The sequence below is a fragment of the Chimaeribacter arupi genome (assembly GCF_002858805.1).
Classification (GTDB): Bacteria; Pseudomonadota; Gammaproteobacteria; order Enterobacterales; family Enterobacteriaceae; genus Chimaeribacter; species Chimaeribacter arupi.
On sequence record NZ_PJZI01000006.1, the window covers coordinates 1 to 112,837 of the forward strand.

General features: G+C 57.1%; 104 protein-coding genes (1 of these 104 cut by a window edge). 48 read left to right on the forward strand and 56 right to left on the reverse strand.

What is annotated here, in order from left to right; genetic code table 11:
• Positions 1-155 precede the first annotated feature (155 nt).
• The 3 genes from CYR52_RS05115 to CYR52_RS05125 all read right to left on the reverse strand — a co-directional run bounded on the left by CYR52_RS05115 (position 156) and on the right by CYR52_RS05125 (position 4,216).
• Positions 156-1,628 (reverse strand): pyridoxal phosphate-dependent decarboxylase family protein, encoded by a 1,473-nt coding sequence (locus CYR52_RS05115; RefSeq protein WP_072929542.1) that lies wholly within the window; start codon positions 1,626-1,628, stop codon positions 156-158.
• 14 nt (positions 1,629-1,642) lie between these two features.
• Positions 1,643-3,025, reverse strand: coding sequence for a diaminobutyrate--2-oxoglutarate transaminase (locus CYR52_RS05120; RefSeq protein ID WP_072929540.1), 1,383 nt, complete (start codon positions 3,023-3,025; stop codon positions 1,643-1,645).
• A gap of 462 nt (positions 3,026-3,487) precedes the next feature.
• Positions 3,488-4,216, reverse strand: a complete 729-nt coding sequence (locus tag CYR52_RS05125) for an HPP family protein (protein WP_101828099.1) — start codon at positions 4,214-4,216, stop codon at positions 3,488-3,490.
• Positions 4,217-4,486: 270 nt separating this feature from the next.
• Between CYR52_RS05125 and CYR52_RS05130 the strand changes: the two genes are divergently transcribed.
• Entirely contained in the window at positions 4,487-6,556 is a 2,070-nt protein-coding gene (locus tag CYR52_RS05130; RefSeq protein ID WP_072929535.1) for an FUSC family protein, read from the forward strand.
• Between the two features lie 6 nt (positions 6,557-6,562).
• Here the strand turns inward: CYR52_RS05130 and CYR52_RS05135 are convergent, their stop codons facing one another.
• Complete coding sequence (locus tag CYR52_RS05135) at positions 6,563-7,036, reverse strand: hypothetical protein (RefSeq protein WP_072929533.1); 474 nt, start codon at positions 7,034-7,036, stop codon at positions 6,563-6,565.
• Between the two features lie 1,263 nt (positions 7,037-8,299).
• Here CYR52_RS05135 and CYR52_RS05140 point away from each other — a divergent pair.
• The 4 genes from CYR52_RS05140 to CYR52_RS05155 all read left to right on the forward strand — a co-directional run bounded on the left by CYR52_RS05140 (position 8,300) and on the right by CYR52_RS05155 (position 14,560).
• Entirely contained in the window at positions 8,300-8,701 is a 402-nt protein-coding gene (locus tag CYR52_RS05140; RefSeq protein ID WP_101828100.1) for an SRPBCC family protein, read from the forward strand.
• Between the two features lie 13 nt (positions 8,702-8,714).
• Entirely contained in the window at positions 8,715-10,280 is a 1,566-nt protein-coding gene (locus CYR52_RS05145; protein WP_079205260.1) for a UbiD family decarboxylase, read from the forward strand.
• A 312-nt stretch (positions 10,281-10,592) separates the two neighbouring features.
• Positions 10,593-12,146 carry a methyl-accepting chemotaxis protein gene (locus tag CYR52_RS05150; protein WP_101828101.1) on the forward strand — a complete coding sequence of 518 codons (1,554 nt, stop codon included), beginning with the start codon at positions 10,593-10,595 and terminating at the stop codon, positions 12,144-12,146.
• A gap of 581 nt (positions 12,147-12,727) precedes the next feature.
• Positions 12,728-14,560, forward strand: a complete 1,833-nt coding sequence (locus CYR52_RS05155) for an ABC transporter ATP-binding protein (protein ID WP_072929524.1) — start codon at positions 12,728-12,730, stop codon at positions 14,558-14,560.
• A gap of 98 nt (positions 14,561-14,658) precedes the next feature.
• Here CYR52_RS05155 and CYR52_RS05160 read toward each other — a convergent pair whose 3' ends face one another.
• Positions 14,659-15,561: a LysR family transcriptional regulator gene (locus CYR52_RS05160; protein WP_072929522.1), complete on the reverse strand. Its 903-nt coding sequence runs from the start codon at positions 15,559-15,561 to the stop codon at positions 14,659-14,661.
• A 189-nt stretch (positions 15,562-15,750) separates the two neighbouring features.
• Between CYR52_RS05160 and CYR52_RS05165 the strand changes: the two genes are divergently transcribed.
• The 4 genes from CYR52_RS05165 to CYR52_RS05180 all read left to right on the forward strand — a co-directional run bounded on the left by CYR52_RS05165 (position 15,751) and on the right by CYR52_RS05180 (position 18,363).
• Positions 15,751-17,130 carry an MFS transporter gene (locus tag CYR52_RS05165; protein ID WP_101828102.1) on the forward strand — a complete coding sequence of 460 codons (1,380 nt, stop codon included), beginning with the start codon at positions 15,751-15,753 and terminating at the stop codon, positions 17,128-17,130.
• A complete protein-coding gene (locus CYR52_RS05170) occupies positions 17,130-17,513 on the forward strand; it encodes a DUF4440 domain-containing protein (protein ID WP_101828103.1) in 384 nt (127 codons plus the stop codon). Before CYR52_RS05165 ends, CYR52_RS05170 begins: the two co-directional genes overlap by 1 nt.
• A 230-nt stretch (positions 17,514-17,743) precedes the next feature.
• A complete protein-coding gene (locus tag CYR52_RS05175; protein ID WP_072929516.1) occupies positions 17,744-18,001 on the forward strand; it encodes an AbrB/MazE/SpoVT family DNA-binding domain-containing protein in 258 nt (85 codons plus the stop codon).
• Positions 18,001-18,363 (forward strand): type II toxin-antitoxin system PemK/MazF family toxin, encoded by a 363-nt coding sequence (locus CYR52_RS05180; protein ID WP_072929514.1) that lies wholly within the window; start codon positions 18,001-18,003, stop codon positions 18,361-18,363. Before CYR52_RS05175 ends, CYR52_RS05180 begins: the two co-directional genes overlap by 1 nt.
• Before the next feature lie 98 nt (positions 18,364-18,461).
• Here the strand turns inward: CYR52_RS05180 and bla are convergent, their stop codons facing one another.
• Entirely contained in the window at positions 18,462-19,349 is an 888-nt protein-coding gene (gene bla / locus CYR52_RS05185; protein ID WP_072929512.1) for a class A beta-lactamase, read from the reverse strand.
• A 203-nt stretch (positions 19,350-19,552) separates the two neighbouring features.
• Between bla and CYR52_RS05190 the strand changes: the two genes are divergently transcribed.
• Positions 19,553-20,788 (forward strand): RtcB family protein, encoded by a 1,236-nt coding sequence (locus tag CYR52_RS05190; RefSeq protein ID WP_072929510.1) that lies wholly within the window; start codon positions 19,553-19,555, stop codon positions 20,786-20,788.
• A 91-nt stretch (positions 20,789-20,879) separates the two neighbouring features.
• Here the strand turns inward: CYR52_RS05190 and CYR52_RS05195 are convergent, their stop codons facing one another.
• From CYR52_RS05195 to CYR52_RS22340, 10 genes are all read right to left on the reverse strand, one after another.
• On the reverse strand, positions 20,880-22,967 hold the full coding sequence (locus CYR52_RS05195) for a metallophosphoesterase family protein (RefSeq protein ID WP_101828173.1): 2,088 nt from the start codon (positions 22,965-22,967) through the stop codon (positions 20,880-20,882).
• A 58-nt stretch (positions 22,968-23,025) separates the two neighbouring features.
• Complete coding sequence (locus CYR52_RS05200; protein WP_241522389.1) at positions 23,026-24,594, reverse strand: HPr family phosphocarrier protein; 1,569 nt, start codon at positions 24,592-24,594, stop codon at positions 23,026-23,028.
• A gap of 17 nt (positions 24,595-24,611) precedes the next feature.
• A complete protein-coding gene (locus CYR52_RS05205) occupies positions 24,612-27,194 on the reverse strand; it encodes a glycoside hydrolase family 38 N-terminal domain-containing protein (RefSeq protein WP_101828104.1) in 2,583 nt (860 codons plus the stop codon).
• Between the two features lie 105 nt (positions 27,195-27,299).
• Positions 27,300-28,418 carry a PTS fructose transporter subunit IIC gene (locus CYR52_RS05210; protein WP_072929506.1) on the reverse strand — a complete coding sequence of 373 codons (1,119 nt, stop codon included), beginning with the start codon at positions 28,416-28,418 and terminating at the stop codon, positions 27,300-27,302.
• Positions 28,411-28,725 (reverse strand): PTS fructose transporter subunit IIB, encoded by a 315-nt coding sequence (locus CYR52_RS05215; protein WP_072929504.1) that lies wholly within the window; start codon positions 28,723-28,725, stop codon positions 28,411-28,413. The genes CYR52_RS05210 and CYR52_RS05215 overlap by 8 nt, the downstream gene beginning before the upstream one ends.
• Before the next feature lie 654 nt (positions 28,726-29,379).
• Entirely contained in the window at positions 29,380-30,879 is a 1,500-nt protein-coding gene (locus CYR52_RS05220; RefSeq protein ID WP_101828105.1) for a sensor domain-containing diguanylate cyclase, read from the reverse strand.
• Between the two features lie 678 nt (positions 30,880-31,557).
• Positions 31,558-31,821 carry a hypothetical protein gene (locus CYR52_RS05225; RefSeq protein ID WP_101828106.1) on the reverse strand — a complete coding sequence of 88 codons (264 nt, stop codon included), beginning with the start codon at positions 31,819-31,821 and terminating at the stop codon, positions 31,558-31,560.
• Entirely contained in the window at positions 31,815-32,450 is a 636-nt protein-coding gene (locus tag CYR52_RS05230) for an AAA family ATPase (protein WP_072929496.1), read from the reverse strand. Before CYR52_RS05230 ends, CYR52_RS05225 begins: the two co-directional genes overlap by 7 nt.
• A 116-nt stretch (positions 32,451-32,566) precedes the next feature.
• The gene (locus CYR52_RS05235) at positions 32,567-33,496 is read right to left on the reverse strand and encodes an alpha/beta hydrolase (RefSeq protein WP_101828107.1); all 930 of its coding nucleotides are present in this window, start codon (positions 33,494-33,496) and stop codon (positions 32,567-32,569) included.
• 291 nt (positions 33,497-33,787) lie between these two features.
• Entirely contained in the window at positions 33,788-34,051 is a 264-nt protein-coding gene (locus tag CYR52_RS22340; protein ID WP_139300301.1) for a hypothetical protein, read from the reverse strand.
• 739 nt (positions 34,052-34,790) lie between these two features.
• Here CYR52_RS22340 and CYR52_RS05240 point away from each other — a divergent pair.
• Entirely contained in the window at positions 34,791-35,795 is a 1,005-nt protein-coding gene (locus tag CYR52_RS05240; RefSeq protein WP_079205259.1) for a replication initiation protein, read from the forward strand.
• A gap of 439 nt (positions 35,796-36,234) precedes the next feature.
• On the opposite strand, the gene CYR52_RS05245 is transcribed toward CYR52_RS05240, so the two are convergent.
• From CYR52_RS05245 to CYR52_RS05260, 4 genes are all read right to left on the reverse strand, one after another.
• Positions 36,235-36,801: an RBBP9/YdeN family alpha/beta hydrolase gene (locus tag CYR52_RS05245; protein ID WP_072929490.1), complete on the reverse strand. Its 567-nt coding sequence runs from the start codon at positions 36,799-36,801 to the stop codon at positions 36,235-36,237.
• 98 nt (positions 36,802-36,899) lie between these two features.
• Positions 36,900-38,192, reverse strand: coding sequence for an NAD(P)/FAD-dependent oxidoreductase (locus CYR52_RS05250; RefSeq protein ID WP_101828108.1), 1,293 nt, complete (start codon positions 38,190-38,192; stop codon positions 36,900-36,902).
• Positions 38,193-38,222: 30 nt separating this feature from the next.
• A complete protein-coding gene (locus CYR52_RS05255) occupies positions 38,223-38,645 on the reverse strand; it encodes a Rid family hydrolase (protein WP_072929646.1) in 423 nt (140 codons plus the stop codon).
• Positions 38,646-38,714: 69 nt separating this feature from the next.
• Entirely contained in the window at positions 38,715-39,854 is a 1,140-nt protein-coding gene (locus CYR52_RS05260; RefSeq protein ID WP_101828109.1) for an ornithine cyclodeaminase family protein, read from the reverse strand.
• A gap of 170 nt (positions 39,855-40,024) precedes the next feature.
• On the opposite strand from CYR52_RS05260, the gene CYR52_RS05265 reads away from it, so the two are divergent.
• The 4 genes from CYR52_RS05265 to CYR52_RS05280 all read left to right on the forward strand — a co-directional run bounded on the left by CYR52_RS05265 (position 40,025) and on the right by CYR52_RS05280 (position 44,046).
• On the forward strand, positions 40,025-40,858 hold the full coding sequence (locus CYR52_RS05265; RefSeq protein WP_101828110.1) for a helix-turn-helix domain-containing protein: 834 nt from the start codon (positions 40,025-40,027) through the stop codon (positions 40,856-40,858).
• A gap of 147 nt (positions 40,859-41,005) precedes the next feature.
• Positions 41,006-42,451 carry an APC family permease gene (locus CYR52_RS05270; protein ID WP_101828111.1) on the forward strand — a complete coding sequence of 482 codons (1,446 nt, stop codon included), beginning with the start codon at positions 41,006-41,008 and terminating at the stop codon, positions 42,449-42,451.
• A 164-nt stretch (positions 42,452-42,615) separates the two neighbouring features.
• Positions 42,616-43,299 (forward strand): TIGR02466 family protein, encoded by a 684-nt coding sequence (locus CYR52_RS05275; protein WP_072929481.1) that lies wholly within the window; start codon positions 42,616-42,618, stop codon positions 43,297-43,299.
• A 144-nt stretch (positions 43,300-43,443) separates the two neighbouring features.
• Entirely contained in the window at positions 43,444-44,046 is a 603-nt protein-coding gene (locus tag CYR52_RS05280; protein ID WP_101828175.1) for a LysE family translocator, read from the forward strand.
• A 7-nt stretch (positions 44,047-44,053) separates the two neighbouring features.
• Here the strand turns inward: CYR52_RS05280 and CYR52_RS05285 are convergent, their stop codons facing one another.
• From CYR52_RS05285 to CYR52_RS05295, 3 genes are all read right to left on the reverse strand, one after another.
• Positions 44,054-45,358 (reverse strand): SLC13 family permease, encoded by a 1,305-nt coding sequence (locus CYR52_RS05285; RefSeq protein ID WP_101828112.1) that lies wholly within the window; start codon positions 45,356-45,358, stop codon positions 44,054-44,056.
• 38 nt (positions 45,359-45,396) lie between these two features.
• Complete coding sequence (locus CYR52_RS05290; protein WP_101828113.1) at positions 45,397-46,029, reverse strand: glutamate racemase; 633 nt, start codon at positions 46,027-46,029, stop codon at positions 45,397-45,399.
• A gap of 88 nt (positions 46,030-46,117) precedes the next feature.
• A complete protein-coding gene (locus CYR52_RS05295) occupies positions 46,118-46,549 on the reverse strand; it encodes a multidrug/biocide efflux PACE transporter (protein ID WP_072929475.1) in 432 nt (143 codons plus the stop codon).
• A gap of 90 nt (positions 46,550-46,639) precedes the next feature.
• On the opposite strand from CYR52_RS05295, the gene CYR52_RS05300 reads away from it, so the two are divergent.
• On the forward strand, positions 46,640-47,527 hold the full coding sequence (locus CYR52_RS05300; RefSeq protein WP_072929473.1) for a LysR family transcriptional regulator: 888 nt from the start codon (positions 46,640-46,642) through the stop codon (positions 47,525-47,527).
• Positions 47,528-47,775: 248 nt separating this feature from the next.
• On the opposite strand, the gene CYR52_RS05305 is transcribed toward CYR52_RS05300, so the two are convergent.
• On the reverse strand, positions 47,776-48,165 hold the full coding sequence (locus tag CYR52_RS05305) for a RidA family protein (RefSeq protein WP_101828114.1): 390 nt from the start codon (positions 48,163-48,165) through the stop codon (positions 47,776-47,778).
• Positions 48,166-48,305: 140 nt separating this feature from the next.
• Here CYR52_RS05305 and CYR52_RS05310 point away from each other — a divergent pair, with 140 nt between their 5' ends.
• A complete protein-coding gene (locus CYR52_RS05310; protein ID WP_072929469.1) occupies positions 48,306-48,908 on the forward strand; it encodes a TetR/AcrR family transcriptional regulator in 603 nt (200 codons plus the stop codon).
• Positions 48,909-49,012: 104 nt separating this feature from the next.
• Here the strand turns inward: CYR52_RS05310 and CYR52_RS05315 are convergent, their stop codons facing one another.
• Together CYR52_RS05315 and CYR52_RS05320 are read right to left on the reverse strand one after the other, a co-directional pair.
• Complete coding sequence (locus tag CYR52_RS05315; RefSeq protein ID WP_072929467.1) at positions 49,013-49,537, reverse strand: 5' nucleotidase, NT5C type; 525 nt, start codon at positions 49,535-49,537, stop codon at positions 49,013-49,015.
• An 81-nt stretch (positions 49,538-49,618) separates the two neighbouring features.
• On the reverse strand, positions 49,619-49,945 hold the full coding sequence (locus CYR52_RS05320; RefSeq protein WP_101828115.1) for a winged helix-turn-helix transcriptional regulator: 327 nt from the start codon (positions 49,943-49,945) through the stop codon (positions 49,619-49,621).
• A 93-nt stretch (positions 49,946-50,038) separates the two neighbouring features.
• Here CYR52_RS05320 and CYR52_RS05325 point away from each other — a divergent pair, with 93 nt between their 5' ends.
• Entirely contained in the window at positions 50,039-50,788 is a 750-nt protein-coding gene (locus CYR52_RS05325; protein ID WP_101828116.1) for an SDR family NAD(P)-dependent oxidoreductase, read from the forward strand.
• Positions 50,789-51,008: 220 nt separating this feature from the next.
• Here the strand turns inward: CYR52_RS05325 and CYR52_RS05330 are convergent, their stop codons facing one another.
• Both CYR52_RS05330 and CYR52_RS05340 read right to left on the reverse strand, forming a co-directional pair.
• The gene (locus CYR52_RS05330) at positions 51,009-51,929 is read right to left on the reverse strand and encodes a nuclear transport factor 2 family protein (protein ID WP_165699066.1); all 921 of its coding nucleotides are present in this window, start codon (positions 51,927-51,929) and stop codon (positions 51,009-51,011) included.
• Between the two features lie 695 nt (positions 51,930-52,624).
• Positions 52,625-53,098, reverse strand: a complete 474-nt coding sequence (locus CYR52_RS05340; protein WP_101828118.1) for a hypothetical protein — start codon at positions 53,096-53,098, stop codon at positions 52,625-52,627.
• A 575-nt stretch (positions 53,099-53,673) separates the two neighbouring features.
• Between CYR52_RS05340 and CYR52_RS05345 the strand changes: the two genes are divergently transcribed.
• Both CYR52_RS05345 and CYR52_RS05350 read left to right on the forward strand, forming a co-directional pair.
• Positions 53,674-54,525 carry a LysR family transcriptional regulator gene (locus CYR52_RS05345; protein WP_101828119.1) on the forward strand — a complete coding sequence of 284 codons (852 nt, stop codon included), beginning with the start codon at positions 53,674-53,676 and terminating at the stop codon, positions 54,523-54,525.
• 154 nt (positions 54,526-54,679) lie between these two features.
• Positions 54,680-55,420: an SDR family oxidoreductase gene (locus CYR52_RS05350; protein WP_101828120.1), complete on the forward strand. Its 741-nt coding sequence runs from the start codon at positions 54,680-54,682 to the stop codon at positions 55,418-55,420.
• Between the two features lie 163 nt (positions 55,421-55,583).
• On the opposite strand, the gene CYR52_RS05355 is transcribed toward CYR52_RS05350, so the two are convergent.
• Positions 55,584-56,468 carry an alpha/beta fold hydrolase gene (locus CYR52_RS05355; protein WP_072929431.1) on the reverse strand — a complete coding sequence of 295 codons (885 nt, stop codon included), beginning with the start codon at positions 56,466-56,468 and terminating at the stop codon, positions 55,584-55,586.
• A gap of 236 nt (positions 56,469-56,704) precedes the next feature.
• On the opposite strand from CYR52_RS05355, the gene CYR52_RS05360 reads away from it, so the two are divergent.
• Positions 56,705-57,463, forward strand: coding sequence for a carbon-nitrogen hydrolase family protein (locus CYR52_RS05360; RefSeq protein ID WP_101828121.1), 759 nt, complete (start codon positions 56,705-56,707; stop codon positions 57,461-57,463).
• A gap of 169 nt (positions 57,464-57,632) precedes the next feature.
• Here CYR52_RS05360 and CYR52_RS05365 read toward each other — a convergent pair whose 3' ends face one another.
• From CYR52_RS05365 to CYR52_RS05375, 3 genes are all read right to left on the reverse strand, one after another.
• A complete protein-coding gene (locus CYR52_RS05365; protein WP_072929427.1) occupies positions 57,633-57,947 on the reverse strand; it encodes an ArsR/SmtB family transcription factor in 315 nt (104 codons plus the stop codon).
• 14 nt (positions 57,948-57,961) lie between these two features.
• Positions 57,962-59,080 (reverse strand): alkene reductase, encoded by a 1,119-nt coding sequence (locus tag CYR52_RS05370; protein ID WP_072929425.1) that lies wholly within the window; start codon positions 59,078-59,080, stop codon positions 57,962-57,964.
• Positions 59,081-59,212: 132 nt separating this feature from the next.
• Complete coding sequence (locus tag CYR52_RS05375) at positions 59,213-60,049, reverse strand: MBL fold metallo-hydrolase (protein ID WP_101828122.1); 837 nt, start codon at positions 60,047-60,049, stop codon at positions 59,213-59,215.
• A gap of 156 nt (positions 60,050-60,205) precedes the next feature.
• On the opposite strand from CYR52_RS05375, the gene CYR52_RS05380 reads away from it, so the two are divergent.
• Together CYR52_RS05380 and CYR52_RS05385 are read left to right on the forward strand one after the other, a co-directional pair.
• Positions 60,206-61,096 (forward strand): LysR substrate-binding domain-containing protein, encoded by an 891-nt coding sequence (locus CYR52_RS05380; RefSeq protein WP_101828123.1) that lies wholly within the window; start codon positions 60,206-60,208, stop codon positions 61,094-61,096.
• A gap of 256 nt (positions 61,097-61,352) precedes the next feature.
• Positions 61,353-61,835, forward strand: coding sequence for a glutathione peroxidase (locus tag CYR52_RS05385; protein WP_101828124.1), 483 nt, complete (start codon positions 61,353-61,355; stop codon positions 61,833-61,835).
• 271 nt (positions 61,836-62,106) lie between these two features.
• Here CYR52_RS05385 and CYR52_RS05390 read toward each other — a convergent pair whose 3' ends face one another.
• The 3 genes from CYR52_RS05390 to CYR52_RS05400 form a co-directional block, all read right to left on the reverse strand.
• Positions 62,107-62,676, reverse strand: coding sequence for a DUF4142 domain-containing protein (locus CYR52_RS05390; RefSeq protein WP_072929417.1), 570 nt, complete (start codon positions 62,674-62,676; stop codon positions 62,107-62,109).
• Positions 62,677-62,938: 262 nt separating this feature from the next.
• A complete protein-coding gene (locus CYR52_RS05395) occupies positions 62,939-63,841 on the reverse strand; it encodes a GNAT family N-acetyltransferase (protein WP_101828125.1) in 903 nt (300 codons plus the stop codon).
• A gap of 129 nt (positions 63,842-63,970) precedes the next feature.
• Positions 63,971-64,801, reverse strand: coding sequence for an SDR family oxidoreductase (locus CYR52_RS05400; protein ID WP_101828176.1), 831 nt, complete (start codon positions 64,799-64,801; stop codon positions 63,971-63,973).
• 100 nt (positions 64,802-64,901) lie between these two features.
• Between CYR52_RS05400 and CYR52_RS05405 the strand changes: the two genes are divergently transcribed.
• Positions 64,902-65,804, forward strand: a complete 903-nt coding sequence (locus tag CYR52_RS05405; protein WP_072929414.1) for a LysR family transcriptional regulator — start codon at positions 64,902-64,904, stop codon at positions 65,802-65,804.
• Positions 65,805-65,897: 93 nt separating this feature from the next.
• Here the strand turns inward: CYR52_RS05405 and CYR52_RS05410 are convergent, their stop codons facing one another.
• From CYR52_RS05410 to CYR52_RS05420, 3 genes are all read right to left on the reverse strand, one after another.
• Positions 65,898-66,794, reverse strand: a complete 897-nt coding sequence (locus CYR52_RS05410) for a dihydrodipicolinate synthase family protein (RefSeq protein ID WP_101828126.1) — start codon at positions 66,792-66,794, stop codon at positions 65,898-65,900.
• A gap of 44 nt (positions 66,795-66,838) precedes the next feature.
• Positions 66,839-67,708 carry a 23S rRNA pseudouridine(2604) synthase RluF gene (gene rluF / locus CYR52_RS05415; RefSeq protein WP_101828127.1) on the reverse strand — a complete coding sequence of 290 codons (870 nt, stop codon included), beginning with the start codon at positions 67,706-67,708 and terminating at the stop codon, positions 66,839-66,841.
• 108 nt (positions 67,709-67,816) lie between these two features.
• Entirely contained in the window at positions 67,817-68,392 is a 576-nt protein-coding gene (locus CYR52_RS05420) for a CGNR zinc finger domain-containing protein (protein WP_101828128.1), read from the reverse strand.
• A 175-nt stretch (positions 68,393-68,567) separates the two neighbouring features.
• On the opposite strand from CYR52_RS05420, the gene CYR52_RS05425 reads away from it, so the two are divergent.
• Both CYR52_RS05425 and CYR52_RS05430 read left to right on the forward strand, forming a co-directional pair.
• The gene (locus CYR52_RS05425) at positions 68,568-69,455 is read left to right on the forward strand and encodes an alpha/beta fold hydrolase (protein ID WP_101828129.1); all 888 of its coding nucleotides are present in this window, start codon (positions 68,568-68,570) and stop codon (positions 69,453-69,455) included.
• A gap of 102 nt (positions 69,456-69,557) precedes the next feature.
• Complete coding sequence (locus CYR52_RS05430; RefSeq protein ID WP_241506106.1) at positions 69,558-70,550, forward strand: aldo/keto reductase; 993 nt, start codon at positions 69,558-69,560, stop codon at positions 70,548-70,550.
• Between the two features lie 79 nt (positions 70,551-70,629).
• On the opposite strand, the gene CYR52_RS05435 is transcribed toward CYR52_RS05430, so the two are convergent.
• Entirely contained in the window at positions 70,630-71,955 is a 1,326-nt protein-coding gene (locus CYR52_RS05435; protein WP_101828130.1) for an MFS transporter, read from the reverse strand.
• A 360-nt stretch (positions 71,956-72,315) separates the two neighbouring features.
• Positions 72,316-73,203: a LysR family transcriptional regulator gene (locus CYR52_RS05440; RefSeq protein WP_101828131.1), complete on the reverse strand. Its 888-nt coding sequence runs from the start codon at positions 73,201-73,203 to the stop codon at positions 72,316-72,318.
• A gap of 106 nt (positions 73,204-73,309) precedes the next feature.
• Here CYR52_RS05440 and CYR52_RS05445 point away from each other — a divergent pair, with 106 nt between their 5' ends.
• Positions 73,310-74,179 carry an SDR family oxidoreductase gene (locus CYR52_RS05445; RefSeq protein WP_101828132.1) on the forward strand — a complete coding sequence of 290 codons (870 nt, stop codon included), beginning with the start codon at positions 73,310-73,312 and terminating at the stop codon, positions 74,177-74,179.
• A gap of 101 nt (positions 74,180-74,280) precedes the next feature.
• Here the strand turns inward: CYR52_RS05445 and CYR52_RS05450 are convergent, their stop codons facing one another.
• Positions 74,281-74,700 (reverse strand): MarR family winged helix-turn-helix transcriptional regulator, encoded by a 420-nt coding sequence (locus CYR52_RS05450; protein WP_101828133.1) that lies wholly within the window; start codon positions 74,698-74,700, stop codon positions 74,281-74,283.
• A 246-nt stretch (positions 74,701-74,946) separates the two neighbouring features.
• On the opposite strand from CYR52_RS05450, the gene CYR52_RS05455 reads away from it, so the two are divergent.
• Together CYR52_RS05455 and CYR52_RS05460 are read left to right on the forward strand one after the other, a co-directional pair.
• Complete coding sequence (locus CYR52_RS05455) at positions 74,947-76,374, forward strand: non-oxidative hydroxyarylic acid decarboxylases subunit C (protein ID WP_101828134.1); 1,428 nt, start codon at positions 74,947-74,949, stop codon at positions 76,372-76,374.
• A gap of 10 nt (positions 76,375-76,384) precedes the next feature.
• The gene (locus CYR52_RS05460) at positions 76,385-76,618 is read left to right on the forward strand and encodes a non-oxidative hydroxyarylic acid decarboxylases subunit D (RefSeq protein ID WP_072929392.1); all 234 of its coding nucleotides are present in this window, start codon (positions 76,385-76,387) and stop codon (positions 76,616-76,618) included.
• A 36-nt stretch (positions 76,619-76,654) separates the two neighbouring features.
• Here CYR52_RS05460 and CYR52_RS05465 read toward each other — a convergent pair whose 3' ends face one another.
• Positions 76,655-77,602 carry an alpha/beta fold hydrolase gene (locus CYR52_RS05465; RefSeq protein WP_072929390.1) on the reverse strand — a complete coding sequence of 316 codons (948 nt, stop codon included), beginning with the start codon at positions 77,600-77,602 and terminating at the stop codon, positions 76,655-76,657.
• A 51-nt stretch (positions 77,603-77,653) separates the two neighbouring features.
• Entirely contained in the window at positions 77,654-78,262 is a 609-nt protein-coding gene (locus tag CYR52_RS05470) for a TetR/AcrR family transcriptional regulator (protein WP_420912791.1), read from the reverse strand.
• Between the two features lie 266 nt (positions 78,263-78,528).
• Here CYR52_RS05470 and CYR52_RS05475 point away from each other — a divergent pair, with 266 nt between their 5' ends.
• On the forward strand, positions 78,529-79,167 hold the full coding sequence (locus CYR52_RS05475) for a LysE family translocator (protein WP_072929386.1): 639 nt from the start codon (positions 78,529-78,531) through the stop codon (positions 79,165-79,167).
• Here CYR52_RS05475 and CYR52_RS05480 read toward each other — a convergent pair.
• The 3 genes from CYR52_RS05480 to CYR52_RS05490 form a co-directional block, all read right to left on the reverse strand.
• Positions 79,160-79,951, reverse strand: coding sequence for a helix-turn-helix transcriptional regulator (locus CYR52_RS05480; RefSeq protein WP_101828136.1), 792 nt, complete (start codon positions 79,949-79,951; stop codon positions 79,160-79,162). The two genes, CYR52_RS05475 and CYR52_RS05480, sit on opposite strands and share 8 nt — an antisense overlap.
• A 135-nt stretch (positions 79,952-80,086) precedes the next feature.
• Positions 80,087-80,563: a GNAT family N-acetyltransferase gene (locus tag CYR52_RS05485; RefSeq protein ID WP_072929381.1), complete on the reverse strand. Its 477-nt coding sequence runs from the start codon at positions 80,561-80,563 to the stop codon at positions 80,087-80,089.
• 227 nt (positions 80,564-80,790) lie between these two features.
• A complete protein-coding gene (locus CYR52_RS05490) occupies positions 80,791-81,522 on the reverse strand; it encodes an SDR family NAD(P)-dependent oxidoreductase (RefSeq protein WP_101828137.1) in 732 nt (243 codons plus the stop codon).
• Between the two features lie 99 nt (positions 81,523-81,621).
• Here CYR52_RS05490 and CYR52_RS05495 point away from each other — a divergent pair, with 99 nt between their 5' ends.
• Positions 81,622-82,002 carry a winged helix-turn-helix transcriptional regulator gene (locus tag CYR52_RS05495; RefSeq protein WP_101828138.1) on the forward strand — a complete coding sequence of 127 codons (381 nt, stop codon included), beginning with the start codon at positions 81,622-81,624 and terminating at the stop codon, positions 82,000-82,002.
• A gap of 60 nt (positions 82,003-82,062) precedes the next feature.
• Here the strand turns inward: CYR52_RS05495 and CYR52_RS05500 are convergent, their stop codons facing one another.
• Positions 82,063-82,941 carry a LysR family transcriptional regulator gene (locus CYR52_RS05500; RefSeq protein ID WP_101828139.1) on the reverse strand — a complete coding sequence of 293 codons (879 nt, stop codon included), beginning with the start codon at positions 82,939-82,941 and terminating at the stop codon, positions 82,063-82,065.
• Positions 82,942-83,177: 236 nt separating this feature from the next.
• On the opposite strand from CYR52_RS05500, the gene CYR52_RS05505 reads away from it, so the two are divergent.
• The 9 genes from CYR52_RS05505 (at position 83,178) to CYR52_RS05545 (ending at position 92,554) form a co-directional block, all read left to right on the forward strand.
• Entirely contained in the window at positions 83,178-83,582 is a 405-nt protein-coding gene (locus CYR52_RS05505; RefSeq protein WP_079205254.1) for a dehydroquinate synthase/iron-containing alcohol dehydrogenase family protein, read from the forward strand.
• Entirely contained in the window at positions 83,576-84,409 is an 834-nt protein-coding gene (locus CYR52_RS05510) for a sedoheptulose 7-phosphate cyclase (protein WP_101828140.1), read from the forward strand. The genes CYR52_RS05505 and CYR52_RS05510 overlap by 7 nt, the downstream gene beginning before the upstream one ends.
• Positions 84,406-85,428 (forward strand): ROK family protein, encoded by a 1,023-nt coding sequence (locus tag CYR52_RS05515; protein ID WP_072929374.1) that lies wholly within the window; start codon positions 84,406-84,408, stop codon positions 85,426-85,428. Before CYR52_RS05510 ends, CYR52_RS05515 begins: the two co-directional genes overlap by 4 nt.
• Positions 85,425-86,558 (forward strand): alcohol dehydrogenase catalytic domain-containing protein, encoded by a 1,134-nt coding sequence (locus CYR52_RS05520; RefSeq protein WP_072929371.1) that lies wholly within the window; start codon positions 85,425-85,427, stop codon positions 86,556-86,558. Before CYR52_RS05515 ends, CYR52_RS05520 begins: the two co-directional genes overlap by 4 nt.
• A 6-nt stretch (positions 86,559-86,564) precedes the next feature.
• Complete coding sequence (locus tag CYR52_RS05525) at positions 86,565-87,308, forward strand: SDR family NAD(P)-dependent oxidoreductase (RefSeq protein WP_079205252.1); 744 nt, start codon at positions 86,565-86,567, stop codon at positions 87,306-87,308.
• Positions 87,305-88,150 (forward strand): sugar phosphate isomerase/epimerase family protein, encoded by an 846-nt coding sequence (locus tag CYR52_RS05530; RefSeq protein WP_072929369.1) that lies wholly within the window; start codon positions 87,305-87,307, stop codon positions 88,148-88,150. The genes CYR52_RS05525 and CYR52_RS05530 overlap by 4 nt, the downstream gene beginning before the upstream one ends.
• 80 nt (positions 88,151-88,230) lie before the next feature.
• Positions 88,231-89,409, forward strand: a complete 1,179-nt coding sequence (locus CYR52_RS05535; protein WP_072929367.1) for an MFS transporter — start codon at positions 88,231-88,233, stop codon at positions 89,407-89,409.
• Positions 89,410-89,510: 101 nt separating this feature from the next.
• Positions 89,511-90,578 carry an MDR/zinc-dependent alcohol dehydrogenase-like family protein gene (locus CYR52_RS05540; RefSeq protein ID WP_072929365.1) on the forward strand — a complete coding sequence of 356 codons (1,068 nt, stop codon included), beginning with the start codon at positions 89,511-89,513 and terminating at the stop codon, positions 90,576-90,578.
• Positions 90,579-91,003: 425 nt separating this feature from the next.
• Positions 91,004-92,554, forward strand: a complete 1,551-nt coding sequence (locus CYR52_RS05545; RefSeq protein ID WP_338152947.1) for a sensor domain-containing diguanylate cyclase — start codon at positions 91,004-91,006, stop codon at positions 92,552-92,554.
• Between the two features lie 87 nt (positions 92,555-92,641).
• On the opposite strand, the gene CYR52_RS05550 is transcribed toward CYR52_RS05545, so the two are convergent.
• From CYR52_RS05550 to CYR52_RS05560, 3 genes are all read right to left on the reverse strand, one after another.
• On the reverse strand, positions 92,642-93,079 hold the full coding sequence (locus CYR52_RS05550; protein WP_072929363.1) for a hypothetical protein: 438 nt from the start codon (positions 93,077-93,079) through the stop codon (positions 92,642-92,644).
• A gap of 160 nt (positions 93,080-93,239) precedes the next feature.
• A complete protein-coding gene (locus CYR52_RS05555; RefSeq protein WP_139300300.1) occupies positions 93,240-93,683 on the reverse strand; it encodes a hypothetical protein in 444 nt (147 codons plus the stop codon).
• Positions 93,680-93,862: a hypothetical protein gene (locus CYR52_RS05560; protein WP_072929359.1), complete on the reverse strand. Its 183-nt coding sequence runs from the start codon at positions 93,860-93,862 to the stop codon at positions 93,680-93,682. Before CYR52_RS05560 ends, CYR52_RS05555 begins: the two co-directional genes overlap by 4 nt.
• A gap of 445 nt (positions 93,863-94,307) precedes the next feature.
• On the opposite strand from CYR52_RS05560, the gene CYR52_RS05565 reads away from it, so the two are divergent.
• Together CYR52_RS05565 and CYR52_RS05570 are read left to right on the forward strand one after the other, a co-directional pair.
• A complete protein-coding gene (locus CYR52_RS05565) occupies positions 94,308-95,615 on the forward strand; it encodes a glycoside hydrolase family 172 protein (protein WP_072929358.1) in 1,308 nt (435 codons plus the stop codon).
• 65 nt (positions 95,616-95,680) lie between these two features.
• Positions 95,681-97,045, forward strand: coding sequence for an MFS transporter (locus CYR52_RS05570; protein WP_072929356.1), 1,365 nt, complete (start codon positions 95,681-95,683; stop codon positions 97,043-97,045).
• An 11-nt stretch (positions 97,046-97,056) separates the two neighbouring features.
• Here the strand turns inward: CYR52_RS05570 and CYR52_RS05575 are convergent, their stop codons facing one another.
• A complete protein-coding gene (locus CYR52_RS05575) occupies positions 97,057-98,049 on the reverse strand; it encodes a LacI family DNA-binding transcriptional regulator (RefSeq protein ID WP_101828141.1) in 993 nt (330 codons plus the stop codon).
• Between the two features lie 116 nt (positions 98,050-98,165).
• On the reverse strand, positions 98,166-99,746 hold the full coding sequence (locus CYR52_RS05580; protein ID WP_101828142.1) for an FGGY-family carbohydrate kinase: 1,581 nt from the start codon (positions 99,744-99,746) through the stop codon (positions 98,166-98,168).
• 273 nt (positions 99,747-100,019) lie between these two features.
• Here CYR52_RS05580 and CYR52_RS05585 point away from each other — a divergent pair, with 273 nt between their 5' ends.
• The 3 genes from CYR52_RS05585 (at position 100,020) to CYR52_RS05595 (ending at position 103,062) form a co-directional block, all read left to right on the forward strand.
• On the forward strand, positions 100,020-101,798 hold the full coding sequence (locus CYR52_RS05585; RefSeq protein WP_101828143.1) for an L-fucose isomerase: 1,779 nt from the start codon (positions 100,020-100,022) through the stop codon (positions 101,796-101,798).
• A gap of 140 nt (positions 101,799-101,938) precedes the next feature.
• Positions 101,939-102,379, forward strand: coding sequence for a hypothetical protein (locus CYR52_RS05590; RefSeq protein ID WP_101828144.1), 441 nt, complete (start codon positions 101,939-101,941; stop codon positions 102,377-102,379).
• 2 nt (positions 102,380-102,381) lie between these two features.
• Positions 102,382-103,062 carry a hypothetical protein gene (locus tag CYR52_RS05595; protein ID WP_101828145.1) on the forward strand — a complete coding sequence of 227 codons (681 nt, stop codon included), beginning with the start codon at positions 102,382-102,384 and terminating at the stop codon, positions 103,060-103,062.
• A gap of 102 nt (positions 103,063-103,164) precedes the next feature.
• Here CYR52_RS05595 and CYR52_RS05600 read toward each other — a convergent pair whose 3' ends face one another.
• Positions 103,165-103,644: an Hcp family type VI secretion system effector gene (locus CYR52_RS05600; protein WP_101828146.1), complete on the reverse strand. Its 480-nt coding sequence runs from the start codon at positions 103,642-103,644 to the stop codon at positions 103,165-103,167.
• Between the two features lie 200 nt (positions 103,645-103,844).
• On the reverse strand, positions 103,845-104,558 hold the full coding sequence (locus tag CYR52_RS05610) for a hypothetical protein (RefSeq protein ID WP_101828148.1): 714 nt from the start codon (positions 104,556-104,558) through the stop codon (positions 103,845-103,847).
• A 240-nt stretch (positions 104,559-104,798) separates the two neighbouring features.
• On the opposite strand from CYR52_RS05610, the gene CYR52_RS05615 reads away from it, so the two are divergent.
• A complete protein-coding gene (locus CYR52_RS05615) occupies positions 104,799-105,602 on the forward strand; it encodes an SDR family NAD(P)-dependent oxidoreductase (RefSeq protein ID WP_101828149.1) in 804 nt (267 codons plus the stop codon).
• A 65-nt stretch (positions 105,603-105,667) separates the two neighbouring features.
• Here the strand turns inward: CYR52_RS05615 and glgX are convergent, their stop codons facing one another.
• Positions 105,668-107,740 (reverse strand): glycogen debranching protein GlgX, encoded by a 2,073-nt coding sequence (gene glgX / locus CYR52_RS05620; protein WP_072929336.1) that lies wholly within the window; start codon positions 107,738-107,740, stop codon positions 105,668-105,670.
• Positions 107,741-108,084: 344 nt separating this feature from the next.
• Between glgX and CYR52_RS05625 the strand changes: the two genes are divergently transcribed.
• Positions 108,085-109,971, forward strand: coding sequence for a glycoside hydrolase family 15 protein (locus tag CYR52_RS05625; protein ID WP_241522390.1), 1,887 nt, complete (start codon positions 108,085-108,087; stop codon positions 109,969-109,971).
• Positions 109,972-110,029: 58 nt separating this feature from the next.
• On the opposite strand, the gene CYR52_RS05630 is transcribed toward CYR52_RS05625, so the two are convergent.
• Complete coding sequence (locus tag CYR52_RS05630) at positions 110,030-110,899, reverse strand: AraC family transcriptional regulator (RefSeq protein WP_101828150.1); 870 nt, start codon at positions 110,897-110,899, stop codon at positions 110,030-110,032.
• Between the two features lie 911 nt (positions 110,900-111,810).
• Here CYR52_RS05630 and CYR52_RS05635 point away from each other — a divergent pair.
• Positions 111,811-112,837 carry the 5' portion of a sugar porter family MFS transporter gene (locus CYR52_RS05635; protein WP_175578989.1) on the forward strand. It continues 401 nt past the right edge of the window, so only the first 1,027 of its 1,428 coding nucleotides appear in the window; it begins with the start codon at positions 111,811-111,813; the stop codon falls past the right edge of the window.

Below are 112,837 nucleotides of genomic sequence, written 5' to 3' on the forward strand. Positions count from 1 at the left end.
CCGGCGGGATGCTGCTGCTGGTGTTATCGGCGGTGATCGTCGGCCGCGGCGGGCGGATTTGGTGGACGGCGTCGCGGGGCTAAGGCGCCGGGCGATGGCACCCAATAAAAAAGCCGATGCCCTGGGGCATCGGCTTTTTTCTGCCAACCGGAAAATCAGGCGGTCGGCAATTGTTGCGCGGTGGTTTCCACCAGTGCCAGCAGCGTTTTGATGTCGTCCAGCGTGACCGTTGGGTTGAGCAACGTCATTTTCAGGCAGGTGACGCCGTCAAATTCCGTGACGCCCACGTTGGCACGCCCGGAGTCCAGCAGGGCATCACCGATGCGCTGGTTGAGCAGCGCGATGGCGGCATTGTCCGCACCGGCAAGCGACGCCGGACGGTAGCGGAACAGCACGCTGGCCAATTGCGGCTGCATCACCAGCTCCAGGGCCGGTTGCTCAGCCACATAGGCCGCAACCTGCTGCGCCAGCGTCACACCGTGATCGATGATCTCAGCGTATTGCTTCTGGCCCAGCGCTTCCAGGCCCATCCACAGTTTCAGGGCATCGAAACGGCGGGTGGTCTGCAACGACTTGGAGACCAGGTTCGGCACGCCCTGCGCTTCATCGAACTCAGAGTTCAGGTAGGCCGCCTGATAGCGCATCAGCTCATAGTGGCGTGCTTCCTTCAGCAGGAAGGCGCCGCAACTGATGGTCTGGAAGAACTGCTTGTGGAAGTCCAGGGTGATGGAGTCCACCAGCTCAATGCCGTCCAGGTAGTCGCGGTACTTCTCAGAGAGCAGCAGCGCGCCGCCCCAGGCCGCATCGACGTGCAGCCAGATGTCGTGCTCGGCCGCCACCGCCGCGATGTCACGCAGCGGGTCAATCGCACCGGCATCGGTGGTGCCGGCGGTCGCGACGATCGCCAGGATCTGCTCGCCGTTGGCCTGCGCCTGCGCCACTTTCTCTTTCAGATCATTGAGATCCATACGCGCAAAGCGGTCAGTTTTCACCAGCGTGACGGACTGGTAACCCAGGCCCAGCAGCGCCATGTTTTTCTGCACCGAGAAGTGGGCGTTTTCAGAACAGAAGACTTTGATCTTTCTGAGGTTGCCTACCAGCCCATCCTGCTGGATGGAGTGGCCCTGGCGGGCGAAGAAGGCGTCACGCGCCAGCATCAGGCCCATCAGGTTGCTCTGGGTGCCGCCGCTGGTGAACACCCCGGCATCGCCGGGCTGGTAACCGACCTGGGTACGCAGCCACTCGATCAGCTTCATCTCAATGATGGTGGCTGACGGGCTCTGGTCCCAGGAGTCCATGCTCTGGTTGGTGGCGTTGATCAGCACTTCAGCCGCCTGGCTGACAACCAGGCTCGGGCAGTGCAGGTGCGCCACGCACTGCGGGTGGTGTACCGACAGGCTGTCTTTCAGGAAATACTCAATCGCGCGTTCAATCGCGGCCTGGTTGCCCAGGCCCTGCGGGTTGAAATCCAGCGTGATGCGCTCACGCAGTTCCGCCACGCTTTTCCCCTGATACATCTCAGGCTGTTGCAGCCACTGCACGACGGCCGCGCTGCTCTGGGCGATGGCCTGCTGGTACGCCTCAGTGCTTTGCGCAGAGGCGGCCAGAATCGGGTTTTGCCGGGTCATTCTTTCTCTTCCACTCAAACCGGTTTAACACCGGCAGCCAACAGGGCGTGTTCAAATTTATCCAGGAAAATCTCCAACTCGTCGTTGGTGATAAGCAGGGAAGGCAGCAGACGCAGTACGCTGCCGTGACGCCCGCCACGCTCCAGGATCAGCCCCGCTTCGAAGCATTTTTTCTGCAACAGGGCAGACAGCTCGCCGTCAGCCGGGTAGCAACCCATGTGATCCTGCGCTTCGCCCGGCTTCACAATTTCGATGCCGATCATCAGGCCCAGGCCGCGTACGTGGCCAATCACCGGGTAACGTTTTTGCAGGTCAGCCAGTTTGCCTTTCAGCCACTCACCCTGGGCGGCGACTTTGTCAGCCACCTGGTTGTCTTTCAGGTACTTCAGGGTGGTCAGGCCGGTGGCCATCGCCAGCTGGTTGCCGCGGAAGGTGCCGGTGTGGTGGCCCGGTGCCCAGGCGTCGAACTGTTTCTTGATGCCCAGCACGGCCAGCGGCAGGCCGCCGCCGACCGCTTTGGACATCACGATGATGTCCGGCTCAATGCCTGCGTGCTCGAAGGCAAACAGTTTGCCGGTACGCGCAAAGCCGGCCTGCACTTCGTCGATGATCAGCAGGATGCCGTGCTCCTGGGTCACTTTACGGATGCGTTGCAGCCACTCGACCGGGGCCGGGTTCACGCCGCCTTCGCCCTGCACGGCTTCCAGGATCACGGCTGCCGGTTTGCGCACGCCGCTCTCGACATCGTTGATCAGGTTTTCGAAGTAGTAGGTCAGCGCTTTCACACCGGCTTCACCGCCGATACCCAGCGGGCAGCGGTACTGGTGCGGGTAAGGCATGAACTGGACTTCCGGCATCATGCCGTTGACGGCTTCTTTCGGAGACAGGTTACCGGTCACCGCCAGGGCGCCGTGGGTCATGCCGTGGTAGCCGCCGGAGAAGCTGATCACGCCGCTGCGGCCGGTGTGTTTCTTGGCCAGTTTCAGGGCGGCTTCTACCGCGTCCGCGCCGGACGGGCCGCAGAATTGCAGGCAGTACTCGCTGCCCGCGCCCGGCAATAAGGAGAGCAGGTATTCGGAGAACTGATCTTTCAGCGGAGTAGTCAGATCCAGTGTATGTAACGGCAAGCCGCTGGTAATGACATTTTGGATGCTTTGCAGTACATCAGGGTGATTATGGCCGAGCGCCAGCGTGCCTGCGCCTGCGAGGCAATCAAGATATTGATTGTTTTCAACATCGGTGATCCAGACGCCCTGGGCTTTTGCGATCGCCAACGGCAATTTACGTGGATAACTCCTGACATTCGATTCGAATTCAGCCTGACGCGCCAAATAAGTTTCATTGTTACTGTTTAATGAATTAGCACCTAAAGTATCAATACGGACTTTATCCGTCATCATATCACTCCTACAACCAGGGTTATTGTTAACGCCCAGGTTGAATAATTGAATTAAAAAAGTCGTTACCGTGGGTAAAGCGCGGCCAATATAGGGTTTTTTACCCCGGTACTCAATACTTAATTTTGTTTAGATTTGTTTACATTTTTTAGCCTAATAATCAACAGGTTGGTGGATTAATCATCACCCCAGTTGTTATCATTATGTTACATGTTTTTTTATAGCCAATAAAACGCCGCATTTTATTGTCTGCGGGGCATGAAAGGGCGCGGCAACCTGCCGGACGCATTGCCGGTAAAAACGCAATAAAATCCAATTTATTATTGCCCTTGAACAACGGCTTAATTAAACACCCCGGTTTCCGGCAAGGAAAAGCACAGGTCTGTTGCCCCTGTTAGCGGCTGGCTGCCGGTACGTGGGAGGCGTGCAGGGGCCGCCTGTTTTTTGCGGCCCCCGGTGGGTTTAGCGGCTTGCGGCCTGCTGCCGGTGTACGGCAATCTGCTCCGCGTCGTGCAACAGCGCCTGCAAATCCTCTTCATCAATATCCAGAAATTGCCCCGCAAGCAGCGCTTCATGCAGATCCTCCCGGGTTATCGGCACCGCAAAAGAGATCGGGGCGGGTTTGCTTTCAGCAGCAGATAAAGGATGGGGATAACGCCGCCCGGCCAGATTGTTGAACACAATCGCCAGCACCGCGAGGCACAGCGAGTTAACCAGAATAGGGCTGAAAACGTAGTAAAAGCCCTCCTGGTGGATCCCTGCCCCGCCCACAATGGCCGTCAGCGCCACTGCCCCACCGGGCGGATGCAGGCAACGCAGCGCATACATCAGGGCAATCGCCAGCCCCACCGCCACCCCACAGGCGATGGCCGGCTGGGGAATGCACATGCCGACGGTAACCCCAATCAGCGCGGAAAAGACGTTGCCGCCGATAATCGACCAGGGTTGTGCCAGCGGGCTGTTGGGCACGCCAAACAGCAACACCGCCGAGGCCCCCATCGGTGCCACAAACCAGGGATTGACGTCGCCCAGTAACCAGCGGCTGAACAGGCTGGTCAGCACCAGGCCAATGGCCGCCCCCAGGCTCGCCAGGATAATCTGTTTTTTGGCAACCACTAACGGCTGGGGCCAGAGGCGGCGCAGCCCCCCTTTTACGCGGGCCGGCCACGTGTGTTGACGATGTTCATCCATTTTGCAGGTCACTCATTATTAGTCAGTTCTTTTTATGTGGCCGCGATTCTCCCTATTCAGTGCCCCGCTATCAACTTTTTATCCCGCCTGCCCAACATGCCACCCTACACCACCGGAACCGCACAAAAAAACGCGATTTAACGTCCTGTTAAATAAATAAAAACATCAGCAGACCCAACTGGTAACAGCTTGTAGTATAAATTGCCGCGCGCAACCGGAAGGCTTCTGGCAGGATACGCGCCACTCAGCGTGCATTGGTACGATCCTTCCATGAAGTGGCTTTCTAAAAACGCAGTTCTGTTCTCTGTAAAAACCTGTCTTGCCGCCTTTCTGGCCCTGTTTATTTCCCTTGAACTTAACCTTGAAAAACCGGCCTGGGCCTTGACCACGGTCTATGTTGCCTCACAGCTCTATTCCGCCTCGACCCTTTCCAAATCGGTGTTCCGCCTGTTGGGTACCCTCCTGGGTGGGCTGTTTATTTTCCTGATTTACCCCATCACGGTGCAAAGCCCGGTGCTGTTCAGCCTGTGCGTCTCGCTGTGGGTGGCGGCCTGCCTCTATCTTTCGCTGCATGACCGCACGCCGAAAAGTTATGTGTTTATGCTGGCGGGTTACAGCGCCGCCATTATGGGCTTTCCCAGTGTGGCGTCGGCCGGCTCCATCACGGACACGGTGATTTCCCGCATTGAAGAGATCACGGTGGCGATTGTCTGTAGCTCACTGGTGCACCGGCTGGTCTTCCCGGTGTCGATGCGCAGCCTGCTGGAACAGAGCGTCAGCGTCTGGTACCAGAACGGGCGCAAACTGTGCAGCGAGCTGATCACCGTGTTGCCGAAAGACAAATCCCTGGCGCGGGAGGACATCCTGATCCAGATGGCGAACTTCCCGCTGAATGTCGAAACGCTGATCACCCATTGCGTGTATGAAGGCGATGCGGCGCGCAAGCTGATCCGCCTCGTCAGCGTGCAGTACCAACACCTCTCTTACCTGATCCCGACGCTGACCGCCATTGAGGTGCGGCTGAACCTGCTGGGCGAACAGCAGATCCGCTTTCCCGAGCCGGTGGCGCAGACATTCCGGCAGTTTCTGCACTGGCTGAACGGGGGTGACATCCTGCATGAGATTGATGCCGTCAAAGAGGCGCTGCACACCTGTCAGGCCGGGCTGCAACAGGCCTGGCAGCGCCGGGCGCTGGGCACGGAAGAGAGCATTTTGCTGATTGGCCTGCTGGAGCGGCTGGCGGATTTTGTGCGCATTGCCGGGGCGTACCAGAGCGTCAGCGTGCTGGTCAGCGATCTCTCCGGGGATACGCGGCTGGCGAAAAAGGCCCGCGCGCACCGCCACATTGATAAAGGCATGTTGCTGCTCTCGGCATTGACGGCTTTTCTCGCCACGTTCGGCTCCTGCCTGTTCTGGATTGGCAGCGGCTGGGCGGACGGGGCCACCGCCCCGATGATGGCGGCGATCCTCAGCTCCTTCTTTGCCGGGGCCGACACACCGCTGACGCCGATGAAACTGTTTATCAAAGGGGTGCTGTTCGCACTGGTTGTCAGCGTGCTGTATATCGCGTTGCTGATCCCGCAGGCCGTGACCTTCGAGGCGCTGCTGATTTGCCTGACGCCGGGGCTGATGGCGCTGGGGCTGGTGATCGCCCGGCCTGCCACCAACATGATTGGGCTGAGCGTCGCCACGCAGTTGCCGGGGTTTATCGGCATGAGCCACCACTTTGCGCCCAATCTGCCGGGGGTAATCAACACCGCGATGTCTGCGATGGTGGGGATCCTGTTCGCGGCCACCATTACAGCGGTTATCCGTAACAAGCGCCCGGCCTGGACGGCCAAACGCGCACTGCGCAAAGGGCTGCGTGACCTGCTGCGGTTCATCAAAGAGATTGAGCGCAACGCCTCGTCGCTGCTGGCGCGCCAGCAGTTTATCGCCCGTACGCTGGACAGGGTGAACATTATCCTGCCGCGCAAACGGCTCGACCCGGAGGCGGATCTGGAATCCGGCGGGAACCTGATTGCAGAAGCGTGGATGGGGGCCTACTGCTTTGATTTCTATGCACGTGACCGTGAGGTGCTGGTGCAGTACCACATCGACAGCGGGCAGATGTTTCACGAGCTGGGGTTATACCTCAAGCGGCGTATGAAATCGCTGCACACCGCCCCGCACCCGGCGTTGCTGGAGGAGCTCGATTTACTGCTGTTCCGGCTGGAGATGCTGGCAAGCCGGGATGAGCGGGCGTTTAAGCCGCTGTTCTACTTGTTTAACATCCGGTTATTGCTGTTTCCACAATTGCGTTGGCCGGGCCATGAGCACGACGCCGGTGACCCGGTGTGAAGGTGCTCAGGAAAAGTCATAAATCAGCCTGAAGAAATTCTCTTCATTAAAGGGCGTGACGTGATGCGGTTTCTGATGGTCAATGATCGCCCAGTTTTCAAAGTTCGCCCGGCTGTCCTGCATCCGCAGTTCAAACAGTTTTCTGTCACTGCGGTCATTGCCCACGGAAACCAGGATACAGCCTTTCGCCCCGCCAAAATAATAGAGGCCCTGCGGCACAATAAAGAGGGTCTTTTTGCCGTTGGTCAGGCGCAGTTCCTGAACCTGGTAGCGGGCGTAAGGCGCATTCCCGGCAGTCAGAAACGTTTCTGTCCTGTCACAGCGGACGCTGCTGTCCTGGAACCATAACTCGATGTTTTCGAACAGGAAGGCAATTTCCCGTTGAAACATGGAGATATCCTCTTTCACGGCCTCAATCGCGGTTCTCTCTTCTTCCACGTTTTCACGCATCTTTTTGAAAAAGTCATCTTTGGCTGTCATTGGGTGCTCCTTTATTTATCACAATGCCGCAGCAGGTATTTTTTGAGCGTATCACCCGGCTGCACAGGGTGCATTTTTCCTGCCATCATTTTATCTCACCGACTTATTTCCCCGCGCTTCGCTTTCTCACTTTTCCTTATTGAACAAAGAGAGCACATTCTTATTTCCCGTGGTGCCCGGCCGGGGCATACGGCGGATAAACCGCCCGGTGTCATTTTTCATAAAAAAAATCAGTGATGGCCCTGCACCGCATGGCTGCCGCGGCTGCATGGCGGGCGGAACCCGGCGCGGAAAGGGGTTGCCGGGCCCTGCCGGCGGGGGGTGTGAAAAAAGGTTCACCGTTGCGTGGTGGTTTTCTGTTATTTAACAGGGGGTACGGAAAACAGCCTGAAACCGTTATTTCCGCCTCTCTCATAAATCATCATTTTTTAAAAAAATGGGTTGACATTATAGCAGCGAATACTACATTTAAGGTGACGATGAGATGACAAATGATCAAGGCATCAGGCGAAGGGTGCCGCTGTTTATATCTTGTTGTTGCCATGCAGTTATCTGTATGAAGAGATGTGCGATAAAGGCCACGAAGTGAATGTTGTATGGGAAGGTTACGCCCGGCGTTTATTCCTGGGGTGTATTTACGTAACCACGCTTTCAGGCCACGTAATAGCAGTTGCTCATCGCACGCAGGGGGAACTACCGCGATAATCAGGTTCTTTATTGCCGTGGGTTCTTTAGCGGCGCGGTTATATTACGCAACGGCAGTTATCAGGCCGTGAAATAAAGAATGCCTATCGCAGGGCGGTGTACTGAGCCGGCTGCGCATCCGGGCTGGCGGTATAGCGGAGTATTTCCTACGCGTCAGTGTCATCAACGCGTTATACAGGAGGACATAGTTATCGGGTGTCATATATTCCTGTTATTACAGTGCACCTCATCAGATGTGCAAACCGAAGTATCATGTTGTTAAGTCAGTAAATGTTAATGTGTCAATCTGCAGTACCCTAAAGGCTCCCGCTACACAGTGGGAGCCTTTTTTGTTTTTCCTGCCTGCTTTGCTTTCCCTCCAATCCGGTTTTGCTTATCCCTTCAATATTGTGTGCCTTTTGGTTAAAAACTGCATCAGGATATGTGGTGACGGCTGCCGGGCCGGGTGAGGTTATGCCGCACTGCTATAGTGTGAAGGCAATATAGTGTGAAGGCTATAACGCCTGCCGCCGATGCCGGGGCAGCCTCACTGCATCCCTATTTTCAGGAGGAGAAGTCATGAAGACGTTGCATCATGCCATCAAGATCGCGGCCCCCTGCGCCGCGGTGTATCGCGCACTGACCACCCCGGAGGAGATGGCCGTCTGGCATAAAGGCCAGGTGGAAGGCGATATTGCCTCCGGCCGGATCCTGACCCTCACCCCAAAGCCCGGCCTGCGTTTTGGCTGGCGCACTGACCAGCTTGAGCCGGACCGGCTGATCGCCCAGACCTGTGTGGAAGGCCCCGGCAACTCCCGCGACAAAACGCTGACCCTGACCCTCTCGGAACCGGCCCCAGGCGTGACGCAGGTGACCCTGGCGGACGGTGAATGGCAGGAGGATGACCCCCACCTGCCGTTCTGCAACAGCTATTGGGGGGCGGTGCTCTACCGCCTGAAAATCCACGCAGAGAAAAAATAGGGAGTACCGCGCCATGCCTCAGAAACGCCCAGCACATTACCATGTGGTCAATCCCGGCGATGCCCACCCCCAGGGGTGGGACGTGCCGCCGGTCAACGATTTACGCTCCGCCATCGCCTTGCTGAAAACCCTGCCGGGCCACTACCTGGAAACAGACCGCGAGACGGACCCCATCGGCGAACTGGCCGGGGTCTACCGCCATATTGGCGCCGGCGGCACCGTGATGCGCCCTACCCGCACCGGCCCGGCGATGCTGTTTAATAACATCAAAGGCTTCCCGGATGCGCGGGTGCTGGTGGGGATGCTGGCCAGCCGTGAACGGGTCAGCGCTTTGCTGGGTGCACCGGTACGTGAGCTGGGTATCCAGATGGCGGAAGCGCGCAGGAACGTCACGCCGCCGGTGATGGTAAAGCAACAGGATGCGCCCTGTCAGGAAGTGGTGCACCGCGCTGATGAAGCGGGCTTTGACCTGCGCAACCTGTTGCCTGCGCCGACCAATACCGCCGAGGATGCCGGCCCCTATTTCTGCATGGGGCTGGTGCTCGGCAGTGACCCGGATGATCAGGACAACGCGGATGTCACCATCCACCGCCTGTGCGTGCAGGGTAAGGATGAGCTGTCGATTTTCTTTGCGCCGGGGCGGCATATCGATGTGTTCCGCCAGAAAGCAGAGGCAGCGGGCAAGCCGTTGCCGGTCTCCATCAATATGGGGCTGGACCCGGCCATCTATATCGGGGCGGAGTTCGAGGCACCCACCACCCCATTCGGGTTTAATGAACTGTGCGTGGCCGGTGGCCTGCGCGGCCAGCCGGTCGAGCTGGTGGAGTGTTTGACTGTGCGCCAGCGGGCGATTGCCAGGGCGGAAATCGTGATTGAAGGGGAAATCCTGCCGGGTGTCCGCGTGGAGGAAGATCAAAACACCCATACCGGTAAAGCGATGCCGGAATTCCCCGGTTATACCGGTGAGGCGAACCCCTCGTTGCCGGTGATCAAGGTCAAGGCCGTCACCACCCGCAAAAACCCGATTCTGCAAACGTTGGTCGGGCCGGGTGAAGAACACGTCAGCCTGGCCGGTATCCCGACCGAAGCCAGTATCCACATTGAGTGCCAGGATGCGCTGCCGGGGCTGGTGAAAAATGTCTATGCCCACAGTGCAGGCGGCGGCAAGTTCCTGGCCATTCTGCAGGTGCAGAAACGTCATGACGGCGACGACGGCATGACCCGCCAGGCAGCACTGATTGCGCTGGCCGTGTATCGTGAGCTGAAAAACGTCATTCTGGTGGATGAGGATGTCGACTTATTCGATACCGATGATGTGCTCTGGGCGATGCAGACCCGCTTCTCAGGTGACATGGACGCGATCTTTGTGCCGGGTGTCGCCGGGCATGTGCTCGACCCGTCACAAACACCGCAGTATGACCCGCGCGTCACCGCCAAAGGCACCACCACCAAAACAATTTTCGACTGTACGGTGCCGTTCCACCTGAAAGAACACTTTGTCCGCGCGCAGTTCCAGGAGGTTGACCCGAGCCTCTGGGCACCTTCCCTGTTTGGGAAAACCAAACCGTCAGACGCGTAATTCCCTCTGGCCCCTGTTTACTGCGGGGGCCTTGCCGTACGGCCCTACCCTGTTCTCAACTCCTTGAAATCGCAGGGTTATCCTCATCCCCTCCCCTGCTCCGCGATAAGCCTTGGGTGATCTTACTCACAGATTTATATCAAGTTTTTCCTGCCGGTGCCGATTTAGTGAGCCTCGGCGAGCGTAAAAAAAGCCCTGGTGCCTGTGCGCCGGGGCGCTGCCGGTAAGCCAGCGTACTTGGGCGTTATCCGGGCATACCCGGTATTAAGGGATGGCCGCGCTGCCGCATTCTATTTCAAAGGGGAAGAAGTGATGGTTTCTGTGAAAAATATGAGAGTGGGCCTCCGTCTGGGGGCGGCATTCGGGTTAGTCATCCTGCTTTTGATCATCGTCAGCACCACCGCCATCGTCAAAATCGGCAACATCAACTCCGCCGTGGATGGCATCGTCAATGACCGCTACATCAAAGTCCGGCTGGCGTTTGATGTCCGGGACGGCGTGAACGATCAGATCAAATTCCTGCGCGGCATCGTTATTGATACCGCGCGGCCGCAGTTCAATGAGAAACGGTTTAAGCAGCTCGCGGCCGCCACCACCCAGACCAACGAGGCGATTGAGAAAATCGCCCGCCTGCAGACCACCGCCGTCGGCCAGAAAAAAATCAGTGGGGTGAAAGCCGCGGCAGAGTCGTTTGAAACCCAGAAACAGGCCCTGATCGCCCTGGTGCGCGCCGGTGATGAGCTTGCCGCCGCCGAATATGTGCTGCTGAAAATCACCCCGGCGCAGAACGCGTTTCTCGACAGCGCAGTGAAGTTCGCCGATTCCCAGTCCGGCCAGTTGCAATCTGAGGGTGCGCAAGCGCTCAAAGACGGCTCCACCGCCATCAATGTCACGCTGATTTTCTCCGCGCTGGCGATCCTGGCTGCGGTGCTGCTGGGCTATCTACTGACCCGTTCAATCGTCAGCCCGCTGCGTGACGCCGTCAGCGTTGCCGAAAATGTGGCGGCGGGCGATCTGCGCACGGTGATCCGCGTCACCTCGACGGATGAAACCGGCCAGCTGATGCAGGCGCTGAAAAACATGAACGAAAACCTGCTGAAAATCGTCAATGAAGTGCGCAGCGGCACTGACCTTATCGCCAACGCCTCCGGTGAGATTTCCGCCGGGAATATGGACCTGTCAGTCCGCACCGAACAGCAGGCCAGCTCACTGGAAGAGACCGCCTCCGCCATGGAGCAGATGACCTCCACCGTGCGGCAGAATGCTGACAACGCGCGCCAGGCCAACCAACTGGCGGCGCAGGCCTCCAGGGTGGCGACCGAAAGCGGCGACGCGGTGAAGCAGGTGGTCAGCACCATGAATATGATCAACACCTCGTCGAAGAAAATCGTCGACATCATCAGCGTGATTGACGGCATCGCCTTCCAGACCAACATCCTGGCGCTGAATGCCGCGGTGGAAGCCGCGCGTGCCGGTGAACAGGGGCGCGGGTTTGCCGTGGTGGCGTCTGAAGTGCGTAACCTGGCACAACGTTCCGCCTCCGCTGCCAAAGAGATTGCCCAGCTGATTGAAGACTCGGTATCGAAAGTGGATGAGGGCGAGAAGCAGGTCGCCAAAGCCGGTTCGACGATGGAAGAAGTGCTGGCCAGCGTGAAAAGCGTGACTGACATCATGGGTGAAATCACCCTGGCCAGCGCGGAACAACGCAGCGGTATTGAAGAGATCAACACCGCCATCACCCAGATGGACCAGGTCACCCAGCAGAACGCCGCGCTGGTGAACGAGTCCGCCGCCGCTGCCCAGTCGATGCAGGAGCAGGCGCACCAGTTGGCGCGTGCCATCCGCGTGTTTAAGGTTGAGGCGTAAACCCCGGCCGCAGCGTCAGCGTTCACCCAAGCCAGTCAGTTGACCGGCTTTTTTATGCATAAAAACACCCCGGATTATTTTTAATCTTCCTGGGTGGGGTAAGCCGTTGTTTAGCGGCGGCTCTTGTCACAGCCCGCCTTTTTTTGAACCAAAAAGGTACTGTAACAGTGTTTTTTTTACATTTTTTTAGTACTAAAAGAGTGTCATTACGGCACATTGGTTATACGCTTATCAGCAGGCCTTTTCCCGCCGGGCCAGGCAAAAAGCGTCTCCTTTCCCGCCTGCCCTGCCCGCCTTCACATGTACATAATTTGACCTACCCACTATCTTAGTAGATGTCACTAAGCATTCCTGCACCATCCATAAACAACAATAGTCACAACACGTTATTACCGTGCGGCGGCGCGTGACCGGACGATCCCCGGCCTGCGCCCTATAGCCTTAACTTTGATGTCGTTTGACGAACACAGCGCCTGGTTTTCCGAACAGGAAAGAAGAGTGGCCCCGGTCACTACGTTATGGGACAGCCTGCCGATTGCCACAGGCTGCATCTGTGAATCACCTAACACGCGAGAGTCGCTATGTTCTATCGACGTTTAGAAAGGTTGATTGATATTTTCCAGGCTGCACCCAGTGAGGCGCCCCCGAATAACGTCTCGTCCTATTACCTCTACTACCTGCGCCAGGTCTGGCCGAGCTTTACCGCATTGATGATTGTCGGCCTGATTGGCGCGCTGATTGAGGTGATCCTGTTCAATTACCTCAGCCGCATTATCAACATCGTCAGCAATACTGCGGCGGTGGACTTGTTTGATGAGTACGGCGGCGAGCTGCTGTGGATGGCGGTGGTGGCGCTGGTGTTGCGGCCGCTGTGCGTAGGGCTGCATGACATGCTGATCCACCAGACCATCAGCCCCGGCATGGGCAGCCTGATTTGCTGGCAGAACCACAACTATGTGATCAAACAGAGCGTGGACTTCTTCCAGAGTGATTTTTCCGGCCGCATCGCCCAGCGCATTATGCAGACCGGCAACGCCCTGCGGGACTCCGCCGTGCAGGCGGTAGACGCCGTCTGGCATGTGATTATCTTTATCGTCAGTTCGATGATTCTCTTCGCCTCTGCTGACTGGCGGCTGATGCTGCCGCTTACCACCTGGCTGCTCTGTTACACCCTGACCCTCTGCTATTTCATCCCGCGGCTGAAACAGCGCGGCGTGAAATCCTCCGCCGCCTATTCGCGGCTGGTGGGCCGCATTGTCGACAGTTACACCAACATCACCACCGTCAAACTCTTTGCGCACACCTCGCTGGAACAGCAATACATCCGCAAAGCTATCAGTGAGCAGACCCAGAAAGCGCAACAGGCCGGGCGGCTTATCACCGGCATTGACCTGCTGATCACCGTGCTGAACGGGCTGCTGATCGTGGCGACCACTGGGCTTGCGCTCTGGCTCTGGACGCAGTCTTTAATCAGCGTCGGGGCGATTGCGCTGGCGATCGGGCTGATGCTGCGGATTGTCAGTATGTCCGGCTGGCTGATGTGGGTGGTGAACGGCGTGTTCGGCGGCATCGGCGTGGTGCAGGACGGCGTGAAAATGGTGTCGCAACCGATCAATGTGGTTGACCGCCCGCAGGCACCGCCACTGGCGATCCCACGCGGGGAGATCCGCTTTAACAACGTCAGCTTCCGCTATGACAATTACAATGCGGTGATCCAGAACTTCAACCTGACCATCCGCCCCGGTGAAAAGATTGGCCTGATTGGCCCATCCGGGGCCGGGAAATCCACGCTGGTGAACCTGCTGCTGCGCTTCTATGACGTCGCGGACGGCGCGGTGCTGATCGATGACCAGAACATCGCCGATGTCAGCCAGGAGAGCCTGCGCGCGCAGATCGGCATGATTTCTCAGGATACGTCCCTGCTGAACCGCTCACTGCGCGAGAACCTGATGTACGGTAACCCGTCGGCCACCGAGGAGGCGATCATGCAGGTGTTACGGCAGGTGCATGCCGATGAGTTCATCGAACGGCTGTGTGATGCCGAAGGGCGCACCGGGCTGGCGGCGCACGTCGGCGAACGCGGCACCAAACTTTCCGGCGGCCAGCGCCAGCGCATCGCCATCGCGCGCGTGCTGCTGAAAGACGCGCCAATCCTGATCATGGATGAGGCCACCTCCGCGCTCGATTCCGAAGTCGAGGCCGCGGTGCAGGAGAACCTGGAGCCGATGATGCAGGGGAAAACGGTGATCGCCATTGCGCACCGTCTCTCGACCATCGCCCGCATGGACCGGCTGATTGTGCTGAACCAGGGGCAGATTGTGGAGATGGGCACCCATCAGGAGTTGCTGGCGCAAAACGGCCTCTATACCCGGCTCTGGCAACACCAGATCGCCGGGTTTGTCGGCGGGCCATAACCCCATTTTCGGGGTATCATCATGACACTCTTTTGATATAAAAAAAGTACTCTTACAGCACCTTATTAGTACCAATAAGGTGCTTTTTTTTACACCTTTCAGCTCTCTCTTTCTGCCTGCGTCCGGGCTTTGAAAAAGTCGATAAACGCCCGCACTTTTTCCGGTATGTGGCGGGTATTCGGGTAGAGGGCGGAAATCGCTTGCGACGGGAAGCGATGATCGGGCAACAGAACGGTGAGCCGTTGCTCCCTGACCAGCGGCTGTACCAGCCAGTCCGGCAGCAGTGCGACCCCACTCCCCGCCAATACAAAGGTCAGCAGGGCCGCAGCGCTGTCCGCCAGCCAGGCTGCGCCGCCTGCGACGTCAAAGGCCACGGTGTGGCCTTCCGGCGTTTTCACCGGCCAGTTCAGCGGCGACGCCAGGCGTGAATGGGCTATCCAGTGCGCCTGCGCCAGGCCGGCCAGATCCTGCACCGGATGGCGCGCCAGATACGCCTTTGCGGCCACCGGCAAAATGCGGAAACGGCCAATCCGCGCCGCATGGTGGCTGGAGTCCCGCAGGCTGCCAAGACGGATTGCCACATCCACGCGCGCGGCGACAAGATCGGTATGCTGGGAGGAGGAGCTGTGGCGGATGCGTAATTCAGGGTGATGGCGGGCAAAGGCCGCCAGCGCCGGGACTACCGCGTGCGCACCGTACTCCGGCGTGCTGGCAACATGCAAGGTACCCTGATACCCCTGATGCTCTCCGCGCACCTCTTCCAGCGCCGCCTCAGCCGCGCGCAGCAACTGTTGGCTGTGGGCATAAAACCGCTCCCCGGCATCCGTCAGCGCCAGCTGCCGGGTCGTGCGGACCAGTAACGCCACGCCCAGTTCTTTCTCCAGCTGTTTCAGGTTAACGCTGACCACCGCCCTGGTCTGGCCCAATGACTGGGCGGCACCGGTAAAGCTGCCCGCTTCCACCACCGCGACAAACATCGCCAGACGTTGCAAATTCAACATAGAAGGCCATCCCTGCTCAAAAGAGCCGGCAGTATACGCAGTTGCCGGGCAGGGATCCTACCCCTGCCTTCTGCACGGCAGATGCCGGTGCGTGGATTGTCAAAATTCCATTAACACTCTGGTCGCCTGCTGCGGCGTTATCCTGCCCTCGCTCAGCCGCTACACTGGCCCCCTATTACAGGAGGCCCTATGCCCTACCGCATCCGCGTTGCCGTACTCTATCTGCTGGGATTTTTTGTCGATTTAATCAATATGTTCAGTACCGGTGTCGCTTTTCCGGCTATCGGGCGAGCGCTGCATGCTTCCCTGGCTGAGCTTGCCTGGGTCAGCAATGGCTATATCCTTGGCCTGACCGTGGTGCTCCCGCTCAGCGCCTGGCTGATGCAACGGGTAGATGCCCGGCGCATCATGCTGTTATCGCTGGCCCTGTTCCTGCTGGCGACCCTGGCCGCCGGTACTGCTGCCCGCATTGAGACGCTGATTGGCTGGCGGATTGTGCAGGGGCTGGGCGGCGGGCTGCTGATCCCGGTCGGGCAGACGCTGGCATACCGCCTCTATCCCCGCCATGAACGGGCCAGGCTGTCGGCTGCCATTATGCTGGTGGGGTTGCTGGCCCCGGCGCTCTCACCGGCGTTAGGCGGCCTGATTGCTGACCAGTTCAGCTGGCGCGGCATCTTTTTCGCCAGTTTGCCGCCGGCACTGTTGGCCCTGATCCTGGCCGCCTGCTGGTTACGCCCCACCCCACCCCCGGCGGAACGCACCCCGCTGGACTGGCATGGCCTGCTTACCTTCAGCGCGGCCGTGGCGCTGTTGTTGCTCGGCCTGACCGGGCTGGCTGAACACAGCATGCGCTGGCAACCCTGGGTGCTGGTCGCCGCCGGTGCGCTGCTGCTGGTGAACGGGATTCATCACAGCCGCCGCCACCCTCACCCGTTGCTGGCCCCGGTGCTGCTGCATGACCCGCTGTTGCGGATGGCTATGCTGATGTATCAGGCGATTCCGGGGTTGTTTATGGGGGTGAACCTGCTGGCAATGCTGTTTTTGCAGGCGCAGTTGTTAATGACTGCCGCTCAGGCCGGCGCCATGATGGTGCCGTGGGCGCTGGCCTCTTTTGTCGCGATCCTCACTACCGGCAAACTGTTTAATACATTGGGCCCACGCCCCTTGCTGGTTGCAGGTTGTCTGGCGCAGGGCGCAGGTATGCTGCTGCTGGCCCAGATCGCCGGCACCGGGCAAGAGACGTGGCTGTTGGCCGCGTTTACGCTGATGGGACTTGGCGGCAGTTTGTGCAGCAGCACGGCCCAGAGCAGCGCCTTTCTGACCATACCTGACAGCCGGCTGGCGGCAGCCAGCGCACTCTGGAACATTAACCGCCAGCTCAGTTTCTGTCTGGGCGTCACGCTGGTCAGTATGCTGTTCGGTGTGTTGCAACAGCATATGGATCTCTTGCGCGCCAGCCACGGCTGTTTTTATCTGGTCGCGGCCAGCACGCTGTTACCGCTGGCGGGCGTATTACGTCTGGATAACCGCGGCATTGTGCGGCGGATTGCCTTGTCTAAGGAGAGCTAATGAACCCCTATTTTCAACACGTGATTGATCTGCACATCGCCATTGAGCAGTGGCTTGGCAAAGGGACGGGCGAACTGCCCGCGCTGCTGAACTATTTTACGGACGATTTTTCGATGGTGACCCTGGGCGGCAGCACACTGGATAAACCGGCACTGGCCACGTTTTTCACCGCCCACGGCAACGCGCGGCCGGGGCTGGCGATTGATATCGAAGAGATGGCGCTGATTGCGCAATGGCCGGAGGGTGCCGTGGTCAGTTATCAGGAGCGCCAGCGCCTGCCCGGCCAGCCTGCGCATTTGCGCCGATCTACCGTGGTCTTCAGCCACACAGAGGCCGGGTTACAATGGCGGCATCTGCATGAAACGCCGGTAAGTGGGGCCTGACAGGCTGCGTTTCACCCACACTAAAATCACACCTATTTAGTACCAAAAAGGCACCTTGGCGGTGCCTTTTTAATTCCTCTTCAGTACCATATTAGTGTATAGGGCTGAACACAGCGAGCACCTGACAACGGCCATTTGGATCATTGAAATGGCTCTCTGAGCGCATTCTGCCAGGGATAGACAATGTATAAACAACAGGATATTATTTAACCATATCTACTGGGGAGGTAATGATGGGTACGGTCAGAAAATGGGGTAACAGCGATGGTGTCATACTTAACGCCTTCCTGATGCGCGAAGCCGGTATCAGCCGTGGTGATGTGGTTGAACAAAAAGCGGTTGAAGGCGGCATTATGATATTCAAAGCCGCAAAGAAAAAACTCACTCTGGAAGAACGGCTGGCAATGTGTGACCTGGAAGCCCCTGCATTTTCTGAAGAAGAAGCCTGGGGAACAACGCTTGAATTTGTAGGCAAGGAGAAGCTTTAATGGCAGCAGCCGGCAGGATCCCCGACCGCGGTGATATCTATTCTATTGATGTTTCACCAACACGGGGAAAAGAGTTACAGGGAGGCAGCAATGACCGGCGCTATGTACTGGTACTTAGCCATCAGTCCGTGAATCAGTTGGGGACAACATTATGCGCGCTCATTACCCAGGGCAGTGTTCCCGCCCGTGAAAAAGGGTTTACTGTGACACTGATGGGAAGTGGTTCAGCGACACAGGGTGTCGTCACCCTTTGCCATGTCCACACGTTTGATTTTCAGGTACGGGGTGCCCGTTTTATTGAAGAAGTTGATGACGTGGTGGTTGAGGAATGTCTTGATGTATTGGACGTCATGACGCACTGACCAGTCCGTCCTTTCTCATTGCCCACACTAAAATCACACCTATTTAGTACCAAAAAGGCACCTTAACGGTGCCTTTTTTGCTCTAATTCAGCACCACATTAATGCGAAGTGGTGAACGAGGCGAGCACGAGACGGGTCGCGGTTGCCAGCACGTCGCGGCGGGCTTCGGCATCCGCTTTTGGCTGCGTAAAGTAGATGGCCAGCACCAGCGGTTTGCCGTGCGGCGGCCAGATAACCGCCAGATCGTTGGTGGTGCCGTAGTCGCCCGATCCGGTTTTATCCCCGACGTCCCAGCCTGCCGGCACCCCGGCGCGGATACTCTTCGCACCGGTCTGGCTGTTCTTCAGCCAGCCAATCAGTTGCTGTTGCTGGGCCTGGGGCAAGGCCTCGCCCAGTGCCAGGTGTTGCAGGTTACGCGCCATCGCCCGCGGTGTGGAGGTGTCGCGTTCATCACCGGGAATGGCGGTATTCAATTCCGGCTCCCAGCGGTCAAGGCGGGTTTTGTCATCCCCCAGGCTGCGCGCCAGTTTGGTAATGCTCTGCGGCCCGCCGATCTCGGTTAACAACAGGTTGGCGGCGGTGTTATCACTCCATTCAATCGCCGCTGCGCAGAGTTCTGCGACCGTCATCCCCTCTGCCAGATGTTTGCCGGTGACCGGCGCGTAACTCTGCAAGGCGGCGCGATCGTAACGGATGCGTTTTTCCAGCAACGCCGGTTGCGTGACGCTGCGTTGCAGTACCGCACCCGCCGCCAGCACTTTAAAGGTGCTCGCCATGGCGAAGCGCTCTTCACCGCGGTAGGTGATTTCCCGCTGGCTGCCGGTGTCGATCAGCGCGACCCCAAGCCGCCCATTGGCGTTGCGCTCCAGTTCCGCCAGTTGGGCCGTCAGCGTATCGGTGGCCGCAGCGGCCTGAAAAACAGCGCCGGAGAGCGCCAGCCCGGCAGCGAACAGCAGAGTACGGCGGCAACGTGACAACAGATTCATCTATTAAATTCCTTATTAATAAGTATAAAAACAGCATCAAAAAGGTGTTTTTTTGGTACCACTAAAGCACCTTTCCGATACCGTAACGCGCCTTTATACAGGTTATCTTTCTGGTGCGCCTCTCCCGTTTAGCATTTCAGGATTATCCTTATGAGAGGGTGGTATCACATCATCCCCCCGATTTTTTTTAACGAGTTATCGCTATGAGTAAGAAACCGTCCGATCAGATCCAACTGCTGACCTCACCCGGCGGCGCGCCGGTAAAAATGTGGACGCAGGGTGTGCCCGTCGAGCCGGAAGCCAGGGCGCAATTACAGAACACCGCCAAAATGCCGTTTATCTTTAAACACCTGGCCGTGATGCCGGATGTGCACCTGGGCAAAGGCTCCACCATCGGCAGCGTGATCCCCACCCGCGGGGCAATTATCCCGGCGGCGGTCGGTGTGGACATCGGCTGTGGGATGATTGCTGTGCGCACCTCGCTGACGGCAACGGATTTGCCGGACAACCTCGCCGGGCTGCGCAGCGCCATTGAGCAGGCCGTGCCGCACGGGCGCACCACGGCGCGTTCCAAACGCGATAAAGGCGCGTGGGATCGTACGCCGCAAGAGGTGGACAACCACTGGTCAACGCTCGCCCCGCGCTTTAAACGCCTGACCGACAAATACCCGCAGTTGCTGAAAACCAATAACCACCAGCACCTCGGCACGCTGGGCACCGGCAACCACTTTATTGAGATCTGCCTGGATGAGCAGCAACGGGTATGGGTGATGCTGCACAGCGGCTCGCGCGGGGTTGGGAATGCCATCGGCACGCTGTTTATTGCACTGGCGCAGAAAGATATGCAGCGCCATATCGCCAATTTGCCGGATCGCGATCTCGCCTATTTTGAAGAGGGCAGCCGCCATTTTGAGGACTATATGGCGGCGGTCGGCTGGGCGCAGGATTTCGCCCGCCACAACCGCGAGGTGATGATGTCGCGGGTGCTGGCGGCGCTCTCCCGGGTGGTGCCGAAACCCTTTATGACCCAGCAGGAGGCCGTGAACTGCCACCACAATTATGTGCAGCGGGAGAGACATTTTGGCGAAGAGGTGCTGGTCACGCGTAAGGGCGCGGTGTCAGCCCAGAAGGGCGAGATGGGCATTATTCCCGGTTCAATGGGGGCGAAAAGTTTTATCGTCCGGGGGCTGGGTAATGCAGAAAGTTTCTGTTCATGCAGCCACGGCGCCGGGCGGACCATGAGCCGCACCGCCGCCAAAAAGCGTTTCAGCGTGGCTGACCAGATCCGTGCGACAGCCCATGTCGAATGCCGCAAAGACAGCGAAGTGATCGATGAAATTCCGATGGCGTATAAAGATATTGATGCGGTGATGGCGGCGCAATCCTCGCTGGTGGAGATTGTGCATACCCTCCGGCAGGTGGTGTGTGTGAAAGGATAAACAACACCAAAAAGGCACCTTAAGAGTGCCTTTTTGGTACTAATGAGGCGCCTTTTTTACACCAAAAAAACAGCCAGCCTGCACAGGCACATTATAGTGGTGTGATTTCCCCGCTTTGCAGATTAACCCGGAAATTTCGGCTGGGTTGGCCGTGCAGGTACTTATCCAGCACCCGGAAAAGGGTGCCGAACCGCAGGCGAAACACCTCGTCGAATCGGCTTTTGTCGTTAATTTTTTGCGTGGCCGGCGGCAGGGTGGCGGCAAGGCTGCCGGTTAACAGGTGGTACTGCCTCAACCGCGCCGCAGAGATATCCCGTAGCGCCAGTTCATCCGCATTACGCAGGCGATAAAAATCCACGGCCAGGTCAAATCCGTTCCAGCGAGCAAAGTCCTCCAGCGTCAATCCCGCCTGCTGGGCCAGCGCCTGGGCTTTTTGCCGGGCGTTTTCCCAGGCCTCCGGGTTTTCCTGTGAATAGCGCCGGGTGATCTCCCCCTTGCGCGGCGTGCTGCCGGATGCGCACTGCGCAGGCGCGACGCCCGGCGGCCCGCCCAGGATATCGCGGTAGGTTATCTGCCCCGCTGACTGGCTCAGGATAAGCATCTCTTTGCCGTTCAGGCTGAACAGCATTTGGCGGATGTCACACGGCCACTCTTCGGGCAGAAAACGCAGGCGTGTCAGCTCGGTGATATGCCAGTCAGTGAAGGCGTAATAGTCCGGCGCAGTGAGAATGGCTTTATTCCAGAGATGCGGCGAATGGCTGGCGTTCAGGTAATCCCACTCTTGTTGATAGTGTTCAAAAAGCTCGTTGAAACGCGGCACACTCCCGAGGATCACCGTCTGAACCTCCATCTCTGTGCGGTTTTTAATACTGAGGATCTTATAGGCCGGGACATAAGCCGCCAGCGACGGTGCCTGAATATTGACCAACACACTGCCGTCCGGGTAGCGACGGACGCCGGTATCATTGAAGTGCATATGCCCGCCGACATGAACGCCAATGCCGGTTTTCGCCAGCGCATAGCTGGTTTCCTGACGGGGCGCCCGCGTAAGTTGCAAGGTGCCTTCACCAAACAGCGCTTCCATATCCTGCATTGCGCCGTTATCAAACTCCACCATCGGGAAATGGCTGAACGTCACCAGCGTTTTATGTTCTGCTTTTGCGCGCTGCGCAACAGAGGCCATCCAGGCCACAGTCTGCTGTTTATGCGTCAGCATTTTGTTGTAGCCTGCCTCACCGGAGCCGGCAAAATTACCCGCCGCCCCAGGTTTTCCGGCATCCGCTTTTTCGTCCGGCACATACACATTCGCATCAACAGCCAGTAACCAGAGGCCGGGAACAGGCTCGACCAGATAGCTGCTGTCCGCCACCATAAAGCACGGGCCATAGCCCGGCTGCTTATAACGCCCACCGGTACCCTGGGTACAAATTTCATACTGCCGGCGACCAAAATCACTGGCCTGCAATGCAGCCTGATAACGGTAAGGTTGCTGGTGGTAATCAGAGTAGGGGGTTTCCCAGTAACGGTCGGCAGGCGAAGGGGTAAGGCCAAACGGCCCCATCGCCTTCATCACATACTCATACCCCCGGCTGGCCATTTCCTCGCTGCACAGGGTAGGTAACCCGGCCCCGGTGTTGATGAGGGCGGTACGGCCCGCATACCCGCTGCACTCTTTTGCGCCCCGGCTGAAAATACGTTGCGTTTGCCCGCCCTGGCCGAGGAAATCCTCTTCGCCGCCTGGGCTGTCAAACGGGCGGTTGGGATCATGGTTGCCCGGCGTGGCAAAGAAACGCATCCCATAACGTTGCCCATACTCCTGCAACAGCGAGACCAGCCCGCGAAGGTGCAGCGACTGCCCGTCATCGCTGAAATCCCCCGGCAGCGCGACCAGCGTAATCCCTTTGCGGCCGGCGTCATCCAGGGCGGCCCGCAGCGCGAAGTAATTTTCATTAAACAAACGCGTGGAGGTCAACTGCGCATACATAGTCCGGATCACCGCCGGGCGGCCACTTTTGCTGTTTTTCAGGCCGGCAAAGGCCCCGTCGGCAAATTGCCCGTACACATCATGAAAGTGGATATCCGGCATAAAGGCGATGCGATAGGGAGAGGTGTCGGCGGCAGCCACACTGCCGGTCACGACAGCGAGCAGCGCCAGATAACGCTGAATGATTTTCTTCATTTTATGTTGCTCCATGCAACAACCTGTTCTGTTGCGAAAAGGGCGTTTGCCCGGTCAATTACGCCTGCGCTGCCCCGTCCCCATAGCCCAACTCCGTTTCCAGAAAGGCCACCAGCGCCTCTGGCGTGGGCACATTCATCAGTTGTTCACGAAAATCGCTGTGCATCAGCTTGCGTGCCAGCGTGGAAAAGATGCGCATATGCTCAGTCTGTGCCTGCGCCTTCAACGCCAGCATGATAACCAGCCGGACATCCACCCCGTCGCCCCAGGGCAGCGGGGTTTTCAGGCGCAATACCGCGAGCGTGTTGTGGAGGATGGCGGGGGACTGGCAGTGCGGGATCGCCACGGAAAAGCCCAGCGCGGTGGAGAACACCGCCTCACGCTGCCAGATGGCGCGCTCCGCCTCCACGCCGGACGCGGCACGCTGGTCACTTTCCAGCCTGTCGGTCAGCTGCTTTATCACCTCATATTTATCGGGAAGGGTGTCATCAAGCTGTACCAGCGCAGGTGTGATCAGCGGCCGCGGCGCGGCCGTTTCCTCACGCCACTGAGGCCGCGGTTTATCACGCTCCAGCGTGAACCATCGCCCGGCCACTGCATCCGGGTCAGCAACCAGCACCCCATTGCGCGCGTCCAGCAGCACGCGGGTTGCCTGCTGCATCTGCGGGTGCGCCCCAGGCGGCACGCAAAGCAACGGTATGGAAAACGCCCGCGCAAGAATGGCGGTATGGGAAGTTTCCGCGCCCGTTTCCATCACAATGCCGTGCAGGTGGGGGCCGCGCAGGGCCAGCAATTGCCCCGGCGTCATCCTGCCCCGGCAGAGCACAATCGCCGCCTGTGTCAGCGCCGGTACTGCCAGTTGCGGATCGCGCGAAAGGCACGCGGCCAACCGGAACCCCAAATCTTGCATATCCAGCTCGCGCTGGCGCAAATAGTCGCTGTCGCTCTGCCGGAACGGCAAACGCAGCGCATCGAGGGCGCAGGCGAGGGCGGCCAGCGCATTGGCCGCGCCCTGTTGGCTGAACAGCGCCTCTTCCACCGCCTCATCCCCCAGCAACTGGCTATGCGCGTCCAGGATCTGTGCGGCCTCGCCCTGGGCAGCGGCGGCGTCGCGTTCAAGTTGCGCACGGGCGCGGTGCCACGCCGCCAGCAGGTGCTGATGCTGCGTAGCGTGGTCGGTGGCAGGCTCACGTTGCGCCAGCCGGTGAAGATCGGCAGGTGTGAAACTCACCGGCGCCCCCAGCGCTATCCCCGGGCTGACGCCGTTCCCGCGCAGCACCGGGGAGGCCGTGCGTGCGAGGAAAACCGGCAGTGCACAGTCTGTGCCCGGCGCGTGCGCGGCCGGTGGGGTATCGCACCCGGCCAGCTCATGCAGGATAAAATGGCTCAACGCCTGATGGGCCGCCTGCGCGTCCGGCCCGTCAATCTGTAACCGGCACGCATTTCCCAGGGCGACATCCGCCCCCACCAGCGCCAGCGCACTTTTGGCATTGGCCTGGCGCGCGTTATTGCCGTTCACCAGCGTCACAGACGAGGTAAACCGTGCGGCGCAGCGCGCCAGTGCACCGGCAGGGCGGGCATGGAGGCCATGCGGTAACGGGTAATGGAATGAAAGGGTCAGCATCATATTCTCCTCCTGTGGCATCAGTCGATTAACCAGGAAACCGGCGTACCGGCGGTCACCACGTCATCCGTTACCGCGCTGGGCGTCTCGGCCAGGGTGACCCGGCGGCACGCCCCCTCAGCCACCGGTTGCCCGCAGTGAAGCGGCGTGAGGCCGGGGTTCCAGCCACGCAGCAGCAGCGCATTGCTGTGCTGCGCTTTTTTGAGGGTGCTGAAATGCAGCGCGCAGTCCCATGACAGCAGGCTGTAACGCGCCGGAAAGTGCAGCCCATGTGGGTTGGTGCGAAAGCGTGACCAGCCGCTCTCAAGATAGCCGGCGGCCGGGGTACGCCACTGCTCAACCGCCCGCCAGAAGGCCGCATCTTGCCCCTGCGCCATCGGCAGTACCGCGAAATGGGCGCGATACAGGCCGGGAAGCTGCGAATCGGGCGTCGGCAGGGCCATGCCGGACGCACGGCCCGGCCGCCACAACAGGTCAGGTTTTCCCAGCCAGCCGACACTGCGGAACAGGGTGATCGCCAGCGTCTGTGGCTGTTGGGCCGGGATTTCATACTCCCGCAACCCCTCGGTAACGACGCACACACCGCGCGTCTCGTTATGCAGCATCACCAGGCTTTGCATCGGCCAGAGTGACGCCGGGGCCTCGGCCCAGTTTTCCGCCTGCCAGCGCTGCAACGCGGCAGGCTGGTTTTCCCGTTCAATCAGCCCAAACGGCTGATCGGCGAAGTGAACGGCCTGACTGACCCCGACCGGGATTTCCACCTGCAACCGGTGGTCGCGCAGCGTATTGTTGACCTCAATCTCCACATCCAGCCACGGCCGGTCATGCGGGAGCGACAGGATCAGGGTGACCTCCAGCGCGGCATTACACTGCCTGGCCTCGCGGGCGGCGGCGTCCAGCGGGGCAGGGATGCGCCAGGTGAGCGTCAGGGTATCGTTCAAAGGCCCGCGCACCCCGTGCAGGCCGGTCAGGCAGCCGTCGCTGCTGATTTTCCAGTCTTCCGGCGGGGGCGAATAGTTGTAGTTATCCCCGGCGTCGCCGCCGTCCACCAGCCGCAATACACCGGGATAGCGCTGCCCGCTGCGTTTATCCTCCAGCGTAAGCTGCCCGTGCTCGACCACCAGCCGTAACCAGCGGTTCTCCAGCCCCTCCACCGCGGCCGGGGTGGTGTCAAACCCGGCTGCCCGGCCCTCCTGCAACATCAGGGTCTGGTAACCGCAGGGCGGCAAGGCCTTCACCTCCAGCAGGATGTCGCATTTGCGATACCAGGTGGCCGTGGTGCTGTTTGACAGCTCCTGCACGATGAGCGACATATCCTGCGGGGCTTCATGCAGCAGTTGCCAGCGGCAGGGCGCCCCGGCCTGATCCACAATGCAGAAATCCTGTTCGGGCGTGTAGAGGGTCAGGCGGACATGCGCATCGCGTTCGTGGGGCAGCGGGTTGAACACGATGATTTTCTTGCCCTCGCCGTTCAGCGTGATGCCTGCCGCCAGCATGGCCATGTTCAGTTCATAAAGCTGCCGGGCGCTTTCCAGCCCATCGCACAGGCGCGCGTTGACCATGCTGTTTACGCGGTCTGCATTGCAACCGCCGATGCTGTCATGCGCCTGCGATTTCATCGCCCCACGCCAGATCTGTTCCAGCACCGGTTGCGGGTAGGGCAGCCCCAGCCGGGCATTCATCGCCAAAAGCGGCTCCAGCGTCTGGCTGACAAACTGCTCCAGCCGGGCGTTCCGCTGTTTTATGTCCATGCGGGTGGAATAAATCCCGCGATGGACACGCATATATTTTGCGCTGAGCAACTCGCCGCGCCATACCGGCAGCGCGCAGCCGGTGGCCTGCAACGCGCTGAAAAAGGCAGTAAAACTGCTGCGCTTAAAACGGTAAGCCTGCTGGCGCAGGTTCAGCGTATCCAGCATCGCAGGCACTGCATATTCGAAGGGGGACTGGTCGTTGCCGTTAGGCAGCAACAGGTGATCGGTCAGGGAAAAACGCGCCTGTTTGTCGAGGATTTCAGGCAGGCGTTGCGCCGCCTGCGTTGCCTCCCCCGGCAACCCTTTGGCACAGCCGTAGCCCCAGGGCAGCACCGCGGTGGTCACGCGGCTGCCGTTCTGGGCGCACCAGGTAAATTCGCTGGCAGGGACATCATGCTCGCACCAGCCGCGCCAGATCACCGCGCAGCCGATGCCGAACTCGCGCAGAAACAGCGGAAGCTGGGCGCTCTGCCCAAAAGAGTCCGGGACATAGCCGACCGGCATGTAACCGCCCCACGCCTCGCAGTCCGCTTTTCCCAACAGCAGGTTGCGGGTGATCGACTCCGCCCCCACCACCAAAAAATCGGTCTGGGTATACCAGGGGCCAATCAGGATCCGCCCCTGGCGGATCAGCGTTTGCAGGCGTTCACGGTGTTCCGGGGCGACCTGCACATCATCCTCCAGCATCACCGTTTGCCCATCCAGCACAAAAGGCCCGAGGTCAGGATCCTGTTCCAGGCGACAGAGCAGATCCTGCATAAAATAATAGAGCAGCGTTTTTGACTCATTCTCAGTGAAATACCACTCGCGATCCCAATGCGTATGCTGAATGACATGCACGGTTTTCATGATTATCCCTTTTCCTGTGTCAGGGGTTATTCAGGGTGGGCGGCATCCCAGAAAATGGGCTTTCTGCTGACGCCTCTCGTCTGAAATAAATAAACCGGGTCGTGATTACCGGCCCACTTTGAATTTCGGTGCCGCGGGCGCTTTTTTCGCCTCCGGCATGGCTTCTCCCCGGAAGATCAGCAAAGAGCCGGCGGTAATCATCGCCGCCCCCGTCGCAATGGCGAGCACATACACCAGCCAGTTTTCCACCGCCAGCCAGCCATAAAAGCCGGAAATCGGCGCACGGTTCACCGCACCCAGCCCTACCGCCATCGCGGCACCCACGGCGGAGCCGATGACGTTGATCACAATGATTTTGGGGTTGGCCAGCGCAAACGGGATCGCCCCTTCTGACACCCCGATAAGCCCCATCAGCGTGGCGGCTTTCCCCGCTTCCCGCAGGGAGGCCGGAAAACGGTTGGCCCACAGCAACGTCGCCAGGCCCAGCCCGATCGGCGGCACAATGATGGCGACCTGGGCCGCCGTATTCGGGGCATAAATCCCTGACGCCAACAGCGCCATCGCTGTGGTGACGGCCGCTTTGTTGACCGGGCCGCCCAGATCGAACCCGACCATGCCGCCGACCACCGCCGCCAGGATCACCGTGTTGGTGCCTGACATCGCCAGCAGCCACTGTTCCATGCCGTGGTTCAGCGCGGCCAGCGGCGTGCCGATGACAAACGCCATCACGCTGCAGGTCAGCAGCGTGCCGCCCACCGGCAGGATAAAAATAGGCCCGGCCGAGGCCAGTGCCTTCGGCAGGGTGACCATCGTCGCCAGCGCCCGCACGATATACCCGGCGACAAACCCCGCCGCCAGCGCGCCGAGAAAGCCGGTGCCCAGGCTGTTTGCCAGCAGGCCGCCGACCATGCCCGGTGCCAGCCCAGGCTTGTTGGCCAGCGCAAAGCTGATATAACCGGCGACCACAGGCAACATCAGCGACAGCGCCATGCCCCCGAAGCCATCAAATTTATGCAGCAGCTGCACCACCAGGCTCGCGGCCTGTTCATGCCCGGCATCCCAGATGTTATCGATGCCGTACAGCGAGGCTCCGATGCGTGAAATGCCCATAATGACCGCCCCGGCAATCACAAAAGGCAGCATCCATGACACCCCGGTCATGATGGCGGTTTTGATCTCCTGGCCCGCCGCCGGTGCGGTGCTTCCCCCGTTTCCCTTAGCCATGCGTCACCTCCTGCTCCAGCGCCTCAAATATCGCATCGCCAAACTTAATCGGGTCGGCGACGCAGCACTCCAGTTTGATCAGGCCGTTAAACCGCTCTTTATTGAGGATGGCGACATCCGCCGCCAGGATAACGGCATCGGCGCGTGCCAGGTCGGCGTCCGTGATGGCGTTCTCCACCCCCATGCTGCCCTGGGTTTCGACTTTTATTTCATGGCCGCGCTGCTTGCCGGTTATTTCAAGGGCTTCCGCCGCCATATAGGTATGGGCCACCCCGGTCGGGCAGGCTGCAACACAAATAATGAACATAACAACTCCTTACAGGGGTCAGTTTCAGGCAATAAAAAAAGCACAATGGCGAAAGGCGCATTGTGCTTTGCAGGAAGAGAGCGAAGGGGAAGGCGGCATCGTCGGCCTCGCCACTGGCGTGGCGGCACAGGATTAACTGATGCAGAGAGCGGGTGCGGAACAGGAAAGCCAGCTCGTGGCGTTTATGGCTGCGCAGCCGGACAGGTGACGCGGCAGGACGCCGGTTTTTTGCAACGTGGGCCGCTACAGAGGCACCGGGGCGGCATAATTTCCCGGCGCTGCACCATAACTGTGCCCAGCCCGCGGCAATCTCTTCCCCAGCGTCCTGAGACACTGAAGGTTCTTCTTCTGCCAGGTCAGCGAGAGACGTAAAACAGCACATCGCGTTCAGCCACGTCTTGCTCTTGCTGTCCACTGACAGCCACCATGCAGTGATGATGGAAAAAACCCGGATGAGATAAGCAGGCATGGTTTCCCCTCAAAAAACTCAGGCTGAGTATAGGACAGGGGTAAAATAACGAATGTGACTTTCCACACGTTTATTAACCGGAATCAACGTTCCATTTAGCGATGTAAAAAAGGCACCTTAACGGTGCCTTTTTGGTACTATTTATACACTCTTTTTACACCAGAAATAGGGATTACCCGTAAAACTTACCCGTTATCTGTCAGGCAGGCGGCATTGATGATGCAGTCCCGCCCGGCGCGTTTGGCGGCATAAAGCGCGGCATCGGCGGCCTGTTTCAGGGTGGTGGCGTCATCCCCGGCGGTGGATGTGCTGATCCCGGCGCTGAGCGTGATGATTTTATCGGGCAGCAGGGAGGTATGGTGCGGCAACGCCGCGTTGTGTATCGCATACCGGATGCGTTTTGCCACCTTTTCCGCCTCATTGGCCGGGGTGCCCGGCAGGATGACCGCAAACTCCTCCCCGCCGTAACGCGCCACCACATCAGTGCTGCGGCGCGGCAGGTATTTCAACACATCAGCCACCCGCCGCAGGCACTCATCCCCCGCGACGTGGCCGAAGGTGTCGTTGTAGCTTTTGAAAAAATCGATGTCGCACATAATCAGTGACACCGGTGCGCCGGTGAGGGACGCGCGCGCCAGGCACTGTTCCAGGTAAATATCAAACTGGCGGCGGTTGCCCAGCCCGGTCAGGCTGTCAATCAACGCCAGATCCTGAAGCGTCAGGTTGACGCGGGTCAGCTCATCCTGTGTCTGCATCAGCTCCCGCCGGTGCCTCACGGTTTTACGGAACTGTTTCAGCACCAGCATCCCGAACAGGGAAATGGTCATCAACAGCAGCACATTGAGGCAGATAATCGCCAGGTTGTTTTTAATCCACTGGGTTTTCAGCAGATCGCGGTCAATGCCGACCGCCACCACCAGCGGGTAGCTCTGAAGCTGGGCATAGCCGAAAATACGCGTGACGCCGTCAATCGGCGAGTGCCAGGTACCGGCGCCCTGGGGCGAGGCTTTCAGCAGGCTGCGGTAGAGCGGGGTGTCCGCCATACTCTTGTTGATGATGCGGTCTGAAAACGGACGCACGTACATCACCGTGGCATCCAGATGGGTCAAACCGAGAATGTCTTTGGGCGACATCTCATAGTAGCCGTAAAACTGGCGGAAAAAATCGACCCGCACCGTGCCCAGCACCACCCCGCGGAACCGGCCCTGATCGTCATTCAGCCGCAAAGAGACCGGGATAATCAGGTCACCGGTCGAGCGGCTGTGGATCACATGGCCGACATGCACCCGCGCATCGTTATGCGTCCGGTGCCAGATAAAATATTCACGGTCGGCATTGTTGGCCTGCGGGTACATCCGGCGGCCGGAAGTCGCCAGCCAGTTCCCTTGCGCATCATAAACAAAAAGCCCATGCAGTTGCGGCAACCGGCTTTTTTGCACCCCCAACAACCCCTGCGGGCCGAGGTAGCTCGCCGGGTTCGCGAAGATATCATCAACGTGGCGGACAATGTCTTCCAGCGTGATCTGCACTTGCAGGAAGGTATCCTCGGCCTGGCGGGACAAGGAGATCGACTGGTTTCTGGCCTGCTTTTCGGTGTCCTGCAACGTGTGTTGCCAGGATTGCCACATTGACCAGCCCACCACGAAGACCACGGCAACCGCAATAATAAGCAGGAAAACCGCCATGACGCGATCAGGCGATTTAAAGCGGGATAAAGCCAAGCACTCCTCCGGTCAGGTTAACGGTGTTGCGGCATCAGTTTACGTGATTCCCCCCGGTGCAAAGGGCAGATAAACCGCCCTGCAGAGCGTTAATCTCCCGCGCCCCGGCGGGGGACACTTCAGGTTTACTGATGCATAAGATGATTTGCGTTTAATCACTTTATCAGAGATAGCACCGCAGACTGGTAGGTTGAGCAGAGCTTCTCCCGAAGTTATCCACCGTTTCTGTGGATAACCTTGAGTTTGCGCCCAGCCCATCAGCCAGGAAAAGGATAATTTCAGGGGGTTAAAACGGGATAAAAACGGCACCTTTGCAGCACAATAATAGTACCAAAAAGGTATTTTTTTAACACTATCCCGACACCTTTTTGACACGTCCTGTCGTTAGCCTGGCCGCAGCGCTTCGTTAAACGAACGAAAACTGTTTTTACCGCGGTGTTTTCGCTTCAGCCGGGGTAATGTGGGAAAGAGAGACCGCGTAAAAAAGAACAGAAAGGTGAGAGGGAAGAAACAGGCTGTTTGTACCGGCGGAATAAAAAGCAGCATGTCACATAACTTTTTTGCAGGCGCATTTATAGCGCTGCCAATCAATAAGGCACCTTAACGGTGCCTTTTTAGTACCATAAAGGTGTCAAAACAGGATCACTGTAACTCGTTCTGCCCATGTTCGGCATAAAAGGCCAGCGCATAGCGGATCATATTCAGTTTGGAGCGCTGTGTTTTTTCACATAACGCTTCAAGCTGCGCGAACTCATATTCATTGAACGGAACGCGGATAGCTTTGTAATCACGCTTGGCGTCTTTATCGTGCGTGGGTTCGGCTGCCACACTATGGTCAGCCTGGGCTGCAAAGGCTTCTATTTTTTTATCGACCGGGATAGCCGGCGCTTCTCGGCGTTTTACCATGAGATCAACTCCTGTACCAGACACTGAATTTCCGCTTTCGCTTTGCCGTTATCCATTTCCACCACGCCTTTACCCTCAGACATACAATCGCGGTAAATTTTGCGGTCACGGATCACGGTATTCAGCAGGTTAAGGATTGGGAAATCAGCCAGGTAGTCTTTGGCTTCCTGCGTTTCATTGATCACCGGATTGGTCGGGGCCATCGTCAATACGGCACAAGGGCGCAGCGCCTCGTTGATGTCCAGCGCCTGGGTGATGATGTCATTAAGCTTCGGCAGGGTGTCCAGATCCGGCTGTGACGGGCGGAACGGCACCAGCAGCACATTGGCGGCCGTCATGCCGGTACGCAACTCGCGGCTGTCACGCCCGGCGGAATCGACCACCACATACTCATAGCGCTTGGCCAGGTCGAGCAGCGTTTCGCGGATATTGTCAAATTTCTGGATGCTGTGAACCACCGGCAGATCCTCCTGCCCGTTCCGGTCTGTGACCCAATTTGACGCGGTACCCTGGCGGTCTGCATCCACCAGAATGACATCTTTGCCCTGACGCGCCAGCTCTGCACAGATATTGGCCGCCGTGGTTGACTTGCCGCATCCGCCTTTCTGGCTGCCGATGAGTATAATCATGATACCTTCCTGGAGTTAATTAAGTGCTGAATTGGTACCAATTGAATATCAAAACGGAACACAATTCAACCCTGTTTTCAGTGGGTAAGCAAAGCCGGCCATGCCCGCCCGCCGCCTCAGGGAGCCGGGTGATCCAGCGCCTGGCAGAACCAGCTCACCACCCGGCCAATCACCGCCGGCTGGAACCAGTGCAGGTCTGCATGTTCCGCGCCGTCAATGATCACATACTCAGCCTGATTGCCGCGCGCTTTCAGCGCCTCGTACAGCTGTTGGCTTTGCACCGGCGAAACCAGCGTGTCTGCGCTCCCGTGCATAATAAGGAAAGGTGGCTTTGGCCCCTCAAGGTGACCCATCGGGCTGGCCGCCAGCGCCCTGGCCGGATCAGCCGTGATTGGCGCGCCCCCATGTTCTTTAAATGCCACGCCGTTGATTAACAGTGCCTGGGTGATGGCCGGCGAACGCTGGATGGCCTGCGCTTCGGGAGAAAACCCTTCAGTAATATTAAGCAGGTTGGAAATGCCGTACAGCGTGGCGGCGGCCTGGACATCTGACGCGTGCTGTAAGTAACGTCCTTTATCAAAGGTGCGCTGCCCGTTGGTCATGGCCATCATTTGTGCCATATAGCCCCCGGCGGAATCTCCCACCACGCCGATGCGGGCGCTATCAATGCCGTACTCTTCAGCATGTTCCCGCAGAAACCGCACGGCTGCTTTGCCGTCTTCTATTAAGGAAGGGTAGGGGTTCGGTATCACCCGGTATTCCACGGCCGCCACCACAAACCCGGCTTTCGCCAGTGCATACCGCATACCGATATATTTTTCATGGTGGGCGGACATAAAGCCCCCACCCGGAAAATAGAGGATGGCCGGTTTTTTCTGCTCACTGCGTGGGATAAGCAGTGACATTCTCAGCTGCCGGATTTCTGCCACGCTTTTGACCTGTGAGTAGATAATATGGCTGATGGCATCAATCTGTGTTTCCCGGCTCTCAACCCGGATCACCTCTGCGCCGTCTGTATAGCCGGGCAGTTCGTTGAATGCGGACATGATTCTTGCTTTCCTTCTTTTATATGTCGTGAAAGATAGGTATAGCGAAGATTTCCCGGTCGCAGCGCAGAATCAGAACGTCATCCAGGGAAACGTGATAAAAATTGCGGTGCTTTTTTGGTACTAAAAAGGAGTGTTTTAAGTGTCTTAAACATACTGTTAAGGCATCAAAACAGCACCAGAATTGCGGCGTTGAGGCAGTATAAACGTGATAAGATTTGCGGTGCGGAACGTGTGTCTTAACAGGTTGAGAATCCGGCATTTTATAAAATGCTGGGGAGATGAGGCAGATCAAGGAAGTGTGATATTGAGTGGGCTGCACTTGAAAATTGCCATAGAGATAAAGTGCAGGAATGGGTGGCGTTCCGGTGCTGCCAGACCGGCCGTAATTCCGGCAAACCGCACTTTTTTCTGCCCTTGTGGCGATGTTTCCTTACCCCTTTTCATCCGGCCCGGCATCGTGTTGTCGCCGTTTTTCTCAGTCAGTATCAAAAAGGCATCAAAATCACGCCTTTTGCGGGTGTTTTTAGTACTAAAAGAGTATCCATTTGGCACTGCTTTTTATCTTAAGGTGATAAGATTTGCGGTGGGATTTCTCACTCATTTCACGCCAGACTGCGATCGGGCTTCCAAACGTGATATGTTTTCGGGAGCGTTTACCTTTTGAGTTAAAATAGTTAATTATCAGTGGTTTATATTAATACCCCAGCCAGGTGAAACGTGATAACTTTTGCGGTTCATCAGGGCGCTTTCAGGCAAAGGAAAATCCATACGTGATACGTTTTGCGGTTCATGAGAAAGGGAAACCTATTTCGCTGGGTGATGAGTCGCGATCCTGCAACGGCGATCCGGTTGTGCAGGAGGATCCCGTGGGCTGATCGCCAAACGTGATAAGATTTGCGGTCTTAGTTTCCATATTATTTATTACAAAACAATAAAATAGCGTATTACTTCTTGTTGAATAGCCCTGTTTTGCAATTATGCTGAAGTTGATTGATTTCACATTATTCAGATCTTAAAAAACAAAGCGAAGCTGCGTTAGTTTGTTTTTTTCTTTGTTTCTATGTTTCTATGTTTCTTGTTTCTAGGGGTGTTTTTCCCTATCTGCTTCAACGGGTTACAAAGGCATACGTGATAAGATTTGCGGCTTAACGTGATAGGATTTGCGGTCTGACGTGATAAGATTTGCGGTCTGACGTGATAAGATTTGCGGCTAAACGTGATCTCAGGATCTGTTGATAACTCGGTTTTTAAGGTGATATATTTTGCTAAAATATCACCTGTCGGAAAGCACATGGCTAAGCTGGACGTTAAAAAACTGTATGTTACGCAGGATAACAAGTTACTTGAAGGTGCCTACAGCGCCACGCTCGATGAGATGCGTCTGCTCTACTTAGCCCTGGTCCAGATTGACAGCAAAAAAGTACAGCCGGATGGTCTCTACACTCTCTATCCTGCTGATTTTGAAAAGATGTTTGGTGTCCACCCTTCGCATACGCATCAGCAGCTCAAGAAGGCGGCTGATTCACTGGGCAGCAAACCGATCATCACCTACGAGTGGGATGAGAAGAAAAAGCGCCTGGACAAGGTCAAACGCTTTTGGTTTTCTTCGATTCGTTACGATGCCTCAGACAATACCGCGGACGTCACCATCCGTTTCTCCCCGGACGTTGTTCCCTATCTTTATGATCTGAAGAAAGAATTTACTCAGGTCGATTTTGAGCATGTGTCCCGCCTGGATACGCCTTTCGCTTTCCGGCTCTACAGCTGGCTGGTGAAGTTCCGCAACCTGGCGCGCAATTCCCGGCAGAATGGGATCATCGAAACCGATCCTTTCGAGATCGACTGGATGAAAGAGCGCACCGGGCTGGTGGGTAAGTACGAGGAATACCGCTTCTTCAAGCGTGACGTGCTGGTTCCCGCCATCGAACGGATCAATGCCAATACCGATATTTCCGTGAGCTGGCAGCCGGTCAAAGTGGGACGATCCGTCACTGCGATCAAATTTTTCTACGTGATCGAATCAGGCCAGCGCGCGGCAAAACCTCTGCGTCCGCGTTTGCCCCGCCGGCCCCACGCGGTGGCCGGATCGGATCTGGAAGGAAAATGGGCACGCCGGTGCATCAGCCTGATGAAAGAGTACCGCCAGAAACTGGAAGCGTTTGATGCTTCTGAGAAAATTACCCTGGCTGACCTGCGGAAATGGCTGGACTGGTACACGATCATCGGTGATGCGGCCAACATCAAATTGTTACAGGCAGAGATTAAAAAGCGCAGTACCCGCAAAAAAGCCGCCTAAAACGCGCTGGAACGCACGCAGAGCGGCGAGACGATCATTTTCGATCCATCCTTGGATCGTCTCACGGAACGCCGTAAAACACGTTCTGCGGCGTTTTAGCCACTAATAACATGCTGATAACATCCGGCTTTCCCCGATCTGTTTTCCATGCTGGATCCTGCTGATAAGCCAGACAGGATCGCACCAGAGGATCTTCCGGGCTTGTTTTTGCAGGCCGCTAGAAACCGGATCGCTGATGAATACCGGGAAACCGTTGGGCAGATGGCGTTCTGCACGGGCAATCACCGCATCGGTTTGCGCGGCCAGCTTTATCCGCCAGAGAGGATAAAACAACACTTATCCCCTAAAGGGGATAATCAGGGTTTTTAGATGAAATTAACGCAATCATGTCGATAACTGTTTGAAATAAACAGTATCTTTTCAGGTGTCAGGGCTGACGTTAACCGGCCGTCAACCGGCGTAATAATCCGGCCACCAGCGGCAATTCACTAAAGCCGTCCCGGTCAAGAAAATGCCCGCTTTCCGGCAAGCCATAGAACGGGGCATTGAGCTGCTGGCTGAGGCGCAACGTCAGCGCCGGCGGCACAATCTCATCGTTCAATGAGGCCACCACTATCCGCTGGGGAATATGCCGGATGAGCTGTGCGGCGTCGAGAGGCGCGCGGGTAAACGCCTCCAGTTCCGGCAGGGCAGGCACCGCGTCACTGAACCCGGACACCATAATCACACCCCCGGCAGGGCGTCCGGGCGGTTGTTGGTCCAGGTAGCGCAGGATGGTGATGCAACCGAGGCTGTGCCCCACGAACCAGGTGTCGCCATCCGGCTCCCCCACTGCGGCCTGCAAGGCAGAAAGCCATGCGGTTTCATCCGGTGCCATCGGGTCAGGCATTGCCGGGATGTGAACCGTCATCCCCAGTAATTCAGCCTCTTTTTTGAGCCAGCCAAACCAGTGATGATCGGGGCCTGCCATAAAACCGTGCACAATAAACAGCCGTTTTGACGCCATGCTTTCCGCTCCTTGTGAAATATTCTCCCTGAAACGTAACGTAATTCGCAGGCCGTTTCATCTGAATACTGAGCATCAGCACCAGGCCCGAAGCGCTTTTAAAAGCGGTCAAACCGGTACAGCGACGGATCGATAAGTGGCGGATGGCCGGACACCAAATCCGCCGCCAGTTGCCCGGCAGCAGGGGATGTGCCGAAGCCGTGCCCCGAGAAGCCGGTCGCGAGCGTCAGGCCGGGCAGGGCGGCCACCGGCCCGATCACCGGGTTCGAATCCGGCGTGACATCGATTACCCCGGCCCAGGTTTCTTCAATTTTCGCCTGCTCAAACGCCGGCCAGGCCGCCCGGAGGTTGGTCATCGCTTCCGTGTTCAATACCGGGTTGGCCTGCGGATCCAGGGTACGGACACGTTCAAACGGTGAGGTTTTTTTCGTGCCCCAACGGCGCGGCAGGGCCAGATCTTTCAGGAACGCTTTCCCCAGTGAGATACGCAGAAAATCCCGCTGGGTACGGAGCTGCGGCAGGTAACGCGGCCCCAGCAGCAGATGATCCAGCGTCAGGGAGGCATCAAGCGCGCCCCGCTGGGTAATGATAAAGCCGCCATCCTTGTGTTTGCGGAACGAAAAATCCGGCGCACCCACGGCGATCTCAGTCGGCCCCGTCATGGGCGCGGTACGCAGCACGGAGCAGATCAACGGCAGCGTCGGCAGGGAAATGCCGAGGTTGCCGAGAAAACGCCGCGACCACAGCCCGCCCGCCAGCAACACCTGCTCACAGCGGAGCTCCCCCTGTTCCGTGACCACGCCGCTGACTTTCCCGCCTGAGGTGACGAGGCTGCGTACAGCGCAGTTCTCCACAATCACCGCCCCTTTGGCGATGGCCGCCGCCGCAATCGCGCTGGCCGCCAGCGACGGCTCCGCGCGCCCGTCACTGGCGGTGTAGATCCCACCGGCCCATTGCCCGCGCCCACCAGGCACATGGGCGGCGATCTCCGCCCGGCTCAGCAGGCGTGAGCCGAGCGAAAGAGGGCTGACCGATTCCAGCCAGTGCTCATGCATCGCCATCTGCGCCCCGGTGCGGGCCACAAACATGATCCCGGCCTGCCGGTAACCCACATCGCGGCCCACGCGTGCCGGCAGGGCGGCCCAGAGCCGGTCAGCGGCCAGCGCCAGGGGAATGTCCCCGGCGTGGCGGCTGGTTTTACGCACCCAGCCAAGGTTGCGTGATGACTGCTCCCCCGCCAGGCGGCCTTTTTCCAGCACCACCACCGGAATGTTGCGTTCAGCCAGCGTCAGCGCGGCGGTCAGGCCAACGATGCCGCCGCCAATCACGACAACATGGGTGGCAGAGGGAAAGCCGGTGGCGGTGCGAACCGGCGTGATTGCGGGTGCCATAACATACCTCACTCAGGAACGGGTTAAGGGCTACAGGGTGACGGTGACCGCCTCGACGGCGGCGCGTGAGGCACCGCGGTAAGCCGTGACTTCAATCTCCACTTTGTAGACCGTTGACCCCAGCGGCGGGCAGGTCACGGTGGAGGCAGGGTTAATGCCGTGGAACTTGTCGCCGATGATCGCCATCACCACCGGGACGTCGGCCGGGTCCTGGATAAAGACCCGCGAAGCGATGACATCGGCCAGCGTGGCATCCACCGCCGCCAGTGCCGCCTCGATATTGGCAAACACCTGGTGGGTCTGGTCGGTGACGGCCTCCGGAATAATCTGGGTGCGGGGGTTGCGCCCGGCGGTGTTGGAAACATAAATCCAGTTATCGACGGCCACCAGGCGTGAATAGCTGGCCTTTTGCTCGAAAACAGAGCCGGTCGTGACTTTAACAATCTTGGTCATGGTGTTTTCCATCAGGTAAAAAGGGCAGCGCCGCGCACTGCCGGAGGTGATATCAGCAGGGTTGCCCTTTCAGCTCAGCGCCGGGGATTCCCACAAATTAAGGGTGACGCCGATGCCCTGTTTCCGGGCGTTGCGGTAGACCACCGTGCCCCAGGCCACATCCTCCACCGGCATACCGCCCACCGACATCAGGATGATTTCGTCATCGTTCAGGCGGCCCGGCGCATCACCGGCGACGATTTTGCCGATATCCTCCAGCTGGTCGCGGGTGATTTTCCCTTCGGCCAGCATGTCCATAAACCGCACGCCGATGACCGGAATGGTGTGGTGTGCCGGCTTCGGCACTTCGTCATACCAGGCCTGGTACAAGCCGGTGTTGTCCAGCACCTTGCGCACGTCGGGCTGCTCCATGCCTTCATCGATGTTGCACAGGGCCGGCATGGCAAGAAAGGCACCCGGTTTCACCCACTCGCGTTTTACCAGCGGGTAGGTGGCCGGATCACCGACTTCACCTGAGCTGCAATAGGTGACGATGTCCGCCCCGCGCACTACCTCTTCCAGCGTATCCACCACCCGTACCTGGGTGATCTGCGGGTAGGTCTGGCTGACCCAGGAGAGGAAATCATCCAGGCTTTTGCGGCTGCGCCCTTTCACCTGGAGGGTATGGATCTGCGGGCAGACCGCCATAAACGCCGCGACGGCGGTTTTCCCCATCACACCCGGCCCCAGCAGGCCGATGACGCCGGCATCGCGGCGCGCCAGGTGGCGTGCGCCCACCCCCGGTACCGCGCCGGTGCGGTAGGCGGAAAGCAGGTTGGCGGACATAAACGCCAGCGGTGCGCCGGTGTCAGCGTCACTGAGGGTGAACATCAGGATGGAGCGCGGCAGCCCTTTCTGCCGGTTCGCAATATTCGAGCCGTACCATTTCACCCCGGCAGTACAGAAATTGCCGCCGAGGTAGGCGGGCATCGCCATCAGCCTGCGGTCGGCAGTGGGTTTCGGCATGGCGGGAAACGGCGAGTGCTCAGGAAACGTCACCATGGCCCCGTGTGAGTCGTTATTCGGCCCGGCCATGCGGTAATCCCCGTGGTAGAGCAGGCCGAACATCTCTTCCATGGTATCCACGCAGGCTGCCATATCCGTGACCCCGGCGCGGATCATGTCCGGTTCAGAAAGGTAGATAAAATCAATGTGCGTCGAATCTGTCATCCCGTTACCCCTGTTTCAGTGGAATGCGCCCGGTCAGCGCGGTGAACGGGGTTATGAATAACGCGGGCGGCGGGCGGCTGTATTGAAGATTTGCGACAACGCAGGGCGCGGCGGCTGGCATCCGGCTTGCATGGCATATGGCTATCTTCCCGCTACCCGAGAACCAGACGATGCCAGATGCCCTGCCACTCCGCCGCGATACCGCTATCCACCCTGAGCAGCCCTGGTTTGTGCTCAGTGCTGCCGGACACTATGCCGTGATGGGGTCTGAGAACCCGGCGATCTCCCATTTCTACCGGTTTGACCGGGCCTCAGCGGCCGGCATGACGCTGGCTGTCCCGGACGGCTGTGTGGACATCCTGTTTGACTGTGACGACACCCGGCCGATGGCCAGGGTGTGCGGCACCACGCTTGAGGCGCGCAGCGCCGAGCTGAAAGCGGGGCATCACTATTTTGGCGTGCGCTTTGCGCCCGGCGTGATGCCCGATTTCCTGGACATGATGGCGGAAGAGCTGACCGACCGGGAATTTGGCTTCCTGGAGGTGACCCCCGGCGCGCGCCCGGTTTTTGAACGCATTGTGGAAAACCCGCTGTTTTCACAGCAGGTTGCGCTGTTTAACCACTATTTCACCCGGCGGCTGACCCGCCGCGCCTCCGCCGTGACCGCGCAGAGCCTGCGCGCCATCCGCGGGCAGCGGGGCAACATCCGGGTTGAGCAACTGGCGGCGCTGACCGGGTACACCTGCCGTACCCTCCAGCGCCAGTTCCGGCAGGACACCGGCCTGTCACCCAAAGCGTTCAGCCGCATTATCCGCTGCCAGTCCGCACTGAGTTGCCTCCACCAGCCGGCGGCACCGGCCTGCTCCGATCTGGCGCTGGATCTGGGCTTCAGTGACCAGTCGCACTTCCTGCGGGAGTTCAAAAAGCTCGTCAGCACCACGCCGCTGGACTACCAGCGCCGCATCCTGCTTGAGGCATACCGGGAGCGCCTCTGCTACCACTGATGCCCTGAAAGGGTGCGGCGGCTGCACCCCGGCGCTGTCCGATTTTTTCTATCCCGGCCGTCAACGCTGATGAATGATTCCGGTGAGTCACCTGCCTCAGGAACCCAATGCCTGAGTAACTTCTCACTGACAGGAAAGGCACCGGCGATGAGCAATTCACTTGATGTAGCGAAAACAGCGGAGCCGGGCATCACCGGCGACGCGCAGGCCAGCGGCGGTTTACGCAAAAACACGCTCGGCCTCTTCTCTCTGGTCTTCTTTGTGGTGGCCGCCGCCTCGCCCCTGACCGGGGTGGTCGGCGGCCTGCCGGTGGCAATATTTACCGGCAACGGCGCGGGCATCCCGGTGGTGTATATCGCGGCCTGCCTGATCCTGATGCTGTTCTCGGTGGGCTACATCGCCATGAGCCGCCATGTAAAAAGCGCCGGGGCGTTTTACACCTACATCGCCACCGGCCTGGGCGAGCACTGGGGCGGCCCGGCATCGGTGCTGGCGCTGCTGGCGTACTGCGCCATCCAGACGGCGGTGGTGGCGATGCTGGGCTTCTTCAGCGCGCTGTTTCTGGCCGAACACCTGGGCGTGCAGGTGCCCTGGTGGGCGCTGAGTATGCTGTGTGTGGTGATCGCCTGGGTGCTGGGGATCAAGCGGGTGGAGGTCGGCGGGAAGCTGTTGGGCGTGCTGATGCTGGCGGAAGTGGCGATTGTGCTGCTGACTGACGTCATGCTGCTGGTCAACAAGAGCGGGCCGCTGACGCTCGCCTCCTTTGAGCCGTCGGTGTTCCTGCAGGGCAACATCGGGATCGCCTTTATCTTTGCCATTGCCGCCTTTATCGGGTTTGAGTCCACGGCGATCTATGCCGAAGAGTGCCGCGAACCGCAGAAAACGGTGCCGCGCGCCACGGTCTGTGCGCTGTTACTGATCACGGCGTTTTTCTGCTTTACCAGTTGGGCACTGGTACAGGCGTACGGTTTTGACGAACTGGTGGCGATCGCCCGCCGCGACCCCGGCAATTTCGTGTTCGACATTACCCGCCGGTATGTCGGCCAGTGGGCGGTGGACACCATGTCGGTGCTGCTGATCACCAGCCTGTTCGCTGCGGCGCTGGCTTTCCATAACAATATTTCCCGCTATATCTTCAGCATCAGCCGCGACGGCCTGATCTGGAAAGAGCTGTGCCGCACCCACCCGGCCAACGGCACACCGCATAACGCCAGTCACCTGCACAGCGTGCTGCTGCTGTTGCTGCTGGCAGGCATGGGCAGCGCCAACCTGGACCCGATGGTGCACATTTTCGCCTTTGGCTCGGCGATCGCCACCCTGTGCATCATGGTGCTTCAGGTCGGCGTCTCGGCGGCGGTGATGGTGTTCTTCCGGCGTACCCACGCGCCGGGCGGCGGTGCATGGCGCACCTTCTGGGCGCCGCTGCTCGCGCTGCTCGGGATGTCCGCCACTCTCATGATGATGGTCACCAACCTGCCACTGCTCAGCGGCAGTGACGCCCCGCAAATAGAGCTGATCCCCTGGGGAATTGCCGCCTGCGCCGTCGCCGGGTATGTGCTCTCCCGCCGCCGCCGGGTCAGTGCCCGGCCCTGATTTTCTCCCTCCTGCCTACCGGGCGCTGCCTCTGCATGGGGCACGCCCGGTGCGTGTTGATAAATCAAAGATTTGCGAAAAAGAGTCTGGTATTCTCCCTAAGATTATTCCTAATATGCCGCGCCTGCGGCCGCTGTCATCTTCCTTAGCCTGGAGCTGTACCCATGTCCTCTGTGCCCGAGTCCGCTGTCCCTAACCTGCTGAACCCGCAGGATATCCGCATCCAACGCCTGTTCGTGACGCCGCTGGCGCTGGTCGAGCACCCGGCGGCGGAGGCGCTTAATGAGGCACTGAAAGCGGAGATTGCCCAGCGGCAGGCTGAGGACAACCTTGGCGTGCGGCACAGCAATGTCGGGGGCTGGCAATCGGCTGCTGATTTCACCGAGTGGCCGGGCATGGGCGCCAGGGCGTTGACGGCGTTTGCCCGCGCGCTGGCGTATGAGCTGACGGCGGTGCAGCACCCGGAACAGGGGCTGGTGCTGCCGGAGTTTGACTGGAAGATCAACGCCTGGGCCAACGTAAACCGGGCCGGTAACGCCAATGCGCTGCACGCCCATCCCGGCGCGTTCTGGTCTGGCGTTTACTGGGTGGATGACGGCCACAGCGGAGAGGAAGAGACAGCGACCGGCGGCGAACTGGAGTTCCACGACCCGCGCGGCGTGCTGCCCTCCATGTATAACCCGGAGCTGCGGATGCGCATCGCCGATTGCCTGAGCGCCGGGTTAACCACCGCCATCACCCCAAAAAGCGGCACGCTGGTGATGTTCCCCTCTTGGCTGCAACATGCCGTGACGCGGGTGACCGCTACCCGCCCGCGCATCTCCATCGCGTTTAATTTCAGTGTGTAGAGGGGCGCAGGCCGGGCTTTTTACCCGGTATTGCGTTGACGGATTGCCGCCCGGCATTAACACTCCCTGCAACCGCCTTGTTGACGTGGCGTGAAAATCGGTTTCGCCTGAAAGGGGCTGAACAACAGGGAGAAAAGAGTGCTGATGGACATCAATTTACCGGGCTTTATCCCCGCTCTCCTGCCGGTGGTGCTTTCACCGGGCGCCAGTTTCACCCTCGCCATGAACAGCGCGCTCTCCGGCGGCCGCCGGGGGCTGGCCTCTACCCTGACCGGCACGGCGCTCGGGATCTACACCCATGCGCTGCTTATCGGGCTGGGCATTACCTCGCTGCTGGTCGCCTCGCCCTGGTTGTTTGGCCTTCTGAAAGTCGCCGGCACGCTCTACCTGCTCTGGCTGGGCGGGCAACTGATCTGGAGTTGTATTAACGCGGAAACGCTCACCTTTGGGCGCAGCGGCCCGGTGGTCTCGGTGAAAGCGGCTTATCTGGCCAATGTGCTGAACCCCAAAGCCATCCTGTTCTACCTGACGGTGGTGTCGCAGTTCGCCGGGAAACAGGGCGAGTTCAGCCACTACCTGATCCTCGCGTCCGTGCATATCGTGATCATGGTGCTCTGGCTGACGCTGGCCAGCCGGGTGCTGCTGCGCTCTGCCGTAAACAGGGACACCCGCCTCCTGAAAAAAATCATTGATGTCGGCGGCGGGCTGGCACTGGTGCTGTTTGCGCTGTTCAGCGCCTTTTCCTGACGCGGCGCTAGAGTTTCCCTAATACGCGGAACCAGGCGTAATCCAGCGGCAGCAACACCAGAAAAGTGACCACCGCCAGCGCGAGGCACAGCAGCATACCGGCGCGCACCGGCACCTTGCCCAGCGCCATTGCCACCACGATCGGCGAGGCCTGATAGGGCAGCAGCGGCGTGGAGTAGCCCAATACCTGGATCATGATCACCGACAGCAGCGGGAAGCCGGTGGCATCCGCGAACTGTTGCGCCAGTGTGGTGTAAAGCGCCGGCACGCCGTTGGCGGTCATGATGAAGTTCAGGGCAGAGGTGATGCCGGTCAGCGCCACAAAACTGGTGAACGGGCGCGCCGGGTCCAGCGGCAGGGCGTGCAGCAGCGCCTGCCCGACGGCAGTGCCGATGCCGGTATGTGTCACGGTCACCGCCAGCCCCAGGATCCCCGCCACATAAATGCAGGTTCGCAGGTTCACGCCGGAGGCGAACTCCTCGCCGGTTATAAACCCCACCCGCGGCAGCAGCGTCACACAGGCGGCAGCCAGCCCCGTCCAGGCCGGGCCGATGCCGTGCCAGCCCTCGGTGACCCACATCCCCAGCACCGCCGCCAGCAGCCAGGCCAGCCGCTTCTCTGCCCCACTCATCGGCGCAGGCGCGGCGGTATGGCGCGGGGGATGCGGCTGCCCCGGAAAGAGGCGGTGAATAAGCAGGATCAGCACCAGCCCCTTCAGGATGCCGAGCACCGGCGTGTGCAGCAGCAGGTAAGAGAGGTAACCAAAATGCAGGCCGAATGCCCCCTCTGCCGCGCCGCTCATCACCAGATTAGGGACGTTGGCGGGCAGAATGGTGGCGGAAAGCTGGAAGGTGCCGAACCCCACCGCCAGCGCCAGCCCATACCAGGCGCGGGTGCCCTCCTGAATACCGGCGCGTGCACCCATCGCGGCCACCACCGGCATCAGCAGCGCGATGCGCCCCATATTGGACGGCATCACAAAGGCCAGCGCATAGCTCAGCAACACCACCGTCGCCACCATCCGCAGCCAGGAACCCGTCAGCCCCGCTGACAGTGCGCCCGCCACCCGGTCGGCCAGCCCGGTTTTACGGATCGCCACGCCCAGCACAAAGCCGCTGAACACCAGCCAGAACGCCGAAGAGGCAAAGCCGCCGAAAATGACCTCCGGCGGCGCGATGTGTGCCGCCATCGCCACAGTAAAAAACAGCAGCGCGGTGAGGAATTCCGGCAGCAGCGAGGTCGCCCACAGCAGCAGGGTGACGCCCACCACCGCCGAGGGGAGAAACAGAGGGTGTGATAACCAGAGTGACATTTCCGTCCCTTGTCTTTTTTCCGTGGGGTAAGCGGGGGTCAGCAGCCGAAACAGTGTTGCAGGGCCAGGTGGGGGCTGGTCAGGGGGCGGCGCGGCGGCGGGAAATTGCGCACTGCCGGGGTCATTGACACTTGCGCCAACGCCACATGCTCCGCGCCTTGCCGGTAAGCCTGTTGCGCCGCCTCCGCAATCTGGGACAGATAGCGCGCGTGGTGGCCCGCTTTGAACGCTTCCCAGGCACCGGCGATCAAGTTCACCTCCGGCTGCTGTTCCGGCGCGAGGCCGGGCGGGCAGAACAGGGCGGTGGTGGACGCCAGCGTTGAAGGGGCGGCGCACAGCACCACGGATTTTCCCGGCAGGGCGTGCAGGGCATCTGCCAGCAGTTTATCGGTTCTGAGCACCGGGCAGGGGCCGGCGGGGATATCCTCCACCACCGGCCCCAGGGTGGAGCAGGTTATCAGGATGGCATCGAAAAAGGGTGTCAGGTTTTGCAGGAAGCCGGCCAGCCTGGCCCGTTGTTCTGCCGTCAGGCCGCCGCTTTTTTCCGCCTCCTCCAGCCAGTGCGGCACCACAATATGGCTGAGGCGGGTAGCGGGAATGGCAAGCGAATTCGCCGCCTCATCAAACACAGCGATATTGCCGGCAGCGGTATGTAAACAGGCGACGGTCATGGGCTCTCCCTAAAATACGGCATGTTTTATCGGTTAACGACACTATCTATTAGCAGAAAACATCACCGCCCGCCGGTTTGTTTTACCGTTATGTCCGGCAGGTCTCTTTGGCGATCCACTTGCCGCGCAGGGCGTCCCACACCCAGTTCCACGCCAGGGTATAGGGCAGGAAGAACAGGAAAAAGGCGACTTCAATCAGGAAAGCCTGCCATAACGAAATCGACAGCATATACGCCGCAATCGGCAGGCCGATCAGGATAAACCCGCCCTCGAACCCCATCGCGTGGCAGGCGCGCAGCAGTAACCGGCGTTTGTTGGCCGGTGGGAAGAAACGGTCAAACAGCGTGTTGTAAATCATATTCCACAGCATCGCGACCGTGGAGAGCGCAATCGCCAGCGCCCCCATATCAAACAGGGGTTTATCCATCACCCAGGCGGCCAGCGGCGACACCGTAAGAATCGCCGTCACCTCAAATCCCACCGCGTGTAAAATCCGCTCTTTCAGTGAACGTGACTGCATAGCCTCTCCTTACACTCATCAGGGGGGCTATATTCATCGTTTTTTATGCAAGAATAAAATGAGTTCCCATCGAAAAAAGCGATAGATGATATGCGGTATTCACCGGAAGCGTTAAGCGCATTTGTACAAGCTGCTGAAAGCGGCTCATTTTCCGCAGCGGCGCGGGCGTTGGGGAAAAGCCAGTCCACCATCAGCACCGCGATTGCCAATCTGGAGATCGATCTTGGCGTGCTGCTGTTTGACCGCTCAGGCCGGAAACCGCAGCTCACCGAGTCGGGGCAGCGCGTGCTGGCGCAGGCGCAGGAGATCCTTCAGGCGGCGCAGCGGCTGGATGAGCTGGCGCTGCGGCTCGGCGGCCAGGTGGAGCCGAGGCTGAGCATGGCGATCTCGGATTTCTGGCAGGCCGATCACCATGAGCTGCTGCTGCGCCGTTTTTCCGAACGTTACCCGGACATCGAGTTTGAATGCATGATTGCCGAAGATGAAGATGTGCTGGCGCTGCTGCAACAGGGCAGGGCACACCTCGGGGTGATCCGCAGCCAGGCGCAGCTTCCCGGTGATATCGCGACGGCCAGGTTGCAGATAAAGCCGGAAATCGCTGTCTGGCTGCATCAGTCGCACCCGCTGGCACACCAGCCGCAGGTGGAGATGGAACAGCTGAAAACGGTACGCCAGTTGCGCCTGAACACCTGGCTGCATAACTGCCGCCAGGAGACCACCGGGCGCGTCTGGTCTGCGCCCTCCTACCTGTTATTGCTGGAGATGGCTGAACAGGGGTTTGGCTGGGCGGTTTTACCGCGCTGGCTGGTGGAGCAGTTTGGCCATAACGTCTTAAAGGCATTGCCGATGCCCGGCTGGCCGCAACAGATCACGGTGGATGCCGTCTGGAGCCGCGTGACCCCGCCCGGCCCGGCAGGCCAGTGGATGCGTGATCAGCTCTGCGCGCAGCGCGCAGAAGAGGCCGGGCAGGGCAACTGAGGCGGGTGCTTCAATCACTCAGGCGATTGCCATGCCGTCACGCGGATGCCGCCGCCGTGGCAGCGAGGCAGTTAAGGGCGGTGGCCTGTGCCTTACTGCCTGTTATCTCAAGGGGGAAAAGGTTTTTTGCGGAGGTGGTATGCGAACGGCCGGGTTGTGCCGGGCGCGGATGTTGCTGACCTGGCTGCACATAAACATACAGATATCGGTTCTCCTGATATCTGTATGCGATGTTTTTATTCATAATGTTAAGGGATCCGGGCGATGACCTTTATCTCAAAATCAAAGCCCGCCAGCCAGTTAATACCCACGGCTGTCCAGTTCGGATACGGCGGCGTGGGGAAAACGGTTTGTTTCACCTGCATAACGGTGGGGAATTGATTCTCCGGATCGGTATGAAAGGTTGTCACATCGATAAGATCGTCAAACGTACACCCTGCAGCGGCAAGCGTGGCCTTGAGATTATCAAAGGCACGCTCTACCTGCGTTGCAAAGACGGGCTCAGGTGTACCGTCCTCCCGGCTACCCACCTGTCCGGAAACAAACAGTAAATCGCCTGAGCGGATCGCGGCAGAATAACCATGCTTCTCATAGAGAGCATGGCGATTTGCAGGGAAAACGGGTTGCGGCTGGTTCATAACGTCTCCTTTTTGCGGTTGTGCGACAGCGGATGCGCGGCATAAACAAATGAATTAATATACGCGGCGTATGTAAACTTAATCACACATACGCGGCGTATGTCAAACTACTTACGCTGCGTCTGCTGCAAGGAGACCGCATGGCTGCCAAACGCCGCGCCGAAACGATGGAAGAAACCCGCACCAAGTTGATTGCGGCCGCACGAAAAGCCTTTGCCGAAAAAGGGTTTGCAGCCGCATCAATGGATGATTTGACCGCCAGTGTCGGGCTGACCCGTGGGGCCCTGTACCATAATTTTGGGGATAAAAAAGGGTTGCTTGCTGCGGTGGTTACGCAGATAGATTCTGAAATGGCGCAAAGCGCTAAACGTGCAGCGGCACATTCCGGTGATGACCAGCAAAAGCTGCTGGCTGAAGGGATAGCCTATATCAAGATGGCCCTGGATGAAGAAGTCCGGCGCATCGTGCTGCTTGATGGCCCGGCTTTTCTGGGGGACCCGACAAAATGGCCGAGCCAGAATAACTGCCTCGACGCCACTCGCGAAAGCATTTCAGATCTGATTGAACGCGGCTTAATCAAACCGGTAGATGTCGATGCCACCGCCTGGCTGTTAAATGGTGCTGCACTGAATGCCGCCCAGTGGGTGGCCGCCAGCGCAGATCCGCAGCAGGCATTACCTAAAGCGATTCAGGTTTTTACCCTGTTGGTGAATGGCCTGCTGGAGGGTGCCACACGGCCATAACATCCCATGCGCACCCTGAATGGTCGTTAATAAGCATACCGAGGGTTGATGAAATTAAGCCGGACATGTCATGGGCTTACGTGTCATTGGCCCTGTTTCTCCCGTTATGAGCAAAACAGATGCTCAACCTCCAGCCAGCTGCCTACCCGCCGAAAACCGCTGACCTGCCGGTTATGAGGGGCAGAAAATAAGATCCCTTCCCCTCTGAAATGCTCAAAATGGCGCGCATTATCATCAATCAGATAATCTGCGTTCAGGATGCTTTTATTACCACAGAAGACGATATTCATCGGGCTGATAAAGGAGAAATGTTTGGCCAGCCACTGGAATTTGGCATTAAACGACAGCGGAAATTCCATCGCCGCGGTGGTGATAAACACCTCATAGGTTTCGGTCAGTTTTTTGATGACCTCCTGGCTGTGCGGTATGACATCCAGATCGGCAAAAAAGCCCGCTTCGCCGATCATCTCTTCAACCTGCTCTCTGAGTTCCGGATGGAGTTGCTGGATGGTTAACCCCTCCAGGTCAGCCAGGCTGATTTGCAGAGCAAACCGGCTATTAAAGCTCGGGATTATCTTGCTGTTAAAGTCAGCAATCACCTCATCCATATCAATCGCAATTCTCTTCATTGGATATCCTCTGTTTTCAGACCCGCAACGAGAAAAATAGGGTGGCAGACATCACGCATTGGATGCTTATCAGGCATTCCTTTACTGCTGTTCTCCCGCCTGGACGCGGAAGCGGTTAGCGTTTCCCCATTCGCAAAGAGGTTGTAACGCCTGCGCCAGTGTACGTCCAAACTCAGTAATGCTGTATTCAACCCTGGGCGGCACCTCCTGGAAATCGTGTCTTATCAGAATGCCATCTTCAGTGAGCGCTTTAAGTTGCTGAATCAACACTTTTTCACTGATGCCTGCCGTCAGGCGCTTGAGTTCGCCAAAGCGGCGCGGACTAAACTGTAAATGGAACAACAGCAGAGGTTTCCATTTCCCGCCAATATAATGCAACGCCACATCAAGGCCGCAGACCGGCTCCATAACTTTTCCTTCATACTTACCTTTTGGTAGGTACTATTATATATGAAAGTATAGCGTTACTCTCTTCTTCTACTTCGCAACCGGGATAAAAACATGGGCAAGCTGGAAGGAAAAGTCGTGGTCATCACTGGCGCTAACAGCGGTATTGGACTGGCATCGGCAAAGCGTTTTGCCGCGGAGGGCGCGCAACTCTTTATGACGGGGCGCCGTGCAGGCGAACTTGAAAAAGCGGTTTTTGAAGTAGGTCATAATGCGGTCGGGATACCCAGTGATATCTCGAAAATGCAGGATGTGGAGGCGTTGTTTCAGGAAGTCCAGCGGCAGGCCGGGCATATTGACGTACTCTTCGCCAACGCCGGCGGCGGAGAGTTCGCCCCTTTGGCAGATATTACCGAAGCGCATTACTACCGAATCTTTGACACTAATGTTAAAGGCACGCTTTTTACCGTACAGAAAGCGCTACCTCTACTGAAAGAGGGGGCTTCTGTCATACTGACCGGTTCCACCAGCGCCACGACCGGTGTGCCGGCATTTAGCGTCTACAGCGCCAGCAAAGCTGCCGTGCGTAATTTTGCCCGGGCGTGGATCCTGGAACTGGCGCCGAGAAAGATTCGGGTCAATATCCTGGTGCCGGGCGCAACCTCAACACCGGGCTGGCATGGCCTTTCGCCTGACGAGACATTAAACAGTGAAATGCTCCGCGCGGTTGAATCCACAACGCCTCTGGGCCGGCTGGCTGAACCCGCGGAGGTGGCTGCCGCGGCACTGTTCCTGGCATCGGATGACAGCAGTTTCGTTAATGGAAGCGAAGTGTTTGTTGACGGCGGCTCAGCGCAAATCTAGCGATTACCTGCACTCCCTCGGCTTTTCAGAGGCCCGGTTTCGCCGGGCTTCTGTCTCTGAAGAAGAGCCGGCCCTCTCTGATAACCCGCTTCTGACACCGCTTCCTGGCGTAATGTCCTCTCCCTGCTCAACGCGGACAGGGCCACGCGCCCGGCAGCCTGGTGCCGGAAGCGGACGTGGTTGAATTCACTGTCCGGATACGGGCCTCAAGACATTAATATTATCCGTTCACCTCAGTGGTTCTGACGTTCTTCTCACCCCAGTAGGCTTTTGTCTCCACAATCTCTCCCGCCTCATTGAATTTCATTACGTCGATAACGTCGATAATGACGTTTTGCCCTCCCAGTTCTGTATGAATGGAGAACGCCATCGCAGCAGATTTCCCCTGCGTTGCCCGTACAGGTGCATTGAGCTCTACCCTGGAAGCCATCCCGTTTTTTACAAAAGACGCCAGGTTTTCTAACCCTGTAATCGGTGCTGTGCCTACCGGATCCTCACCACTGAAATCCTGCGCAAACAAACCCAGAAAGGCATCGACATCTTTATTATTGATATGATCGAGATAGGAATGCAGCACACCTCGCATATGAGCTTCCGTAGGTGGTCGTAATGTATTGACATCAGGCATATATTTCGGAAGAAACGTCTCTTTTTCACCCTTAATAATTTGTATGTCATCCACACCCCAGTGAGCGTTTAGCGCCACAATTTTACCGTCTGCATTAAAGCGCATTACGTCTACCACCTGGATAAGCACTTCGTGGTCGCCAAAATCCATGTTAATTGTGAAAGCCATGGCCGCTGACCCACCGGGAGATGTGCGAATCGGAGCAGATAATTCCGCTTTTCGCATTGCAGACAGCCCCTCCCTGACGAAGGTTTCAATATGACGTTTCCCGGAGACAGGATTTGCGCCCACCGGATCAATAATCACTGCGTCTTCCGCGTACATATCCAGGATTTTCTGAGGGTTCTTCTGGTTTAAGGCGTCAATATATTGAGTCAGAACCTCGTGCATATAGGCTTCAGTTGGAGAACAGGGGACCGACTCGCCTTTCATATATGCCTGAAGCACAACCTGCAAATCGGGTTGTGAATGCCCGCTATCTTTATTCATCACGCTATCCTCGCTAATTTTCATAGAGCCACCTTCCCGCTTTCGGTAGAACATGTCGGCACCATCAGCAATGAAAGATCACTATGTGGCCTCGTACTGTGCCACTGTCTCCTCAATACCGTTTATATCGTCATTACGAACAGTTGCTCACATTATGCACGGTTAACATGCCCCACCTATTTACCGGCGGTAGCCGTAAATGAGCCGTTTCAGAATATACCTTTATCAAAAAGAGGAATAAATCGGCAAAAATAAGAAGATACTTCCCATATTTGGAAGGTTAAAGGGGGTTAAGCGCTGCCAGGCTGAAGCGGAAATGTCCGCTCCTCGCTCATAACGACCATAGGTTTATGCGGCGGTCTGTTTTGTGTCAGAAGCGGACGTTGGCTGAATTGAAAAAAATCGTGATGTGTTTTCATTAACGCAGATCGCCAAGGCCTTGGGTGCATCGGTGGCCGCAGAGGCGATGGACGCAGTGCAAACGATCGGTGCGGATGCCGTCCTTGGCTATAAGCAGCCGGTTCCAAAGACGCTGGACAGGCAGTACGCACGGCAGCCTGACAGTCGCGGATTGCGGCAGGCTCGTTAAGTCGGGCGGCGTCATTCTCGACATCACCCGTCGCCATCAACGCTGTTCCGCATATCCTTTCCCCCGGCCGAAAATTTGTGATGGCAAAGCAGCACATCGCGACGTTACATCCCTTGCAGACTGCGTGCGTTTAAATACGATGTGGGCGCGTGGCGAAGAAGACCACCGCGGCGCCGAGAGCGACGATGAGCGTATCTTCAATCAGGCCGCTCTTGGTCTGCCCCATCGCTGCCATGGCCTTTTTGCGTGCCGCAAGCGTTGCATAGGCAAGTGGCACAGCGGCAGAGACAGCGATCGCTGCCCCGGTTTTTTCTTCTCCGCGGGGTGCCAATGCGGCGCCCGCAATCCCTGCACTGGCCACGCGTGCTGACAAGCCCAAAAATACGGTGCGGTCCGGCGCTGACTTCATCTTGTCGCCAAAGAGTTCACCTACGCCCATCGCTAACGCGCCGTATTTGAATAGCGGACGGTCCAGCAGCAGGAGACTGCCCGAGGTGTCGCGCCCGGCAGCGCGTGCTGTAGCCAGGGCCGCCATCGGCGTCATGGAACGGCAGCTGGCGACAAAGCCAATCAGGGCGGAATAAACAAAATCGGTTATTTTCATTAGTTATCTCCCGGATAAACAGAGGTTTTTCCTTTTAGCGCTGAGTCGCATCCTGCAATGCCACAAGGATTTTTGCAGCCGGTGCGCGCCAGGCCATTCACTGTGCGTGGCCTCGTCGGCAAATGACTATTGCAATAGTCAGTATAGATGAACGGTTTGAGACGGCTGAAATGCCGGAAGTGGGAGGCGGAGGAACGCGGAGCGCACGTCATTGCCGGGCCAAACCTCAGTGATAATCATCTGGCCGTCAGGACGAGCGGCTACAGGCTTACTCCCTTCATCGGCATGACTGTTCACCAGGAAGAGCTGATGCCGGACGGCCGCCCTCCGCTCATAACGGGCATCGGCTTATGTGGCGGCCCGTTTTGTGCCGGAAGCGGACGTTCATTAAGCCTGAGTGTGCCGTTCATCGCGTTTACTGCGGGCTGGTTTTTATCGTGATTATGTGTGAAAGACTCTTTGAAAAGGGATGATTTCACGGTAACAGAATGATGCGCCGCGTTGTTTGTAAGGCACAGCGCATCGGGTGTAAGGTGAAAAACAGGTAGCTTAACTACGCTGATTTTTGAGGCACTATGTTTGACTGGGAAGACTTACGCTATTTTTCAACTTTTGCGCAGACAGGTTCACTGGCGTCAGCGGCAAGGAAACTGGGTGTTGATCATGCCACGGTTGCCCGGCGAATAGCGTCGCTTGAAGCCTCTGTTAACCTCAGGTTGGTAGACCGGAGGCCGCGCTCCTATACCCTGACGGAAGATGGTCGCCAGGTGGCCCGCTACGGTGATCAGATGAGTGACTCTGCATACTCATTAGAGCGGTTTTCCGGGGCAGAGCAGGGTGTAGTGGAAGGTGATGTGGTTATCGCTGCACCTCACGTGTTCATGGGCAACCTTATTGCTCCGCACATTGGCAGCTTTTACAAACAGTATCCGCGTATTCGTTTAAGCCTGACGGGAACCAAAGAACGCCTTTCTCTTGCCCGTCGTGAAGCGGACATAACCCTCGGTCTGGTTCGTCCCGTCGAGTCAGCAGTCATAACCAGACGACTCGGCCAGGTGAGTTTTACGCTTTACGGCAGTGCCGGGTATCTTGCATCAGGGCAGGAATTAAGTGTTATCGCTTACGATGATTCAGTAGCAGACACCCCACAGCAGGCGTGGCTGAAAAAGCATTGTGCAGGACGCCCCGTTGTATTTTTCAGCAATGATTTGCGTATACAGGCTATAACGGCAGCCGGTCATGCGGGTATAGCTCTGTTGCCCGATTATCTGGCAAAAGAATATCATCTTGTGCCTGTTCAACCAGACGGTCCCGTTCTTACTCAAGACATTTGGATGAGTGTACATAAGGATGTGCGCCATGCCCGCCACATCACCCCCGTAATGGGTTTTTTAAACAGTTGCATTGAACCTGCTTATGGCTTGTGAATTTTTGCATAACTGAAGTGTAGTAATGCGGAATATTACACAATCTGGTCTCTGACTATAATCGCCCCGCCTGAATAACGAATGGTCAGAACGTTTCCGGTTACGCCTGGCCCGTTATCGTTTTTGTTCCCTGTCCCCCTAAAGGAAACCTTTTATGATCAGTAATATCAGTGGAAAAGTCGTTGTCATCACAGGCGCCAGCAGCGGTATTGGCGAAGCCACAGCCCGCCGGTTAAGCGCAGCCGGGGCCTGTGTCGTGCTGGGCGCACGTCGGCTGGACAAGCTTAATGCCCTGGCTGAAGAAATCACTGCGGCAGGAGGAAAGGTTGAAGTAGCGAAGACGGATGTGGCAAATCTTCAGGATGTTGAGGCATTGGTAAATAAAGCGGTTGAGGTATTTGGCCGGGTCGATGTGCTCATTAATAATGCCGGTATCATGCCAAACTCCCGTCTTGATGAGCTGCAAGTTGATGACTGGAACCGGGCGATTGATATCAACCTGAAAGGCACGCTTTATGGTATTGCTGCGGCACTTCCTTTTATGAAAGCGCAAAACAGCGGACATATTATCAACGTTTCCTCGCTCTCAGGACATCGCGTCCGTCCGACCACAGCCGTTTATTCCGCAACTAAATTTGCTGTCAGAGCCATATCTGAAGGCCTGCGCATGGAAATGACACCTTATAATATCCGCAGCACGATTATTTCTCCGGGGCCGGTCGATACCGACTTACCGTCCAGCGTGACGAATGCGGCGGTAGCAGAGCAGGTCAGGAAGATACATGAAATAGCAATTCCTGTAGAAACGCTTGCCGACACTATCGTATTTGCGATTAGCAAGCCGGAAACGGTCGACATCAATGAAATTGTTGTTCGGCCGACAGCCATGGAATAGCCCCGCAGGCACGCCGCAGTTCAAAATGCCCGGTTTGTTTTCCGGACCGGGCAGATATGAGTCAGAGCAACCAGCCCGACCATTGTCCGCTGTTCGCTCACAGCGGACATTTTGGCATTCGTCAGGCTGCTCTGTGCCAAAAACGGACATTGCCGTTTCACTATCAGTATATATCTGTGCGCTGCTGGCAGCATGGCAACAGAAAACGCTGTAATTCAGCCGTGACTTCTTTTGGATTTTCCTCGGCCATATGGTGACCGCTGGCTATCGCCTTGCCCCGGACATCACGTGCCCAGGTTTTCCAGATACCTAATACATCGCCATATATATCTTCCAGATCATCATATTTTGACCATAAACAAAGCGTTGGGCACATAATCAGGTTTCCTTTCTGACGATCCTGAAGCTCATGTTCTTTATCAATGCTAAGACCGGCACGATAGTCCTCGAGCATCCCATGGACAGTTTCCGGATCATGAATAGCTTTTCTGAACTCAAGGTACTCTTCATTTCCCATTGTTTCAGGCTGCCCGCCATACCATTTGTCAGGATCAGCGAGTATTGCCCGCTCCGGTTTTTCTGGCTGAGCAAAGAAGAACCAGTGATACCACTGCCGGGCAAACTTCTCATTACACCGGTTGAGGGCTTCAAGTATTGGAATGCAATCAAGTACGGCAAGCCGTGTGATTCGCTCTGGATAGTCAAGAGCGGCTCTGTAAGCTGTGTAACTTCCTCTGTCATGCCCAACAAGCGCAAATTGCTCAAAACCAAGCTGACTCATCAACTCAATACAATCTTTTGCTTTAGCTCTTTTAGAAGAACCCGCATGATCGCGCTGATCAGCCGGCTTTGACGATTGGCCGAACCCCCGCAAATCAGGGCATACGACGGTAAATGATTTGGCTAGCTCGGGAGCCACTTTTGACCAGGTTACATGGGTACGGGGGTGTCCATGCAATAACAGAACAGGTGGCCCATTCCCCCCATAGCGCACATTGAGCTCTGCTTCTGAAAGGCTGACCCGTGTATGTGTAAATCCTTCAAACATATGCTGCCTCCCACGCCACTAGTGTGGGGATAATTATAGGCTGCTGTGTAGTTGGGCACGTTGCTACATAAGGGGTTGGGCAGAATTCACCTTTCATTCGATCTGCCTGTTGGTCTGCTCTGTGCCGGAAGTGGGTGTTCGGATAAGCTCGTTATCGATACAACTGTTAAAAATGATGACGAATAGTGTTTATTTTTATAGGGTAACGGAGGATTCTAAAACCGGCGAGGAGTGGCATGGAAGGTATTCAGAGAAGATTACGCATCGCAGCAGGACAGTTTGCGCCGGTGCGCGGCGGTATCGATGAGAATATGCATTATCACGACATGCTGATTAAGTCCGCAGCATCCGCAGGCGTTAACCTGATCATCTTCCCTGAACTCTCTCTGACAGGTTATGAACCTGACATGGCTGAAGAGCTGGCTCTGGCTGATGAAGCCTGTCTTAGCCCACTTCAGGTATTGTCTGACAGATACGATATGACGATTATCGCAGGTGCACCGCTGCGTGTTAAAGAGGGAAAACCGGCCATTGGTGCCTGTGTGATTTCTTCCGGGCGGCCTGTTTTCTATTACCGAAAAATGCATCTTCACCCTGGGGAGTCCGACTATTTTTCAGTGGGTCATACGGAGTGCATTTTTAAGGAACAGGCATTTAATGTAGGCGTAGCGATATGCGCAGATGCAGGACAACCGGTGCATGCAGAACGCACGGTACAGCAGGGTGCTGACGTGTATCTGAACTCCGTGTTGAGCGCCGGTGGGTATGACAAAGATGCCGGGCAGCTTCAACATTACGCCAGACTTTACGCAATGCCCACGCTGATGGCCAATTACTGTGGCCCGTCAGGTGGCTGGAAACCGGCAGGTAAAAGCGCCGCGTGGGATGCCAGGGGTGAACTTATCGCGCAGGCTCCGGAGGATTGTGCTGCCCTGGTTATCATGAACATTCAGGGCGGAGAGTGTTCGGGCGACGTCATCCGTCTCAATACATAAAAGTAAGCCAGGGAAGTCCACTGTGCCTTTTAGCATTCACTTAAGAAGTGAAAAGAGACATGTCCGCTTTTCGCTCAACGCGGACGTTTATTTTCAGCGCGCACGAGTGATACGCACAAGAACGTCCTGCCAGTGGGCGGGTGGCTTACAGGGTGGCTATAAAACAGGATCACAATTCCTGCAGAGACTGGAGGATCGTCTCGTTCATTTCGCGCACTGCCTGGTCGCGCCGGCGATAGTAGGTCCATTTGCCTACTTTGCTGGCTTCAAGCAACCCGGCATCATGCAGCGCTTTGAGACACAGCGAGGTGGCGGGCTGTGACAGCCCCGCCTTGTCCTGGATAAGACTGGCACACACACCGTACTGTTCGAAAGGGTAGAGCTGAGAATAGCCAGCAAAAGCTTCATCAGGGGCTCTAAGCCATTTCAGCACCGCAACCCGCGTAGGGTTGGACAGTAATTTAATGGCGTTTTCTGGTGACATGCCATCTCCAGGTGTCAGGAAGAGTAAAAAGGATAATCAGTATAACCTTTTCGGGTCCCGCCATACAGCGAGGCTGTCTCTACTTTATTCAGCGGGTAGCCCGCGTTAAAACGCGCAGGTAAATCCGGATTAGCGATAAACGTGCGCCCGAAGCCGAACAGATCTCCCCAGCCCTTTTCCAGCATACGTTCGGCTTTTTCCAGGGTATAGCGGCCAGAATACATAATCGGTGAACGGAAGGTTTCCCGAAGCGCAATACGAAAACTCTCCGGCATATCCGGGCTATTATCCCAGTCAGCTTCGGCGATTGACAGATAACCCACGCCGAGTTCGTTCAGGAGCTGCGCTGCACGGATGTAGGTGGCATGCGGATCGCTCTCAACCAGCCCCAGATAGACGCGCTCTTCATCCGTACTCGAAAACAGGGGAGCAAAGCGCACACCGACGCGGTGACTCCCGAATACGGCGCTGACTGCCTCAGTCACTTCACGCAGGAAGCGCAGGCGGTTATCAAGTGAGCCGCCATATTCATCGCTACGGAAGTTAGTGTGTTCAGAGATAAACTGATTGATCAGATAACCGTTGGCTGAATGAAGCTCAACACCGTCAAAGCCCGCTTTTTTTGCGTTCTCCGCGGCGGTACGGTACATCACCACAATCTCTTTCACTTCCGCCGTCGTCAGTTCGCGCGGCGTGCTGGGTGCAGTCAGGATGCCGGCACCGGGCCCGGTTTCAATAAATACCCTGACGCCGGTAGCGGTAACCGGGGAGGGTGCCACGGGGGATTGCTTTTCCGGCTGAAGTTCGGTGTGGGAAACCCGGCCGACGTGCCAGAGCTGACAGAAAATGGTGCCGCCCTCTTCATGAACCGCATCGGTGACTTTTTTCCACCCTGCGATTTGCGCTTCGCTGTGTATACCGGGCGTCCAGGCATATCCCTGGCCGCGGGGTTCAATCTGCGTGCCTTCGGTGATCATAAAGCCGGCGCTGGCGCGCTGGCGGTAATAATCCACCATCATTTCCCCAGGGATGTTGCCGGGCTGCTCACTGCGGCAACGGGTCAGCGGCGGCAGGGCAATACGGTTACGGAGCGGGTAACCACCCAACTGCAGGGGAGCAAAAAGCGACGACATAAGTAAAATCCTTCGATAAATAAGAGGGGGCATTATATTTAAAGATTTAAATATGTAAATGTTTAGTTTGTGCTGTTTTCCAGGCAGCCCCGGCGTGTGTGCTTCCCCCTCGCCGCCATCCGCTGGTCAGCCTTATGGATAAACCACCCTGTAACCGTTCTCAACCCTGAGAAGGCGGGCAAACCCGGCATGATTAAGATGCATTCCCGCAATAAGCAGTTTTTCCCTGACAGCCTGTTCAAGGAATTTTTGCCGTGTTTCTCTGGCCTGAACGAGATCAACATCAAATGCAATGCCCACCGACGGGCAGGCTGACTGGACATGGGGAAAATGAACGAGATCGCCCCATATCATCAGGCTCTGGTCACCTGAATCAATGCGGAAGCCCATATGCCCAGGCGTATGGCCCGGCAGCCATACAGGGCGAATCCCCGGCGTTATCTCTCTCTCACCAGCCAAACGTATCTTTCCGGCATAGGCGTTTAAAACCTTACGCGCCAGAATGAAATTACGTTTGCCGCGCTCGTTGGCGCTTTGCTGTTTTTCATCATCCAGCCAGTGTTCAACTTCAAGTGGATGAAGATAAAGCTCAGCCTTTTTGTAGACAGGCCCTCCGCGTTCATCCAGCAAGCCGCCAATATGATCGGGATGGCCGTGCGTCAATAATATTGTGTCAATCTCATCAGGGTGGATGCCAAGCATCTCTTGTTTTTCCCGGAGTTGCCCGCCTACGTGGTTATGCCCACCTGCGCCGGCATCTATCAGGATAGTGCGTCCACACCCACGGATGAGGTAACAGTTGATATGGATGTGTCCATAATTCGCTATCCCGGCGCTGCGCTGGATACTTTCAGCTTCAGCGACCTGAATGCCTGACAGTAAATCCAGGGTTGCTTCCATTGTGCCATCGCTCAGCGCGATGACCTCATAACTGCCGACCTGACAGGACGGAAAAAGAGCTGATTGCATACATACCCTTAAAGAGTGAAAACGAGCAATAACGTGGAGGATGACTTTTCATCATGCTAAACAAGGTATTCCTCTGTTAAAATCGATATTATTTCACTGCTTAGTGATATTTTGTCACTGAGAATAAGGCCTGCACAGGCATTCAAGGCTGCTATCATGCCCATGAAAATCCCCAGTAGCCGCGCTCTGCTTGTCTTTGAGGCCGCAGCAAAGCACGGTAATTTCGCCCGCGCTGCGCAGGAATTGTCACTGACCGAGGGAGCAGTCAGCCGGCAGGTAGCACGCCTTGAAACCATGCTGAATTGCAGGCTGTTTGATCGTACCGGCAGTCGCGTTAAGCTCAATCCGATTGGCGCCCGCTACGCACAACAGATACGCGAAACGCTTGAACGGCTCGAAAGGGATACCCAATCCATCATGGGTATGCCGGAAGGCAGTACCAATCTGGATATCGCCGCACTGCCGACGTTTTCATGCCGCTGGCTGATCCCCCGCCTGCCCGGCTTTTACCTTCAGCACCCTGATATCACAGTGAACATTGCCGCCAGAACCGATCCTTTTATTCTTGCCGGCAGTGGCTTTGACGCAGTGGTGCATTTTGATCATCCTGCATGGGCAGGCATGCATATGCAGTTTCTTTTCCAGGAAACGCTATTGCCCATCTGTCATCCAGCACTGGTTGAGAACAAAACAGATAACGCGGAATTAAATGCGCTTCCAAGGATCCACCGTCGCCAGAATCCGCAGGCATGGCAACACTATGCGCAGGAAACCGGGATCGTGCTTGATAAGCCGGCGCAGGGCATTCGCTATGATCTCCATGAAATGTCGATTGCCGCTGCGCTGTCAGGGCAAGGCGTCGCAATGGTGCCGCGCATGTATGTAGAAAGGGAATTAAATAACGGTGAGCTTGTTGCACCCTGGCCTGAAGCCACATCATTAAGCAAAAGGTTTTTTTTAATTAAACCGGCCGAAACAAGCATTAATAACGCGGCGCTGCACGCCTTTGAGCGCTGGCTATTGGCAGAGATTAAGCAAGAAACATAACCTCGCCGGTACGGATAAACGCTACCCCCGGATCCATGTGCAGCCGTAACACCTCTTCCAGGCCACCCGCCACCCGAAGAGGGGGGCGTTAAGGCCCAATAGACCGCTTCCCGCTCCTGGCGGACATTGCACCCGCCCCAGGCGGTTCTGTGCCGGAGTGGGCATCGATCATAGAAAATGTGCCATTCTGAGCGCCCGGCGCGTATCCTGCCTGACATAATGACCCTGCGATGTGCGTACTTCTGAGGATGCCGACATGACCGCTTTTCATCAACTGACAGCCACCAGCCTGCGTGGCCAGCTCATCCCAATGGCCGACTACGCCGGCAAGCTGGTTATCGTGGTGAATACCGCCAGCCATTGTGGATTCACGCCACAATACGCAGGCCTTGAATCGCTCTACCAGAAATACGCTGAAAAGGGGCTGGTGGTGCTTGGTTTTCCCTGCAACCAGTTCGGTAAGCAGGAACCCGGCAGTGCTGATGACATCGCGCAGACCTGCCACACCAACTACGGTGTGAGCTTCCCGATGTTCGGGAAAGTGGAGGTTAACGGCAGCTCAACGCACCCGGTGTTTCGTTACCTGAAAGCCGAGTTGCCCGGCGTACTGGGCAGGCGGATCACCTGGAACTTTACCAAGTTCCTGATCGGACGGGACGGTAAACCACTCAGGCGTTTTGCCCCGATCACCACCCCGGAGAAAATGGAAGCCGCCATCCTTACGGCACTTCAACGCTAAGCGTTTCCCGGCACTGTTTGCGCCATGCAGCCTGTCGCACGGCGGCTCAGCGTGGATGCCGGGTCAACATGTTGAATGAGTGTCAGCTTGCGACTGCACATGGGCGAACATCGGGCGGCACTTTGGCATGAAGGGCCGTACCCGTACGTCAACCCTGACAACAATGACACTCCTGTCATGACATTCTGCAACACGTCGAACAAAGGGCGATCCCTGCCACAGGACCGTCAGCCCCCGGATAACCTGTTCACTGGCTTGCCGGCATAGCGGGTTACATCGACATCTGCTGGGCGGATTTCAGGTGCTGTTCAACCACCGGCGTATGCGCCTCGGCCAGGGCTTTCACATCCGGGTCCGTGATGTTTTTGGCGTCACTCTGTAGTTTCGACAGCACCATCTCGTGGTCTTTAGTGCCGGCGTTTTCCATGTACATCTTGTCAAATGCGCTGCCGCTCTGCGCTTCCAGCTTGGTGGCCATGGCTTTGTGCTCGGCGTCCGGCTCAGTCGGCAGTGCGATGCCTTTTTGCTGGGCGACCGTCTGTACTTTGGTCAAGGCACTGCCGTGGTCTTCAATCATCTTCTGGGCGAATGCTTTAACGTCACTGCTCTGGGCTTTACTCAGCGCGATCTTGGCGGCGGCGATTTCGTTAATATTGGCCTGTGCCATGTCCTTCACCGCTTTTTCATCACCGGCGCTGAGTTTGGCACCCGATGCGGCCTGGCCTGCGGCACTGGTCTGCGCGGCGCTTGCCGGCGCCTGGGCTTGCACTGCGGCAGTGCTGAACATTGCGGCGACTGCCGATGCGACGAGCAGCCCTTTCAAGGTTTGGCTCTTTTGCATGTTATTCTCCTGATGGTCATGGGGAGGGTAGGGGTCAGGTCATTAACCGTGCGCAACCTTGCAGGCAAATGACAACGGCACTATTCAGTATAGATGAACAATCCGGGGCGGCAGGAATGGCGGCAGCGGGAGGCTGAAGCTGACGTGATAGATGCCCTGAACGCTGAGAATGACAAAAAACGGCCTGAGCAAACCCAGATCAGAACAGCGCGTTTTTACCGGCGGGGGCATCATTCAACATGACGTTATCGGTAAGAGGGTTTCACGGCCGAGGTAATGCCCCTTTTTGGGCTTTTTCAAAGCCCTGTTTGTTTATCCTCATTGGCGTCACCGGCATACCATAAAAATCAAACGCCTCTCCGGTAATGTCCCCGCCAAGCTGGGTAATAATCCTGACCGTTGTATCCCGGGCTTCGATGATTATCTCGTTATTGTGCTGGAAGCATTCTTTTAACGAGGTGAGGGCTAACCGTTTGCCTATCCCCATGCCTCTGTATTCCGGCTCAACGGCAAAACGCCCCCAGTGGCACTGATCATTTTCCTGCCAGCAGGCTACGGCGCCCAGCAGATATTCTCCCGAACGCGCTACCCACCATTTGCCTGCGTATTCTTCAGGGATGCTGATGAGATGGTCAGGAATTTTCTGTTCATCAAAAAAGGTTTCACGTAAAAGACGGTCAACCTCTGAACGTTGGTTTTCCCGCAAACGCTCAATCAGGATCCTCTCCGGATTACGCGCACAGTTGCGGCGGAATGCCCCTTTACGGAACGTGCTTAAGCCTTTAACAAGGGCTTCTGCTTCATTATTTTCCATGTGCACATTGATAAAGCTCAGGTCTTTATCGGCTATGCTATTGGCTTTTGATAATGTTGCCTGGCCTGCCGTTGTGATTCGGAAGTGTTTAACCCGTTTGTCTTTTGATATAAAAAGCGACTCAACATAATCCTTCTCTATCAAAGCCGTTAACATCCGGCTTAGCGAGGCTTTATCGATAGTTAACTGAATTTGAAGCTCATTGAATGACGTTATTCCGTTTTTGAACAAATAGGTGAGAAGATGAGCCTGCGTCAATGACAGTCCCGTCCCAAAACAGTTTTTATCAAGTAACCCCAGCTCTCTGACGAGATAGCGTAATTCAGCCCGGATGTCATGAATATAAGACATAAATTCCCTTATTGTTGATACTATCAATTTTTTATTTAACATGGGGTCGCAATGTTGTCAATAATATTGGTTGATAGTATCAACAAAGTTGAATAACGGGTCTCCTGTGGCGGTGAAGCCTGTCTCTGCCTACATCTTTTGGCGATCTGCGCCGTAGGCCACGGCTTTCAGTGCGTGCAGCGCGTCCAGGCGCATCTGCAATGCCGCGTCAATATTGTCATAGGCGGTGCTGCCGAGCGGCAGGCGTAACGGGGGGCCGGCAGCATCAGCCGCGGTAATTATCGCCGTAACGCATTTTTGCGCATCCCCCTTAATCGCAAACTCACCGCTCATCAGCGCTGCCCGCAGTTTTCCTGCTGCCGTCTCACGGTACACGGGTAAGGCATCAGCGATATCCAGCCCCGCACCAAACTGCGTCGCCGTCGGCCCCGGCTCTACCAGCAAGAAGTCGATGCCGAACGCCGCCACTTCCTGCCGCACCGCTTCGACAAAACCTTCTATGCCCCATTTAGTGGCGTGATACACACTGAAACCGGGGTAAGCGATTTGGCCCCCTTCCGAGGAAACCTGCACGATACGGCCGCCGCCCTGTTGCCGCATAAACGGAATCACTGCGCGAATCAGCTGGATTGAGCCGGTGAGATTGGTCGCGATCTGCCGTTCAATCTGTCTGTCGTCCAGTTCTTCCGCTGCGCCAAACAGTCCATAAGCCGCGTTGCTCACCACCACATCAATGTGCCCCGCCTGAGCAAATGCCGCTTCAACGAGGGGCCTGATGGTGGCCGTCTTGCTGATATCAAGCACCACCACCTGCAAATTATCACCGTATTGCACGCGCATATCCTCTAATGCCGCTTCACGCCGGACACTTGCCACGACCCGATCGCCACGGGCCAGCAGGTTTTCACACATCAGGCGGCCCAGTCCGCTGGATGCGCCGGTAATCAGCCAGGTTTTCATGATTTTCATCTCCGTTTAGTGAACTGACGTTCAGCTTAAAACAAATGATTGATGGCATAATCTCCCCAAACCGGCATGAGATGGTGTGAAATATTCAACAATGAAACGCCCTTCCTGGAACGAATTACTGGCAGTAAAAACAGTGGCCGACCAGCGCAGTTTTCGCCGCGCTGCCGATGTGCTCGGGCTGAAACGTTCAACGCTCAGCCATACGATCAAAGGGCTGGAGACGGCGCTTGGCGTGCGGCTTTTCCACCGGACAACCCGAAGCGTGGCATTGACCGAAACCGGCGAAATGCTGATTGAACGCCTGGCACCGCTGCTCACCCAGATGGATGAGCTGCTGAACGACGTGACCGCCAGCGACCATCAGCCCTATGGGACACTGCGCATCAGCGCCAGTGATGCCGCGATCAGCCTGCTGCTGGAAGCCATATTGCCGGCATTCATCCAGAAATATCCGGGGATTGAAATGGATGTCGTCGCGCAAGGCCAGTTGGTGGATATTGTGGAGCAGGGGTTTGATGCAGGCATACGGCTGTTTGAAGATGTGCCTAAAGATATGGTGGCCGTTTCCCTGAGCGGGCCGTTGCGCTTTGTTACGGTGGCCTCGCCTGATTACCTGGCCTCGCGGCCTGAAATTCAGCATCCACAGGATGTCATGCAGCACACCTGCTTACGGCAGCGCCTGCCGGGCGGGAAACGTTACCATTGGGAATACCAGCAGGATGAGCAACGGTTTGCCCTGGATGTTCCGGGCAGCCTGACCCTTAACAGCAGCGCGTTAATGGTTGAGGCGGCTGTTGCCGGGATGGGCCTGGCCTACGTGCCGGAGCGCTATGCCCGGCCGTGGCTGTCAACCCAACAACTGGTAACGTTGTTAGACGACTGGACGATAGCGTCACAAGGTATGGCGCTCTACTTCCCGCAGAATCGTCATATGCCCGTCGCGTTACGGCTGTTTATTGATACGGTAAACGCGACCCTGCGCCCCCGCCATTGAGTTCCGGCCCTGGTCATAAAATCACACGGGTGAAAAGGGATACCAGGCCCTGACAGGGGGCCGCTTTGTGCCGGAAGCGGACAGCAGGGCGGGCTAACGCAACCCAAGTGCCTCAATCACCGCGGCGATCTCCGCGCAATCCTGGGCAGAGAGCGGCTTCAGCGGGCGCGGTAAGCAGGTGGGGCTAACCAGCCCCAGCACCCCTGCCGCTGCGGCCATTACGCGGAGGCTGCCGCCGTGGCGGCGGAACAGCGCCCACAGCGGTGCCAGGCGCTCAGTGAGGGCAGTAACCTGGGCCTTGTCACCACGGGCAGCGGCGTCGGTGATGGCTTTTGCCGTCTGGGGGAACAGCCCGCCACACACCGAGTACCAGACCTCGCAGCCCGCGTTCAGCCCCAGGCCCGCAAAGGCATCCCCGCTGATCCCGAGGGTCACCGTGGCCGGGATCTTTTCGCGCAGTTGCTGTACGCGGGCGTTGGCCGCGGCCGCTTCCGCAGGCACGCCGGGGATCTTGATGGAGCCAATGCGCGGCAGTGCGGCGATGCGGCCGTGCAGCTCATCAGAGAAGGTGAAATGGGTGGTGCCGGGGTTGTCATAAACGCAGACCGGCACGGAAACATGGCGCGATACGGTGTCAAACAGCCCGTAAACCTCCTCCTCCGTCAGCGTCTGGTAAGACATCGCCGGCAACAGCAGGCCATCCGCCCCGGCGTGCTGGGCATCATCCGCCAGATCCAACACCTGGCGGGTGCTGACCGCCCCGATAGAGACCATCATCGGGATCGCCCCGGCCTGCGCTTTCGCCAGCGCCGCTACCCGTTTGCGCTGTTCACGGGTCAGGTAGGCGTAGCTCCCGGTTGAGCCGAGCACGCCCAGTGAATCCACCCCCGCGGTGACCAGGCGTTCCAGAAGGCGCTGGAACCCGGCATCGTCGATGTCGCCGTCCGGTGTGAACGGCGTCAGGGGGAAGGCACTTAATCCGTTGAACATGGCAAACTCCTTCTTTTTTCGTGAGATGGAAAAGCGGGCGCGGGTCAGCGCCCTTTTTTCTTGCGGCCGGGCTGGGTAAAGCGCTTGCGCCCGGCCGGTGCGCCGCCGGATTTGTCCGCGCTTTTCGGCGCGCTGCCGGCGGGCTTTTTCACCTGCGGTTTGGCCTGCACTTTTTTCGCCGGTTTATCTTCGGAGGTGGAGTTTTCAAGCAATTTGAAAAGGTCGATCAGCTCATCGTCGGTCAGGTCACGCCATTCGCCTTGCGGCAGCCCTTTCAGGCTGATGTTCATGATGCGCGTACGTTCCAGCCTGGTGACTTCATAGCCAAAGTGCTGGCACATACGGCGGATCTGGCGGTTAAGCCCCTGCACCAGCGTGATGCGGAACACAAACGGTGCCTCTTTTTTCACTTTGCACTTTTTGGTGACCGTGCCGAGCATCGGCACCCCGGCGCCCATCCCGCGGATAAACTCGTCGGTGACCGGCTTATTTACCGTGACCACATACTCTTTTTCGTGATCGTTACCGGCACGCAGGATTTTATTGACCAGGTCGCCGTGGTTGGTCAGCAGGATCAGCCCTTGTGAGTCTTTATCCAGCCGCCCGATAGGGAACACGCGTTTGCTGTGGTTCACAAAATCAACAATGTTGTCCTGCTCACCCTCTTCGGTGGTGCTGACGATCCCTACCGGTTTATTCAGCGCGATCAACACCAGATCTTCTTCATTGCGCGCTTCAATCAGCCGGCCGTTCACTTTCACCACATCCCCGGCCGAGACCTGATCGCCAATCGTTGCGCGTTTGCCGTTAATAAAAACCAGCCCTTGTTCAATGTAACGGTCGGCTTCGCGACGGGAGCAGATACCGCTCTCGCTGATGTATTTGTTAAGACGGGTGGTTGAATGGCTCAGCATGGTTCCTCCAAAAAAAACGGACTATACCCTACGCCCGGCAGGTTGCGAAGCCTGGCCGCGGGAAATCCGCGCAGGCGGCTGAAGCGCATACAGGCCGCGGCCGTCCGGCTATTTTTGCTGCTGCCGGAAGCGGGCCACTTTGGCGCGGTTGCCGCACAGCGCCATGCTGCACCAGCGGCGGCGGTGCGCTTTGGTTTGGTCGTAGAACCACAGCGTGCATTCCGGATGCTCGCACTCCCGCACCCGCGCAAAATCCCCTTCTGCCAGCAAAGAAGCCGCCCGTTCCGCCACCGGCCCCAGCAGCGCGGCCGGTGTCTGTTCCGGATAGACGCGCGTGATGTGCAGCGCGCCGTCTTCCCCGGTGATTAACTGGTTGCAGCCCCCGGCCGCCGCCAGCGCGCGGTTCAGCGGCGTGACGTCCGGCGTGCGGCCGGCTTTTTTCTGCGCCACCAGCACCCGGAGGGTGTCACGCAACTGCCGTGCCTGATGCAGCAGCCCGCCGGGGGCAGCTGCCGCCGCGTGGCCTGCTGCCAGCCCGGCCTGCACCAGCCAGCGAAGGACATCCTCATCAGATTGCCAGGCGTCATGGGGTTCTCCCCCGGCTTGCGCCACGCTGTTGATGAAATCAAGCGCCGGGTGGTCGGCCAGAAAAAGCGGGCTGGTGGGGGTGGGGTGAAGAGACATCAGATTCCTCAGGCAGTGTTAACGTCATCTGACTGTAACCGATAAACAGCAGGATGAACAGTTACGCGCGGCAAGTTGTAACCGTTAAAAATAACATTGACAGGTTACAAGATCCCGCCATACTGAAAATGTAACCTGTAAAACGCATTTTAACCGTTACAACCCGGAGCCGCTTATGACCATGTCCCCTGATTTCCCTGTGCGTTACCTGTTTGCTGAGGCCGATGGCGTGCGGGTGTTTTACCGCGAAGCCGGTGACCCGGCTAACCCCACGCTGTTGCTGCTGCACGGCTACCCCAGTTCCTCGCACCAGTTCCGGCAATTGATCCCGCTGCTGGCAGACCGTTTCCATCTGGTTGCCCCCGATCTGCCCGGCTTCGGTTTTACCGACGTCCCGGCCGCACGCCATTATCATTACCGGTTCGACACCCTGGCACAGACGCTCACGGCGTTTGTGGATGTGCTGGGGCTGACGCGCTATGCGCTGTACGTGTTTGATTACGGTGCGCCGGTGGGGTTGCGGCTGGCGCTGAACTACCCGGAGCGGGTGAGCGGGCTTATCTCGCAGAACGGCAACGCCTACCTGGAAGGGCTGGGTGAGGCGTGGGCGCCGGTGCGCGCCTACTGGGACGATCCTTCGGCGGAAAACCGGCAAACGGTCAGCGACGCGATGCTGACCCTGGAAGGCACGACATGGCAGTACCTGCATGGCGTGAAAGACCCCTCCAGTGTGGCCCCGGAGGGGTATTACCTGGATACGCTGCTGATGGAACGCCCCGGCAACAAAGAGATTCAGCTGGATCTGTGCCTGGATTACGCCAACAACCTGACGCGCTACCCCGACTTCCAGGCGTTTTTCCGCCAGGCCCAACTGCCTACGCTGGTCATCTGGGGCGAGCACGATCCGTTCTTTATCCCGCCGGGCGCGCACGCCTATCAACGGGACAACCCCAATGCGGTGGTGGAACTGCTGGACACCGGCCACTTTGCGCTGGAAACCCATGTGTATCATATCGCTGCCCGCATCCGGGACGTGATCGGCAGCGCGATCACAAACTCGTGAACAGGAATCCACAATGCGCCGTAATCCGCTATGGTGTGTGAGGGGCAAAAAAACACGCCGCCTCACACCGGGCCGGGTTGCGGCCATTATTGGGGAGAATGAGTGTTGAAACAGAGAACCTTCGGCAAAACCGCACGCAGTGTGTCGGAAGTCGGCTTTGGGGCCTGGGCAATAGGCGGCACCTGGGGCGACGTCTCCCATGAGGATGCCAAACAGGCGCTGAATGCCGCGCTGGATGCCGGGATCACCTTTATCGATACCGCGGATGTCTACGGCGATGGCCGCTCAGAGAAGATCATCGCGGAAGTGCTGCGGGAGCGGGGAGGGGCGGCACCGTTTATCGCCACCAAACTCGGGCGGCGGCTCGACCCGCATGTGGCCGCAGGCTACAACAACGCACAGCGCCTCAACGAGTTTGTGGATCGCTCACGTGAAAACCTGGGTATCGAGACGCTGGATCTGGTGCAACTCCACTGCCCGCCGACAGAGGTCTACTACCAGCCGGAGGTGTTCGGCATCATGGATGAGATGGTCGCCGCCGGGAAAATCCGCGCTTATGGCGTCTCGGTGGAGAAAATAGAGGAGGGGCTGAAGGCGATTGAGTTCCCGAACGTCTCTTCGGTACAGATTATTTATAACCTGTTCCGCCAGCGCCCGGCGGAGTTGTTCTTCCGCGAGGCACAGCGGCGCAACGTCGCCATCATTGCGCGGGTGCCGCTGGCTTCCGGCCTGCTGACCGGCAAAATGCGCGCTGACACCGCCTTCGCCGCGGATGACCACCGCGCCTTTAACCGCAACGGCGACGCTTTCGATAAAGGCGAAACCTTCTCCGGCGTGCCGTTTGAGGTGGCGCTGGAGGCGGTGGAGGCTGTCCGCCGCTATGTGCCGGGTGACGCCACAATGGCGGAATTTGCCCTGCGCTGGATCCTGATGGAGCAGGCGGTGACGGTGGTGATCCCCGGCGCGAAAAACGCCCAGCAGGCCGGGACCAATGCCCGCGCCAGTGCGCTCCCGGCGCTGGATGACGCGACCATGGCGGCCCTGCGCGAAATCTACCAGACGCAAATCGCCCCCTGGGTGCATCAGCGCTGGTAAGCCGCGCCGCTGTCACACGGCGGGCGCACTCCCGGTATGTCCGGGGGGCGCCCGCGTTATGCCTTTCAGGGGCCGGCGATCAGCCCCGGCGTTTCACGTCCTGAACCTGCACGGCGGGGCGGTGTTTTACCCGGCCGGCGCAGGCTATCGCCAGGAGGGAAATCGCCACTGTGGCAAGCAGATACCACGCCACCGGTGCCCAGTCCCCATCATATTTTGCCAGCAGCCCGGTCGCGATAAGGGGCGCGGTGCCGCCTGCCAGCGCCGCACCCAACTGGTAGCCGAGCGTAATGCCGGTATAGCGGACATTGGCACTGAAGATTTCAGAGCAGAGCGTACCGAGCACCGCCGTCACCGGCGCCCAGAGAATGCCGAAGGCAATCACCGTCGCCAGGACGATCCCCCAGGTGGTGCCGGTGTCGAGCAGCATAAACCAGGGCACGATAAACAGGCCGAGCACAAACACACTGACCGCATACATCCGCCGGCGGCCCACTTTATCGGACAGCAGCCCCATCAGCGGGATCATGAACGTCGCCACCAGCGCCCCCAGGGTGACCGCCTCCAGCGCCTGCGATTTTTGGTAGGTGAGGGTGGTGGTGGCATAACTCACGACAAAGGTTGAGAAAATATAGAATGGCGCGGTTTCCACCACTTTCAGCCCGGCGGCAATCAGCACTTCACGCCAGTGGTGTTTGAGGGTATCGCGCAGGGGCGCTTTGGCGACGTGGCCCGACTGTTTGATTTTCTTAAAGTCCGGGGTTTCATCAATCCCTTTACGGATCCACAGCCCCAGCAGAACCAGCACGGCACTCAACAGGAAAGGAATGCGCCAGCCCCAGGAGAGGAACGCCTCTTCGCTGAACAGGGTCATCAGCGAGACGATGAAGGTGGCCATCAGCATCCCGATGGTCACGCCCGCCTGCGGGATGCTGCCGAAAAAGCCTTTGCGCTTCTCAGGTGCATACTCATAGGCCAGCAACAGCGCGCCGCCCCATTCACCGCCGATACCGATCCCCTGGATTATCCGCATCAGGATCAGCAGGGCGGGCGCCCACATGCCGATCATCTCATAAGTGGGCAACAACCCGATCATCACGGTGGCACCGCCCATCAATGACAGCGTCAGCACCAGCGTTTTCTTACGGCCAATCCGGTCGCCGATATGGGCGAAGATCACCCCGCCGATAGGGCGGATAAAGAACGTCAGGGAGAAGGAGAGATAGGAGAGGATAAGCCCGAGAACCGGGTCGACCATCGGGAAGAAAATCTTGTTAAACACCAGCGCTGCGGCGGTGCCGTACAGGAAATAATCGAACCATTCGATCGAGCTGCCCGTCAGGCTGGCAATTAATACTTTCTTATTTTTTCGTAGAACCGCCGTGCTGCTTTCTTGGTGTGTCATGACCTTTTCCCCGCCGCAATGATAAGTGAGCAGGTGTCACCCGGCATGTTTCAGGTGCAACCTGTAAGATAAAAAAAGGTTGTTAATTTGTGAAGCAACTTAGGGGGTCTGGTTATTTTTGACAAGCCGACGCGGCCGCAAACTGGTCAGATCACGCTTAAATTACCAGCAACTTTTGCTTTGGAAGGGGGGTTATACGGAGAAAGATTTTGTATACCGCTTTACCGGCAGAATAATATGCAGGTGCAACCGCATGATTTTTGGATGTTTCTGGTTATTTCAAATTAATGACAAAAAGGATGCCGCCGGCCACACTCTTCGTGGAGGGCAGCGGGGCAGGGCGGAAGGCCGGTAAACGCGTCATTCAATGAACCGGGCGAGCTCTTCAGAGGTGCCGTTGGGGAAACTTTTTTTCAGGTAGGCAAGGAAGGCTGACACCCGCGCACTCAATAACCGGCGTGAAGGGTAGAGTATCCAGAGCGCTGCTGCCGGCCCCGCGATGTCACCCCATTTCACCAGCCGCCCGGATGCCAGGTCGTTAAACACCAGAGACAGCGGCAGGCAGGCAACGCCCGCATTCAGCCTGACGGCATCGCGCACCATGATCATCGATGAAAGCGACAGCACCGGCGTCACGGCCAGGGGGGTTGGCCCCTGCGGCGTGATGATCTCCCAGTGGGATGGCGGCCCGACCGGCCCGCGGATCACCACCGGCACAGGCTCCCCTTCCGCAGGCCGCGCCTGCCTGGGGCCGGCCACCACCACCTGCCGGTCATGCAGGAAAGTCCGGCCGATCAGGGTGGCATCCTCTTTGGGGTTGACCCGGATCACCAGGTCGTACCCCTCTTCGATCATATCGATTTCACGGTCTTCGGTGGTCACTTCCAGTTGTACCCCAGGGTAGTCCCGCATAAAGCCTGCGGCGAGTTTCCCCATCGCCACCTGCGCAAACAGCAGGGGTGCACTGATCCGCAACCGGCCCCGCGGGGTACTGCCGCCGGAGGCTATCGCCGAGGCGGCTTCCTCAAGCTCGGTCAGCAACTGCCCCGTCCGCCCGTACAGCGCCCGGCCCTCTTCCGTCAGCCGGAGCGTGCGCCCGCGCTCAAACAGCCGCACGCCCAGGCTGGCCTCTAATTCTGCGACGCGCCGTGACAGGGTCGCCTTGGGGCGCCCGGTGGCACGGGCCGCTTTACCAAACCCGCCATGCCGGGCGACGAGGTTGAAATCATTCAGTGCCGGAAGGTCCATCTGTTCCACCTGTGAGACGTGATGTCTAACTATAGCGGCTATTCGCCTGTTTTTGGATCAGGGATACTCAGGGCGTCGATAGAGACAAACCTTCTGGAGAAATGCCATGACTATCCTCGTAACAGGTGCAACAGGCCGCGTCGGCCGCCATGTGGTTGAACAGCTGATCAAACGCGGCGCGGCTGTCCGGGTGCTGACCCGCGACCCGGCGAAAGCCCGCTTCCCGGCAGGGGTGGACGTCGTGCAGGGGGACCTGCTGGACATCACCGCGCTGCGTACCGCCTTCACCGGCGTCAGCGCGCTGTTTCTGCTTAATGCGGTCACGGGGGACGAATTCACCCAGGCGATCATCACCCTGAACATCGCGCATGAATGCGGCGTCCGGCGGGTCGTTTACCTCTCGGTGCTGCATGCCGATCGTTTCGTGAATGTGCCCCACTTTGCGGTAAAAGCCGGTGCGGAGCGGATGCTTGCGCAAATGGGGTTCAGCGCCACCGTGCTGCGCCCGGCCTACTACATGGATAACGAGCAGATGATCAAGGACGTCATCCTCCGGCACGGTGTCTACCCGATGCCCATCGGCATGAAAGGCGTGGCGATGGTGGATGTCCGCGACATCGCGGAGGTGGCGGCGATTGCGCTGACCCGGCGTGCAGAGGCGCAGGGCGAACTTCCCTCTGAGGTCATTAACCTGGTGGGGCCGGATACCCTGACGGGGCCGGGCGTGGCCGCGATCTGGGCTGCGTTGCTGGGCCGTCCGGTGGCCTATGGCGGCGATGACCCCAGCGGGTTTGAACAGAACCTGGCGACGTTTATGCCGCCGTGGATGGCCTATGAGATGCGCCTGATGGCCGGACGCTACGTCAGTGACGGGATGGTCCCGGAGGCGGGCGACGTCACGCGCCTGACCAGCCTGCTGGGCCGCCCGCTGCACAGCTACCGCGAGTATGCCGCCGGCATGGTGTCGGCGGGGTGAGCTGTCAGGGATGCGGCCCGTCAGCGCCATACCGCCGGGCCGCGGGCCGGCGACGTGCCGGTCACGTCTGCCGCGGTGGGGATCATGCGCGTGGCGCGGCGTTACCTTTTTTCCGCCAGCAGGGTCTGCAGCAGCGTGACCAACTCCTGTTGCTGTGATGTGTTAAGCCGGGTAAGAAAGGCCGCATCCACCGCGTCCGCCACCGGGCGCGCCTGCTCAAGCACGGCAGCCCCTTTTGGCGTCAGGGTAATCAGGCGGCGACGCCGGTCAGTCTCCCCCGGCGCGCGGTTGACCAGCCCTTTTTTCTCCATCCTGACCAGCAGCTCGGCCAGCGTGGCTTTGGTCATCAGCGCATCCCCCATTAATTCCATCTGCTCAATCGCCGGTTTTTCCGCCACCGCACACAGCACCGAATATTGCTGCTTGGTCAGCTCAGGCAGGGATTTTTGCCATAGCGCGGTATGCTCCTGAAAAAGCTGCCGCATCAGGTGAAAGGGGATATTGCCAAGGTGATTTTTCATGTAGGGATACCGGTGCCGGCCTGTAAAAGCGCAAGAATACCCTATTCCGCCAGCCCACCGGAACTACCACGCCCGATACCCGTTTAAACATTCGTGCACGAACTTTTTTAGCGGCCTGATATTGTCAGCGGCGCAATTCGGCGTTAGGTTATTTATATAGTTCGCACACGAACATATTGGCTCCACGGTTCCGCACGCGTTGCGCGTGCCCCTTTCATCGCCATGCGCCAGACAGGAGGTATCACCATGGCATTTGATGATTTACGTAGTTTTCTCAAGGCACTGGACGAGCAAGGGCAGTTGTTGCATATCGATGAAGAAGTCAACGCCGAGCCGGACATCGCCGCCGCCGCCAACGCCACCGGCCGCATTGGTGAAGGGGCCCCGGCCCTTTCGTTTACCCGCATCAAAGGGTTTCACCATGCCCATGTGGTGATGAACACGCTCGGCTCGTGGCAAAACCATGCGATTGCGCTTGGTCTGCCGCCCAATACGCCGGTGAAACAGCAGGTGGATGAGTTCATTCGCCGCTGGGATCATTTCCCCGTTGCGCCTGAGCGCCGCGACAACCCCGGCTGGGCAGAAAACAGCGTAGACGGCGAGGAGATTAACCTGTTCGACATCCTGCCGCTGTTCCGGCTTAACGACGGCGACGGCGGGTTTTATCTGGATAAGGCCTGTGTGGTGTCCCGCGACCCGCTGGACCCTGACCATTTCGGCAAGCAGAACGTCGGCATTTACCGCATGGAGGTCAAAGGCAAACGCAAACTTGGCCTGCAACCGGTACCGATGCATGACATCGCGCTGCACCTGCATAAAGCGGAAGAGCGGGGCGAGGATTTGCCAATCGCCATTACGCTCGGCAACGACCCAATCATTACCCTGATGGGTGCCACGCCGCTGAAATATGATCAGTCAGAATATGAGATGGCCGGTGCGTTGCGTGAAAGTGCCTATCCGATCGCCACGGCACCGCTGACCGGCTTCGACGTGCCCTGGGGGTCAGAGGTGATTCTGGAAGGGGTGATCGAAGGGCGCAAGCGTGAAATTGAAGGCCCCTTTGGTGAATTTACCGGCCATTATTCCGGCGGCCGCAATATGACGGTGGTGCGCATCGATAAGGTTTCCTACCGCACCAAACCGATTTTTGAGTCGCTCTACCTCGGTATGCCCTGGACGGAGATCGACTACCTGATTGGCCCGGCCACGTGTGTGCCGCTCTACCAGCAGCTGAAAGCGGAATTCCCTGAAGTGCAGGCGGTGAATGCGATGTACACGCATGGCCTGCTGGCGATTATCTCCACCAAAAAACGTTATGGCGGCTTCGCGCGCGCCGTGGGGTTACGCGCGATGACCACCCCGCATGGGCTGGGCTACGTGAAAATGGTGATCATGGTGGATGAGGATGTCGACCCGTTCGACCTGCCGCAGGTGATGTGGGCGCTCTCTTCCAAAGTGAACCCCGCCGGCGATCTGGTGCAGTTGCCCAATATGTCGGTACTGGAACTTGACCCCGGCTCCAGCCCGGCAGGGATTACCGACAAACTGATTATTGATGCCACTACGCCTGTTTCACCGGATAACCGCGGCCACTACAGCCAGCCGGTCAAAGATCTTCCCGAAACCGCGCAGTGGGCAGAGAAACTCACCGCCATGCTGGCTAACCGCAAATAAGGAGACGCAGATGATTTGCCCCCGCTGTGCCGATGCGCACATTGACACCCTGGCCACCTCGCCGGTTAACCATGTCTGGACGGTGTACCAATGCCAACGCTGCCTCTATACCTGGCGCGACACCGAACCGGCCCGCCGCACAGAGCGCGAACACTATCCCGAGGCCTTCCGCATGACCCAGCAAGACATCGATGACGCGCCGGAAGTGCCTGCCATCCCGCCGCTGCTGGCCCCCCGCGGGTAATGCCGGGGGGAACGGGGAGGCTGCCCCAGCCTGGGCTTAGCTGCCTGGGCTGACGCCAGCAGCCTGCCCACTCTGTACCGGCCGGAAAAACCGGGCCAGCGCTTCCGCCAGGGCCTCAGGTTGCTCATCCGGGATGAAATGGCCGCTGTGGCTGATCGTGATGCCGGTAACGTCATCCGCAAACCGGCGCAGCGGCACGGCCATATCAGGAATGGAGCCCTGATCGGCGCTGACGGCAAGCAGCGGCAACGTCAGTTTGCCCTGTTCGCACAGTGCCCGGTTTTGCGCCGCGGAGACGCTCACCTCCCGGTAGGGGGCCAGCCCGGCCCGCAGTGCGCCGTTCTGTTTTAACAACCGCACATACTCTGCCATATCGGCATCACTGAAGGCCATGGGGCTTGCGGTTTTTCGCCGCAGGAACCAGTCCAGATAAATCTCTTCCCGCCCCGTGATTAATGCTTCGGGCAGATCCGGCAATAAATGGAACGCGAAATGCCAGGTTTTCCAGGCGTTGTCCGGGGTGGCCGGCAACGCGTCGGGCAGGGTAATGCCTGGGATGCCTGCATCAAGCAGCGCCAGTTTGATGACCTGCGGGCTATAACGCAGGGCATACGGCCAGGCCACCCAGGCACCCACATCATGGGCTGCGAGATAGTAGCGCCCCCTCTCCAGTGTGTGCATCAGCCCCTGCACTTTCGCGGCCAGGGCAAGGGTGTCGTAACCGGATTGCGGCTTGTCAGAGTCGCCCTGGCCGGGCAGGTCTGGCGCAATGATGTGGTAACGATCGGCCAGCCGGGCCATCACTTTATGCCAGGCGTACCCACTTTGCGGGAAGCCGGCCAGCAGCAGCAAGGTTTCACCCTGCGGGTTGCCGCCTCTGACGTAGTGCAGGCGGACACCCTCTACCGTCGCGTAATAATGGGCAAAACCAGGCAGGCCGGCCACCGGTTGTGACCAGGGTTGTGTAATGACTGGGTCAGACATGTAAACCTCCAATAATTAGGAAATGGTCATTTCCTTATTGAGCAAAAAATTTTACCCGAGCAGGGTGAGGGCAGTGGCGATCAGCTGTTCGTGTGCCGGCAATTCCCCGGTTTTCCCTGCCACACGCATACCCAGTACCAGGCACAGCAGCACGCCGCTCAGTGCGTTCGCATCATGGCGCGGATTCACCGAGCCATCCTGCCGGCCCTGTTCAATCAGGTGCTGGAGAGAGTGCAGGTTACGTGTCAGGGCAGCCTGCACCAGCGCTGAAAGTTCGGCATCCAGGTGCTGTAATTCGACGGCACTGCCGACCACCAGGCAGCCGCGCCGCCCTTCGATACCACTGGCAGACTCCAGGTAGAAGCGCAGCAGTTCGGCAATTTTTGCCCGGCCGTCAGGCTGATGTGCCAGCCGCTTGCTGAGCGCCTTATTGCGCAGCGAGGTATAACGCGCAAAGACCTGCAGGAACAGACCGCGTTTATCGTGGAACGCTTTGTAGATACTGCCCACCGTGAGCTGCATGGCCGCACTCAGATCGCTGACCGAGGCACCGTGATAACCCTTTTCACGGAACACCAGCATGGCAAGGTCCAGCGCGGTCTCGCGATCAAATTCTCGTGGGCGGCCACGTTCACGTGTTCCAGAATGTTTTTCAGGCATGATGTTCATTATTTAGGAAACGATCGATTCCTAAATACTTACACAGAGTGGCCAAAATGAAAAGGGGGCGTTTCAGGCTGAAGGCAGAAGAAAGGTTGAAAACGACACCGCAAAACCGCCGGTGAGCCGACCGCAATTCTTTCCAATACCACGGGGGGGCGAGATGGTTTATTGAAAGCCTGGTTACCCACAAAGGAAGGACACCGCATGTTTACTCCGCTTTTTTGGCCTGTCACCGGCTTATCTCATCTTAACGGTGTCATCCTATGATGCCGTTCTCAAATGGTTTTTTGCTGAGCCTGTCGCTGTGCCTGGATATTGGGATTGCCAATATTGCCATGATCACGCTTGCCATGCAGCGGGGGTATTTCTATGGGTTCTGGCTGGGGATCGGCACGTGCGTCGGTGATTTGGCCTATGCATTACTGGCGTTGGCGGGGATGGCCGTACTGTTGCAGTACGAGGCTGTGCGGTGGATGCTGTGGGTAGGCGGGGGCGCGCTGCTGGTGTGGTTCGCGGTCAAAATGATCGTCGCGGCGTTCCAAAAAGCCGCTGAGCTGACGATAAACGAACCGCATCATTCCCGCTCATTGTTCCGTGAGTTCGGGCGCGGGATATTTCTCGCCATGTCATCGCCCAGCGCCATCCTGTGGTTTGCCACGGCAGGCGGGGCCCTCATCTCGCGGATGGGGCAGCACAGCATCACGGCGTCGTCCTGGTTTCTGAGCGGCTTTTTCTTTGCCGGCGTGTGCTGGACTTGCGTGATATGCCTGGCAGGCAGCGTTGGCGGTAAGTTTCTGGGGCCACGCTTACTTCACTATTCGTATATCGCGTCAGCGGTGATCTTCAGCTACTTTGCCGTTTACGTGATTGTGTCCGGGTACCGGGAATTCATTATCACCTGATCTGCGATGCGTAGTGGTGGGGCGTCGTCCCCATCACTTTACGAAACGCGTTGATAAAGTGGCTCTGGTCATAAAATCCCAGTGACATCGCGGCATCCAGGGGATGAACCTGATTGCGCAACAGGATGCGCGCTTTATGCAGGCGCAGTTGCATATGGTATTGCAGCGGCGGCATTCCCGTATGCTGTGTGAACCGGCGGACAAAATGATATTTACTCAGGCCCGCCACCTCGGCCAGCCTGTCAAGTTGGGGCTTAACGCTGAGGTTTTCGCGTAAATAGTCAATGACCCATTGGATCCTGTTTTCTTCATCGCGGGTTAACACCGCCTGCGGCTCCAATAATTCACCGCAGAGCAACACCAGCTCCTGCTCCTGGCTGCCGCCCGCCTCCTCACGCGCCGAGTCAGCAAAACGGCAGAGTGCGCCAAACAGCCGCGGATCGTTAAGAATCCCTTCCCGCAACACCGGGGCTTCATGGCCGCTCTGCATATTGTGTTCGGCTGCCAGGGTTTTCAACAGACACTGGGGCAGATGCACGCTGACAAACTCCACGCGCTCGCTGCCAAAGTGTGAAGCCTGGATCGTGGCGGGGTTATATAAGGTGACCTGGCCACTTTTCACATACCCGGTGTGGCCCGAGAACCAGATTTCCTCCGTGCCGGTGAGGTTGGCGCTGATCACGTACTCATCATGCAGATGCCGGGGAAAGCCGGAATCACAGGCAATTACCCTGGAACACTCGATTCCGTTTTGACTGAACCACTCTGCCGAATGCAGCATCACTCCCGTCCCAGGCATTACGCAACAATCATGATCAATATATTCATCAAATCATTAACTGTCCGGGATTTCAACGGCCACGGTATGCCCGGTATATTTTTATCGGCAGCCGCCTGCCAAGGGCGGTGAAACGCGCTTTTATTCGGCAAAGTTCAGCAGCGCTTCCCCATCAAGGCGATAGCGTACCCATTCAGATTGCGGCTGCGCGCCGATGCTCAGGTAAAAATCAATGGCGGGCTGGTTCCAGTCCAGCACGCTCCATTCAAGGCGGCCGCACCGCCGTTGCACGGCATATTGCGCGATGGTTTTCAGCATCGCTTTTCCTGCGCCTTTGCCGCGAAAATCCGGGGAAATGTAGAGATCTTCCATATAGATGCCGTTACGCCCAAGCCAGGTGGAGTAACTGGTGAAGAAAACCGCATACCCGGCGGTTTTACCTTCAATTTCACAGATCAACGCTTCGGTTTTACTACCGGCACCAAACAGGGTTTCGCGGATCTCATCGGGGGTGGTGACGACTTCTTCCGGCGCTTTTTCATACACGGCCAGTTCATAGATCATCGTGTAAATGGCGGTGGCGTCTTCCGGGCGGGCCTGGCGAATGGTGATGCTCATGAATTTTCCTGTGATTTCTGGATGGGTCAGGCATTGGGGGCGTCAAGCATAAGCATTATTGCCGGAAGAGTTAAGTGCAACGAAGTCATTGAATGATGAATATTATTCAGCCCGCGCCTGCTCTTTACCTGGCGCGGGCTGGGTAACGATGGCCTGCTCACTATCAGAAACGGGCATCAGGCGTTATCTTTCATTCACACCCTCATCGGGTAACTGAACGCCATTCATCAAACCTGTGTCAGCCCACCATCCACACAGATCTCTGCGCCGGCGATATAGCTGCTTTCATCACTCGCCAGAAACAGCGCCGCATTCGCCACTTCTTCCGCTTTGCCCATTCTGGCTAAGGGGATGGCGCTGATTATTCCACTGCGTACCTCCTCCGGCGCGGCCAGCATCATGCCGGTATCGATAGGGCCGGGCGCGACCACGTTAACACGGATGCCGCGGGCGGCGAGTTCACGCGTCCAGGTGCGGGCAAAAGAACGCAGTGCCGCTTTGCTGGCACCATACACGCCATATCCCGGCGTGCCGATGACATCGGCAACCGACCCTATCAACACGACGCTGGCACCCGCTTTCATCAGTGGGAGCGCCGCCTGGAGGGCAAAAAGCGGGGATCGGACATTCAGGCCGAAAGTCTGATCAAAATGCGCGGGGGTGATGCCATCAAGGGTAGCGTACTCTGACATGCCGGCGTTAATCACCAAAATATCAATCTGGCCGGACTCCGATGTAATCGTCCCGACGATGCGGGTCAGCTCGCTTAGCTGGCTGACATCAGCGCGCAGCGGCCTGGCATCGCCAGTGAGGGTGTGGCCGGCGGCATCTAACTCCTCATCCCGGCGCGAGGTGAACCAGGCGGTGGCACCTTCACGGGCAAACCGTTGGGTAATGGCAAGGCCAATGCTTTTGGCACCGCCCAGTATCAGGGCAACTTTGTTGTCTAATCGGCTCATCTGCTGACTCCTGTTCGGATGGAAAACAGATGATATATTTTTTATACTTAATAACAATTACGCACTTTGTTTATACCAGGTATCGCGGAGTATATCGCCATGACACACATTGAGAGCACCAGCCTGAGGGATGTGGGAAAAACCCGCCCAGTCCTTGAGAACATCACCAATAAGTGGTCGATTTTAATTCTCACCGTGCTGTGTACTGAACCCGCCCGCTTTAATGAACTTCGCCGCCGGCTGGATGGGATTACGCACAAAGCCTTGTCTGACGCGCTTAAGCGGCTCGAACGCAATGGGCTGGTGCACCGGAAAGTGCTGCCTACGTCGCCGGTGAGCGTGGAGTACAGCCTGACCCCATTGGCAAAGACGCTTCAGGAACCTTTTATTGCGCTGTATGAATGGGCGCTGAAGCATGGGCCGGAAATGGAACAGGCTCAGGCGCGGTATGACACCACGCATCCGGACACGCCTTGTTGAAAATCGCCCTATTGGCTTCCCAGCCCGGCAATACACCCTGTGGGGTGTTATCTGGGGGCATCAGATTTTCATTCGCTTAAGATAATCAATCAACAGCCGTTGGCGTAATGAATAACGGTGAGCGTAAGGCCATACCACATAGAGTGGCGTCCCCGCATCAGTGAGGTGCTCGTTGAGCACTTCGCAAAGCTGCCCGGAGTCAAGATGGTGTTTAATCGACACCAAAGGCAGATAGGCAATACCATTTCCATTAAGCGCTAAATTAATTCTTGTATCAATGTCATTGCATATAATGGTCTGAGGGAGATGTAAAGACTTTATATTGGGTAAAGGCCAGGATTGAATCATGCCTGAATTTCTGGACCGATAATGAATCAAGGCGTGTGAAAGAAGGTCATCAACTTTTTCAGGATGACCACAGCGGGTTAAGTAGCCGGGGCTGGCGACAAGCACACTATGAATATCCCCGATATAAAATGAGCGCAAATTGCCGTCAGGATCGTTACCCACCCGTAAGGCTGCGTCATAATTTTCCCCGACCAAATCAACAAACCGGTCAGAGAAGTCAAATTCCACCTCAATTTCCCGGTGTTGTTCTAAAAAGTCATTAAATCGTTCACTGAACAGATGAGGGATGGGCGCTATGCTGATTTTTAATCGTCCGATGGGGCTTTCAGTCGACATAAGCATCGCATTTTGAATATTGTCCACCTCTTCCAGTATGCGTAGCGCATGGCTTAAAAAACGCTCCCCTTCATAGGTTAATGAAATTCTTCGGGTATTGCGCTGTAAGAGTTGTGCGCCAACACTGCTTTCCAGGCTGGTCACGCGCTTACCCACGGCAGAGGCACTTAACCCTAACGCCCGCCCCGCTGACACAAAACTTCCCACCTGTGCAACCTTAACGAACACGGAAATTGCAGAGAGAGAATCGATCATTGCTACCACCTCAGAAAATGCATTGCTGCCAAATCCGGCAACATAGACCGGAACGGTTGCTAGGTTATTCTACATCGTAAGTTAATGTAAAGTAGCGGTGGCGTTAATGCAGAAAACAGCATAACCCTGATTCTGAATTTATATACCGGTTGCATAAAATTCGTAAACCAATAACACATGGTGACGATCGCCGGCGTTATATCCATTCTCTTTATCTAAGATTAAAAAGGAATAATATGACTATTAATTATCCTTCTACAAAATCGGTTTACTCGCGCTCCCCGCTGGCTAAAAATACTGATTTGACCTGGAATATGCACGCCATTCAGGAGATTGATTATCAGGTTTCTGTGGTTAAAGATATCCTTAATCCGAAAAATCCGACGTTAGCACGCACCTGCTCAAAGCTGGCTGACCGGAATATGAAAACCAAAACAAAAAGACTGGTTGTCATCGATAAGAGAGTTGATGAGATTTACGGCGATAAGTTCAGAGAATATTTCGCCCTCTGGAATTTTGACATTCGCTGGAAAATCCTCTCGGGTGACGAAATTAATAAGAATGTGGAGTCAACCATTCAGGTGGCTGAAGCCATGGCAGACGCTGAATTATTACGCCGTGGTGAAGTGGTGAAGTGGTGATCGGCATTGGCGGCGGTGTCTTACTGGATGTCGTGGGTTTTGCTTCCAGCCTTTATCGTCGCGGCATTCCCTATATCAGGATCCCTACCACCCTCATGGGGCAGATTGATGCGGGTATTGGTGTAAAAACAGGGATTAATCATGGTGATTATAAAAATCGCCTGGGCACCTATTTTGCCCCCTCGTCCGCACTCATTGACCCGATGTTTTTACAAAGCCTCGACCAACGCCATATTGCTAACGGTGTTGCCGAAATTATTAAAATGGCCCTGATTAAAGACAGAACCCTGTTTGAACTGCTTGAGGCCATGTCATCCCATCTGACCCCGGAATCTTTTTCTTCAGACGATGATGTGATGAAAGAAATCATCACCCGTTCCATTGCCGGCATGCTGGCAGAGCTTGAACCCAATCTCTGGGAAGCTGAACTGGCTCGCTGCGTCGATTATGGTCATACATTCAGCCCGTCATTAGAGTTATTGGCTAATCCTGGGTTACTTCATGGTGAAGCGGTCGCCGTTGACATGGCATTGTGTGTGGCGTTAGCGAATGGCCGCGGGTTGCTCACGCCTGAAGAAACCGATCGCGCGCTTTCTCTTATCCAAAAATCAGGGCTACCTCTTTCGCATCCTGTCTTCAATCTGCATTTACTTGAAAAAGCCTTGAGCGACACGATTAAACACCGCGACGGTTTACAACGTATCCCCTTGTCTGACGGCATCGGCAATGTTGTGTTCGTCAATGATCTGACACTGAATGAACTCGCCAACGCACTTAACTTTCTTGAGAAACATGAGAAAGCATTCGGCGGGGATGTCGCTGCATGACCCGCACCACCACAGTCATAGACATCGGCGGGACGCATATGCGTTGGGCTGACTGGTCACTTGAAAGGGGGCTGGGTGAGCGTGGCCGTATGCCGACACCCAGTTTTTATCGCCACCCCGATTTTCCTGTGTCCCGGTTACAGGCGCTCCTGGTTGATGCCATCTGTGAAATGCCGCCGCAAGGTAAAGATGCCGTTGCCGGCATCTCTTTCGGCGCAGCGATGAACCATCTCACCGGCACGGTATATGCGTCCGCGCCGTTGTGGGCAGACCATGAGGTTCCTTTTGATCTGTTAAGTGCGCTTAATCGCCAAAGAAGTGATGTGGATTGGCGGGTCGTCAACGATGTCACAGCCGCCCTGCTGCATGTGATATCGACACCGTTATGTGCACAGGATCGAAAAGTCATGCTGGTCACTGTCAGTACAGGCATTGCTGCCCGTACTATCGATCGCATAACCGGGCACATGCCGTTCGATGCAGGAGGATTGCAAGGTGAAATAGGCCATCTTCCTGCCGCCGCTGCGTTAGCGGGTGAACCTGTGGTGTTGAATTGTGACTGTGGCGCACCGGAGCACCTCTCCGCCTATGCCTCGGGACGGGGCATTGCAAAAATGGCGCAGGTTTTGCGGGAAAGGCAACCCTGTGAGTGGGCCGCATCAATGCCCGGCCGCCGGATGGCAGAAGGTTATTCTCTTGAAGAGGCCTTTAAAGCCGGTGTCTGCGCTCACGACAGTATGGCAATCATGCTGCTCAACGCCGTTACCGCCCCGGTTGCTGACGTTTTACGAACTGCCCTCTGCCTCGACCCCGATCTGGACAGAATCATCCTGACCGGCGGTGTCGCCGTGTCGCTTGGTGAACATTACAGAACGTCGGTGATCTCGCATCTCAACAGGCAAGGGCTTTACCTCACAGGAAAACTTCATCCGCGCTGGGCTGAAGACCGTATTGTTGTGTATGAAGCTGATTGCCTTATTGGGGCAGGTATCGCTGCAACTATGGAGGCCCGGCAATGACGGCGACGCATAAAGCGATGGTACGGCAACACGGCACGGTGTCCGTTCTGACGCAGGCCACCCCTTCTCCGGCAGGCTATGAGCTTCTGGTCAAGCCTCTCTACGCCGGGTTGTGTGGCACCGATATACAAATGCTGCGTGGCCTGCGTGCCGATCCCAGCCCGATCATCGGGCATGAAGGCATCGCCCGCGTGATAGCGGCCGGGGAACGTGTGCCCGATGAAGTGGGCGTAGGAACGCTCGTCTGCATTAACCCTACCCACCGTAACGATCCTTCTTTTTTGCTGGGGCACAACGTTAAAGGGCTGCTGCAGGAGCGCGTGCTTATCCAGGAATCTGCCGTGCGCGATGGCCTGGTTATCCCGCTGGGCGAGCACCATAACTCGGTGCTCTCAACACTGCTGGAACCTTTAGCCGCGGTGCATTATGCGTTCAGTTTGCTTGCAGATCATCACCCCAGGACACTGGTTGTCTTCGGTGACGGCGTGATCGGGCATCTCGCGATCCGTGCGGCTGCCGCCTTGTTGGGATCGGATATTCGTATTGTGCATCTGCATCATACAGAGCAAGGAGTAGCCTGGAGTAAACAACACCGCGTAGCCGCCGTACGACCGGTGCTGAACAATGCCGCAGGTGCTGCACTGCTCTCCTCACTGCCTGAGGATGAGCGGGTAGGGGTACTGCTTGCCACGCCGCGTGATGCAACATTAGCCTGCCTGAATACCGCGCTTTGCTGCCTGCGCGGGGACACGACGATTGACTTGTTAGGGGGGCTGCCTTCCGACGCCTCTGCCCCTCTCTTGCCCAGCGTGGATCTCGCCTCTATCCGGGCAGCCAATTGTGGCGGGGCACCTAACCCCGGGGTCTCTTTCACGGTGCAAACCAGCACGGGTAAATCAGTGCAGCTGACAGGGCACCGGGGGGTGGCTCACCGGCATTTACGCCATGCCGCCGCCGAGCTGGCCCGCCATCCTCTGCGTTACAGCGACCTGGTTACCCATGTCTTACCCATGAATGACGCTGCGGCTGTCATGAACCAGTTGGCGGGCTCCCGTGAACGCCTCGTTGCCGGTCGCAGACTCATCAAACTTGCGGTGCACATCAGCCCCGATAACCTGACTCAGGAGTAAAAACGTATGTCACTGATTGGTCGTAAGGCCCTTGTGGTAGGTGGTTCAACCGGTATTGGCCGGGCAATTGCGGAGGCCTGGTCCCAGGCCGGTATGGACGTCACTGTCCTGAGCCGTTCAAAACCGGCTGACCCGGGTAATTTACGCTGGATGCCCGTAGATCTGACTGACACCCCCTCAGCACATGCTGCGTTGGTTGAAGTCTCTGGAGAGCCTTTACACGCGGTGTGTTTCGCGGCGGTGCATTATGGTGACCGGCGTTCACTGTTCTCTGAAACGCTGTTATCTGAGTGGCGTCAACAGCTTGAAGTCAATCTCAATGGGTTATGGCTGACGTTAAACGCCACGCTGCCCGCGTTGCGAAAGTCCCGGCCGGGTCTATTCCTAAATGTTTCTTCCGAAGTTGTTTATAACGGCGGGCCGGGTCGTTCAGGCTATGCAGCGACTAAGGCTGCCTGCGCCTCATTGATCAACTCTCTTTATCAGGAAGAGAATGCTGAAGATGTCCAGTTTGTCTCCGTGCTTCCCGCCGGCATGGTGGATTCCGCGGGGATTCGCCGTCGTCGGCCTGCTGATTTCGACTATTCAACGTATATGCGTTCGGAAAGCTTTGCCCCGATTGCCGTTGAGTTAGTGGCCAATAAAGAGGTTTCCCGCAATGGGGACAGTTTGATCGTGAACAGTGATGGCAGCTGGCAGTCCGTACGCAACAGCCAACCAGCATCACAAAGCGATCGGAGCAGACTGTGAAGCCAGTCGCTATTGGTTTGGTTGATTGGCGGCTGCCTGTAAAGGGGCCCGATGCCGTGAGATTAGCCTGCCAATTGGGCGCAGAGAGTATTCAGCTGGATTTAGGGGGGCCGGGCAGGGCGCCCTGGCTGGACAGTAAAGCAAGGCTGCGCGCAATGTGTGATGCGTTGGCTGAGACAGGCATTACGCCATTAGCGGTCTCTGCCAATGTGCTTAACGATATCGGGATAACAGCGGGAAAAGGCACGCCTGCGGCAGAGCAGACGCAGCGTGTTATCAGGCGCGCGTTAGATGCTGCTGCGACTATAGGCGCTCACCTGGTTTTCCTGCCCAGTTTCCGCGCCAGCGCTATCGACAGTGCTGCCGCCTTCGCCAGAACGGCAGACGTGCTGCACTGGGCGTGTTCAGAGGCGAAGGCGAGGAGGCTTTTGCTGGGTACCGAAAATGTGCTGTGTCCGGAGCAATTACAACGGCTGATTAACGCAGTGAGTTCTTCTGAGTTGAGGGTGGTACTGGATACGGGTAACCCATTAACCGCAGGCATTTCGCCCTGCGCTGTGTTGCAGGCAGCCATACCGGTTTTAGCAAACCAGGTACATATCAAAGGAGTTGATGACAAGAATGCACTGAGTAATAACGAGTCAGTTATCGTGGATACGCTTAATGAATTATACCAAAGGAAATTCCCTGTCAAAGCCCTGGTACTGGAGAACGATTATCGGGATGACGGAATAGAAAGGCTCAAGGCCGATTTATTATGGTTGAAAAACCATGTGGCAAAATATTGGGATGCTCCTGATGTTAATGCGCGGCCGCTTACGCATGTTACCCCGCTTTTTTAATCGACAAGCAGTAAATTGAAATGAATAAACGCCGTAATAATTTTTTTATTTAACGCGTTTACCTTATTAAGGAGAGATGTATGCCTATCACGTTATTTGCGCTGATGCTGGGTGTTTTTTGCCTGGGCACTGCCGAGATTGTTATTTCTGGATTGCTGCCTGTCGTGGCGTCTGACCTGTCGGTATCGCTGCCGGATGCGGGGCTGCTTGTTACCGGGTATGCGCTGGGTGTCACGATTATTGGCCCATTCGTCACACTGCTGACCTCACGTGTACCCCGCAAGACTCTGGTGCTAGGGCTGATGTTACCGTTCATTCTCGGCAATGTCTGGGCAGTGCTGGCCTCTGATTATCAGATGCTGATGGCCGCACGTATTTTAACGTCAATCAGCCACGGAACCTTTGTCGCGGTTGCCTTTAGTCTTGCCGTGACGTTGTCTCCGCCGGATAAACAAGGCTCCGCCATGGCTAAAATTGCGCTGGGTTTTAATCTGGCGAATGCGTTGGGCGGGCCGCTGGGAACCTTCATCGGCCAAAATCTGGGATGGCGTGCGACCTTCGTGGCGATTGTGATGATTGCCGTTATTTCCGTCGCATTGATTGCCATGTTCATGCCTGCAAAATTACCACAAACCGGGCAATCAAAACCTGGTGCGATGCGCCGCGAGCTGAATGCCCTGACTAACCCAACGCTTGTGTTTGCGATAATCACCACGGTACTGGCACAGGGCGCGGTATTCACCGCCTCTACCTACATTGTGCCGCTGTTAATGGACGTCAGTCACTTTAGCCCTTCCGCGGTTTCAGGCCTGCTTATTGTGTTCGGCATCGGTGCCATTATGGGTAACTTCGCAGGTGGCCGGCTTGCCGATAAACATGTTATGCGCGGCGTCACGACGGTATTGAGTAGCCTGGTGATTGTGCTCGTCATATTCTGGGCAACTAGCATTATCCCTGTGCTTTCTGCCATTACATTGTTCCTGTTTGGCGCGATCGGCTTCTCAATTATTCCTTCGTTGCAGGCACGTATTCAGTCTCTGGCTGTCGCCGCACCGACGCTGGCGCTATCGGTTAACGTATCCGCATTTAACCTGGGGAACGGGTTAGGGGCCTGGGCGGGAGGCTCGGTGCTGGATCTGGGCTTCGGCATTCGTGCTGTGCCGTTAGCGGCGGCTGCGCTGGCCGCCATCAGCCTGCTCATTACCCTGTTTGCCTGGCGTCAAAGCCGCCAACAGATGCCTCAGATCGTAGGGTCTTAACGCGTATCATGACCAACAGCATCAGCAAGGTGTGAGCCGCATGCCACTAAACGGTGGCATGCATTCAGGCAAGATTAATCATATTAAATTCAGGAAGAACTATGTCCTACTTACCCTGCACGTATAAAACGGCTGAACTGACCAAAGGAACCGTCTCTACCATTGAAAAAAGTTTCCCACGCCATCTCCTTAATGAAAACACGGTGGTGATTCGGCCAGATTATATGGGCATTTGTCGCGCGGATATAAAAGAGATTATCGGCTCCAGAGATATCCCTACAGACCGCGGCCCCTTATTTGGCCATGAATTAGTGGGGCCGGTGGTGTTTGCAGGCACAGGCACCGGTTTTCAGGAAGGTGAACTGGTCACTTTCAATCCCAATATTACGCCAAACCGCACCACGGGTTTTGCTGAATATATGTTCATACATGGCTCTGACGTTGAACTGGATCAGGCCATTATCCGGGTACCTGAATATGACATTATCCATAACATCTGGATGCCGGAACCCATGGCCTGCATTGTCCATGCTACCCGTAAACTCTTGGAACTCTCGAAACTTACTACGTTGGAAGGTAAGCGAGTCGGCATTATCGGTGCCGGATGCTCAGGGATTATGTTTGCCATGTATGCGAAGCATCTTGGGGCATCGGTGTGTTTGTTTAACCGCGGCGAAATGCGGCGCAACTTTGCTTTAGAGGAACAACTATTACAGGCGGATGAAGTCTGTTCCCTTACCAAGACACACGCCCACAGCAATGCTTTTGACGTTGTCATTGTGGTATCGACAAGGGTAACGCAGGATATTTTACGCATTGCTGCCGATTTAGCGGCTGATAAGGCAATCTTGCATATTTACGGCGGCACGCGTGAAAACGATAAATTTCTGACAACGTCAGCGGATATCGATCTTATCCGCAGGCAGGAGCTTATCCACGCCACCGAGTATGCAGGAAAGCATCTGAGAATTTCGGGTGCCTATGGCTGTTATAAAGACGATTATGAAGAAAGCTTCAGGCTGCATAATGCGTACCCTGAGCAGTTTCCTCTCGAGAAAATTGTCTCCAAAGAGATTGATTTTGGAGATTTTTCAAAGCTGGTCATGCAGGTAGCGTCCGGGGAAAAAGATTACCCTGGAAAAGTGGTGGTCAGAACCAATTTTGAGTAACCCCCTGTAAATGTTAGTGCGGCCTGCCTGTAGGTTATCTACGGACGTATAACACCTCGCCCTTTCGGGGCGAGGATATCAGCGCGGCCACGACGTCACCTCTTTTGCTCCTCCTCCTATACGCCGCTTAAAGACCGCCGGTTGCAGTAAACGCGTGACAGCAGCTGAAATACCCCCTTAACCCGGCGGATATTCACCTTTGCGTTACATTTTATTTCCCACAGAAGGTTTATTTGCAACTAAGCAACTGGGGTTTCTCCTGCGCCTGCCGATAGTAATACCCACGAGTCACCTTCTGTGAACGCTTCCCTCGCCCCTGTCTGTGAGCAGAATGCAGGGTGCACAGAGGCGTATTCGCATGGCACAGTGCCGGGGAGACATTTTCACTGCTTTCTTCATTTTTCAGCGCAACAGGACACCCGATTGTGAACGCCAAATCCGGCACGACCTCCTTGTCACTCACGCATACCCCGCTGGGCAAAAGCATGATGGCGTTTCTGCTGCTGACGGCACTCGCTGTCATCGTGATTAATGGGTGGTCCCTGTGGAGCGCCTGGCAGCACAGGCTGAAAGAGAAAGAAGATGATGCCCGGAACCTCTCGGTGTCGCTGGCCCGTCAGGCCGAGGATACCTTTCTCCAGGTGGATATCTCGCTTGGCGAGGTGGTCAGGCACCTCCGGCAGAACGGCCCGGACTATGCCGCCACGCCCGCTTTTACCCGCCAGTTGCAGGAGCAGCAGGGCAAACTGACGCAACTGCACTCCCTGTCGGTTTTTGATGCCCACGGAAACCGGGTAGCTTCCTCGGGGCGTTACGTACCGGCCACATCCAACAACGCTGACCGGGAGTATTTTATCTGGCACCGCACCCACGCAGACACCAACGTGCATATCAGCCATGTCACTTACAGCCGCTCCACGTCGGATCTGTTTATTCCGGTATCCGTGCGCCTCAATGACAGCGCGGGCAACTTTGCCGGGATCGCGCTGGCGGCGGTGAAGGTGGATTACTTCAAACATTTTTACAGCTATTACACCCTGGGCGAGCGGGATGAACTGGGGCTGATCCTGGCGGATACCTCCATCCTCTACATGCGCCCGTTCCCGGATACCTATATTGACAGAAGGCTGACCGCCAGCCCGCTGTTCAAAACGCCGCCAAAAGCGCTGAACAGCGGCAACGAGACGTGGCGCTCCTCGCTGGATGGCGTAAACCGCATCTTCGGCCATGCCCGCTTCGGGCGATACCCGCTGATCGTGCTGGTGGGCTATGACCGGGACAGATTGCGATCGGAATGGCTGGCCGCCAACCTGACCTCCGTCACGCTGAATGTGGTGCTGTTGGCGGTGCTGATGGGAATGGGGCTGGTTGTGCTGAGGCAGGTCAGAACCAGCATCAGGAATCAGCTCGAGCTGACCCAGACCAAAGACGAACTCACCACCCTCAACCGCACTTTACAGTCGCTGGCACTGGTGGACAGCCTGACCGGCCTGGCAAACCGCCGGCATTTTGACGCGCTGCTTGCGCAGGGCCTGGCGCGGTCGCAGAAATCCGGTGAGCCGATCTCGCTTATCATGATGGATATCGACTTTTTCAAACACTATAACGACACCTACGGGCACGTCGCGGGGGACATGTGCCTGAAAAAGGTAGGTGGCCTGCTCAGCAACATTACATATCGCCATACTGACCTGGTGGCCCGTTACGGCGGGGAGGAGTTTGCGATTATTCTGCCTTTCGCGAATGCAGCCGACGCGAAACAGTTAGCTGACCGGGCGGTGAGGGCGGTCAATGGGGCGGGCATGGTACACGGGGCCACGCTGCTGCCCCATAAAGTGGTCACGATCAGCGCCGGGTGCTGCACGATTATTGCGGATGGGCATGAGGGCGAGGCCACCGAGTTCCGGGAACGGGCAGACGCGATGCTTTATGAGGCCAAACGCCTTGGCCGCAACCGGGCGCACGCGGAAACGTAGCCCGCCGCCGGTTAACGTTATCCTGCCGGGAGGGCATCGGCAAGGGGAACCGGTAATAACAGGCCGGTCGTTATCGCGGCAAAAACCTTAAAACTCCCGTTTCACGATAATATAGCCGTTGAATCTTACCGAGCACTCGTTGTCATTAACCAGTGCTGAGGTCAGGAAAACATTGTGCTTCCCCGTGTTATTCTCATAGGTATATTTAACAATCAGGTTTCTGGTATTGTCGTTATAATATATCTGTTTATATTCCTCAGCGGATAACCAACCTTTTCCCTCTTGCCTTGCTTCATTAACCGCAAACTGCTCAGCCAATATTTCAGTCATTTTGGTGTTGTCGATTAATTCAGCACGGGTTTTATCTTCCTGAAGTATTCGGGCATCTATCCCCATATCCTGTTCCATGGCATTGACCATCCCGATGCCAATTGACGCGTGGGGAACGATACAAGGATTTTTTTCAACAGCGCCCAGGCCGGACGATGTCAAGGTTAACGCAATAATCAGTACGCGATTTATCATATAACGACAACCTCTTTATCATTGCTCTATAAGGCCACACGCTGCGGCCGCAACCGGGCGCACACAAAGGGGTAAGCGCCCTTTGCCCCGGCACCCTGCCGGGAACGTAACGGCAGGGAGAACCGGTATAAAAGCCCGGTTGTTATCGCGGCAAAAAACCTTAAAACTCCCGTTTCACGATAATATAGCCGTTGAACCGTATGCTGCATTCATCATCATTAATAATGTGTGAGGCTAAAATAATATTGTGTTTATGCTCCCTATTGATGTAGTCATATTCCACAATAATATTCTGTGCATTTGATTGCCTATAAATATCGCTGTAGTCACTTTCTTTTAATGGGTTACCTTCTATTGATTTATAGCTTTGATGGCCATAAAGTTCAGCCAGTTTTTTTGTGACATTTTGTTTGCTTATTAATGTCATCTTTGTTTGGTTGAGAAGTAAATCATGCTCTTTTATACCAAAATCATTGATCATGGCATCTGTCATACTTACGCCAATACTTCGATGAATATCAAGGCAGGGTTCCGGGATAACATCAGCCAGTGCTGAGCATGATGCAAAAAGAAGTAAATAAGAAAGGATTGATTTTTTTCTCATAGGACGATGAGCTCCCTGTCGTCACTGTCAGCAGCGCTTTTGGAGTTATGCATAATGGTATTCACCGACACCACCCTGACCCCTTCAGGCAATATATAGTAATACGCCTCCTTATCCACCGAACCTTTAATCGGTATACCGGCCTCATCTTTTATCCAGAGACAGGGAGGAATTGCCATTGATTTTCTCCTGAATGATTAAAAACCCTGTACAGTGTGCGCCTGTTTTAAACTGACAACAAATATTGAAAATCAATGGGTTAACGTTAATTTATAGTCGTGGTTTATCATTAACGTTTTTCTCAAGACACATATCCCTCATAAACTTTCCCTGTGTTCTGCCGCCTTGTGCTTTCACCGAAATTGCGCTGATCCGGGTATCACAATTATCCGGCGCGTAATCACACTTTCCTGATAAGGGTATTGTCTGGTGTTTTTTCTGCTGTAGATTGCTAACTCGAGTTAGCTTGGCGGAAGAGGGTGAGGATAGGCCGCGTGGGGCGCGGGCAATAGGTCTCCTCTTCGCAGTGGCCGGGCAGACACGGCACAGTGTGCGGCCTGCCGGTGCGGGATGGCCGCATGTTCAGCCTGGGACAAGCAGGCTTTTGCGATGAGGAGCTAGACCATGCATCACATGACATCAGGGCTACTGGGGCATTTGACCAAAACCAGCCAGGCCACCAGCGGGCGCTTTTCCAGCCACGACACCAGCGGGAAAAATCAGGATTACTGGATGATCGGCGCAGGGGACACTGTGCGGCTGGCGGACATCCAGGGGCCGGGCTGTATTACCCATCTGTGGATGACGCAGTTCTGCCGCCGCGTGCTCGGGCCGGGGCTGATTGACCCGGCCGCCGGGCAATATGTCGCGCCCATCAATGAGATCAATAACGCGCTCGGCGTCAGCTGGGAAATCCACGACCCGGACTACTACCGCAAAGTGTTGCTGAAAATCTACTGGGATGACCAGACCACGCCCTCGGTGTTGGTGCCGCTGGGGGATTTCTTCTGCGTCGGCCACGGCATCCCGGCCACCTTCACCAGCCTGCCGTTTACCGTCTCTGTCCGGCCGGAAGAGCAGTACCGCCCCGGCGGCACGGCGGCGCTTAACTGCTACCTGCCGATGCCGTTTAACCGCCGGGCGATTATCGAAGTCGAAAACCAGAACGACGTGCCTTACGGGCAATATTTCCACATCGATTACGAGCAGTACCCGCAGGCGCTGGGCACCGATACCGCCTATTTCCACGCCAGCTGGCGGCGTGAAGCGCCCTGTGCCGGCTGGGCGCCGGAGTTGCAGGTCAACAGCCCCGAGGTGAATATTCCGAACCTGGACGGCGCCAATAACTATGTGATCCTCGACATCGAAGGCGAGGGGCATTACATCGGTTGCAACCTGTCGGTGGCCCACGCGCAGGGCACCTGGTGGGGCGAAGGGGATGACATGATCTTCGTGGACGATGACACCTGGCCGCCGACGCTGGTGGGCACCGGCAGCGAAGACTATTTCAACCATGCGTGGGGGATGCAGGAGAACGCCTCGCTGATGAACGGCTGCTCGCTGCATGACGCGCATGTGCCGGGGCACCAGACCTGCTACCGCTTCCACCTCACCGATCCGGTGCATTTCAAAAAACGTATCCGCGTCACCATGGAACACGGCCACGCCAACCACCTGGCGGATGACTGGGCCACCACCGCCTACTGGTATCAGACCTTGCCCTCCCAACCGGTCACCATCCAGCCGGTAGAGGAACGGCTGCCGGGGCAACGCACGGGGGAACCGCAGGTGGCGTTAACCCCGGAAATGCAGCAGCAAAAAGCGCAGGCGCAGCAGCGTTTCGCGGCGATGATGCGCCTGCGCCAGGAGGGTATTGACCAGAAACTGGCGGCCACGCGGCAAAAATCCGCGCTGAACCGCCGGACAAAATAACCCTTCCCCCTGTCAGGGCAGGGCCAGCCTGCCCTGAACCCGTTGACGTGAACCGAGGTACAGTGATGGATAACCGATTATCTGTGCTGGAAAAAAGTGCCTATGGCTCGGGTGACATGGCGCTCACCATCTCCATAATTTCAGCCTCTATTTTGATTTACGCTTTCCTGATCCAGGTGGTCGGGTTAACGCCCGTGGACGCCGGCTGGATCCTGATGGCGGTGCGCACCATTGATGCCATCTCCGACCCGATGATGGGCTGGCTGACCGGCAAAGTGCGCACGCGCCTCGGCCGTTACCGCCATTGGTTGCTGATTGGCGCGCTGCCGTTCGGCATCTCCCTTTACCTGCTGTTTACCACGTTCGGCCAGAGCTACGGCGAGAAAATGGCCTGGTCAACCGGGGTTTATATCTTTAACAGCCTGGCATTTACCGTGCTGGCCATTCCTTATATCTCGCTGATCGGCGTGATGACGCGTGACCCGCAGGAGCGGCTGCTGGCGAACGCGTACCGGTTCCCGATGGCGAAAGTCGCCACGCTGATTGTCTCCACCTTTGTGCCGTATTGGGTCACCAGCGGCGGGGATGCGCGCAGCAGTTATGCGAATGCGTTTCTGGTGATTGGGCTGGTCAGCGTCGCGCTGGTGATGTTCTGCGCCTTTAACGTCAAAGAGCGCGTCAAACCGGAAGCGCCGCCCGAACCGCTGGCGCGGCAGATTTCCGGGCTGGTGAAAAACGATCAATGGCTGGCGCTGAGCCTGGCGATGGTACTGCTGTTTATCGGCTTGCTGGTGAACGGCAGCATCGCCATCATCTACGGCAAGGAGTTCGCCGGGGCCACCGATGGCTGGGGCATCGCGTTTTTCATGGGCATGGGATCGGTGGGCGGCATCGTCGGCCCGTTTGTCTCGCTCTGGCTCACGAAACGCTACTGCAAAGTCGCGGTGTTCCGCTGGTCGATGTATGGCTCGGCGCTGGTGTCGGCGCTGGCCTGGCTGCTGGTGGGGCAGAACGATTTCTACCTGGCGACCGCCTTTTACCTGCTCTGTTCGATCGTCTCGCAGATCAACACCCCGATCCTCTGGTCATCAATTACTGAAGCCTCGGATTACGGCCGGATTAAAACCGGCATCGACGCGGGCGGGCTGTCGATTGGGATGATCTCGTTTTGCCAGAAATTCGGGATGGGATTATCCGGCCCGATCACCGGATACCTGATGACCTGGGTCGGTTACCGCGCCGGTACTGCGCTACAGCCGGAGGCCATCAGCGGGATAGAGGGGATCATGACGCTGGTGCCCGCCTTCTTTTATATTGTGGTCGGGCTGGTGATGCGCAAATACATCATCAACAACAGCTACTACAACGCCATGATGGCGGAAAACAGCCTGCCCGCCGCCGCAATCAAAGAGCACCAATGGGCGGGCTGACGGGACGGCGGTCAGCGGTGCCGGGTGATTAACGTCATGTCCACATTCAGCGCGCCCAGCGGGGGCGCGCCGTCTATCCGCTGCTGCATCATCTCAAACGCCTGCTGCGCCCAGGCATCCTCGTTCTGCTGCATCGACCAGACATTATTCGCCAGGAAACTCAGCATCGGGTGCTCGTCAAAGGTGCCGAGGTTGATAGCGCCCGGCAGCGCCCCGGCGTGGGCGCGCACGGCCTCAATCGCCCCTTCCAGCACCGGCAGGGAGGAGGCGATAAAGGCGGCGGGCAGCCCGTGCGTATTGATGACCTGCGCCATCATCGCGTTGCCGCTTTCGGCGCTGTTGCCGCGGCCGGTCGCCACCCAGGCTGCCGGGTCAAGGCCGTGCGCCGTCAGTGCGCGCCGGTAGCCCGCCAGCCGTTGGCGGATGGAAGGCAGCTCCGGGTCACCGGCCAGGAACCACAACGGCGGCGCGCCCGCCTGCAACATCGCCTGCGTCAGCGTCTCGCCCCCATCAATGTTATTGCTCTCGACCAGCGAATGGTTCATCCCGAGGAAATCACGGTCGAGAAACACCAGCGGTTTTTTTACCCGCTTCAGGTGGTGCTGCTGGTTCTCACGGCTGGAGGGCACAATAAACAGCCCGTCGGTGTTGCGCGCAATCATCGCCTCCACCCGCTTATTCTCATACTCCGGGTCATCGTAGGTGCAGCTGATCATCAGCTGGTAGCCGAATTTACGGCAGTACAGCTCCAGCTTTTCGGCCAGCGTGGCAAAAAAGACGTTGGAGAGGCAGGGCAGGATCAGCCCGAGGGTGTAGGTTTTATTGAGTTTCAGGCTGCGGGCGGAGTGGTTGAGGGTATAGCCGTGGTGGCCGACATACTCCATGACCCGCGTCTGGGTTTTCGCGCTGATGCGGTACTGTGCTGCTTTGTTCCCCAATACCAGCCGGACGGTGGTCACCGACAGGTTCAGGTCATTCGCTATCTGTTCTACCGTTTTCGCCATGCCATACCGCTCCCTTCACGCCGTGACTGGCCGGTAGTATAAAGGCAAAGCGCGTGCAGCGCCCCCCTAAACAGGCGGGGGGCTGCGATAACCTGCGCCGGAACAGCAAGATAGCCTCAGCGCATCAGCGTATTGAGCGCCTGTTGCTGATCGTACATCGCCAGATAGGCGCGGTATTTCTGATCGTGGAACGCTTTTTTCGTCACATTGGCCGCGATCACCCGGTCAGGGCGCACCATCGCCGCACAGGCGGCGGTGATGTCCGGCCAGTAACCGCCTGCCGCCGCGCCGGTAATGGCCGCGCCGAGCGTGACCGGGTCATCGTCACTCACCAGCTGGATATCACAGCCGGTGATGTCGGCGTATTCGCGCAGCCACAGCGGGTTACGCGTCGCCCCGCCGCACATCACCAGCCGCGTGACCCGGTGGCCGGAGGCCGCCATTACCTCCATGATGTGCCGGGTGCCGTAGGCGATCGCCTGTAGCGTGGCGAGGTAAAGCCGTGCCAGTGCCGGTTCGCCGCGTTCCAGCGTCAGGCCGCTGACGCTGCCGCGTGCGTCCGGTTGGGCACGGGGTGAGCGGTTGCCGTGGTGATCCGCCAGCACATGCAGGTGGCGGGTCGGGAACGGCTCGCGCTGTTCCAGTTGTGCCACCCAACGGTTGACCAGTTCCACCGGGTGGCACTGCTGCGCGGCGGCCTGCTCCGTGAGGTGCACACTGCCGCCCTGCTGGTGCAGCGTCCAGTCCACCAGCGCGCCCGCCGCGCTCTGCCCGCCCTCCGTCAGCCACCAGCCCGGCAGCATCGCTGACCAGTACGGCCCCCAGACCCCCGGCGTCATCACCTTTTCGCGGTTCGCCAGCATATGGCAGTTGGAGGTACCGCTGATCAGCGCCAGCGTGGCGTCCGGTTGGGCACCCAGCAGCGCCAGCCCGCCCGCATGGGCATCGATCATCCCGGCGGCCACCACCACCTGCGGCGACAGCCCCAGCGCGTCGGCTGCTTGCGGGGTGAGCGTCCCGGCACGTGCGCCGACCTCCAGCACCGTCGCCGGGAGTTTTTCCGGCAGATCGCCGAGGCCGACCGCCGCCAGCAGGCTGTCACTGAAGCGGCGCTCATGCGCCAGGTAATTCCACTTGCAGGTCAGGGTACAGAGGCTGGCGGCGTCCTGGCCGGTGGCTTTCCATACCAGAAAATCCGCCAGGTCGAAGAAACGGTGCACCTGCCGGTAGCGTTCCGGCAAATGGGTTTTCAGCCACAGCACCTTGGGCAGTTGCATCTCGAGGCTGACTTCACCGCCGACATACTGCAACGCCTCATCACCGGTCTGGTTGATGCAGGCGGCTTCAGCCCCGGCGCGGTGATCCATCCACATGATGGTGTCGTGCGCCGCGTTTCCCTCGGGCGACACCGCCACGCCGTGGCCCGCCGCATCCACCGCCACCAGCGAACAGGTGGCGTCAAACCCCAGCGAGCGCACCGCCCGGCGGTCAATACCGGCTTTGTCCAGCGCGGTATTGACCACCGCGCAGACCTGCTGCCAGATCTCTGACGAGGCGTGTTCCACCCGCTCGCCGCCGGGGCGGAACTGGGTAATGGGTTCTACCGCAAACGCCAACCGCGTACCTTGCGCGTCATACACGCCGGCCCGTACGCTGGCTGAGCCGACATCCACCCCTAAAAAGTAATCCTGTGCCATTTTCCCTCCTGCGGTGTTGCGATGAGTCATTGCTGATTCGACGTAGCGTTGGGCAGACCATAATTCACCCGGCATTTTCCCTCAAACAGTTTGGCAGAAGTTTGTGAACGGGCGCAGGTCAGCCGCGCTTTTGTGCGCAGGCGTGAAAACCCTCACAGAACGTTCCGAAAGAGGTTGCCGCCTTTTTGCTGTTCGCCCTAAGCTACGTCGAGTTAGCAATAATCTTCGCCGGAAATGCGGCGTACCGCGTGATTCTTTTTATAGGGGAACGTTATGACTCACAGCAACCCATTACCCCGTATCGGCATCCGCCCGGTGATTGACGGGCGGCGCATGGGCATCCGGGAATCGTTAGAGGCGCAGACCATGGCGATGGCCTGCACCACCGCACGCCTGCTCAGCGGCACCTTGCGCCATGCGAACGGCGAGCGCGTAGAGTGTGTGATTGCCGAACAGTGCATTGCCGGGCGGGCAGAGGCCGCCGCCTGTGAAGCGGCCTTCAGCACCCAACATGTTGGCCTGACCATTACGGTGACGCCCTGCTGGTGCTACGGCAGTGAAACCATCGACATGGACCCGCAGCGGCCGAAAGCGATCTGGGGCTTCAACGGCACCGAGCGGCCGGGGGCGGTTTATCTGGCGGCAGCGCTGGCGGCGCATAACCAGAAAGGGCTGCCGGCGTTTTCGATTTACAGCCACGAGGTGCAGGACGCCGGGGACGAGCGCATTCCGCCTGACGTGCAGGAGAAGCTGCTGCGCTTCGCCCGTGCCGGGCTGGTGGTGGCGACATTGCGCGGCAAAAGTTACCTGTCGCTGGGCGGGGTATCGATGGGGATCGCCGGGTCGATTGTCGACCATGACTTTTTCGAGTCCTGGCTGGGGATGGCGGTGCAGTGCGTGGACATGACCGAGCTGCGCCGCCGGATGGACCACGCTATTTATGATGAAGAGGAGCTTGGCCTTGCGCTGGCGTGGGCGGGGCAGCATTTCCGCTTTGGGGAAGACCGCAACGCCGCGCACCATCAGCGCAGCGCCGCCGGGAAACAGGCGATGCTGCGCGAATCTCTGCTGATGGCGATCTGCATCCGCGACATGATGACAGGTAACCCGTTACTGGCGGAGAAAGGCTGGGGCGAGGAGGCGCTGGGGTACAACGCCATTGCCGCCGGTTTTCAGGGCCAACGCCACTGGACCGATCACTACCCGAACGGCGACACCGCGGAAGCCTTGCTCAACAGCGCGTTTGACTGGCACGGCATAGGCGAACCCGGTGTGCTGGCAACAGAAAATGACAGCCTGAATGCGGTGGCGATGCTGTTCGGCAAACACCTCACCGGCACCGCGCAGATTTTTGCCGATGTCCGCACCTACTGGTCACCGGCCTCGGTGCAGCGGGTCACCGGCCATACGCTTACCGGCCGCGCCGCGCAGGGCGTGATCCACCTGATTAACTCCGGCTCGGCGGCGCTGGACGGTACCGGCTGCCAGCAGGCAAGTGACGGCCGGCCGACCATCAAGCCGCATTGGGACATCACGCCGCAGGAGGCGGACGCCTGCCTGGCGGCCACCACCTGGCACCCGGCGCTGCATGACTATTTCCGTGGCGGCGGCTTCTCCTCCTGCTTCCTGACCCGCGGCGGCATTCCTTTCACCATGACGCGCATTAACCTGATCAAAGGGCGTGGGCCGGTGCTGCAAATCGCCGAAGGCTGGAGTGTGGATCTGCCGCCGGAGGTGCATGACACCCTGAACCAGCGCACTGACCCGACCTGGCCGACCACCTGGTTTGTGCCGCGCCTCACCGGCAGCGGCCCGTTCAGTGAGGTATATAACGTGATGGCGAACTGGGGGGCCAACCACGCGGTGCTTACCGCCGGGCACGTCGGGGCGGATTTCATCTCCCTGGCGGCGATGCTGCGCATCCCGGTCTGTATGCATAACGTGCCCGATGCGCAAATTTACCGTCCCAGCGCCTGGGCCGCCTTCGGCATGGACCCCGAAGCACAGGATGACCGCGCCTGCCAACACTATGGCCCGGTATATAAACGTTGAAGGGAACATGGGGGGAGGCGGGGGCCTCTCCCGTTTTAAGGCCCTATCTCATGCCTGCCGGCATTGATCTGTAAAAAAACCTGCTATACCATGTTGGAATATAAATTCTTTTAAAACAGTTGGTTGCGATTGTTTTCCCGATGAAAAAAAACACTAAAGAAAAACCGGCATCTGCCGATATCTTCCTGACCACGTCTGTCACGTTGACGGGGTTTGATAAGGCTTACAGTGGTTTTGATAACGGCCGGTTTCACCGGCTGAGTGTCCAGATAAAGCCTTACTATTTTCCGACGGAAAACTGGATAACACGTTTCCATGAAAAATACCCGCATAGCGGCGTGGCATTTACCCTTTCTCAGCGTGGTATTGGCTATATCACGTTTCATGACATGACAATCAAGGCGGATGAACTCGATGCCTTTGTGTCTTCCCTGCTTGCTGTGATTGAAGGTATTAACGAGGCAACGGGGAATGAACCTATTGTCATGGTGATAAGTGCCGGAGAGTGCGCACAGGCTGAGCACCCAGAGATCAATGCCTGTATGAACAGGATTGATTTTTCACTGCAAGGAGCAAGATAAAGATGTTACAAGATGCCTGCGCCGCCTTTTCTCTCTTTAATACCTCGTCTGATCGGTTAAAGGCGCACTCCGCGCACTATTTCCCGCGTTTTAATTACGCAGCCTGTGAGCTTTGGTTGTGCAATGAAATTTGCCATCTGGTTAATGCCGGGGAAAATGGTGTGCAGCAGATGTCAGACGGGGACGTGTTCCTCTATAATGAAGACGCAAAACGTGATTTAACCTTATATACCGCAGGAAGAACAGCTACCCCAGAAATAAAAAAACATATTGAAGTGAAAGTGGCTTACCCGGTAGAGAAATCAAAGTTCCTGGATTCCATAAGAAATTTGCGCGAAAAACTTACACCCTCGCTTGATGCTGAGTACCGGCTGGAAGGGTGGGTTTATCTGGTCTGGACGCAACATTATGCTATTTCACCGGACGCATTTTTTGAAACCCGTCTTCACTGGCTAAAAACGGAACTGGCATCCGGGGAATACCGTGGCGCATCAGGTATCACCTATCAACCCATGTTTTCTACGGTAAAAGAGATTGCCGAAGGGAACTTAACCTGGCGCGGGCAGGATAAACACATTGTGGTGAAAGCGGTGGCCTTTTCCTTTCATAAAGAGTGGAAAGAAATATTCAAGGAAGTAAAAGAAAAGTATGCGGAGACCTTTGAGATTCTCGCCACCCGTTAATGGGGCGCTGGCAAGGTATTATTGCCTGGAAGTATAGCAGCCTGATGTCGCAATACAGAAAGAAAACGGGGAGGCGGAGCGCTGCCCCGTTTTATGGCGCCATTAAAAACGAGCCAGGTCGTTCCACTGGTCTGTATGGATAATGTTACCGTCACAATACTTCCAGGTTATTTTCCCATAACGCAGGAGAACGGTTTCAAGATGGGTTTTCGTGGAGGCGTCGGGATAGAGATCAGGGGTGATAGAGGTAATCTTAACATTTTCCAGCAGGGTGTTAAAATACTCGACTTCCCTGCCGGCCTCATTGACAGAATATTTTTTTATGACCGCGGATTTAAGGGTGAGATTATTGGTTAATGCTTTATACAGGAACGGTGTCGTCCTGTCCGCTTCTTTTTGAATCATGATGGGCGAATGGATACGGGTTCCGGTCAGGCGGCCGGTGTTCCCATCGATAGGAATAGTCAGATTGTGCGTAAAAAATTTCAGTTCGATAGCGCCTTCTCTTCCAATAACTTCCGAGGCCCCAACAATCGGGGAGCCGTTTTCATCCGTTAACCATAAATAAGAGGGGTTGGACATTTTTTATCCTTTTCGTTTAATGGTGGTTCTAGAGTTTTTCGAACTTCACAATAATTTTATAATATAGCCAAAGTACAAAAAAAACAGAGGCGAGCATTAACCGCCCCCAATATTCAGGGAAGGTGTGCAGCCACAGCAGCCCGAAAGAAATGATAAGAGTCGGCATGAGTAAGAATTCGATAGCCAGCGCGATCAGGCTTTTAAACATCGTATTTTCCCCTGATGAAAGACGTTAACTCATCCAGGTTATTAAAAGCCCCTTGCTTTACTTTATTCATTATCTCAGCAAGTGCCGGTTCAATAAAATAATAGAGCATTTCCATTTTTACCTGATAAAGTATCCAGTAATAGTCTGGGTCAGTCGCTTTCAACTTTCTGGCGGATAATGCCGCTTTTTGCTGAAAGCCATAGAGCTGCAAAGCCTGAACCGCGGTATGAGTTTTAGCAGCCAGCCTCTGGATTACCGTTTTTTGTATTATCTCTGATTGCGCCAGCGCAGAGGAGATTGAATAAGCAAACGCATGGCGTGTCATTTTCGCGGTAAATGTGCTGCCGGCAAGGTAAGTTCCGTTTGCGACGAATTTACGGGCTGCGCCCTCTGGGTTGCCTTCTTTTATATCATCACAGACTGACTGAAAGTAAAGGAATAGCATATGCCGGATGATATCGTAGTGTTTAAAAAGGGAGTTAATTGAATAGAATGTCCTTAATTCTTCGGAAAGTAATTCGTCACACACAGCATCGTAACCAGGAATAAAACAGGATGAATACCAACTGATGCGCTCCAGGCCGGAATAGAGGGCGGAGGAGACGTCTTCAGCGGATTGCATAACACGCTCAAACCCATGCTGTAAACTCAGGGCTAAATGCCTATCGTGTTGGAACCTGGCCCTCAGGTAATCAGATGCTCCCATTTATCTCTCCCTATAGCAGAAAATTCGCATCATCCTGCGCACAGTCAATGCAGAAATAAAAATAGAGCGCTGACAAACCGTAAACAATCGCCATGAGTGGAAGGGTTGATATTAATCAAATTAACCACTGTGCAATTTGGCATTCCCTGATGACCAGGCGGCCTGGCCTGCTTCATCGGTACGGCCGGCGAAATGGCTGCTATCGTTAAACGGCATGCATTCACCTACAGGGAGAACACGATGACCAACAAACTTGCATTAATCACCGGGGCGTCAAACGGCATTGGGTTTGAAATCGCCAGACTGTTTGCTAAACATCATTACGATGTGATTGCGGTCGCCAGGAATCCGGAAAAGCTGGAGGACGCCTGTGAGACGTTGCGCCAATATGGCGGCCAGGTGCACGCCTTTTCTGCTGATTTGAGTGAGTACGACGAGATTGAGCGCCTGAAACGCCAGATTGATGACGCCGGGTTCGCGCTGGATGCGCTGGTGATCAACGCCGGGCAAGGGCTGGGCGGGCGGTTTATCGGCGGGACTGACCTGGCGAAAGAGTTGCAGTTAATCCGGCTGAATGTGGATGCCTATGTGCACATCGCCAAGATTTTCCTGCCGGACATGATCAGCCGCGGCGAAGGTAAAGTGCTGATGACATCGTCTGTTTCCGGCACGGCACCGATCCCCTTTGAGGCGATTTACGGCGCGACCAAAGCCTTTGTGAACTCGTTCTTCTGGGCGATCCGCAATGAACTGAAGGGCACCGGGTTACAGATGACGCTGCTGATGCCGGGCGCCACCGAAACCAATTTCTTCAAGAATGCCGGGCAAGCGGACACTACCGTAGGGGCAACTGAGAAAGCCTCGCCTGCGGACGTGGCAGAACGCGCCTGGTATGCCCTGATGAGTGGCCATGAGTATGTGTACGGGGATGACAAAACCGAATGGGAAGGCGACATCCTTAACCGGATGCAGAGCGAACCGCAGAAAGCCCAGCGTCACCGTATTATCTCTGAGCCGGGTTCCGCCTCTGGCACCTCATCCTGACCCTGGCGCCCAGAAGATGGCGGTGCAGCGGGCCACGCCACCGGCGCGGCCCGCTGTGTTACCGGTTACGGGCGTCTGAACAGCGCAATGCTGCGCCCTTCCAGCTCGAAATCCTTCTCTTTGGTGATCACAATCCCCGGTTTTGCGGTGTCTGAGGTGGACAGCTCCAGCACCCAGCCGCCTTCACCGAATTGGGGAATGCGGAACGGCACATTGCCTTCAAACGGGTTGAACAGCATCAGCATGTCGTGCCAGATGCCCTCTTGCGACTCAAGGTCAGGCCGGTTGATATACACGCCAATGGTTGAGCCTTCATCCCACTGCTCCTCGCGCTGGAAACCGCCCCCGGCGTTGAACCATTTGATGTCCATGCCGTCGCGCCAGTTCTCGCGGCGCAGCAGCGGCTGTTGGGCGCGCAGGCTGATGACCCGGCGGGTGAACTCGCGTAGTGCCTGATCGTTGTCTGACAGGTCATCCCAGTGGATCCAGGAGATGTCGCTGTCCTGACAATAGCCGTTGTTGTTGCCTTGCTGGCTGCGGCCGAACTCATCACCGGCCAGCAGCATCGGCGTGCCGTGGGAGAAGAACAGCGTGGCGAGGAAGTTGCGTTTCTGGCGCTCGCGCACCGTGGTGATGCCCTGGTCGCGGGTCGGCCCTTCCTCACCGTAGTTGTACGAGCGGTTATGGTTATGGCCGTCGTTGTTCTCTTCGCCGTTATCCTCGTTGTGCTTGTCGTTGTATGACACCAGATCGTTCAGCGTAAAGCCGTCATGGGCGGTGATGAAGTTGACGCTTGCCCACGGGCGGCGGCCGCGCTGGTCGTAGAGGTCACCGGAGCCGAGCAGGCGGGCGGCGAAATCGGTCGTGACGTTATCGCCTTTCCAGTATTCACGCACCGTGTCGCGGTATTTGTCATTCCACTCGGCCCAGCCCGGCGGGAAGCCGCCGACCTGGTAGCCGCCGGGGCCGATGTCCCACGGCTCGCCAATCAGCTTGAGTTTGGACAATACCGGGTCTTGCATCATCGCATCGAAAAAGCCGCTGCGCTGGTCGAAGCCTTCCGGCTCACGGCCCAGGATGGTGCCGAGGTCAAAGCGGAAGCCGTCAATGTGCATCGTTTCCGCCCAGTAACGCAGCGAATCCATGATCATCTGCAACACGCGCGGGTGCGAGGTGTTCACGGTGTTCCCGGTGCCGGTGTCGTTGATGTAGTAACGGTGCTGGTCGGGCAGGGTGCGGTAATAGGAGAAGTTGTCGATGCCTTTGAACGACAGCGTCGGGCCAAGTTCGTTGCCCTCCGCCGTGTGGTTGTACACCACGTCGAGGATCACCTCGATATTGGCGTCATGGTAGGCACGCACCATATCGCGGAACCCCTGGATGCCGTTCGGCCCGTAATAGCGCGAGGCAGGGGCGAAGAAGCCCAGGGTGTTATAGCCCCAGAAATTCTTCAGCCCGCGGTCGAGCAGGTGCTGGTCATCCGGGAACCAGTGCACCGGCAGCAGCTCCACCGAGGTGATGCCGAGGCTTTTGATGTACTCCACCGAGGCCTTATGGCCCATGCCCTCAAAGGTGCCGCGCAGCTCGCGCGGCAGTGCGCCGTTACGCTGCGTAAACCCTTTGACATGGGTCTCGTAAATCACCGTGTCTGACCACGGGATCGCCGGGCGCTGCGTCTCCTGCCGGGCGTTGCCGGGGTCAATCACCCGGCACTTCGGCGTAAAGGGGGCGCTGTCACGGGCATCAAAGGTCAGGTCTTTATCTTCATGCAACAAATCATAGGCAAAATGCGCTTCATTCCATTCAATGTCCCCGGCCAGCTCGCGTGCGTAAGGGTCAATCAACAGCTTGTTGGGGTTGAAGCGGTGGCCGTTCTCCGGATCGTAAGGGCCATACACGCGGTAACCGTAAAGTGCGCCCGGTTTCAGGCCCGGCACATAGCCGTGCCAGACTTCATGCGTATATTCCGGCAGCTCCAGCCGGGCGATTTCGGTTTTTCCGCTGGGATCGTAAAGGCAAAGCTCAACGCGCTCCGCATGGGCTGAGAAGAGCGCAAAATTAACACCCTGACCATCAAAGTTGGCGCCAAGCACCTGGCCAGACCCTGTTGTGATTTCAAAAGGCTTATTGTTCGACATGCTTTCCTCGTTCTCAAAAGTACGGACTTTTCTGCACTGCAATGATGAGTACGTCAGCGTTTTTACACGACGGCATGAGCGGCATGAAATTTCGGTGTCACCAATCCTTGACTATGCTGTAGGTAGGCCGGCAAGTGGTTGATTCTGCGTCGGGATGCTGCGTATGCCAATCAATCATAGACCATGCTGTAAGAAGTGCGGTGACGCTGTCACCCCGCGCCGCCCAGACAGTGTGGCTGAAGGGCTGCCGTTCAGGCCGGAACAGGCAGTGAGGGCAGTACAGACGTACTGTGTGACAGAGGCCGGAAACCAGGTCTTTTGCCTGACTTTTTAAGGATGTACGTATGTTGATGCATCACGATATGGAGACCTTCCGGGACAATGAGGGGTTCTGCGATCTGGGTGACTACGCCGCCGTGGGCGAGGGGCGCACGGTGGCGCTGCTGGCACCGGATGGCTCGGTAGACTGGTGGTGTGTGCCCGATCTGGATTCACCGCCGCTGTTCGACCGGCTGCTGGACAGCGGGCACGGCGGCTATTTTCAGATTACGCCGGATGAGCCGTACCGCATGACCCGGCACTACCGCGAAAACAGCAACGTGCTCGAAACCCTGTATGAAACCGCGAGCGGGCGGATAAAAATCACCGAATCCATCAACAGCACCCTGGCCGGCCCGCTGCCGTGGAATGAGCTGGCCCGCCGTATTGAGGGGCTGGAAGGGCGCGTCCCGGTATCATTGCGGCTGAAAATCGGCACCGCCGCCGACACCCGCAGGCCGTGGGCGCACCACACCTCCCAGGGCACCGTCTGGAATGTCGGCGCGCTGCTGCTGATGCTGCGGGCCAGTGAGGAGATCAGGCACCATACCGAGTGCGACGATGAAGGGACGCGTGCGGTGTTCACGGTGGCCGCAGGCGATCGTTACCTGGCGGCGCTGCTGGTCACGAAAGATGAGCCGCTGGCGGTGCCCTGTCTGGAGCGGATTGATGAGCGCATCGACACCAGCGATCTCGCCTGGCGGAGCTGGGTCGGCGGCTTGTGCTATGAGGGGAAATACCAGGACGCGGTGCGGCGTTCAGCGCTGGCGCTGAAATTCCTCTGGTACTCCCCGACCGGGGCGCTGGCGGCGGCCGCGACCCTGGGCCTGCCCGAGGGCGAGGGCAATGACAAGAATTACGACTACCGCTACGCCTGGGTGCGTGATTCCTGCATGATCATTAAATCGTTTATCTATATCGGCGCACTGGAGGACTGTAAGGCCGCTTTCTCCTGGCTGGCTGCCGCGCTGAACGCCAACGGGGGCGAGCTGCGTACCTGTTTCCGGCTGGACGGCACCAGCGTGCCGGAGGAGCGGTTTGTGCCGGTACAGGGGTATCGCGGTGCGCAACCGGTGCGGCTGGGAAACAATGCTGCCGATCAGCTTCAGCTGTGCAACTACGGCGATGTGCTGGACACCGCCGCCCGCTTTACCGAGGCGGGCCACGTGCTGGACCTGCACACCTCGCGGCTGCTGGGGCATCTGGCAAACCGCTGTGCGGATACCTGGCTGCAAAAGGATTGCGGCATCTGGGAGCTGCCGGAGATGCAGCACTATACCCAGTCCAAAATGGCCTGCTGGGTGGCGCTGAATCAGGCGGTGCGCCTGGCTGACGGCGGTTATATCGAACCCACCTGGGTAAAACGCTGGGAGCGGGAACGCGATCGCATCCGCGACTGGATCGAAACCCATTGCTGGTCAGACGAACGCCAGGCGTACACCTTCTGGCCCGGCACCACGCGGCTGGATGCCTCCGTGGCGCTGATGCACCAGTACGGCAAGCAGGTGTCCGAAAGCCGGATGCTCAGCACGCTGGACGCCCTGCGCGAGGAGCTGGGGGCGGACAATATGATGATCTACCGCTACTCCGATGTGCAAAAAGAGGAAAACACCTTTATTGCCTGTGCGTTCTGGATGGCGGAGGCGCTGGCGGTGCTGGGGCGGCATGACGAGGGGGAACACGCCATGCAGGTGGTGCTGGAGACGCTGAGCCAGGGGAAAAACGCCGGGATCATGAGCGAGATGTATAACGTCCATAAACAGAAATGCTGCGGGAATATGCCGCAGGGGCTGAGCCATCTCTCGGTGATCTGCGCGTCCCATACCGTCTCGGCAGCCTGTATGGGCGGCGATGACTCTCAGCCGGGCGCCATCAGGGTCGGCTGCCTGGCGAATGGAAAAGATCACGACTGACGCCCGCGGGCGTCACCGTTTCCCCCGCTGCCCAGAGTGGCAGGGGGAAGCGGGGCATTTAACGTTTTACCTGGCCGGTTAACCAGAACTTTTTATACCGTGCCGGGGGAATGCCCACCAGGTTATGGAATATCCGGTGGAAATTATTGACGTTATCGTAGCCGACGGCATTCGCCACTTCCGTCACGCCTAAATCCGTGCTCAATAACAGGGATTGTGCTTCGCCAATACGGCGGCGGGTCTGGTACTGTTTCGGCGAATAACCGGAAAAGGCCTTAAACACATGGGCAAGATAAAACCGGTTCATCTCCAGGGCGGAGGTCATTGCCGTGAAAGAGAGCTCATCCTTGTAATGCTCATCAATAAAGTTTTTAATTTTCTGGCCTAATGCCAGGGTGGGGCTTTCATACGTCTGGTGGTGTTCAATCCAGAGTCCCCGGCACATAAGAAGTAATGCACTCAACAGGCTGTTTGCTATATCACTGGAGTAAGGTTTATTACTGCCGGCGTGATGCCACATCTGATAAAAAATATGCCGGATTTCATCACAATGTTCCCCGCCCGGCATCACAGCCATCTGGCCGCGTGGTGTCAGCGTATTTAAGGGTAACCCCTCAAATTTCAGCTGTTCGACACCGCAGCTGAATATCAGTAAATCATCGGAAGGATAAGGGTTTTCATCATGCAAAATACCGGCATTAAACAGCAGTAAATCCCCCTGTTTTACCGGATAGCTCTGCCCATCGATGTTATACATCCCGCTGCCCTGCGTAATAAACAGCAGTTCAAAACGCTCGTCATGTTTATGCATCACCCGCGGGGTTGCGGCCTCACGGCCTTCCGCTTTACAGATAAACATCAGCCTGGGTCTGAAGCCATTCTCATATCCGCCCGACACAGGATGTTCATTCACGCAGAATGTCAGCATGGTTTCTCCCTTAACGTTCAGCGCTATTCTTGCACTGCCACGCCGGGCAGTAGTCATCAAATTTGCTTTTTACTAAAATTTAATTAACTGATTTATAACAACTTGGTGAATTTATTTATACCAAAAAGGATGATTTTTGCTTTGCGAAAATCTTGCTGCCGCTTATTTATGATCTGGGTCACATTTTTACTGCTATGAAAAAACCTTTCCGCTTTTGCCCTCTCTTGCCTGAGAAAAACCACGTTAAAAAATAGGGGGCAACACCGGGAAAAAAAAGGCGCATTAATCGCATGGTTAATGAAGTGGGAAAAGGCGGTTTCTCTTCAAAACAGCATAAAGGGGCCTGTTAGCGTTACCGTGGAATAAGAGACTTTCTATTCCAGGCAGGGGAGCGCTCCTGATAGTGATATTTGATAAATCCCCCTGATAAAGCAGGAGTCATTATTTTATATGCTCAGGCCTGTGCACCCATAAAAGCGGGACAGGGTAAAGAGGGCGCAGTCACGGGAAATATCTTCATTCTTGCTAAATCAATGATTAACTTTGCGCTTGTGACCCACATCACTGAAACCTGCTTTCTTAATACAAAAAATTGATCTCCTGCACGGTATGAAAATTTCGATCTCAATGAGAATGGTTTTTTATTTTCAATTGGGGGTAATCTTGTTTCATCCATTGCCGGAGCCGAATAAAAACGGGATTAACCACAGATAAGCCAGACAGGCGTTTTCCCGCGCAAAAGGTTGGCCTGGATGTTAATGCATCACCTTAAGGGTGGGTTATTTATCATGAGATGAACAGTAGGGTATTGCTTTATTACCTTGTGAAAGGAAAAGCCCACAGGCGTCACCCTGGCCACATTTATCATGCCTATGCCGGTTAACACCTTAAAAACCAGATGGGGTAGTAACATGTATAATAAAACTGACCTGCTTAATAGAACCACCCTGAAAAACCCTGACCGAATGAAGTTTATTACGCTGGTGTCAACGATCGGCGGACTCTGCTTTGGCTATGATACCGGCGTAATATCCGGCGCGCTTATTTTCATGAAAGATGATCTGGGTCTGACGCCGGTTCAGGAAGGGTTCATTACCTCCTTTCTTTTATTTGGTGCGGCATTAGGTTCCTTATTTGGCGGCTATTTGTCTGATAAGCAGGGGCGTCGCAAGAACCTGCTGTGGGTCGCCGCTATCTTTATCTTTGGTGCCCTCGGCACGGCCTGCGCGTGGGATGTGCCCTCGATGATCGTGGCGCGCTTTGTACTGGGGCTGGCCGTAGGCTGTGCGTCAGTCACCGTCCCTATTTACATTTCCGAACTGGCCAGGCCTGAACAGCGCGAACGTCTGGTCACCGTCAATGAGCTGATGATCGTCACCGGCCAGTTTCTGGCCTATACGGTGAATGCCGCTATCGTCAATCTCTATCCTGAAATGTCCCATAACTGGCGGATTATGCTGGCAATCCCCGCGCTGCCCGGTGCGCTGTTATGGGTGGGTATGCTGATGATGCCGGAGTCACCCCGCTTCTTTATGCGGCACGGAGAAACGGAAAAAGCGGTGAAGGTTCTGGAAACGCTGCGCTCGCCCGGCGAAGTGCAGAAGGAAATCAAAGAGATTCAGAAAATCATCCAGATTGATTCCGTCAAGGTGAGTCTGTTTGACGAGCTTAAAAAACCCTGGGTGATCCAACTTATCCTGATCGGCCTGATGATTGTGTTGGCGACGCGTGTCACAGGGGTGAATACCATCATGTATTACGCGCCGACCGTACTGAAATCCACGGGCTTAGGCGATGCCGCCGCAGTCACCGGGGCGGTCGCTAACGGGGTGGTCTCTATTCTGGCCACGCTGATGGGTATGCTGTTAATCGGAAAGCACTCGCGCAGGAAAATGTTCTTTACCGGGCAGATCGGGGTAACCCTCAGCCTGATCCTGA

What these genes read in the sequence shown, in the direction of transcription:
- CYR52_RS05375 (WP_101828122.1), bottom strand. Translation starts at nt 60,049, where the DNA reads ATGCAATCAGCTCTTTTTCCGTCCTGTCAGGTCGGCAGTTATGAGGTC.
- CYR52_RS05405 (WP_072929414.1), top strand. Translation starts at nt 64,902, where the DNA reads ATGAAACGCCCTTCCTGGAACGAATTACTGGCAGTAAAAACAGTGGCC.
- CYR52_RS05550 (WP_072929363.1), bottom strand. Translation starts at nt 93,079, where the DNA reads ATGATAAATCGCGTACTGATTATTGCGTTAACCTTGACATCGTCCGGC.
- CYR52_RS05615 (WP_101828149.1), top strand. Translation starts at nt 104,799, where the DNA reads ATGACCAACAAACTTGCATTAATCACCGGGGCGTCAAACGGCATTGGG.
- CYR52_RS05465 (WP_072929390.1), bottom strand. Translation starts at nt 77,602, where the DNA reads ATGTCTGACCCAGTCATTACACAACCCTGGTCACAACCGGTGGCCGGC.
- rluF (WP_101828127.1), bottom strand. Translation starts at nt 67,708, where the DNA reads ATGCTGAGCCATTCAACCACCCGTCTTAACAAATACATCAGCGAGAGC.
- CYR52_RS05590 (WP_101828144.1), top strand. Translation starts at nt 101,939, where the DNA reads ATGAAAAAAAACACTAAAGAAAAACCGGCATCTGCCGATATCTTCCTG.
- CYR52_RS05225 (WP_101828106.1), bottom strand. Translation starts at nt 31,821, where the DNA reads ATGGTAAAACGCCGAGAAGCGCCGGCTATCCCGGTCGATAAAAAAATA.
- CYR52_RS05570 (WP_072929356.1), top strand. Translation starts at nt 95,681, where the DNA reads ATGGATAACCGATTATCTGTGCTGGAAAAAAGTGCCTATGGCTCGGGT.
- CYR52_RS05450 (WP_101828133.1), bottom strand. Translation starts at nt 74,700, where the DNA reads ATGAAAAATCACCTTGGCAATATCCCCTTTCACCTGATGCGGCAGCTT.
- CYR52_RS05215 (WP_072929504.1), bottom strand. Translation starts at nt 28,725, where the DNA reads ATGTTCATTATTTGTGTTGCAGCCTGCCCGACCGGGGTGGCCCATACC.
- CYR52_RS05390 (WP_072929417.1), bottom strand. Translation starts at nt 62,676, where the DNA reads ATGCAAAAGAGCCAAACCTTGAAAGGGCTGCTCGTCGCATCGGCAGTC.
- CYR52_RS05505 (WP_079205254.1), top strand. Translation starts at nt 83,178, where the DNA reads ATGACTATTAATTATCCTTCTACAAAATCGGTTTACTCGCGCTCCCCG.
- CYR52_RS05370 (WP_072929425.1), bottom strand. Translation starts at nt 59,080, where the DNA reads ATGTCGTCGCTTTTTGCTCCCCTGCAGTTGGGTGGTTACCCGCTCCGT.
- CYR52_RS05380 (WP_101828123.1), top strand. Translation starts at nt 60,206, where the DNA reads ATGCCCATGAAAATCCCCAGTAGCCGCGCTCTGCTTGTCTTTGAGGCC.
- CYR52_RS05490 (WP_101828137.1), bottom strand. Translation starts at nt 81,522, where the DNA reads ATGAGCCGATTAGACAACAAAGTTGCCCTGATACTGGGCGGTGCCAAA.
- CYR52_RS05445 (WP_101828132.1), top strand. Translation starts at nt 73,310, where the DNA reads ATGACTATCCTCGTAACAGGTGCAACAGGCCGCGTCGGCCGCCATGTG.
- CYR52_RS05165 (WP_101828102.1), top strand. Translation starts at nt 15,751, where the DNA reads ATGCCCTACCGCATCCGCGTTGCCGTACTCTATCTGCTGGGATTTTTT.
- CYR52_RS05160 (WP_072929522.1), bottom strand. Translation starts at nt 15,561, where the DNA reads ATGTTGAATTTGCAACGTCTGGCGATGTTTGTCGCGGTGGTGGAAGCG.
- CYR52_RS05230 (WP_072929496.1), bottom strand. Translation starts at nt 32,450, where the DNA reads ATGATTATACTCATCGGCAGCCAGAAAGGCGGATGCGGCAAGTCAACC.
- CYR52_RS05400 (WP_101828176.1), bottom strand. Translation starts at nt 64,801, where the DNA reads ATGAAAACCTGGCTGATTACCGGCGCATCCAGCGGACTGGGCCGCCTG.
- CYR52_RS05295 (WP_072929475.1), bottom strand. Translation starts at nt 46,549, where the DNA reads ATGCAGTCACGTTCACTGAAAGAGCGGATTTTACACGCGGTGGGATTT.
- CYR52_RS05115 (WP_072929542.1), bottom strand. Translation starts at nt 1,628, where the DNA reads ATGACCCGGCAAAACCCGATTCTGGCCGCCTCTGCGCAAAGCACTGAG.
- CYR52_RS05200 (WP_241522389.1), bottom strand. Translation starts at nt 24,594, where the DNA reads ATGATGCTGACCCTTTCATTCCATTACCCGTTACCGCATGGCCTCCAT.
- CYR52_RS05425 (WP_101828129.1), top strand. Translation starts at nt 68,568, where the DNA reads ATGACCATGTCCCCTGATTTCCCTGTGCGTTACCTGTTTGCTGAGGCC.
- CYR52_RS05150 (WP_101828101.1), top strand. Translation starts at nt 10,593, where the DNA reads ATGGTTTCTGTGAAAAATATGAGAGTGGGCCTCCGTCTGGGGGCGGCA.
- CYR52_RS05170 (WP_101828103.1), top strand. Translation starts at nt 17,130, where the DNA reads ATGAACCCCTATTTTCAACACGTGATTGATCTGCACATCGCCATTGAG.
- CYR52_RS05485 (WP_072929381.1), bottom strand. Translation starts at nt 80,563, where the DNA reads ATGAGCATCACCATTCGCCAGGCCCGCCCGGAAGACGCCACCGCCATT.
- CYR52_RS05365 (WP_072929427.1), bottom strand. Translation starts at nt 57,947, where the DNA reads ATGTCACCAGAAAACGCCATTAAATTACTGTCCAACCCTACGCGGGTT.
- CYR52_RS05245 (WP_072929490.1), bottom strand. Translation starts at nt 36,801, where the DNA reads ATGGCGTCAAAACGGCTGTTTATTGTGCACGGTTTTATGGCAGGCCCC.
- CYR52_RS05520 (WP_072929371.1), top strand. Translation starts at nt 85,425, where the DNA reads ATGACGGCGACGCATAAAGCGATGGTACGGCAACACGGCACGGTGTCC.
- CYR52_RS05155 (WP_072929524.1), top strand. Translation starts at nt 12,728, where the DNA reads ATGTTCTATCGACGTTTAGAAAGGTTGATTGATATTTTCCAGGCTGCA.
- CYR52_RS05630 (WP_101828150.1), bottom strand. Translation starts at nt 110,899, where the DNA reads ATGCTGACATTCTGCGTGAATGAACATCCTGTGTCGGGCGGATATGAG.
- CYR52_RS05460 (WP_072929392.1), top strand. Translation starts at nt 76,385, where the DNA reads ATGATTTGCCCCCGCTGTGCCGATGCGCACATTGACACCCTGGCCACC.
- CYR52_RS05180 (WP_072929514.1), top strand. Translation starts at nt 18,001, where the DNA reads ATGGCAGCAGCCGGCAGGATCCCCGACCGCGGTGATATCTATTCTATT.
- CYR52_RS05125 (WP_101828099.1), bottom strand. Translation starts at nt 4,216, where the DNA reads ATGGATGAACATCGTCAACACACGTGGCCGGCCCGCGTAAAAGGGGGG.
- CYR52_RS05565 (WP_072929358.1), top strand. Translation starts at nt 94,308, where the DNA reads ATGCATCACATGACATCAGGGCTACTGGGGCATTTGACCAAAACCAGC.
- CYR52_RS05300 (WP_072929473.1), top strand. Translation starts at nt 46,640, where the DNA reads ATGCGGTATTCACCGGAAGCGTTAAGCGCATTTGTACAAGCTGCTGAA.
- CYR52_RS05205 (WP_101828104.1), bottom strand. Translation starts at nt 27,194, where the DNA reads ATGAAAACCGTGCATGTCATTCAGCATACGCATTGGGATCGCGAGTGG.
- CYR52_RS05600 (WP_101828146.1), bottom strand. Translation starts at nt 103,644, where the DNA reads ATGTCCAACCCCTCTTATTTATGGTTAACGGATGAAAACGGCTCCCCG.
- CYR52_RS05575 (WP_101828141.1), bottom strand. Translation starts at nt 98,049, where the DNA reads ATGGCGAAAACGGTAGAACAGATAGCGAATGACCTGAACCTGTCGGTG.
- CYR52_RS05535 (WP_072929367.1), top strand. Translation starts at nt 88,231, where the DNA reads ATGCCTATCACGTTATTTGCGCTGATGCTGGGTGTTTTTTGCCTGGGC.
- CYR52_RS05190 (WP_072929510.1), top strand. Translation starts at nt 19,553, where the DNA reads ATGAGTAAGAAACCGTCCGATCAGATCCAACTGCTGACCTCACCCGGC.
- CYR52_RS05280 (WP_101828175.1), top strand. Translation starts at nt 43,444, where the DNA reads ATGGACATCAATTTACCGGGCTTTATCCCCGCTCTCCTGCCGGTGGTG.
- CYR52_RS05420 (WP_101828128.1), bottom strand. Translation starts at nt 68,392, where the DNA reads ATGTCTCTTCACCCCACCCCCACCAGCCCGCTTTTTCTGGCCGACCAC.
- CYR52_RS05140 (WP_101828100.1), top strand. Translation starts at nt 8,300, where the DNA reads ATGAAGACGTTGCATCATGCCATCAAGATCGCGGCCCCCTGCGCCGCG.
- CYR52_RS05260 (WP_101828109.1), bottom strand. Translation starts at nt 39,854, where the DNA reads ATGACAGATTCGACGCACATTGATTTTATCTACCTTTCTGAACCGGAC.
- CYR52_RS05285 (WP_101828112.1), bottom strand. Translation starts at nt 45,358, where the DNA reads ATGTCACTCTGGTTATCACACCCTCTGTTTCTCCCCTCGGCGGTGGTG.
- CYR52_RS05385 (WP_101828124.1), top strand. Translation starts at nt 61,353, where the DNA reads ATGACCGCTTTTCATCAACTGACAGCCACCAGCCTGCGTGGCCAGCTC.
- CYR52_RS05265 (WP_101828110.1), top strand. Translation starts at nt 40,025, where the DNA reads ATGCCAGATGCCCTGCCACTCCGCCGCGATACCGCTATCCACCCTGAG.
- CYR52_RS05195 (WP_101828173.1), bottom strand. Translation starts at nt 22,967, where the DNA reads ATGAAGAAAATCATTCAGCGTTATCTGGCGCTGCTCGCTGTCGTGACC.
- CYR52_RS05135 (WP_072929533.1), bottom strand. Translation starts at nt 7,036, where the DNA reads ATGACAGCCAAAGATGACTTTTTCAAAAAGATGCGTGAAAACGTGGAA.
- CYR52_RS05290 (WP_101828113.1), bottom strand. Translation starts at nt 46,029, where the DNA reads ATGACCGTCGCCTGTTTACATACCGCTGCCGGCAATATCGCTGTGTTT.
- CYR52_RS05220 (WP_101828105.1), bottom strand. Translation starts at nt 30,879, where the DNA reads ATGGCGGTTTTCCTGCTTATTATTGCGGTTGCCGTGGTCTTCGTGGTG.
- CYR52_RS05325 (WP_101828116.1), top strand. Translation starts at nt 50,039, where the DNA reads ATGGGCAAGCTGGAAGGAAAAGTCGTGGTCATCACTGGCGCTAACAGC.
- CYR52_RS05120 (WP_072929540.1), bottom strand. Translation starts at nt 3,025, where the DNA reads ATGACGGATAAAGTCCGTATTGATACTTTAGGTGCTAATTCATTAAAC.
- bla (WP_072929512.1), bottom strand. Translation starts at nt 19,349, where the DNA reads ATGAATCTGTTGTCACGTTGCCGCCGTACTCTGCTGTTCGCTGCCGGG.
- CYR52_RS05145 (WP_079205260.1), top strand. Translation starts at nt 8,715, where the DNA reads ATGCCTCAGAAACGCCCAGCACATTACCATGTGGTCAATCCCGGCGAT.
- CYR52_RS05210 (WP_072929506.1), bottom strand. Translation starts at nt 28,418, where the DNA reads ATGGCTAAGGGAAACGGGGGAAGCACCGCACCGGCGGCGGGCCAGGAG.
- CYR52_RS05475 (WP_072929386.1), top strand. Translation starts at nt 78,529, where the DNA reads ATGATGCCGTTCTCAAATGGTTTTTTGCTGAGCCTGTCGCTGTGCCTG.
- CYR52_RS05255 (WP_072929646.1), bottom strand. Translation starts at nt 38,645, where the DNA reads ATGACCAAGATTGTTAAAGTCACGACCGGCTCTGTTTTCGAGCAAAAG.
- CYR52_RS05560 (WP_072929359.1), bottom strand. Translation starts at nt 93,862, where the DNA reads ATGGCAATTCCTCCCTGTCTCTGGATAAAAGATGAGGCCGGTATACCG.
- CYR52_RS05355 (WP_072929431.1), bottom strand. Translation starts at nt 56,468, where the DNA reads ATGTTTGAAGGATTTACACATACACGGGTCAGCCTTTCAGAAGCAGAG.
- CYR52_RS05235 (WP_101828107.1), bottom strand. Translation starts at nt 33,496, where the DNA reads ATGTCCGCATTCAACGAACTGCCCGGCTATACAGACGGCGCAGAGGTG.
- CYR52_RS05270 (WP_101828111.1), top strand. Translation starts at nt 41,006, where the DNA reads ATGAGCAATTCACTTGATGTAGCGAAAACAGCGGAGCCGGGCATCACC.
- CYR52_RS05250 (WP_101828108.1), bottom strand. Translation starts at nt 38,192, where the DNA reads ATGGCACCCGCAATCACGCCGGTTCGCACCGCCACCGGCTTTCCCTCT.
- CYR52_RS05435 (WP_101828130.1), bottom strand. Translation starts at nt 71,955, where the DNA reads ATGACACACCAAGAAAGCAGCACGGCGGTTCTACGAAAAAATAAGAAA.
- CYR52_RS05315 (WP_072929467.1), bottom strand. Translation starts at nt 49,537, where the DNA reads ATGAAGAGAATTGCGATTGATATGGATGAGGTGATTGCTGACTTTAAC.
- CYR52_RS05440 (WP_101828131.1), bottom strand. Translation starts at nt 73,203, where the DNA reads ATGGACCTTCCGGCACTGAATGATTTCAACCTCGTCGCCCGGCATGGC.
- CYR52_RS05330 (WP_165699066.1), bottom strand. Translation starts at nt 51,929, where the DNA reads ATGAAAATTAGCGAGGATAGCGTGATGAATAAAGATAGCGGGCATTCA.
- CYR52_RS05500 (WP_101828139.1), bottom strand. Translation starts at nt 82,941, where the DNA reads ATGATCGATTCTCTCTCTGCAATTTCCGTGTTCGTTAAGGTTGCACAG.
- CYR52_RS05345 (WP_101828119.1), top strand. Translation starts at nt 53,674, where the DNA reads ATGTTTGACTGGGAAGACTTACGCTATTTTTCAACTTTTGCGCAGACA.
- CYR52_RS05470 (WP_420912791.1), bottom strand. Translation starts at nt 78,262, where the DNA reads ATGCCTGAAAAACATTCTGGAACACGTGAACGTGGCCGCCCACGAGAA.
- CYR52_RS05320 (WP_101828115.1), bottom strand. Translation starts at nt 49,945, where the DNA reads ATGGAGCCGGTCTGCGGCCTTGATGTGGCGTTGCATTATATTGGCGGG.
- CYR52_RS05625 (WP_241522390.1), top strand. Translation starts at nt 108,085, where the DNA reads ATGTTGATGCATCACGATATGGAGACCTTCCGGGACAATGAGGGGTTC.
- CYR52_RS05455 (WP_101828134.1), top strand. Translation starts at nt 74,947, where the DNA reads ATGGCATTTGATGATTTACGTAGTTTTCTCAAGGCACTGGACGAGCAA.
- CYR52_RS05495 (WP_101828138.1), top strand. Translation starts at nt 81,622, where the DNA reads ATGACACACATTGAGAGCACCAGCCTGAGGGATGTGGGAAAAACCCGC.
- CYR52_RS05585 (WP_101828143.1), top strand. Translation starts at nt 100,020, where the DNA reads ATGACTCACAGCAACCCATTACCCCGTATCGGCATCCGCCCGGTGATT.
- CYR52_RS05595 (WP_101828145.1), top strand. Translation starts at nt 102,382, where the DNA reads ATGTTACAAGATGCCTGCGCCGCCTTTTCTCTCTTTAATACCTCGTCT.
- CYR52_RS05395 (WP_101828125.1), bottom strand. Translation starts at nt 63,841, where the DNA reads ATGTCTTATATTCATGACATCCGGGCTGAATTACGCTATCTCGTCAGA.
- CYR52_RS05175 (WP_072929516.1), top strand. Translation starts at nt 17,744, where the DNA reads ATGATGGGTACGGTCAGAAAATGGGGTAACAGCGATGGTGTCATACTT.
- CYR52_RS05350 (WP_101828120.1), top strand. Translation starts at nt 54,680, where the DNA reads ATGATCAGTAATATCAGTGGAAAAGTCGTTGTCATCACAGGCGCCAGC.
- CYR52_RS05240 (WP_079205259.1), top strand. Translation starts at nt 34,791, where the DNA reads ATGGCTAAGCTGGACGTTAAAAAACTGTATGTTACGCAGGATAACAAG.
- CYR52_RS05275 (WP_072929481.1), top strand. Translation starts at nt 42,616, where the DNA reads ATGTCCTCTGTGCCCGAGTCCGCTGTCCCTAACCTGCTGAACCCGCAG.
- glgX (WP_072929336.1), bottom strand. Translation starts at nt 107,740, where the DNA reads ATGTCGAACAATAAGCCTTTTGAAATCACAACAGGGTCTGGCCAGGTG.
- CYR52_RS05610 (WP_101828148.1), bottom strand. Translation starts at nt 104,558, where the DNA reads ATGGGAGCATCTGATTACCTGAGGGCCAGGTTCCAACACGATAGGCAT.
- CYR52_RS05555 (WP_139300300.1), bottom strand. Translation starts at nt 93,683, where the DNA reads ATGAGAAAAAAATCAATCCTTTCTTATTTACTTCTTTTTGCATCATGC.
- CYR52_RS05580 (WP_101828142.1), bottom strand. Translation starts at nt 99,746, where the DNA reads ATGGCACAGGATTACTTTTTAGGGGTGGATGTCGGCTCAGCCAGCGTA.
- CYR52_RS05310 (WP_072929469.1), top strand. Translation starts at nt 48,306, where the DNA reads ATGGCTGCCAAACGCCGCGCCGAAACGATGGAAGAAACCCGCACCAAG.
- CYR52_RS05410 (WP_101828126.1), bottom strand. Translation starts at nt 66,794, where the DNA reads ATGTTCAACGGATTAAGTGCCTTCCCCCTGACGCCGTTCACACCGGAC.
- CYR52_RS05305 (WP_101828114.1), bottom strand. Translation starts at nt 48,165, where the DNA reads ATGAACCAGCCGCAACCCGTTTTCCCTGCAAATCGCCATGCTCTCTAT.
- CYR52_RS05340 (WP_101828118.1), bottom strand. Translation starts at nt 53,098, where the DNA reads ATGAAAATAACCGATTTTGTTTATTCCGCCCTGATTGGCTTTGTCGCC.
- CYR52_RS05360 (WP_101828121.1), top strand. Translation starts at nt 56,705, where the DNA reads ATGGAAGGTATTCAGAGAAGATTACGCATCGCAGCAGGACAGTTTGCG.
- CYR52_RS05515 (WP_072929374.1), top strand. Translation starts at nt 84,406, where the DNA reads ATGACCCGCACCACCACAGTCATAGACATCGGCGGGACGCATATGCGT.
- CYR52_RS05130 (WP_072929535.1), top strand. Translation starts at nt 4,487, where the DNA reads ATGAAGTGGCTTTCTAAAAACGCAGTTCTGTTCTCTGTAAAAACCTGT.
- CYR52_RS05525 (WP_079205252.1), top strand. Translation starts at nt 86,565, where the DNA reads ATGTCACTGATTGGTCGTAAGGCCCTTGTGGTAGGTGGTTCAACCGGT.
- CYR52_RS05540 (WP_072929365.1), top strand. Translation starts at nt 89,511, where the DNA reads ATGTCCTACTTACCCTGCACGTATAAAACGGCTGAACTGACCAAAGGA.